The organism is Serratia liquefaciens, from assembly GCF_027594825.1.
GTDB lineage: Bacteria > Pseudomonadota > Gammaproteobacteria > Enterobacterales > Enterobacteriaceae > Serratia > Serratia liquefaciens_A.
Map to the genome: position 1 here is coordinate 1,555,054 of NZ_CP088930.1, position 115,343 is coordinate 1,670,396.

At 56.3% G+C, this 115,343-nt stretch carries 99 protein-coding genes, 3 pseudogenes and 1 riboswitch (2 of these 103 only partly in view); of the genes and pseudogenes, 44 read left to right on the forward strand and 58 right to left on the reverse strand.

The annotated features are described in order from the left end of the window. Positions 1–1,412, reverse strand: partial view of an EAL domain-containing protein gene (locus LQ945_RS07095; protein ID WP_269935449.1) — the 5' portion only. Its footprint begins 736 nt before the window's first position; the window shows 1,412 of its 2,148 coding nt (coding positions 1–1,412); it begins with the start codon at positions 1,410–1,412; its stop codon lies off the left edge, out of view. Between the two features lie 525 nt (positions 1,413–1,937). Between LQ945_RS07095 and LQ945_RS07100 the strand changes: the two genes are divergently transcribed. From LQ945_RS07100 to LQ945_RS07115, 4 genes are all read left to right on the forward strand, one after another. Next, positions 1,938–2,117, forward strand: a complete 180-nt coding sequence (locus LQ945_RS07100) for a YfgG family protein (RefSeq protein ID WP_044554643.1) — start codon at positions 1,938–1,940, stop codon at positions 2,115–2,117. A 197-nt stretch (positions 2,118–2,314) separates the two neighbouring features. Further along, the gene (gene mgtE / locus LQ945_RS07105) at positions 2,315–3,748 is read left to right on the forward strand and encodes a magnesium transporter (RefSeq protein WP_270102578.1); all 1,434 of its coding nucleotides are present in this window, start codon (positions 2,315–2,317) and stop codon (positions 3,746–3,748) included. Positions 3,749–3,912: 164 nt separating this feature from the next. Continuing rightward, positions 3,913–7,254, forward strand: coding sequence for a diguanylate cyclase (locus LQ945_RS07110; RefSeq protein ID WP_270102579.1), 3,342 nt, complete (start codon positions 3,913–3,915; stop codon positions 7,252–7,254). Between the two features lie 218 nt (positions 7,255–7,472). Next, positions 7,473–7,823, forward strand: a complete 351-nt coding sequence (locus LQ945_RS07115; protein ID WP_044554640.1) for a DNA-binding protein — start codon at positions 7,473–7,475, stop codon at positions 7,821–7,823. Between the two features lie 10 nt (positions 7,824–7,833). On the opposite strand, the gene alkA is transcribed toward LQ945_RS07115, so the two are convergent. Next, positions 7,834–9,330 carry a DNA-3-methyladenine glycosylase 2 gene (gene alkA / locus LQ945_RS07120; RefSeq protein WP_270102580.1) on the reverse strand — a complete coding sequence of 499 codons (1,497 nt, stop codon included), beginning with the start codon at positions 9,328–9,330 and terminating at the stop codon, positions 7,834–7,836. Positions 9,331–9,496: 166 nt separating this feature from the next. Between alkA and yegD the strand changes: the two genes are divergently transcribed. Both yegD and LQ945_RS07130 read left to right on the forward strand, forming a co-directional pair. After that, a complete protein-coding gene (gene yegD, locus LQ945_RS07125; protein WP_270102581.1) occupies positions 9,497–10,849 on the forward strand; it encodes a molecular chaperone in 1,353 nt (450 codons plus the stop codon). A 104-nt stretch (positions 10,850–10,953) separates the two neighbouring features. Then, positions 10,954–11,463 (forward strand): AAA family ATPase, encoded by a 510-nt coding sequence (locus LQ945_RS07130; RefSeq protein ID WP_270102582.1) that lies wholly within the window; start codon positions 10,954–10,956, stop codon positions 11,461–11,463. A gap of 6 nt (positions 11,464–11,469) precedes the next feature. On the opposite strand, the gene LQ945_RS07135 is transcribed toward LQ945_RS07130, so the two are convergent. Beyond that, positions 11,470–12,423 carry an aldo/keto reductase gene (locus tag LQ945_RS07135; RefSeq protein WP_270102583.1) on the reverse strand — a complete coding sequence of 318 codons (954 nt, stop codon included), beginning with the start codon at positions 12,421–12,423 and terminating at the stop codon, positions 11,470–11,472. A gap of 269 nt (positions 12,424–12,692) precedes the next feature. On the opposite strand from LQ945_RS07135, the gene LQ945_RS07140 reads away from it, so the two are divergent. Genes LQ945_RS07140 through baeR form a run of 6 tightly spaced genes read left to right on the forward strand, consistent with a single transcriptional unit; the run spans position 12,693 to position 23,675 of the window. Further along, on the forward strand, positions 12,693–13,940 hold the full coding sequence (locus LQ945_RS07140) for an MdtA/MuxA family multidrug efflux RND transporter periplasmic adaptor subunit (protein ID WP_269935443.1): 1,248 nt from the start codon (positions 12,693–12,695) through the stop codon (positions 13,938–13,940). Further along, positions 13,940–17,059, forward strand: a complete 3,120-nt coding sequence (locus LQ945_RS07145) for an MdtB/MuxB family multidrug efflux RND transporter permease subunit (protein WP_270102584.1) — start codon at positions 13,940–13,942, stop codon at positions 17,057–17,059. The genes LQ945_RS07140 and LQ945_RS07145 overlap by 1 nt, the downstream gene beginning before the upstream one ends. After that, entirely contained in the window at positions 17,056–20,136 is a 3,081-nt protein-coding gene (mdtC, locus tag LQ945_RS07150) for a multidrug efflux RND transporter permease subunit MdtC (RefSeq protein WP_270102585.1), read from the forward strand. Before LQ945_RS07145 ends, mdtC begins: the two co-directional genes overlap by 4 nt. Before the next feature lie 10 nt (positions 20,137–20,146). Beyond that, on the forward strand, positions 20,147–21,577 hold the full coding sequence (locus LQ945_RS07155) for an MFS transporter (RefSeq protein ID WP_270102586.1): 1,431 nt from the start codon (positions 20,147–20,149) through the stop codon (positions 21,575–21,577). Further along, the gene (gene baeS / locus LQ945_RS07160) at positions 21,577–22,959 is read left to right on the forward strand and encodes a two-component system sensor histidine kinase BaeS (protein ID WP_182824619.1); all 1,383 of its coding nucleotides are present in this window, start codon (positions 21,577–21,579) and stop codon (positions 22,957–22,959) included. The genes LQ945_RS07155 and baeS overlap by 1 nt, the downstream gene beginning before the upstream one ends. Next, positions 22,959–23,675, forward strand: a complete 717-nt coding sequence (gene baeR, locus LQ945_RS07165) for a two-component system response regulator BaeR (RefSeq protein WP_020828095.1) — start codon at positions 22,959–22,961, stop codon at positions 23,673–23,675. Before baeS ends, baeR begins: the two co-directional genes overlap by 1 nt. A 6-nt stretch (positions 23,676–23,681) precedes the next feature. On the opposite strand, the gene LQ945_RS07170 is transcribed toward baeR, so the two are convergent. Together LQ945_RS07170 and LQ945_RS07175 are read right to left on the reverse strand one after the other, a co-directional pair. Beyond that, on the reverse strand, positions 23,682–24,068 hold the full coding sequence (locus tag LQ945_RS07170) for a type II toxin-antitoxin system VapC family toxin (RefSeq protein WP_044554630.1): 387 nt from the start codon (positions 24,066–24,068) through the stop codon (positions 23,682–23,684). Between the two features lie 2 nt (positions 24,069–24,070). After that, a complete protein-coding gene (locus LQ945_RS07175; RefSeq protein WP_044554629.1) occupies positions 24,071–24,334 on the reverse strand; it encodes an antitoxin in 264 nt (87 codons plus the stop codon). A gap of 350 nt (positions 24,335–24,684) precedes the next feature. Here LQ945_RS07175 and LQ945_RS07180 point away from each other — a divergent pair, with 350 nt between their 5' ends. From LQ945_RS07180 to gutQ, 16 genes are all read left to right on the forward strand, one after another. Further along, positions 24,685–25,023, forward strand: coding sequence for a YegP family protein (locus tag LQ945_RS07180; RefSeq protein WP_099062617.1), 339 nt, complete (start codon positions 24,685–24,687; stop codon positions 25,021–25,023). A gap of 177 nt (positions 25,024–25,200) precedes the next feature. Next, the gene (gene yegQ, locus LQ945_RS07185; protein WP_270102587.1) at positions 25,201–26,553 is read left to right on the forward strand and encodes a tRNA 5-hydroxyuridine modification protein YegQ; all 1,353 of its coding nucleotides are present in this window, start codon (positions 25,201–25,203) and stop codon (positions 26,551–26,553) included. Between the two features lie 471 nt (positions 26,554–27,024). Next, entirely contained in the window at positions 27,025–27,942 is a 918-nt protein-coding gene (yegS, locus tag LQ945_RS07190; RefSeq protein ID WP_270102588.1) for a lipid kinase YegS, read from the forward strand. A gap of 214 nt (positions 27,943–28,156) precedes the next feature. Continuing rightward, positions 28,157–29,371: a D-mannonate dehydratase ManD gene (gene manD, locus LQ945_RS07195; protein WP_270102589.1), complete on the forward strand. Its 1,215-nt coding sequence runs from the start codon at positions 28,157–28,159 to the stop codon at positions 29,369–29,371. Positions 29,372–29,385: 14 nt separating this feature from the next. Beyond that, on the forward strand, positions 29,386–30,402 hold the full coding sequence (locus tag LQ945_RS07200) for a Zn-dependent oxidoreductase (RefSeq protein ID WP_270102968.1): 1,017 nt from the start codon (positions 29,386–29,388) through the stop codon (positions 30,400–30,402). Between the two features lie 63 nt (positions 30,403–30,465). Beyond that, complete coding sequence (locus LQ945_RS07205; protein WP_269935436.1) at positions 30,466–31,755, forward strand: MFS transporter; 1,290 nt, start codon at positions 30,466–30,468, stop codon at positions 31,753–31,755. Between the two features lie 46 nt (positions 31,756–31,801). After that, on the forward strand, positions 31,802–33,283 hold the full coding sequence (locus LQ945_RS07210) for a mannitol dehydrogenase family protein (protein ID WP_270102590.1): 1,482 nt from the start codon (positions 31,802–31,804) through the stop codon (positions 33,281–33,283). A gap of 144 nt (positions 33,284–33,427) precedes the next feature. Further along, on the forward strand, positions 33,428–34,114 hold the full coding sequence (locus tag LQ945_RS07215; protein ID WP_270102591.1) for a GntR family transcriptional regulator: 687 nt from the start codon (positions 33,428–33,430) through the stop codon (positions 34,112–34,114). Positions 34,115–34,319: 205 nt separating this feature from the next. Next, the gene (fbaB, locus tag LQ945_RS07220; protein ID WP_099062625.1) at positions 34,320–35,369 is read left to right on the forward strand and encodes a class I fructose-bisphosphate aldolase; all 1,050 of its coding nucleotides are present in this window, start codon (positions 34,320–34,322) and stop codon (positions 35,367–35,369) included. 266 nt (positions 35,370–35,635) lie between these two features. Further along, entirely contained in the window at positions 35,636–36,184 is a 549-nt protein-coding gene (gene srlA / locus LQ945_RS07225) for a PTS glucitol/sorbitol transporter subunit IIC (RefSeq protein WP_020828107.1), read from the forward strand. Positions 36,185–36,199: 15 nt separating this feature from the next. Then, positions 36,200–37,177, forward strand: a complete 978-nt coding sequence (gene srlE, locus LQ945_RS07230) for a PTS glucitol/sorbitol transporter subunit IIB (RefSeq protein WP_270102592.1) — start codon at positions 36,200–36,202, stop codon at positions 37,175–37,177. Between the two features lie 22 nt (positions 37,178–37,199). Then, positions 37,200–37,562, forward strand: coding sequence for a PTS glucitol/sorbitol transporter subunit IIA (gene srlB, locus LQ945_RS07235; protein WP_270102593.1), 363 nt, complete (start codon positions 37,200–37,202; stop codon positions 37,560–37,562). 10 nt (positions 37,563–37,572) lie between these two features. After that, positions 37,573–38,352, forward strand: a complete 780-nt coding sequence (gene srlD, locus LQ945_RS07240; protein WP_044554620.1) for a sorbitol-6-phosphate dehydrogenase — start codon at positions 37,573–37,575, stop codon at positions 38,350–38,352. 52 nt (positions 38,353–38,404) lie between these two features. Beyond that, the gene (gutM, locus tag LQ945_RS07245) at positions 38,405–38,761 is read left to right on the forward strand and encodes a transcriptional regulator GutM (RefSeq protein WP_044554619.1); all 357 of its coding nucleotides are present in this window, start codon (positions 38,405–38,407) and stop codon (positions 38,759–38,761) included. An 83-nt stretch (positions 38,762–38,844) separates the two neighbouring features. Further along, a complete protein-coding gene (gene srlR, locus LQ945_RS07250; protein WP_020828112.1) occupies positions 38,845–39,618 on the forward strand; it encodes a glucitol operon DNA-binding transcriptional repressor SrlR in 774 nt (257 codons plus the stop codon). Continuing rightward, positions 39,611–40,582 carry an arabinose-5-phosphate isomerase GutQ gene (gene gutQ / locus LQ945_RS07255; protein ID WP_044554618.1) on the forward strand — a complete coding sequence of 324 codons (972 nt, stop codon included), beginning with the start codon at positions 39,611–39,613 and terminating at the stop codon, positions 40,580–40,582. The genes srlR and gutQ overlap by 8 nt, the downstream gene beginning before the upstream one ends. 217 nt (positions 40,583–40,799) lie before the next feature. Here the strand turns inward: gutQ and LQ945_RS07260 are convergent, their stop codons facing one another. The 4 genes from LQ945_RS07260 to thiM form a co-directional block, all read right to left on the reverse strand. Beyond that, positions 40,800–41,834 (reverse strand): methyltransferase, encoded by a 1,035-nt coding sequence (locus LQ945_RS07260; RefSeq protein ID WP_270102594.1) that lies wholly within the window; start codon positions 41,832–41,834, stop codon positions 40,800–40,802. Between the two features lie 343 nt (positions 41,835–42,177). Continuing rightward, positions 42,178–42,636 (reverse strand): inhibitor of vertebrate lysozyme family protein, encoded by a 459-nt coding sequence (locus tag LQ945_RS07265; RefSeq protein ID WP_182824081.1) that lies wholly within the window; start codon positions 42,634–42,636, stop codon positions 42,178–42,180. A gap of 84 nt (positions 42,637–42,720) precedes the next feature. Next, positions 42,721–43,521 (reverse strand): bifunctional hydroxymethylpyrimidine kinase/phosphomethylpyrimidine kinase, encoded by an 801-nt coding sequence (gene thiD / locus LQ945_RS07270; RefSeq protein WP_182824079.1) that lies wholly within the window; start codon positions 43,519–43,521, stop codon positions 42,721–42,723. Next, complete coding sequence (gene thiM / locus LQ945_RS07275) at positions 43,518–44,312, reverse strand: hydroxyethylthiazole kinase (protein ID WP_270102595.1); 795 nt, start codon at positions 44,310–44,312, stop codon at positions 43,518–43,520. The genes thiD and thiM overlap by 4 nt, the downstream gene beginning before the upstream one ends. Before the next feature lie 36 nt (positions 44,313–44,348). Then, positions 44,349–44,450: riboswitch (TPP riboswitch) on the reverse strand. A 68-nt stretch (positions 44,451–44,518) separates the two neighbouring features. On the opposite strand from thiM, the gene LQ945_RS07280 reads away from it, so the two are divergent. Then, complete coding sequence (locus LQ945_RS07280) at positions 44,519–44,944, forward strand: GNAT family N-acetyltransferase (RefSeq protein ID WP_044554612.1); 426 nt, start codon at positions 44,519–44,521, stop codon at positions 44,942–44,944. A 41-nt stretch (positions 44,945–44,985) separates the two neighbouring features. On the opposite strand, the gene LQ945_RS07285 is transcribed toward LQ945_RS07280, so the two are convergent. From LQ945_RS07285 to LQ945_RS07300, 4 genes are all read right to left on the reverse strand, one after another. Beyond that, complete coding sequence (locus LQ945_RS07285; protein ID WP_044554611.1) at positions 44,986–46,251, reverse strand: MFS transporter; 1,266 nt, start codon at positions 46,249–46,251, stop codon at positions 44,986–44,988. 106 nt (positions 46,252–46,357) lie between these two features. After that, positions 46,358–47,335: a sugar phosphate isomerase/epimerase family protein gene (locus LQ945_RS07290; RefSeq protein ID WP_270102596.1), complete on the reverse strand. Its 978-nt coding sequence runs from the start codon at positions 47,333–47,335 to the stop codon at positions 46,358–46,360. 9 nt (positions 47,336–47,344) lie between these two features. After that, positions 47,345–48,052: a GntR family transcriptional regulator gene (locus LQ945_RS07295; protein WP_270102597.1), complete on the reverse strand. Its 708-nt coding sequence runs from the start codon at positions 48,050–48,052 to the stop codon at positions 47,345–47,347. Positions 48,053–48,245: 193 nt separating this feature from the next. Continuing rightward, positions 48,246–49,472, reverse strand: coding sequence for an MFS transporter (locus tag LQ945_RS07300; RefSeq protein WP_270102598.1), 1,227 nt, complete (start codon positions 49,470–49,472; stop codon positions 48,246–48,248). A gap of 93 nt (positions 49,473–49,565) precedes the next feature. On the opposite strand from LQ945_RS07300, the gene LQ945_RS07305 reads away from it, so the two are divergent. Beyond that, a complete protein-coding gene (locus LQ945_RS07305) occupies positions 49,566–50,012 on the forward strand; it encodes a winged helix-turn-helix transcriptional regulator (protein WP_270102599.1) in 447 nt (148 codons plus the stop codon). 89 nt (positions 50,013–50,101) lie between these two features. Beyond that, a complete protein-coding gene (rluF, locus tag LQ945_RS07310; protein ID WP_270102600.1) occupies positions 50,102–50,887 on the forward strand; it encodes a 23S rRNA pseudouridine(2604) synthase RluF in 786 nt (261 codons plus the stop codon). A 94-nt stretch (positions 50,888–50,981) separates the two neighbouring features. Here rluF and LQ945_RS07315 read toward each other — a convergent pair whose 3' ends face one another. Then, positions 50,982–54,050 (reverse strand): autotransporter outer membrane beta-barrel domain-containing protein, encoded by a 3,069-nt coding sequence (locus tag LQ945_RS07315; RefSeq protein WP_270102601.1) that lies wholly within the window; start codon positions 54,048–54,050, stop codon positions 50,982–50,984. Positions 54,051–54,268: 218 nt separating this feature from the next. Beyond that, positions 54,269–54,583 (reverse strand): lipoprotein, encoded by a 315-nt coding sequence (locus LQ945_RS07320; RefSeq protein WP_270102969.1) that lies wholly within the window; start codon positions 54,581–54,583, stop codon positions 54,269–54,271. A gap of 178 nt (positions 54,584–54,761) precedes the next feature. Here LQ945_RS07320 and LQ945_RS07325 point away from each other — a divergent pair, with 178 nt between their 5' ends. Beyond that, on the forward strand, positions 54,762–55,394 hold the full coding sequence (locus LQ945_RS07325; protein ID WP_270102602.1) for a LuxR C-terminal-related transcriptional regulator: 633 nt from the start codon (positions 54,762–54,764) through the stop codon (positions 55,392–55,394). Beyond that, the gene (locus LQ945_RS07330) at positions 55,391–57,172 is read left to right on the forward strand and encodes a hybrid sensor histidine kinase/response regulator (RefSeq protein ID WP_270102603.1); all 1,782 of its coding nucleotides are present in this window, start codon (positions 55,391–55,393) and stop codon (positions 57,170–57,172) included. The genes LQ945_RS07325 and LQ945_RS07330 overlap by 4 nt, the downstream gene beginning before the upstream one ends. Before the next feature lie 74 nt (positions 57,173–57,246). On the opposite strand, the gene LQ945_RS07335 is transcribed toward LQ945_RS07330, so the two are convergent. Further along, positions 57,247–58,080, reverse strand: a complete 834-nt coding sequence (locus LQ945_RS07335) for an enoyl-CoA hydratase/isomerase family protein (RefSeq protein WP_270102604.1) — start codon at positions 58,078–58,080, stop codon at positions 57,247–57,249. Positions 58,081–58,204: 124 nt separating this feature from the next. Here LQ945_RS07335 and LQ945_RS07340 point away from each other — a divergent pair, with 124 nt between their 5' ends. Further along, entirely contained in the window at positions 58,205–58,579 is a 375-nt protein-coding gene (locus tag LQ945_RS07340; protein ID WP_270102605.1) for a winged helix-turn-helix transcriptional regulator, read from the forward strand. A 10-nt stretch (positions 58,580–58,589) separates the two neighbouring features. On the opposite strand, the gene LQ945_RS07345 is transcribed toward LQ945_RS07340, so the two are convergent. The 8 genes from LQ945_RS07345 to guaB all read right to left on the reverse strand — a co-directional run bounded on the left by LQ945_RS07345 (position 58,590) and on the right by guaB (position 67,174). Beyond that, entirely contained in the window at positions 58,590–59,129 is a 540-nt protein-coding gene (locus LQ945_RS07345; protein WP_270102606.1) for a GNAT family N-acetyltransferase, read from the reverse strand. 145 nt (positions 59,130–59,274) lie between these two features. Beyond that, positions 59,275–60,132, reverse strand: coding sequence for an alpha/beta hydrolase (locus LQ945_RS07350; RefSeq protein WP_270102607.1), 858 nt, complete (start codon positions 60,130–60,132; stop codon positions 59,275–59,277). A 137-nt stretch (positions 60,133–60,269) separates the two neighbouring features. Next, complete coding sequence (locus LQ945_RS07355; RefSeq protein ID WP_270102608.1) at positions 60,270–61,406, reverse strand: FAD-dependent oxidoreductase; 1,137 nt, start codon at positions 61,404–61,406, stop codon at positions 60,270–60,272. Positions 61,407–61,448: 42 nt separating this feature from the next. Further along, positions 61,449–62,795 (reverse strand): MFS transporter, encoded by a 1,347-nt coding sequence (locus LQ945_RS07360; RefSeq protein ID WP_270102609.1) that lies wholly within the window; start codon positions 62,793–62,795, stop codon positions 61,449–61,451. A gap of 439 nt (positions 62,796–63,234) precedes the next feature. Further along, on the reverse strand, positions 63,235–63,567 hold the full coding sequence (locus LQ945_RS07365; protein ID WP_270102610.1) for a type II toxin-antitoxin system RelE/ParE family toxin: 333 nt from the start codon (positions 63,565–63,567) through the stop codon (positions 63,235–63,237). Positions 63,568–63,597: 30 nt separating this feature from the next. Beyond that, entirely contained in the window at positions 63,598–63,831 is a 234-nt protein-coding gene (locus LQ945_RS07370; protein ID WP_044554594.1) for a type II toxin-antitoxin system Phd/YefM family antitoxin, read from the reverse strand. A gap of 201 nt (positions 63,832–64,032) precedes the next feature. Next, a complete protein-coding gene (guaA, locus tag LQ945_RS07375; RefSeq protein ID WP_262241864.1) occupies positions 64,033–65,610 on the reverse strand; it encodes a glutamine-hydrolyzing GMP synthase in 1,578 nt (525 codons plus the stop codon). A 100-nt stretch (positions 65,611–65,710) separates the two neighbouring features. Continuing rightward, a complete protein-coding gene (gene guaB / locus LQ945_RS07380) occupies positions 65,711–67,174 on the reverse strand; it encodes an IMP dehydrogenase (RefSeq protein WP_269935413.1) in 1,464 nt (487 codons plus the stop codon). Positions 67,175–67,344: 170 nt separating this feature from the next. On the opposite strand from guaB, the gene xseA reads away from it, so the two are divergent. Continuing rightward, positions 67,345–68,721: an exodeoxyribonuclease VII large subunit gene (gene xseA, locus LQ945_RS07385; RefSeq protein WP_116689966.1), complete on the forward strand. Its 1,377-nt coding sequence runs from the start codon at positions 67,345–67,347 to the stop codon at positions 68,719–68,721. 6 nt (positions 68,722–68,727) lie between these two features. Here xseA and LQ945_RS07390 read toward each other — a convergent pair whose 3' ends face one another. Next, positions 68,728–71,094, reverse strand: coding sequence for a glycoside hydrolase family 31 protein (locus LQ945_RS07390; protein WP_270102611.1), 2,367 nt, complete (start codon positions 71,092–71,094; stop codon positions 68,728–68,730). Between the two features lie 11 nt (positions 71,095–71,105). Next, positions 71,106–72,413 (reverse strand): MFS transporter, encoded by a 1,308-nt coding sequence (locus LQ945_RS07395; RefSeq protein WP_044554586.1) that lies wholly within the window; start codon positions 72,411–72,413, stop codon positions 71,106–71,108. Positions 72,414–72,778: 365 nt separating this feature from the next. On the opposite strand from LQ945_RS07395, the gene LQ945_RS07400 reads away from it, so the two are divergent. Further along, positions 72,779–73,861, forward strand: a complete 1,083-nt coding sequence (locus LQ945_RS07400) for a LacI family DNA-binding transcriptional regulator (RefSeq protein ID WP_020828142.1) — start codon at positions 72,779–72,781, stop codon at positions 73,859–73,861. Positions 73,862–74,305: 444 nt separating this feature from the next. Here LQ945_RS07400 and imm2 read toward each other — a convergent pair whose 3' ends face one another. Further along, entirely contained in the window at positions 74,306–74,680 is a 375-nt protein-coding gene (imm2, locus tag LQ945_RS07405) for an Imm2 family immunity protein (protein ID WP_270102612.1), read from the reverse strand. 2 nt (positions 74,681–74,682) lie between these two features. Further along, positions 74,683–74,904 (reverse strand): deaminase domain-containing protein, encoded by a 222-nt coding sequence (locus LQ945_RS24895; RefSeq protein ID WP_420136178.1) that lies wholly within the window; start codon positions 74,902–74,904, stop codon positions 74,683–74,685. A 128-nt stretch (positions 74,905–75,032) separates the two neighbouring features. Here LQ945_RS24895 and LQ945_RS07410 point away from each other — a divergent pair. Continuing rightward, a pseudogene (locus LQ945_RS07410) lies at positions 75,033–75,350 on the forward strand (substrate-binding domain-containing protein); the annotation flags it as partial. Positions 75,351–75,792: 442 nt separating this feature from the next. Here the strand turns inward: LQ945_RS07410 and tnpA are convergent. From tnpA to LQ945_RS07430, 4 genes and pseudogenes are all read right to left on the reverse strand, one after another. After that, positions 75,793–76,250, reverse strand: a pseudogene (gene tnpA, locus LQ945_RS07415) (IS200/IS605 family transposase). A 176-nt stretch (positions 76,251–76,426) separates the two neighbouring features. Beyond that, entirely contained in the window at positions 76,427–76,744 is a 318-nt protein-coding gene (locus LQ945_RS07420; RefSeq protein WP_270102613.1) for a hypothetical protein, read from the reverse strand. Continuing rightward, on the reverse strand, positions 76,741–82,578 hold the full coding sequence (locus LQ945_RS07425) for a DUF637 domain-containing protein (RefSeq protein ID WP_270102614.1): 5,838 nt from the start codon (positions 82,576–82,578) through the stop codon (positions 76,741–76,743). Before LQ945_RS07425 ends, LQ945_RS07420 begins: the two co-directional genes overlap by 4 nt. 84 nt (positions 82,579–82,662) lie before the next feature. Continuing rightward, complete coding sequence (locus LQ945_RS07430; RefSeq protein WP_270102615.1) at positions 82,663–84,306, reverse strand: ShlB/FhaC/HecB family hemolysin secretion/activation protein; 1,644 nt, start codon at positions 84,304–84,306, stop codon at positions 82,663–82,665. Positions 84,307–84,566: 260 nt separating this feature from the next. On the opposite strand from LQ945_RS07430, the pseudogene LQ945_RS07435 reads away from it, so the two are divergent. Next, positions 84,567–84,665: pseudogene (locus LQ945_RS07435) on the forward strand (M4 family metallopeptidase); the annotation flags it as partial. Positions 84,666–84,759: 94 nt separating this feature from the next. On the opposite strand, the gene LQ945_RS07440 reads toward LQ945_RS07435, so the two are convergent. The 11 genes from LQ945_RS07440 to ndk all read right to left on the reverse strand — a co-directional run bounded on the left by LQ945_RS07440 (position 84,760) and on the right by ndk (position 95,809). After that, complete coding sequence (locus LQ945_RS07440) at positions 84,760–84,993, reverse strand: zinc ribbon domain-containing protein (RefSeq protein WP_270102616.1); 234 nt, start codon at positions 84,991–84,993, stop codon at positions 84,760–84,762. 13 nt (positions 84,994–85,006) lie between these two features. Beyond that, the gene (locus tag LQ945_RS07445; RefSeq protein WP_020828147.1) at positions 85,007–85,963 is read right to left on the reverse strand and encodes an AEC family transporter; all 957 of its coding nucleotides are present in this window, start codon (positions 85,961–85,963) and stop codon (positions 85,007–85,009) included. A gap of 99 nt (positions 85,964–86,062) precedes the next feature. After that, positions 86,063–87,547 carry a ribosome biogenesis GTPase Der gene (der, locus tag LQ945_RS07450; RefSeq protein ID WP_262241872.1) on the reverse strand — a complete coding sequence of 495 codons (1,485 nt, stop codon included), beginning with the start codon at positions 87,545–87,547 and terminating at the stop codon, positions 86,063–86,065. A 130-nt stretch (positions 87,548–87,677) separates the two neighbouring features. Continuing rightward, positions 87,678–88,859, reverse strand: coding sequence for an outer membrane protein assembly factor BamB (gene bamB, locus LQ945_RS07455; protein ID WP_270102617.1), 1,182 nt, complete (start codon positions 88,857–88,859; stop codon positions 87,678–87,680). A gap of 11 nt (positions 88,860–88,870) precedes the next feature. Continuing rightward, positions 88,871–89,491 (reverse strand): YfgM family protein, encoded by a 621-nt coding sequence (locus tag LQ945_RS07460; protein ID WP_046372904.1) that lies wholly within the window; start codon positions 89,489–89,491, stop codon positions 88,871–88,873. Positions 89,492–89,504: 13 nt separating this feature from the next. Further along, positions 89,505–90,779, reverse strand: a complete 1,275-nt coding sequence (hisS, locus tag LQ945_RS07465) for a histidine--tRNA ligase (RefSeq protein ID WP_261279858.1) — start codon at positions 90,777–90,779, stop codon at positions 89,505–89,507. 138 nt (positions 90,780–90,917) lie between these two features. Then, positions 90,918–92,039 carry a flavodoxin-dependent (E)-4-hydroxy-3-methylbut-2-enyl-diphosphate synthase gene (gene ispG / locus LQ945_RS07470; RefSeq protein WP_270102618.1) on the reverse strand — a complete coding sequence of 374 codons (1,122 nt, stop codon included), beginning with the start codon at positions 92,037–92,039 and terminating at the stop codon, positions 90,918–90,920. 47 nt (positions 92,040–92,086) lie between these two features. After that, positions 92,087–93,064 carry a cytoskeleton protein RodZ gene (rodZ, locus tag LQ945_RS07475; protein WP_116689961.1) on the reverse strand — a complete coding sequence of 326 codons (978 nt, stop codon included), beginning with the start codon at positions 93,062–93,064 and terminating at the stop codon, positions 92,087–92,089. Next, on the reverse strand, positions 93,054–93,803 hold the full coding sequence (gene pilW, locus LQ945_RS07480) for a type IV pilus biogenesis/stability protein PilW (RefSeq protein ID WP_262241877.1): 750 nt from the start codon (positions 93,801–93,803) through the stop codon (positions 93,054–93,056). The genes rodZ and pilW overlap by 11 nt, the downstream gene beginning before the upstream one ends. Positions 93,804–93,888: 85 nt before the next feature. Beyond that, positions 93,889–95,085 carry a bifunctional tRNA (adenosine(37)-C2)-methyltransferase TrmG/ribosomal RNA large subunit methyltransferase RlmN gene (locus LQ945_RS07485; RefSeq protein ID WP_270102619.1) on the reverse strand — a complete coding sequence of 399 codons (1,197 nt, stop codon included), beginning with the start codon at positions 95,083–95,085 and terminating at the stop codon, positions 93,889–93,891. 298 nt (positions 95,086–95,383) lie between these two features. Then, positions 95,384–95,809 carry a nucleoside-diphosphate kinase gene (gene ndk / locus LQ945_RS07490; RefSeq protein WP_004952077.1) on the reverse strand — a complete coding sequence of 142 codons (426 nt, stop codon included), beginning with the start codon at positions 95,807–95,809 and terminating at the stop codon, positions 95,384–95,386. 371 nt (positions 95,810–96,180) lie between these two features. On the opposite strand from ndk, the gene LQ945_RS07495 reads away from it, so the two are divergent. The 4 genes from LQ945_RS07495 to LQ945_RS07510 all read left to right on the forward strand — a co-directional run bounded on the left by LQ945_RS07495 (position 96,181) and on the right by LQ945_RS07510 (position 100,396). Continuing rightward, positions 96,181–97,218 (forward strand): LacI family DNA-binding transcriptional regulator, encoded by a 1,038-nt coding sequence (locus LQ945_RS07495; protein WP_270102620.1) that lies wholly within the window; start codon positions 96,181–96,183, stop codon positions 97,216–97,218. A gap of 123 nt (positions 97,219–97,341) precedes the next feature. Continuing rightward, positions 97,342–98,781, forward strand: coding sequence for a Na+/H+ antiporter NhaC (gene nhaC / locus LQ945_RS07500; RefSeq protein WP_270102621.1), 1,440 nt, complete (start codon positions 97,342–97,344; stop codon positions 98,779–98,781). Position 98,782: 1 nt separating this feature from the next. Beyond that, positions 98,783–99,961 carry a MalY/PatB family protein gene (locus LQ945_RS07505; protein ID WP_270102622.1) on the forward strand — a complete coding sequence of 393 codons (1,179 nt, stop codon included), beginning with the start codon at positions 98,783–98,785 and terminating at the stop codon, positions 99,959–99,961. Between the two features lie 282 nt (positions 99,962–100,243). Beyond that, positions 100,244–100,396, forward strand: a complete 153-nt coding sequence (locus LQ945_RS07510; RefSeq protein WP_112363250.1) for a Hok/Gef family protein — start codon at positions 100,244–100,246, stop codon at positions 100,394–100,396. 131 nt (positions 100,397–100,527) lie between these two features. Here the strand turns inward: LQ945_RS07510 and sseB are convergent, their stop codons facing one another. From sseB to trmJ, 11 genes are all read right to left on the reverse strand, one after another. Continuing rightward, positions 100,528–101,358, reverse strand: a complete 831-nt coding sequence (gene sseB, locus LQ945_RS07515; RefSeq protein WP_270102623.1) for an enhanced serine sensitivity protein SseB — start codon at positions 101,356–101,358, stop codon at positions 100,528–100,530. A gap of 334 nt (positions 101,359–101,692) precedes the next feature. Then, positions 101,693–102,988, reverse strand: a complete 1,296-nt coding sequence (pepB, locus tag LQ945_RS07520; protein WP_270102624.1) for an aminopeptidase PepB — start codon at positions 102,986–102,988, stop codon at positions 101,693–101,695. Between the two features lie 83 nt (positions 102,989–103,071). Next, positions 103,072–103,272 (reverse strand): Fe-S cluster assembly protein IscX, encoded by a 201-nt coding sequence (gene iscX, locus LQ945_RS07525; protein ID WP_020828161.1) that lies wholly within the window; start codon positions 103,270–103,272, stop codon positions 103,072–103,074. Positions 103,273–103,304: 32 nt separating this feature from the next. Further along, a complete protein-coding gene (fdx, locus tag LQ945_RS07530) occupies positions 103,305–103,640 on the reverse strand; it encodes an ISC system 2Fe-2S type ferredoxin (RefSeq protein WP_004952086.1) in 336 nt (111 codons plus the stop codon). 2 nt (positions 103,641–103,642) lie between these two features. After that, the gene (hscA, locus tag LQ945_RS07535; protein WP_270102625.1) at positions 103,643–105,493 is read right to left on the reverse strand and encodes a Fe-S protein assembly chaperone HscA; all 1,851 of its coding nucleotides are present in this window, start codon (positions 105,491–105,493) and stop codon (positions 103,643–103,645) included. Between the two features lie 215 nt (positions 105,494–105,708). Then, positions 105,709–106,230, reverse strand: a complete 522-nt coding sequence (hscB, locus tag LQ945_RS07540; protein WP_020828163.1) for a co-chaperone HscB — start codon at positions 106,228–106,230, stop codon at positions 105,709–105,711. A 62-nt stretch (positions 106,231–106,292) separates the two neighbouring features. Then, positions 106,293–106,616: an iron-sulfur cluster assembly protein IscA gene (gene iscA, locus LQ945_RS07545; protein WP_004952089.1), complete on the reverse strand. Its 324-nt coding sequence runs from the start codon at positions 106,614–106,616 to the stop codon at positions 106,293–106,295. Positions 106,617–106,741: 125 nt separating this feature from the next. Beyond that, positions 106,742–107,128, reverse strand: a complete 387-nt coding sequence (iscU, locus tag LQ945_RS07550) for a Fe-S cluster assembly scaffold IscU (RefSeq protein WP_020828164.1) — start codon at positions 107,126–107,128, stop codon at positions 106,742–106,744. Between the two features lie 24 nt (positions 107,129–107,152). After that, positions 107,153–108,367 (reverse strand): IscS subfamily cysteine desulfurase, encoded by a 1,215-nt coding sequence (locus LQ945_RS07555; RefSeq protein WP_044554568.1) that lies wholly within the window; start codon positions 108,365–108,367, stop codon positions 107,153–107,155. A gap of 55 nt (positions 108,368–108,422) precedes the next feature. After that, positions 108,423–108,917, reverse strand: a complete 495-nt coding sequence (gene iscR, locus LQ945_RS07560) for a Fe-S cluster assembly transcriptional regulator IscR (RefSeq protein ID WP_020828166.1) — start codon at positions 108,915–108,917, stop codon at positions 108,423–108,425. A 195-nt stretch (positions 108,918–109,112) separates the two neighbouring features. Further along, positions 109,113–109,847, reverse strand: coding sequence for a tRNA (cytosine(32)/uridine(32)-2'-O)-methyltransferase TrmJ (gene trmJ / locus LQ945_RS07565; RefSeq protein WP_020828167.1), 735 nt, complete (start codon positions 109,845–109,847; stop codon positions 109,113–109,115). Positions 109,848–109,966: 119 nt separating this feature from the next. On the opposite strand from trmJ, the gene suhB reads away from it, so the two are divergent. Continuing rightward, the gene (suhB, locus tag LQ945_RS07570) at positions 109,967–110,770 is read left to right on the forward strand and encodes an inositol-1-monophosphatase (RefSeq protein ID WP_012146337.1); all 804 of its coding nucleotides are present in this window, start codon (positions 109,967–109,969) and stop codon (positions 110,768–110,770) included. 60 nt (positions 110,771–110,830) lie between these two features. On the opposite strand, the gene LQ945_RS07575 is transcribed toward suhB, so the two are convergent. Beyond that, positions 110,831–111,853 (reverse strand): nickel/cobalt transporter, encoded by a 1,023-nt coding sequence (locus LQ945_RS07575; protein ID WP_270102626.1) that lies wholly within the window; start codon positions 111,851–111,853, stop codon positions 110,831–110,833. Next, the gene (locus LQ945_RS07580; RefSeq protein ID WP_270102627.1) at positions 111,844–112,512 is read right to left on the reverse strand and encodes a DUF1007 family protein; all 669 of its coding nucleotides are present in this window, start codon (positions 112,510–112,512) and stop codon (positions 111,844–111,846) included. Before LQ945_RS07580 ends, LQ945_RS07575 begins: the two co-directional genes overlap by 10 nt. A gap of 144 nt (positions 112,513–112,656) precedes the next feature. Between LQ945_RS07580 and csiE the strand changes: the two genes are divergently transcribed. Continuing rightward, complete coding sequence (csiE, locus tag LQ945_RS07585; protein WP_270102628.1) at positions 112,657–113,922, forward strand: stationary phase inducible protein CsiE; 1,266 nt, start codon at positions 112,657–112,659, stop codon at positions 113,920–113,922. Here the strand turns inward: csiE and LQ945_RS07590 are convergent. Further along, positions 113,919–115,070 carry a 3-phenylpropionate MFS transporter gene (locus LQ945_RS07590; RefSeq protein ID WP_182824022.1) on the reverse strand — a complete coding sequence of 384 codons (1,152 nt, stop codon included), beginning with the start codon at positions 115,068–115,070 and terminating at the stop codon, positions 113,919–113,921. The two genes, csiE and LQ945_RS07590, sit on opposite strands and share 4 nt — an antisense overlap. A 155-nt stretch (positions 115,071–115,225) precedes the next feature. Next, positions 115,226–115,343: the end of a serine hydroxymethyltransferase gene (glyA, locus tag LQ945_RS07595; protein ID WP_044554563.1), read on the reverse strand. It continues 1,136 nt past the right edge of the window; only the last 118 of its 1,254 coding nucleotides appear in the window; its start codon lies beyond the right edge, outside the window; its stop codon occupies positions 115,226–115,228.

Sequence of the window (115,343 nt, forward strand, 5' to 3'; positions counted from 1 at the left end):
AGTAACGCCACCTTGCGTTTGACTTCATCCTGGACCGCATTGCCGCTATTTTGCACGCTTTCCGGCTTGCCGCTGGTGAGAGAAACCTCCGCCAACGCGCTGAGCTCCCCCAGCAGCAGGTAGAGATGTTCAAAACCGGGCACCACGCTGCAATAGCCTAACCCCAGCGGGGGATGGAGCGGCAAACCGTTCCATACCAGACGGAATTTCTCCAGAGCGCGGTAAATCTCCTCGACCTTTTTTTCGCTGTTGCCGCCGTCCACCCGCAGCAACAAATCGTAGCCCGGCAAATGGTAAACGCCCTCTCCCGGGGCCAATACCTGATGCAGCAGCGCCGCCAATTGCTGTTTGAAACGAATGCGCAACTGCATGCCATAGTTACGACTCAGCAAATCCAGTTCGCTGACGCGCAGAAAACACAGGGTTGAAGGCGGGGACTGAGCCAGATCGCGCTTGAGGGCGCGCAGGTTAGGCAGGCCAATCACCGGATCTTGCAGCGAGGCGCTTTGTGCCCTGGCGTGGCTTAACCGCTGGCGAGTATTGAGCGCCGACATCAGGAAAATACACAGGGTAAACACCACCATCATCGAAGAGATGACCGCCAGGTTATGCAACAGGTTGTCGGGCTGTGAAGCGCCGGGGTAATGAAAAAACAGCACCAACAGGGTGGCAGACCAGATAAGGCAGTTGAATTGATAGCCAAAACGCATCGCACCGTAGAGCATCACCGGCAACAGTAAGACCAATCCGTACCCTCCGAGCAACAGGGGAATGGCTTCTTTGGCGTAATGGGACAGCACCGTTACCATCCCCACCAGCACCAACAGCCACAGCGACAGCTCTTTTTTATCGACGTTTGGCGCCATTTCACGACCAAAACGGCGCCAGAGCGTCAGGGCGAAACCGGGTTTATTCAAGATGCGCAACATGATGTAGAGCAAGGGCATGGCAGAGAGACAGCCCAGCAGCAGCGCCTGAAAATTGACCAACGCCATCAGGTAGCTGTTATCGCCGGGCATCATCCCTAGTTCGTCGGGCAATCGGGCAAAGGCGACCAGCAGTTTCAAGCCGAAGACAAACAGCAGTGCCGGTAACACCACCAGCCAGATTAGCCGCTCCTTCACCAGCGCCGCGCCCCCCGGCGCCGCACACCAGCGGCGTTGCGTTTGCCTGCGATACCCCAGCCAACACAGGCTCAGGCAAAACAGGTACAGCAGCGTCACCAGCAAGCCACTTTCCAGGCCCAGCCGGTGGGCGTAACGCAGCATGATCGCGAGGGCTATGCCCGGCAGAGCCCGCCAGTCATAGACCATCAACAGCGCAATACAGGCGGTGAGCGGCAGATAGAGCAAATAGACTTTGCCCTCGGGCAGCATGATCCGCGGCGACAGCCACCCCGCGAACGGGATCAATAACAGGCTCCAGAGGAGGGGACATCCCCACCAGCGCTCGCGTAAATGCTTCCAGAATATTGGCTTGATCATAAAAATAACGAGTCCGTCAGGGCGTAATTCCATTCACGCGTTCGGGTAATAAGGCAGGTTCCTTTTCGTACCTCTATCCATTCATGAGGCAAGCTGAAAGTATCATATGCGACAGGAGAATGGCGGGAATTTTAGGCGCCAGGCAGGGGGGAGGCTTGACTCCGATCAACCAAAGAGGAAAAGTTGGCTAAAAATGTGTAAGCCTATTTTTTGTCTTTTCTTAAGCTGCTGATCCGACAGATAAAGCCAAACTTAAGCTAAACGGCGACGAAATACCGGGTTTGGCTGTCCGGAAATAAATAGACAATATTTGTCATCAATGGCTAGAATTCCGTTTACACTCTATCGGCCTGCATCAGCGTTCAATATCTCTATAAATTTCAAGTGGCCGCCGCACGGGCTAGCGTGAAAGATGGCGGGCATAACACAGGAAACCGGCATGCCGGGTGATATATGCGTAAAAAATCCACCGGACAGATGACCAAAATAGTGCTGTTTGTCAGCTTTATCATTTTAGTCGGCCGTCTGCTGTATGCCGCGGTCGTCGCGGTGCCCCACCATCAGGAAAAAAAACTCGCCCCTCAGCAAAGCACCACTGAGATGAGCGACGAAAACCGGGACATCACCCCCTGAACCCACGGATTCAAGTTATCCCGCAGGGCTTGCGAATAGTTAAGCAGCCTGCCGTCGGCCAGTATCTCGGCGCGCCAGACCCCTTACTTATTCCTCAGCAACTGCTCCCATTTCATAAAAATGACGCCTGCATTCGCTATGCTCTCTCCAGTCCAGAGCAGGTCTGCAAGGATCACTGAGTGCCAGTAAGGAAGACCATGTCAGCTGCAACGCATAACGTTAAAAAAGTCGCTGAGTATCGCCAGCGCATTCTTTCTCTGCTGTTGAACAACAAAGATCTGGTCGATGGCATTCTCGGCCGACCGGGGGATGAAAACGCCCTCAGCAAAAGCGAGCTGCTAAACCAGACTGCAGAAATCACCGGCCTGCTGGACGACATGCACGCCGCTGACCTGGCAGACCTGCTGGAAGCGCTGCCCCAGGACGAGCGCCTGGCACTGTGGCGGCTGGTGGGCAACGCCAAACGCGGTCAAGCGCTGGTGGAAGTCGCCGAACCCGTATGGGACAGCCTGATCGAAGAAATGAGCGACAAGGACCTGCTCAAAGCGATCAAGACGCTGGACGTCGATGAGCAGGCCTATTTGGCGCAATACCTGCCGCGTAACCTGATGGGCCGCCTGTTGACTTCGATGGAGCCGGAGCAGCGCGCGCAAGTCCGCGAGATGATCCACTACGGCAAGGACACCGTTGGCTGGATGATGGATTTTGAACTGATCACGGTGCGCCCCGACGTCACTATCGGTACCGTGCATCGCTTCCTGCGCCTGCGTAAAACCATCCCGGAGGCCACCGACAAACTCTTTGTCACCGATCGTAAAAATACCCTGCTGGGCGAACTGCCGCTCACCGCCGTGCTGCTCAATGATCCGGAGACCCTGGTCCAGACGGTCATGGACAGCGACCCCACCCGTTTTCAACCGGAAGACAAGGCCGAAGCGGCAGCCAGCGCATTCGAACGTTATGACCTGATCAGCGCCCCGGTGGTCGACGCCAAAGGCAAGCTGATGGGTCGGTTGACCATCGAGGAAATCGTCGACGTGGTCAATGAAGAAAGCGACAGCAACCTGCGCCGCATGGGGGGTTTGAGCCCGGAAGAAGACGTGTTTGCCCCGGTCAGCAAGGCGGTGAAAACCCGTTGGGCATGGCTGGCGATCAACCTGTGTACCGCGTTTATCGCCTCGCGCGTCATCGGCCTGTTCGAACACACCATTTCACAACTGGTGGCGCTGGCGGCATTAATGCCGATCGTGGCGGGGATTGGCGGCAACACCGGCAATCAGACCATCACCATGATCGTGCGTGCGCTGGCACTGCACCAGATTGAGGTCGGCAACATTTCCCGCCTGATGCTCAGGGAGCTGGGGGTGGCCATCATCAATGGCGTGGTGTGGGGCGGCATCATGGGCATAGTGACCTGGTTGCTGTACGGCGACTGGGCGATGGGTGGCGTCATGACGCTGGCGATGATCCTCAACCTGCTGGTGGCCGCGCTGATGGGGGTGGTGATCCCGATGACCATGATCAAATTGGGGCGCGATCCGGCGGTAGGTTCCAGCGTATTGATCACCGCACTGACCGATACCGGCGGCTTCTTTATCTTCCTCGGGTTGGCCACCTTGTTCCTGCTTTAAATCTCCTGAAGGCCGGCCCCGCGCCGGCTTTTGCGCTTGCTCACTAAAGCTGTCTGATTCAGTGGGTTTTATTGCCACGCTGTACTACCCTTTGCCAATAAACTTTCCATCTCATTCGCGTCATGACCTCGTTCAGTGACAGATGCCAGAGTTAAGGGTTGTCTATGGATATCAGCGCACCGAATCATCTCATCACGCGCCAGGGCGCCTTGTTGACGCACAGCCTGCTGGCGGCATTGACGGTATTTTTACTGGCATTGCTGTGCCTGACGCTGTCGAACGAATCCAGCCACTTTACCCCGCTGTGGTTCCCTACCGCCGCCATTATTGCCGTGCTGTTCCGCCACTCGCCGCGCCAGTGGGGGTTACCGCTGCTGGCATGCGGGATTGGCATCGTGACCGCCAGCGTCACGCTGTTCGGCTTTAGCTGGTTCCCGGTAAAACTGACCCTGATCAACCTGCTGGAAGCGGTGGTTTGCACCCTGCTGTTACGCCGCATGCTGCTGACGGACGATCCGCTGAACAGCCTGGCCAGTTGGCTTAAGTTCGTCGTCTGCGCGGTGATCTTCACCCCTTTGTTCAGTGCCCTGCTGGCCGCCTGGTGGGTTCCCGCCCCGGGACACACTTTCTGGCACCCCTTCAGCACCTGGTTTATTTCGGAGGCCATTGGCGTCCTGTCGCTGACGCCCATCGGGCTGGTGTATCGTCGCCGCATGCTGGATACGCTGAATCTGTATACCCTGCTGCTGACGTTGATAGTCGCGCTGACCTTCAGCTATCTGGCACTGAGCTACCTGCCCTTTCCGTTCACCTTCGTCATTCTGCCGCTGCTGTGGGCGGCAATCGCGCTGCCGCGGCTCGAAGCTTTCGTCATCTGCTTTTGCACCACGCTGATGATCACCGTGATGATTTCCGTCGGGTTGCTGCATTTTCATGCGCCCCTCGGTCCCTTCAGCGATATCGAGATTTACCTGCCTATCCTGTTGATTTTGATCCCGGCACATTCGATGGCCATGGTGATGCACGCCTTCCGGGTGGAGAAACAGCATATCGTCGAGAGTGAAACTCGCTTTCGTAATGCGTTGGAGTATTCGGCCATCGGCATGGCGCTGGTGTCGCCGCAGGGGAAATGGCTGCAGGTCAATCAGGCGTTGTGCAAACTGCTCGACTATACCCCGGAGGCTCTGCGACGCCTGACTTTCCAGGAAATCACCCACCCGGACGATCTGAACGCCGACCTGACGCAACTGCGCGATCTGCTCGACGGGCATATCAGCAGTTACACCCTGGAGAAACGCTACATCCGCAGCGACGGCGAACACGTCTGGGCGCTGCTGGCCGTATCTTTGGTGCGCGATGCCGAAGGGCTGCCGCTGTATTTTATTTCGCAGGTGGAAGACATCAGCGAGTTGAAACGCACCGCCGCAGAGAACCACCGACTGATGGAGCGCATTACGCTGGCGAATAAAGTGGGCGGCATCGGCGTTTGGGAATGGATGATGCACGGCGAAGAGCTCACCTGGGACAAACGTATGTTCGAGCTTTACGACGTCAGCCCGGAGCAAACGCCCACGCTGTCGCTGTGGCGCACGCTGTTGTTGACTGAAGATCGCGAGCGGACCGATCGTGAGATGAGCGTTCTTCTCAAACAGCCGGGGCCCTTTATCATGGAGTTCCGGCTGCTCACCCGCGAAGGAAAAGTGCGCCATATTCGCGGCCAGGGCAATGTCATTCTGGATCAACAGGGTACGCCGCTGCGCATGATCGGCACCAATATCGACATGACGGAGGTCCGTAATCTGACCGAAGCACTGCACGAGGAAAAAGAGCGCCTGCACATAACGCTCGATGCCATCGGCGAAGCCGTGATATCCACCGACGACGAAATGCACATTACCTTTATGAACCCGGTGGCCGAGCAGATGTGCGGCTGGCCACTCAGTCTGGCGATCGGCATGCCCGTCGCCGGCGTGGTACGCCTGACCAACGGGAAAGACGGCGAAGAGGTAGAAAACCCGATCCAGTGCTGCCTGCAGGAAAACCGAGCGCTGCCGGCAGACTATGCCCTGGTGCTGCATGGGCGCGACGGCCGCTGCTTCGATATTCAACAGTCGGTTTCACCGTTGAAAACGATCGACGGCAACGTGATGGGGGCGGTGATGGTGTTGCAGGATGTCACGGCCTCACGCGAACTGATGCAGAAGTTGAGTTACAGCGCGTCCCACGATGCCCTGACCACGCTGCCCAATCGCACCAGTTTTGAAAAACGCCTGAAGGCCGCTATCGCCAACGCCACTGAAAAACGGCTGCAGCACGCGCTGGTGTTCCTCGATCTCGACCGTTTCAAGGCGGTCAATGACAACGCCGGCCACGCCGCGGGCGACGCGCTGTTGAAAGATCTTTCCCTGTTGATGCGGCACCATCTGCGCAACAGCGACTGCCTGGCCCGGCTCGGCGGCGATGAGTTCGGGCTGATCCTGTTCGACTGCACGCGGGAACAGGCCCAGTCGCTGATGCAACAGCTGGTTAATCACATCAGCCAGCATCCGTTCTTTTGGGAAGGGAAGATTTACCACGTCGGCGCCAGTGCAGGCGTAACCCGTATTGATGCCTACGCCGGCAAGAGCAGCGAGCTGCTGGCGCAGGCCGATATTGCCTGTTATACCGCCAAGCATCGCGGACGCGGCCAGGTTTATCTCTATGAGGCGCGTCAAAAAATGATCCTGGAACGTCAGCATGAACTGCTGACGCGTCAGGAAGTGACGGACATCATCACCGATGGGCAATTATTGCTGCATGTCAGGGCGGTCGCACCGCCAAAAACGCCGCTGGCGGTCTGCTTCTATCAGTTGAAACTGCAGGTGAGGAGTCAGGACGGTCAGTCGCTGGCGAGCGACGATTTTATCTCCGCCGCCCGGCTATACGGCCTGACGCAAGAAATTGACCGCTGGATCATCGGGCAGATACTGACGCAGCGCGCCCCTGATATTGCCCGCAAGGGATTGTCCATCGCGCTGCCGCTGGCAACCGACAGCCTGCTGGACGCCAGCTTCCAGAAGGATCTGCTGGCAGCGCTGGACGCATCTTCCTTGCAACCAGGGGCATTGTTGCTGGCGGTCGATGACGCAGTGGTGCTGGAGCACGCCGACATTTGCAGGCCGTTCCTCCAGCAGTTGCAGCAACGGGGCTGCAAGCTGATCGTTAACGGTTTTGGCCACAGCCTCAACGCCTTTGACGAGCTGCATGGCCAAAAGATTGACTATATCCGCGTCGACGAACGCTTTATCACCAACGTGCATTGCAACCAGATGGACGAACTGATGGTTTCGATGCTCAACGGGGCGACGCATCGGGTGCAAGCTCAAACGCTGGCCGGCCCGGCACACCAACAGGTCACGCTGAACACCCTGCAGGCCATTGGCATCGATTTGTCGGACGGCGATGCCATCGCACTGGAACAGCCGCTGACCGAACTGCTCAGCGGCGGTTACTTTGGTATCCGCTAATCCGCATCGCCAAACATCAAAATGACATCCTTGCCTTTCGAGCTGCGGCATAACGCCGCAGCTCGCCCATCACGCATTTTTTGCTTAGCCCACCTGAGGTTAGTGGTATAACTAACAGGTCAAAGTTAATCGCTTGCATAACACCTCGATACGGAAATCAGCACGCGAATTAATTTTCTCCCGCTCTATACACCTAACTTGCTCAGGGATGAATGGCTATGAAAAACGAGTGGTTTGCCGCCAGAGAGCTGACCGGCATTGCAGGACTGCCCTCCTCGCCACAGGGGATCAACTTGAAGGCCCGCCGCGAAGGCTGGCTCAGCCGCCGGCGCAAAGGCGTACAAGGCAAAGCGGTGGAATACCACATCAACAGCCTGCCGATCGGCGCGCGCAGCTTGCTGATACTGCAAGAAGATCCTGCTGAATATCAGGTTGAACGCCAGGATCCGCTGGCGGTGTGGATTGAGTATTACCATCACCTGAGTGAAAGCGAGCGCGAGAAGGTACTGGCCTTTCTGATGCGAGAAGGAATAGACGGCCTGCTGACGCGCATTGCCGCCAAAGACTAGCCCGCAGCCGCTACCCGGCGCCCTCCATTGCCGGTGCCCAGCCATCGTTATGCCACAGATGCAGCGTGGCGTAGGAACGCCAGGGTCGCCAGCTTTCGGCATAGCGCTCAACCTGGCGTGGCGTCATGCCGGGAAAACGCTGTTTGATCAGATAATCCCCCGCCAGGAACACGTCCGGCCACGACCAGGCGCGCATGGCGATGTAGCTGGCGGTCCAACTGCCAATCCCCGGCAGCGCGGTCAGTGCCTTGATCCCCTGTTCAATATCCAGCACGTTCTCCAGTTGCAATCGCCCTTCGGTAACCGCCTGCGCAATGCCGATTAACGCCGCCGCTCGTTTCAGCTGCACCCCCAACGGGCGCAGCGCCTCAGGCTGTAGTCGCGCAATCTGTTCGGCAGTGGGAAAGACGTGGGTAATGCCGCCATAAGGCTGATCCAGCGGGGTGCCCCAGAGTTCAGCCATTCGTCCGGCAAAGGTCGCCGCCATTTTGACGCTGACCAACTGCCCGAGCACCGCGCGGGTCGCCTGTTCGAATGCATTGACGCAGCCAGGCAGCCGCAGCCCCGGCGCATCGGCAGCCAACGGCCCCAACGCCTGGGCGATTAGATCTGGCGCGGCATCGAGGTCAAACAGTTGGCGAGTGCGCCGCAGCACCTCCGTCGTCACCCGGCTCAGGGAAGGGGCAATTTCCACCCGCACCCGATTGCTCGCCGCTTCCGGCTGCACGCTGACCCAGCCACGATATTCAACGCCGCCCTGAGTGATGGCAATCGCCCGCAGGTACTGCTGCCCCTCAACCCTTTCCACACCGCTCACCGCACGGGTTTGCAAGAAACCCAGCATGCGCGGCCAGTCATACGGCGGCCGGTAGCCCAGGTGAAACACCAGCCCGCTGGCGACGGTACGTTCGTTTCGGCCAGTACTGCTGCGCAGCGCCGAGGGAATTAACCGGTAACGCGCCTTGAACAGTTCGTTAAAACGCCGCAGGCTGCCGAAACCGGCGGCAAAGGCCACCTCGCTCAGCGGCATATCGGTATCCGCCAACAGGCGCTTGGCCTGCAACAGCCGATGCGACTGGGCGTAATCAATCGGGGACGCACCAAACTGATCGGCAAAGATACGCCGCAGATGACGATCCGAAATGCCCAGCCGCGCCGCCAGTTGCTCGCAACTGTGCTCCGACAGGTACCCCTGCTCAATCAGCTGCACCGCCACCTGAGCATAGCGATTGCCTAGGTCGATCAATGCCAGCCCCGGCGCCAACTCCGGCCGGCACTTCAGGCAGGGCCGAAATCCCGCCAGCTCCGCCGCCGCCGCACTCGGGTAAAAAGTACAGTTTTCAATTTTTGGGGTACGGGCACTGCACACCGGGCGACAGTAAATACCGGTCGACGAAACGCCGACGAAGAAGCGACCGTCAAATTTGCGATCGCGCGCACTCAGTGCCTCATACAACGCCTGCTGTTGGTTTTTCATGGCCACGCTCGGGGTCAGTTTTTTGTGCATTATGCGACTCGATGAGCACGCTGACGTGCGGGATTCGGACATTAAGTTAAGCATGCCGGTACGTTCGCCGCTAAATTTTTCGTCAGTTACGCGCTCTCAGATTGCCCGAGGGCCAAGTCTCGGGTAAAGTCGCCCCCCTTCATTGGCATGGGGATAGAGAAAAGACATGTTTATTGGATTCGATTACGGAACGGCCAACTGTTCCGTCGCAGTGATGCGAGATAACGGCCCTGAGCTGCTGACGTTGGAAAACAACGAACCCTACCTGCCGTCGATGCTGTGCGCCCCGACGCGCGAAGCCGTGAGCGAGTGTTTGCACCGCCACTGGCAGGTGCCGACCGCCAGCGAGGAAAACCAGCAGCTGCTGCGCCGGGCAATCAACTACAACCGCGAAGAAGACATTCCCGTCGGCAACGACAGCGTGCTGTTCGGCCTGCAGGCGCTGGCGCACTACGTTGAAGATCCGGAAGAAGTGTATTTTGTCCGCTCGCCGAAATCCTTCCTCGGTGCCAACGGCCTGAAGCCACAGCAGATCGCGCTGTTTGAAGATCTGGTGTGCGCCATGATGTTCCACATCAAGCGTCAGGCGGAAAACGTGCTGCAGGACAGCATCAGCCAGGCGGTCATTGGCCGTCCTATCAACTTCCAGGGTATCGGTGGCGAAGAGGCTAACCGTCAGGCGCAGGGCATTTTGCAACGCGCTGCGGAGCGCGCCGGCTTCAAGGACATTGAATTCCAGTTCGAGCCGGTCGCCGCAGGCCTGGATTTCGAAGCGACACTGAGCGAAGAGAAAACCGTGCTGGTGGTGGACATCGGCGGCGGGACGACCGACTGTTCGGTGCTGTTGATGGGCCCGCAGTGGCGTGACCGTGCCGATCGTCAGCAAAGCCTGCTGGGGCACAGCGGTTGCCGGGTCGGCGGTAACGACCTGGACATCATGCTGGCGTTCAAGCAGTTGATGCCGTTGTTCGGTATGGGCGGCGAAACCGAAAAAGGCATCGCCCTGCCTGCGCTGCCTTACTGGAACGCGGTCGCCACCAACGACGTCCCGGCACAGATCGACTTCTACAGCGCCGCCAATGGCCGCATGCTGCGCGATTTGATCCGCGATGCCGCCGAACCGGAAAAGGTTAAGCGCCTGCTGAAAGTGCACCAGCAGCGCCTGAGCTACCGCCTGGTGCGCGCGGCAGAGGAGAGCAAAATCGCCCTGTCGGCACAGCAAAACATCAGCGCTCCGCTGGCTTTCGTCCAGACTGACCTGGCGGAAAACATCAGCCAGGATCAGCTTGCCGAGGCCATCTCACAGCCGCTGCTGCGCATTCAGGAACAGGTCAGCGCCGCGCTGGCCAGCAGCCAGACGGCACCGCAGGTGATTTATCTCACCGGCGGCAGCGCACGTTCCCCGCTGTTGCGCGCCGCGCTGCAACAGCAGTTGCCGGGCATTCCTATCGTCGGCGGCAACGACTTCGGCTCGGTCACCGCCGGACTGGCTCGCTGGGCGCAGACGCTGTTCCGTTAAGGGCCCAAGAGCGTGGCATATCAATGCCGCGCTCTGCCGCCAAGCCATCCGTTGCAAAAACAGGTACTGTATCGGTTGGGACAACAATCATGGCGGGAGCAACAATGCTGATCGTTTTTTCCGGGCTGCCCGGCAGCGGTAAAACTACGCTGGCACGGGCGTTGGCCAGCGCATTGCCGGCAATGTATCTTCGAATCGATACCCTTGAGCAAGCCATCCGCAACAGCGGTTCCCTGGCCGGTGACGTCGGCCCAGCCGGCTATTTTGCCGCTTATGGCGTGGCCGAGGACAACCTGCGTCTGGGCCATACTCTGATTGCCGATTCGGTCAACCCGCTGCAGGTCACCCGTGACGCCTGGCGTAAGGTGGCGCAAAGGGCCGGAGCAGCCTGCTTCGAGATTGAGGTGGTTTGCTCCGACAGTAGCGAACACCGTCAACGGGTTGAAACCCGCGCCGGTGACGTTACCGGGCTGCGGCTTCCCAACTGGCGCGATGTCACAACTCACGATTACACGCCCTGGAAGGAGCCGGTGGCCCGTATCGATACCGCGCACCGGCCAGTAGAAAGTTGCCTGACACAGTTGCTGACGTTGATTAACACCGCCCGCAGCTGACGCTCGTCACCAGGCGCTGGCCTCGTTCAGGCTACGGATATCCTCGGCATCCAGCCGCAGCCGGGTAGCGCTGATCAGCTCATCCAACTGTTTTAGCGACGTGGCGCTGACGATCGGCGCGGTGATGTCCGGCCGCGCGATCAGCCAGGCCAGTGAGACTTGCGTTGGCGAGGTGTGGTGTTTTTCCGCCACCCGATCCAGCGCCGCCAAAATTTTGAAACCGCGTGGATTAAGGTATCGCTCAACGATGGTGTCGCCACGTTGGCTCTTGCCGATATCTTTTTCGCTGCGGTATTTGCCGGTCAGGAAACCGCTGGCCAGCGAGAAGAAGTTAATCACGCCCAATCCATGGCGCTGCACTACCGGCGCCAGGCTACGTTCATACTCCTCACGCGCATAAAGATTGTATTCCGGTTGCAGGGTCTCATAGCGCGCCAACCCATTCTGCTCACTGACTTTCAACGCCTCCTCCAGACGATCGGCCTGATAGTTGGAAGCGCCTATCGCCCGCACCTTGCCGGCCTTGATCAACCCATCAAACGCCACCAGGGTTTCCGCCAACGGCGTGTCCCGGTCATCATCGTGTGACTGATAAAGGTCGATATAGTCGGTCTGCAAACGACGCAGGGAATCCTCTACCGCCTGTTGGATATAGCGTGGCGACAGCCCCTGCTTACCCTCGCCCATCGGCTTGCCGACTTTGGTTGCGATGATCACCTGGTCACGCTTGCCGCTCTTTTTCAGCCACTGGCCGATCGTGGTTTCCGATTCGCCACCCTGATTGCCCGGCACCCAGCTCGAGTACACGTCGGCGGTATCGATAAAGTTGAGCTGATTTTCCACCAGCGCATCCAACAGGCTGAATGAAGTTTCGCGATCTGCCGTCCAGCCAAACACGTTGCCGCCGAAGGTTAATGCCGGCACTTTGATGCCCGAACGGCCCAGTTCTTTATGACTCATTGCATGCTCCATGGGGTTGATGATTCGCAGGTTAATTATTAGCGCGAAAGCAGGAAATCCGCTAAAACGCATTCGCTATAAGCCGGATGGCAACGCTTATAAACATAGCAGGATTAAATCTACAACTTATTCGGACAATGCTGACGGTTCCTCCATATTTCCTTCATTTTTATGCCGTCTTTCCTCGCTAAACTAGTATTCTGTAAGGAGTGTAACTTTTTTGGCAATGAGTGCCCGCACGCCTGCCTTTTGGAGAGATTTTCGCCACCATGAATGCAAAAAACCCACGTCGTTCACTGTTACTGCGCCTGTTGGTGGTGGTTATTGTGGCTATTGCCGCCGTGCTGATCTGGCGTCACTTCAGCACTCCGCAATCTGCCGACAATGCCGCACCGGGTGCGCGTCACGCCGCCGGGGGAAAAGCAGCCGCAGGCGGGGGACGACGGGGAGCCCCGATGTCACCGGTACAGGCGGCAACCGCCACGCAGCAGACGGTGCCGCGCTATCTTTCCGGGCTGGGCACCGCCACCGCGGCCAACACCGTGACCGTCACCAGCCGGGTCGATGGCCAACTGATGGCGATCCACTTTACCGAAGGGCAGCAGGTCAAGGCCGGCGACCTGCTGGTTGAAATCGATCCGCGTCCGTTCGAGGTGCAGCTGGCTCAGGCACAGGGCCAACTGGCCAAAGATCAGGCCACCCTCGCCAACGCCCGGCGCGATCTGGCGCGTTATCAGCAATTGGCCAAAACCAATCTGGTCTCGCGACAAGATCTGGACACCCAGCTGTCGCTGGTGCAACAGACCGAAGGCGCGATCAAAGCCGATCAGGGCTCCGTCGACAGCGCCAAGCTGCAAATCACCTACAGCCGCATCACCGCTCCGATTGACGGTCGTGTCGGTCTGAAGCTGGTGGACGTCGGTAATTACATCAGCAGCGGCAGCACCACCGGCATTGTGGTGATCACCCAGACGCACCCTATCGATGTGGTATTTACCTTGCCCGAGGGCAATATCAGCGATTTGATCAAAGCGCAAAAAGCCGGCCCGGTCAGCGTCGAGGCCTGGGATCGCACCAACCAAAACCTGCTGGCAACCGGTTCGCTGTTGAGTCTGGATAACCAAATCGACACCACCACCGGCACCATCAAACTGAAAGCGCGCTTCACCAACGAGGACGACGCGCTGTTCCCCAACCAATTTGTCAATGCTCGCCTGAAGGTCGCGACGCTGCTGGATGCGATCGTCATTCCGACAGCCGCCTTGCAGATGGGCAACGAAGGCAACTTCGTCTGGACCCTGAGCGAAGATAACAAGGTCAGTAAACACCTGGTGACCACCGGCGTACAGGACAGCCAAAAAGTGGTGATCAACGCCGGCCTCAACGTCGGCGATCGGGTAGTGACCGACGGCATAGATCGCCTGACCGAAGGCATGCAGGTTGAAGTTGTCACGCCGCAGGCTACCCCGGCCGCAACCCGGCCTGCCCACTCACCGCGCGTTCAAGGGAAATCCTGATGCAGGTGATGCCACCTAACGCCGGCGGCGGCCCATCCCGCCTGTTTATTCTGCGTCCGGTTGCCACCACGCTGTTGATGCTGGCGATCCTGCTGGCGGGGATTATCGGTTATCGCGCGCTGCCGGTGTCCGCCCTGCCGGAAGTCGACTATCCGACCATTCAGGTGGTCACGCTGTATCCCGGCGCCAGCCCGGACGTGGTCACCTCGGCGATCACCGCCCCGCTGGAGCGCCAGTTTGGCCAGATGTCCGGCCTTAAGCAGATGGCGTCGCAAAGCTCCGGTGGCGCCTCGGTCGTCACCTTGCAATTCCAGCTTGAGTTGCCGCTCGACGTCGCCGAACAGGAAGTGCAGGCGGCGATCAACTCCGCCACTAACCTGTTGCCGAACGATCTGCCCTACCCGCCGATTTACAGCAAGGTTAACCCGGCCGATCCCCCGATCCTGACGCTGGCCGTGACCTCCAGCGCCATGCCGATGACCCAGGTGGAAGACATCGTGGAAACCCGTGTCGCGCAGAAAATATCTCAGGTCACCGGCGTCGGACTGGTGACGATTTCCGGCGGCCAGCGGCCGGCGGTACGCGTGAAGCTTAATGCTGCGGCCGTTGCCGCCTACGGTCTGGACAGCGAAACCATCCGCACCGCCATCAGCAACGCCAACGTTAACTCTGCCAAGGGGAGCCTGGACGGCCCAACGCGTTCGGTCACCCTTTCGGCCAACGACCAGATGAAATCAGCCGACGACTACCGCCAGCTGATTGTAGCCTACCAGAACGGCGCCGCGATTCGTTTGCAGGATGTCGCCACCATCGAACAAGGTGCGGAAAATACCCGGCTGGCGGCCTGGGCCAATAAGCAGCCGGCCATCGTGCTCAATATTCAGCGTCAGCCAGGGGTGAACGTCATCACCACCGCCGACAGCATCCGCGAGATGCTGCCCCAGTTGATCAAAAGCCTGCCGAAGTCAGTCGACGTCAAGGTGTTGACCGACCGCACTACCACCATTCGCGCCTCGGTCAGCGACGTGCAGTTCGAGTTGCTGCTGGCGGTCGCGCTGGTGGTGATGGTGATTTACGTTTTCCTGCGTAACGTACCGGCCACCGTGATCCCCAGCGTCGCCGTACCGCTGTCGTTGATCGGCACCTTCGCCGCCATGTACTTTTTGGACTTTTCGATCAACAACCTGACGCTGATGGCCTTGACCATCGCCACCGGCTTCGTGGTCGACGACGCCATCGTGGTGATCGAGAACATTTCGCGCTACATCGAAAAGGGCGAGAAACCGCTCGATGCCGCATTAAAAGGCGCCGGTGAAATCGGCTTCACCATTATTTCACTGACCTTCTCGCTGGTGGCCGTACTGATCCCGCTGCTGTTTATGGGTGATATTGTCGGCAGGCTGTTCCGTGAGTTTGCCGTAACGCTGGCGGTAGCCATCTTGATTTCCGCGGTGGTTTCGCTGACGCTGACGCCGATGATGTGCGCGCGCATGCTTAGCCATGAATCCCTGCGCAAGCAGAACCGTTTTTCCGCCGCTTCCGAACGCTTCTTTGACCGGGTCATCGCCCGCTACGGCAAATGGCTGAAAACCGTGCTGAATCATCCCTGGTTGACGCTAGGCGTGGCGTTCAGCACGCTGGTGCTCACCGTCCTGCTTTACCTGCTGATCCCGAAAGGGTTCTTCCCGGTACAGGACAACGGCATTATTCAGGGCACGCTGGAGGCGCCACAGTCGGTGTCGTTCAGTAATATGGCCGAGCGCCAACAGCAGGTAGCGGCAGAAATCCTCAAGGATCCGGCGGTGGAGAGCCTGACGTCGTTTGTTGGCGTCGATGGCAACAACGCCACGCTCAACAGCGGTCGTCTGCAGATCAACCTCAAACCCTTGAGCGAACGCAGCGACCGTATTCCGGCCATCATCACTCGTCTGCAGCAGCAGAGCGCGCAGTTCCCCGGCGTGAAACTGTATCTGCAACCGGTGCAGGATCTGACCATCGACACCCAGGTCAGCCGCACCCAGTACCAGTTTACCCTGCAGGCCATGTCGCTGGACGAGCTCAGCCTGTGGGTACCGCAGCTGATGGCGGAATTGAAACAGGCACCGCAGTTGGCGGACGTCACCAGTAACTGGCAGGATCAGGGACTGGTGGCCTACGTGAACGTCGATCGCGATTCGGCTTCTCGCCTCGGCATCAGCATGAGTGACGTGGATAACGCCCTGTACAACGCTTTCGGCCAGCGGTTGATCTCCACCATTTACACTCAGGCCAATCAGTACCGCGTGGTGCTGGAACATGACGTCAGCACCACACCGGGCCTGGCGGCGTTAAGTGAGATCCGCCTGACCAGCAGCAACGGCACCATCGTGCCGCTGAACACCATTGCCAAAATCGAAGAGCGCTTCGGGCCGCTGTCGGTGAACCATCTCGATCAATTCCCGGCGGCCACCATCTCCTTTAACGTGGCCGGCAATTATTCACTCGGGGAAGCGGTTGACGCCATCACCCTGGCGGAAAAAAATCTCGATATGCCCAAAGACATCACCACCCAGTTCCAGGGCGCAACGTTGGCGTTCCAGGCGGCGCTGGGCGGCACCCTGTGGCTGATCCTGGCGGCGGTGGTGGCGATGTATATCGTGCTCGGCGTGCTGTATGAAAGCTTTATTCACCCGGTCACCATTCTTTCTACCCTGCCCACCGCCGGGGTCGGTGCCTTGCTGGCGCTGATGATGGCCGGCAGCGAGCTGGACGTGATCGCCATTATCGGCATCATTTTGCTGATCGGCATCGTGAAGAAAAACGCCATCATGATGATCGACTTCGCGCTGGCCGCAGAACGTGAGCAGGGGATGTCACCGTACGATGCCATTTATCAGGCCTGCCTGCTGCGCTTTCGACCGATACTGATGACCACGCTGGCCGCGTTGCTGGGCGCGCTGCCGCTGATGCTCAGCACCGGTGTCGGCGCGGAGCTGCGACACCCGCTTGGGGTTTGCATGGTTGGCGGGCTGGTCATGAGCCAGATCCTGACGCTGTTCACCACTCCGGTGATCTACCTGCTGTTTGACAAGCTGGCGCGTAATACTCGCCGTCAGCCGGATATGCAGGAGCTGCCGTGAAATTCTTCGCCCTGTTCATCTACCGGCCGGTGGCCACCACGCTGCTGACCCTGGCGATTGCCATCAGCGGCGTGATAGGGTTTAGCCTGCTGCCGGTTTCGCCGCTGCCGCAGGTCGACTACCCGGTGATTTCGATCAGCGCTTCGTTGCCGGGTGCCGATCCGGAAACCATGGCCTCGTCGGTGGCGACGCCGCTGGAACGCGCTTTGGGCCGAATAGCCGGGGTCAATGAAATGACCTCGATGAGCTCACTGGGCAGCACGCGCGTCATTTTGCAGTTCGACCTAGATCGTGATATCAACGGCGCCGCCCGTGACGTGCAGGCGGCGATCAACGCGGCGCAAAGCCTGTTGCCCACCGGCATGCCGAACCGCCCGAGCTACCGTAAGGTCAACCCGTCCGACGCGCCAATTATGATCCTGACGCTGACCTCCGACACCTACAGCCAGGGCCAGCTTTACGACTTCGCTTCGACTCAGCTGGCGCAAAAAATCGCCCAGACCGAAGGGGTGGGTGACGTCTCGGTCGGCGGCAGCTCCCTGCCTGCGGTGCGGGTCGAACTCAACCCAAGCGCGCTGTTCAATCAGGGGATCTCGCTCGATGCGGTGCGCCAGACCATCAGTAACGCCAACGTGCGCAGGCCGCAGGGCGCGGTAGACAATCAGCAACAGCGCTGGCAGATCCAGGCCAACGATGAATTGAAAACTGCCGAAGCTTATCGCCCACTGATTATCCACTACAACAACGGCTCGGCGGTGCGCCTGAGCGACGTGGCCGAGGTCAAAGACTCGGTCCAGGACGTACGCAACGCCGGGATGACCGACGCCAAGCCGGCGATTATTCTGGCCATCAGCCGGGCGCCGGACGCCAATATCATTGAAACCGTCGATCGCATTCGCACCGAATTGCCCGCCTTGCAGGACAACATCCCGGCGTCGATCCAATTGAATATCGCGCAAGACCGTTCGCCAACCATCCGCGCCTCGCTGGCGGAAGTGGAACAGTCGCTGGTGATCGCCATCGGACTGGTGATCCTGGTGGTGTTCATCTTCCTGCGGTCCGGCCGCGCAACGTTGATCCCGGCGGTGGCAGTACCGGTATCGTTAATAGGTTCCTTTGCCGCGATGTACCTGTGTGGTTTCAGCCTGAATAACCTGTCGCTGATGGCGCTGACCATTGCCACCGGCTTTGTGGTCGATGACGCCATCGTGGTGCTGGAAAATATTTCGCGCCACGTCGAAGCCGGCATGAAACCGCTCAACGCCGCGTTGCAGGGGGTGCGGGAGGTCGGTTTTACCGTGCTTTCGATGAGCGTGTCGCTGGTGGCGGTATTTATCCCGTTGCTGCTGATGGAAGGCTTGCCCGGCCGGCTGTTCCGCGAGTTTGCAGTTACCCTTTCGGTCTCTATCGGGCTGTCGTTGATCATCTCCCTGACGCTGACGCCGATGATGTGCGCTTATCTGTTGCGCCACCAGCCGGCGCGTGCGCAGCGGCGCATTCGCGGCTTCGGTAAAATGCTGCTGGCGCTGCAAAAAGGTTATGGGCGCTCACTGAGTTGGGTGCTCGGCCATTCGCGCTGGGTGCTGGCCCTCTTTCTCGCCACCATCGCGCTCAATGTCTGGCTGTATATCAGCATTCCGAAAACCTTCTTCCCGGAACAGGATACCGGTCGCCTGATGGGCTTTATCCAGGCCGATCAGAGCATCTCTTTCCAGGCCATGCGCGGTAAGCTGGAGGATTTCATGAAGATCGTGCGTGAAGATCCGGATGTGGAAAACGTCACCGGTTTCACCGGCGGCTCGCGCACCAACAGCGGCTCGATGTTTATCTCGTTAAAACCGCTGTCGGTTCGCAGCGATGACGCACAGAAAGTGATCGCCCGACTGCGTGCCCGCCTCGCGAAAGAACCGGGTGCCAGCCTGTTCCTGATGGCAGTGCAGGATATCCGCGTCGGTGGCCGACAGGCGAACGCCAGTTACCAATACACGCTGTTGGCGGACGACCTTGCCGCATTGCGCGAATGGGAACCGAAGATCCGCATCGCACTGGCCGCCCTGCCGGAGCTGGCAGACGTCAACTCCGATCAGCAAGACAAAGGCTCGGAAATGGACCTGGTTTACGATCGCGAGACCATGTCCCGGCTGGGCATTTCGGTTTCCGATGCCAACAACCTGCTCAATAACGCCTTTGGCCAGCGTCAGATTTCGACCATCTATCAACCGCTCAATCAGTACAAAGTGGTGATGGAAGTTGCACCGCCTTACACCCAGGACGTCAGCTCACTGGACAAAATGTTTGTGATCAACAAAGACGGCAAGGCAATCCCGCTCTCCTACTTTGCCAGTTGGCGACCCGCCAATGCACCGCTGTCGGTCAATCATCAGGGCCTGTCGGCCGCGTCGACCATCTCGTTTAACCTGCCGGATGGCGGCAGCCTGTCGGACGCTACCGCCGCCGTGGATCGAACCATGACGGCGCTCGGCGTGCCTGCTACCGTGCGTGGCGCTTTTGCCGGTACCGCCCAGGTGTTCCAGGAAACGCTGAAATCTCAGTTGCTGCTGATCGCCGCCGCCATCGCCACGGTGTATATCGTGCTGGGCATTCTTTATGAAAGTTACATTCATCCGCTGACTATTCTGTCCACCCTGCCCTCCGCCGGCGTGGGTGCCCTGCTGGCGCTGGAGCTGTTCGGCGCGCCGTTCAGCCTGATTGCGCTGATAGGCATTATGCTGCTGATCGGTATCGTGAAAAAGAACGCCATCATGATGGTCGACTTTGCCCTCGATGCGCAGCGTAACGGCGGTATCAGCGCGCATGACGCCATCTTCCAGGCGTGCCTGCTGCGCTTTAGGCCGATCATGATGACCACCCTGGCGGCGCTGTTCGGTGCACTGCCGCTGGTGTTGACCCACGGCGACGGCGCCGAGCTGCGCCAGCCGCTTGGCATCACCATCGCCGGTGGCCTGATCGTCAGCCAACTGTTGACGCTGTACACCACCCCGGTGGTGTACCTGTATTTTGACCGGCTGCAGATGAAATTCCGTCGCGGCAAGAAACTGGATCCATTGCCCCAATAATGGCCACCCGATGCTGATAAAACACACCGCCTCCGTACAATGGCAACTTTGGATCGTGGCGTTTGGCTTCTTTATGCAGACGCTCGACACCACTATCGTCAACACCGCCCTGCCGTCGATGGCCGTCAGCCTGGGGGAGAACCCGCTGCGCATGCAGTCGGTGATTGTCTCCTATGTGCTGACGGTAGCGGTAATGCTGCCTGCCAGCGGCTGGCTGGCGGATCGATTTGGGGTGCAGCGGGTGTTCTTCAGCGCCATCGTGTTGTTTACCCTGGGTTCTATCCTGTGTGCCCGCTCTGAGACCCTGAACGAGCTGATCGCCTCACGCGTGATCCAGGGCATCGGCGGCGCCATGATGGTGCCCGTCGGTCGCCTGACGGTGATGAAAATCGTCCCGCGCGAGCAGTATATGGCCGCGATGACTTTCGTCACCCTGCCCGGCCAAATCGGCCCGCTAATGGGGCCGGCGTTGGGCGGTTTTCTGGTGCAGTACGCCAGTTGGCACTGGATTTTCCTGATCAATATCCCGGTGGGGATCGCCGGGGCCATCGCCACTTTGCTGCTGATGCCCAATTACCGCATGCAAACCCGTCGCTTCGACATCAGCGGCTTTATCATGCTGGCAATCGGCATGGCGACGCTGACGCTGGCGCTCGACGGCCACAAAGGGATGGGGCTTTCATCCCCCGCTATCGTTGCCCTGGTGGTTGCAGGCGTAGCGGCGCTGGCGGGCTACTGGTGGCATGCGCACGGAAATAGCCGCGCGTTGTTCTCACTGCGGTTGTTTAAAACCCCAACCTACAAGGTGGGGTTGACGGCCAGCCTGCTGGGCCGTATCGGCAGCGGCATGTTGCCCTTTATGACACCGCTGTTTATGCAGGTCGGCATGGGCTTCTCCCCGTTTCACGCCGGGTTGATGATGATCCCGATGATTATCGGCAGTATGGGAATGAAACGCATTGTGGTGCGAGTGGTTAACCGCTTCGGTTACCGTAACGTGCTGGTTGCCGCCACGCTGATGCTGGCGTTGATCAGCCTGAGTTTCCCACTGGTGGCTATGCTGGGCTGGATCTGGCTGCTGCCGGTAGTGCTGTTCTTCCAGGGCATGGTCAACTCACTGCGCTTCTCGGCCATGAACACCCTGACGCTGAAAGATCTGCCGGATCGGCTGGCCAGCAGCGGCAACAGCCTGCTGTCGATGGTCATGCAATTGTCGATGAGCCTCGGCGTCAGCATCGCCGGTATTCTTATCGGCAGCTTTGCCCATCACCAGGTAGTCACCGACAGCCCGGCCATCCACAGCGCATTTATTTACAGCTACTGTTGCATGGCGTTAATCATCGCCCTGCCCGCGCTGGCCTTCGCCCGCGTTCCTGCCGGTACCGCCCCCAACCGTACGCTGACCAAAGAGCCGGGGACCGGCTCCACGAGGTTGCAATAATGAAAATAGGCATCACCGGCAAGCTGTTCATGGCCATCTTCGCCACCTGCATGCTGGTGCTCATTACCATGCATTGGGGCGTGCGCGTCAGCTTCGAGCGTGGTTTTATCGACTACATCAAAAACAGCAACGAGCAGCGCATCAATATGCTGAGCGAAGCATTGGAAGAACAGTACAGTCGCCACGGTAACTGGGTTTTTCTGCGTAATAACGATCAGGTGATTTACCAGATCATGCGCTCGTTCGAACAAAACAGCGACAGCAGCCACAATTTGCCGCCCAAAGGCTGGCGCACCCAGTTTTGGGTGGTGGACAGCCAGTACAACCGGCTGGTGGGGCACTCCGGCCCAGTACCGAAGGAAGGCCCGCGTCATCCGATCCGCTACAACAATGAAATCGTCGGCTGGGTAATTACGACGCCAATAGAAAGGCTAACACGTAATACCGACATCAGTTTCGATCAGCAGCAAAGACGCACCAGTTGGATGATTGTCGCCCTTTCCACCCTGCTGGCAGCGGCGGTCACCTGGCTGATGTCGCGCGGGTTGCTGGCGCCGGTCAAACGGCTGGTGGCCGGTACCCATCGCCTGGCCGCAGGGGATTTCAGCACCCGCGTAGCCGTCAGCAGCCAGGATGAACTGGGCCGGCTGGCGCAGGACTTCAACCAGCTCGCCACCTCATTGGAAAAAAACGAGCAGATGCGGCGCGCCGTGATGGCCGACGTCTCGCACGAGTTGCGTACCCCGCTGGCGGTGCTGCGCGGTGAGCTGGAGGCGCTGCAGGACGGCGTACGTCAACCTACGGCGGCCTCGTTGGGATCCTTGCAGGCCGAAGTCTCCACCCTGACCAAACTGGTGGACGATCTGCATCAACTGTCATTATCCGACCTCGGTGCGCTCGCCTACCGTAAATCGCAGGTGGATTGCGTGCATTTACTGCAAATCGCGGTAGCCAGCTTCCGCGAGCGCTTTCACGCCAAAGGGTTGGAGATCGAGACCCAACTGCCAGAACAGGCACTGCTGTTTGGCGATCCGGACAGGCTTAACCAATTATTCAACAACCTGCTGGAAAACAGCCTGCGTTACACCGACGCCGGCGGCAAACTGGAGATCGGCGCCCAGACGCAGCCAGGCCGCCTGCTGATTTACTGGCAGGACAGCGCGCCGGGCGTCAATGACGATCAGCTGGCGCGCATTTTCGAACGTTTTTACCGTACCGAAGGTTCGCGTAACCGCGCCAGTGGCGGCTCCGGTCTGGGGTTGTCGATCTGTCAAAACATAGTGGAAGCACACAACGGGACGATCTACGCCCAGCACTCGCCTTTGGGCGGCGTGCGGATTACAGTAGAATTCGCCACCCCGGTAATGAATAAGGCGTCATGATGGAAACCCAGAATCAACCGTTGCAAATTATGATTGTTGAAGATGAGCCCAAGCTCGGCCAGCTGCTGGTGGACTACCTGCAGGCGGCGGGATATGCCACGCGCTGGCTGACCAACGGCAGCGAGGTGGTCCCGGCGGTGCATGAGCATTCACCGGCGCTGATTCTGTTAGATCTGATGCTGCCGGGCAGCGATGGGTTAACGGTATGCCGAGAACTGCGCCGCTTCACCGATATTCCGGTGGTGATGGTGACGGCAAAAATTGAAGAGATCGACCGCCTGCTGGGGCTGGAGATCGGTGCAGACGATTATATCTGCAAACCTTACAGCCCGCGTGAAGTGGTTGCGCGCGTAAAAACCATTCTGCGCCGCTGCTATCGCCCATTGGACAATATGCAGGAAGAAACGCAGCTTCACATTGATGAACCACGTTTTCAGGCCAGCTATCAGGGGCAGATGCTGGATCTCACTCCGGCAGAGTTCCGCCTGTTGAAAACCCTGGCCAGCCAGCCGGGCAACGTGTTCTCGCGCGAGCAGCTGCTGAATAATCTGTATGACGACTACCGGGTGGTGACCGATCGCACCATCGACAGCCACATCAAAAACCTGCGGCGCAAGCTGGAGCTGATCGACGGCGAGAAATCCTTTATCCGCTCCGTGTACGGCGTCGGTTACCGCTGGGAGTCCGAACCTTGCCGCCTGGTGAACGGGCTTTAGCCGGCCCTAGGTCCAGTCTTCTACCGTCAGGCCCGGCACCATGGCAAACGCCCGGTCGTTAGTCACTATTGTCGCTCCGCGGCTCTGCGCGTGGGCGGCAATAAGCTGATCCAGGGCCCCCATCACCCGCCCCTTTTTCACCATTTCCGCCCGCAGCGTGCCATAGCAATGTGCGGCTTCGCTGTCCCAGGCATATACCGTCACGGAATCAAGAAATGCCGCGACCGTCGCTTTCAGCGTAAGGTTCTGCCGTTTGGCCACGCCATAAAGCAGTTCCGCCTGCGTAATGCTGGAAATGCATACCGCAGAAGGCGGGACTTTTTCCATTCGGCTCAGCAAGCGGGGATGCCGACGGAACAGTTGGCTGACCGTATTGGTGTCAAACATATACATGCTTACTCTTCCCCGGCGAACGGATCGCGGGTAACACTCCCCTGCTGACGTTCATCAGCCGCCAGAAAGTCCTGCGGGACCTGCGTTTTTTCGATCATTTGCAGCAACGGAGCCCAACTGTCAGGTTTGGCCGGATATTTAGATAAAATCACGTTCCCCTCCCGATCGCGGCGGATATACACACGATCTGTATCAAATTCGAATTCCACGGGTAACCTCACCGCCTGATTTCTGCCGTTTTTAAACAGTTTCGCGACCCTTTCCATTTCCATCTCCCCTTACAGGCATAGGCCTAAGCATATGCCTGTTAAGCGTCGATGCCAAGATGCAGCGCTTATTTTTTGACCGCAATGATGCAGCGGCCTCACCTTAGCCCTCCCTGGTTGCGGTTGAAATACTGCGCGCTCGAAAATGCGGCGGGCTGCGCAAACTTTCAGCAGACAATCCCCCATTAGCTTCCCGTGCTACAGCAGTATCCGCTGCACAAAACTCCCTGTCAGCGCAAAAAAATGGCGTTTTTTTTGCGCTACCCTTCTCAAGTCCGGTTTATTAGCCGCTCAATTTCAAGCCATTGGCTACACTTACATCACTAATCGGAACCCACAGGAGAGGAACCATGGCAATCGGTCACTATGAGCTGAAAAAAGCAAAGAATGGGCAATACCACTTCAACCTGAAAGCCAGCAATGGCGAAATCATTCTGGCCAGCGAGATGTACGCCAGCAAGGCCTCGGCGGAGAATGGCATTGCCTCGGTGCAAACCAATTCCCCCCACGAAGCACAATATGAACTGAAGCACAGCACCAGCAATCAGCCTTATTTCGTGCTGAAAGCCAAGAATCATCAGGTGATCGGCGTCAGTGAGATGTACAGCTCTGAAACTGCGGCAAAGAATGGTATTCAGTCGGTGATCAAAAACGGTCCGTCCACCGACGTACGCGATCTGAGCGCTTAATGCATCTGTAAAGCGCGCGATGCCCGCCATCGCGCGTTTTTCTTATGACCAGGATCAATCTCCCTGTAATAAATCCGGTTACCTGCTGATTTCTCTTCGCGCTGCCGCTACAATTCCCCGCTTTTACTGCGCCATTTGGTGGTGCGGTACTGACCTGAAATCAGACCGAGACTCATTATGTTTACACCGGAACTCCTTTCCCCAGCCGGCACGCTGAAAAATATGCGTTACGCCTTTGCCTATGGCGCCGACGCGGTTTATGCAGGCCAGCCGCGTTACAGCCTGCGGGTGCGTAACAATGAATTCAATCACGAGAATCTGGCACAGGGGATTAACGAAGCCCATGCGCTGGGAAAACGCTTCTACGTGGTAGTGAATATCGCCCCGCACAACGCCAAGCTGAAAACCTTCCTGCGCGATCTTAAACCCGTGATCGACATGGGCCCGGACGCGCTGATCATGTCCGATCCCGGCCTGATCATGATGGTACGTGAAGCCTTCCCGCAGATGGATATCCACCTGTCGGTGCAGGCAAACGCGGTGAACTGGGCGACGGTGAAATTCTGGCAGCAAATGGGCCTGATGCGGGTGATCCTGTCGCGTGAACTGTCACTGGATGAGATCGCCGAAATCCGTACTCAGGTGCCGGAGATGGAGCTGGAAATCTTCGTCCACGGTGCACTGTGCATGGCCTACTCCGGCCGCTGCCTGCTGTCCGGGTATATCAACAAACGCGACCCTAATCAGGGCACCTGCACCAACGCCTGCCGCTGGCAGTACAAAGCGGAAGAAGGCAAGGAAGACGAGACCGGCAACATCGTGCATATGCATGAACCGATCCCGGTGCAGACCGTCGAGCCGACGCTGGGCATCGGGGCCCCCACCGACAAGGTGTTCATGCTGTCCGAAGCGCAGAAGCCCGGTGAATACATGAGCGCCTTCGAGGATGAACACGGCACTTACATCATGAATTCGAAAGATTTGCGCGCCATCCAGCACGTGGAACGCCTGACGCAGCTTGGTGTGCATTCGCTGAAGATTGAAGGCCGCACCAAATCCTTCTACTACTGCGCACGTACCGCACAGGTCTACCGTCGCGCCATCGACGACGCCGTCGCCGGCAAGCCGTTCGATCCCACTCTGTTGACCACGCTCGAAGGCCTGGCGCACCGGGGTTACACCGAAGGCTTCCTGCGTCGTCACGTACATGAAGCACAGCAAAACTACGAATACGGCTCCTCGCTGTCTGAGCGCCAACAGTTTGTCGGCGAATTCACCGGCGTACGGCGTGACGGCTGGGCTGAAGTGGACGTGAAAAACAAATTTCTGCTCGGTGACAGCGTAGAAATGATGACCCCAGGCGGTAACGTCTTGTTTACCCTGGAGAGCATGCAAAATAAGAAAGGCGAAGCGATCGACGTGGCGCCGGGTAACGGCCATATCGTTTATTTGCCGATCCCGCAAGATATCGATCTCAATTACGCGTTGCTGATCCGAAATTTGCCGGATATCAATACTCCTGCGGCGTAAATGCAGGGGGTGATCCTTTAATGGCATTTTTAGCAAATATTAGAATTGGATCACATCAATTACTGCGCAGCTTGGTTAACATCAGGCTGCTTAAAACTAAGAACGAAAAAGATTTGCATAGCAATACTAGGAACCACCTCCTTAGCCAGTCCAATCTCCCTTGGACTGGCTTTTTCTTGGATATCAAAAAATAATCCTATCTAATATATCCATTAGCTTTCAATTCACTGACTTGCTTATTTTTCATTACGCCCTCTTGTCATAGCGATATAAAAACAAAGCTACAACGATTAATTAATGCATTAACAAAAATCGCTAACTTTCCCACGGATATATCTTAATTTAAGTCAATCCTGCAGAAATAAACTCTGCCAGGTCAGGATAGAACAGAATTAACTGAATATTCTGATGGCCTGTCGCCGACGGGTAGTTTATCGTTGCCCTATAGTTTACAGCCGGGAGATATCGGGAATGCATTCACCAGCACCAGCACTTCTAATCATTAACGGCAAAGGCGCCGGTAACGAAGAGGTTCGCCTTGCAGTACAGAAGTTGCGAGATGAAGGCCAGTCCCTGCACGTTCGCGTTACCTGGGAACAGGGTGATGCAGCACGTTATGTTCGGGAAGCCTGCCAACTGGGGGTGAACACGCTGATCGCCGGCGGTGGCGACGGCACCATCAACGAAGTGGCAGCAGCGCTAACGGCCTTGCCGGCGGACGGACGCCCGGTGCTGGGCATTCTGCCGCTGGGTACCGCCAATGATTTCGCCATGGCCTGCAATATCCCTTTGATGCCGGAGCCGGCATTGCGGCTGGCGGTGAAAGGCCGCGCGGTGCCGATAGATCTGGCGAAAGTTAATGATGAACGCTATTTCATCAATATGGCGACCGGTGGCTTCGGCACGCGTATCACCACCGAGACGCCGGAAAAGCTCAAGGCGGCGCTAGGCGGCGTGTCCTACTTTATCCACGGTTTGCTGCGCATGGATACGCTCAAGGCCGACCGCTGCGAGATCCGCGGGCCGGATTTCCATTGGAGCGGCAACGCGCTGGTCATCGGCATCGGCAATGGCAAACAGGCCGGGGGCGGTCAACAGCTCTGCCCGGACGCGCTGATCAACGATGGGCTGCTGCAACTGCGCCTGTTGATTGCGGATGAACTTCTGCCGGCGCTGGTAGCCAGCCTGTTTAACGATGAAGAAAACAAAAACGTCATCAGCGCCGCACTGTCGTGGCTGGAAATCAAGGCTCCCCATGAGATGACCTTTAATCTCGACGGTGAACCCCTGAAGGGCAAGCATTTCCGCATTGAAGTGTTGCCCAATGCCATTGAATGCCGTCTGCCCCCCAACTGTGGGTTATTGGGGCAAGGCTCCTCCTCGGAATAACCGCCTATGGCGCTCGCCGGTAAGGGTTGAGCGCCACTGGTTGTAGCATCAGCCCCTTCCCCGCCAAATAATTTACCGCCTGTCGTTTGCACTTTATTCCGCATCGAAATGTGATCCTCTCCGGCAAATCCTTTAAATCATACTTGTATGGTAGTTCGTTCATGGCGTATTTTCCGTCCAATATGATGACCCGTGGGAACAGGATAGAGACGTTATGAAGATTGTTAACGCAGAGGTATTTGTGACCTGCCCAGGCAGGAATTTTGTCACGCTGAAGATCACCACCGACGATGGCATTACCGGTATCGGCGACGCCACGCTTAATGGCCGTGAACTGCCGGTGGCGTCCTATCTGAAAGATCATGTCTGTCCGCAGCTGATCGGCCGGGACGCCCATCAGATCGAAGACATATGGCAGTTCTTCTATAAAGGCGCCTACTGGCGCCGCGGGCCTGTCACCATGTCCGCCATTTCTGCCGTAGACATGGCGCTGTGGGACATCAAGGGCAAGGCCGCCAATATGCCGCTGTACCAATTGCTCGGTGGCGCATCACGTACCGGCGTCATGGTGTACTGCCACACCACTGGCCATTCCATCGACGAAGTGCTCGACGACTACGCCAAACATAAAGAGTTGGGCTTTAAAGCCATTCGTGCCCAATGCGGTGTGCCTGGCATGAAAACCACCTACGGCATGGCCAAAGGCAAAGGCCTGGCTTATGAACCCGCCACTAAAGGCAACTGGCCGGAAGAGCAGCTGTGGTCAACGGAAAAATACCTCGATTTCACGCCCAAGCTGTTCGACGCGGTACGCAACCGCTTTGGTTTTGACGAGCATCTGCTGCACGACATGCACCACCGGCTGACCCCTATCGAAGCCGCGCGCTTCGGTAAAAGCATTGAGCAATATCGCCTGTTCTGGATGGAGGATCCGACCCCGGCAGAGAATCAGGAATGCTTCCGTTTGGTCCGCCAGCATACCGTGACCCCTATCGCCGTCGGCGAGGTCTTCAACAGTATTTGGGACTGCAAGCAACTGATCGAAGAACAGCTGATCGACTATATCCGTACCACCCTGACCCACGCCGGCGGCATTACCGGTATGCGCCGTATCGCCGATTTTGCCTCGCTGTATCAGGTGCGTACCGGTTCACATGGGCCATCCGATTTGTCCCCGATCTGCATGGCGGCGGCGCTGCATTTTGATCTGTGGGTGCCGAACTTCGGCGTGCAGGAATACATGGGCTACTCCGAACAGATGCTCGAAGTGTTCCCGCACAGCTGGAGCTTCAACGACGGCTACATGCATCCGGGCAACAAGCCAGGTCTGGGCATTGAGTTCGATGAAAAACTGGCTGCCCGTTATCCCTATGAACCGGCTTATCTGCCGGTCGCACGCCTGGAGGATGGCACCTTATGGAACTGGTAACAGAAGAGCGCACCATGCAAAGCGTGGTCATCGAGCAGCCCGGCCGTCTGGTTATCCAGCCGCGTTCCCTGCCGCAACCGGCAGCCAACGAAGTGCGGGTGAAGGTAAAGTTCGCCGGCATTTGCGGTTCCGATGTGCATATCTACCATGGTCATAACCCTTTCGCCCGCTACCCGCGCGTCATCGGGCATGAGTTTTTTGGCGTCATAGACCAGGTGGGCAGCGATATCGATCCGCTGCGTATCGGGGAACGCGTTGCGGTCGATCCGGTCGTCAGTTGCGGGCATTGCTACCCTTGCTCCATAGGCCGCCCTAACGTCTGCACAGAACTGCAGGTGATCGGCGTGCACCGCGACGGGGGCTTCAGCGACTACGCCTGCGCCCCGGCACGCAATGCCTACCGCATCCCGGACAGCATCAGCGATCGCCATGCCGCGATGGTCGAACCTTTCACCATCGGCGCCAATATCACCGCCCACCTGCAACCCAACGCCGAGGACATCGCGCTGATCTACGGTGCCGGGCCGATGGGGCTGACGGTGATCCAAACGCTGAAAGGGGTCTACGGTGTGAAACAAGTGATCGTGGCCGACCGCATCAGTGAGCGACTGGCGATGGCTCAGGAGAACGGTGCCGACTGGACGTTCAATAACGCTGAAGGCTCACTGCAAGCCGAGTTGGAACGGCGCGGACTCCGGCCGACGCTGATCGTCGACGCTGCCTGTCATCCGGCCATTTTGCAGGAGGCGATTAACCTGGCATCACCGGCGGCGCGTATCGGCATCATGGGCTTCTCCGGCGAGGCCTGCACGCTGACCCAGCAAAGCATCACCAGCAAGGAGCTGTCGATTTTCTCCTCACGCCTCAACAGCGGGCGCTTCCCGCAGGTCATCGATTGGATGGCCAGCGGCAAAATCGACCCGCAGCGATTAATTACGCACTGCGTCTCGGCCAGCGAGGTCGAGCAGGCGATGCTGATGTTCGAAAAAGACCAACGCACCTGCTGCAAGGTGTTACTGCAATTTGACTGATGAATTTACCAGGGCAGAGGCATGAAGCTTCGCAATTAAAACAACACCAAGTGGAGTGATTTTATGTTTAAAAACCTGCGTTGGACCATAGTGCTCCTGCTGTTTATGGTCTACATGATCAACTACCTCGACCGCGTTGCGCTGTCGATTACCGTGCCTATGATCGAGAAGGATCTGATGTTGAATGCCGAACAGTTCGGCATCATCTTCGGCAGCTTCTTCTTCGGTTACGCCATCTTCAACTTTGTCGGCGGGCTGGCAGTAGACAAATTCGGCCCAACGCTGGTGCTCGGGATCGCCGTTGGCCTGTGGTCGATTTTCTGCGGCATGACGGCATTAGCCACCGGTTTCTATTCCATGCTGATCCTGCGCGTGCTGTTCGGCATGGCGGAAGGGCCAATCTGCGCCTCGGCCAATAAGATGATAAACGGCTGGTTCCCGAAGAAACAGGCGGCAACCGCCATGGGATTGCTCAGCGCCGGTTCACCTTTGGGCGGCGCGGTGGCCGGGCCAATCGTCGGCTATCTGGCGCTGGCGTTCGGCTGGCGACCGGCGTTTATGATCATCTGCTCGATCGGTATCGTCTGGATGCTGGTGTGGTTCTTCGTGGTGGCGGATAACCCGGCAAAAAGCAAACGCGTCAGCGATGAGGAGCTTGCGCTGGTCAACCGGATGAAACAGGAAACCCACAGCGCGGAAGAAGAGCTGAGCAACGCCGCTCACGGGCTGGGCTACTACCTGAAACAGCCGATCATCCTGGTCACCGCGTTCGCCTTCTTCTGCTACAACTACATCCTGTTCTTCTTCCTGAGCTGGTTCCCTTCCTATCTGGTTCAGGCGCATAACCTGAACATCAAGGAAATGAGCCTCACCACCATGATCCCGTGGATTGTCGGCTTTGTCGGGCTGGCACTCGGCGGCTATATCTCCGACAAGATTTTCAATATCACCGGCAAGCTGTTGCTGTCGCGCAAGATCGTACTGGTCACCAGCCTGCTGGCGGCGGCTATCTGCGTGGCACTGGCGGGTACCGTCAGCAGCGTAGTACCGGCGGTGGTACTGATGTCGGTGTCAATCTTCTTCCTGTACATCACCGGTGCCATCTACTGGGCCATTATTCAGGACGTGGTACATAAATCCCGGGTCGGCGGTGCCAGCGGCTTTATCCATTTGGTCGGCAGCGTTTCCGGCATCATCGGCCCGATCGTGACCGGCTACATTGTGCAAAACACCGGTAAGTTCGACAGCGCCTTTATGCTGGCGGGCGGCGTGGCCGCGCTGGGTGCAGTGCTGGTGCTGTTGGTGATCAAGGCACCGCGCAACACCGTACAGCCGCAAATCTCGAAATCTTAATGCTTCAGGGGCGGCCAAGGTCGCCCCGCTCTTCAGGAATTTCAGCATGATACTTTCCAGTAACAGCGCACTGCCTGCGGCGATCGCGCGACCGACCTACCCGCGTGAACAAATGAAACCGCGCATCGTACATCTTGGCTTCGGGGCTTTTTTCCGTGCGCATCAGGCGATATACGCCGAGCGTCTGGCGAAGGATCACGCCGGTGACTGGGGTTACTGCGTGATCAGCATGCACAACGGCCAGCAAAAAATCGCCGATATCCAACGTCAGGACCTGTTATATACGGTGGCCGAAATGGACGACACCGGCTGGCGAGGTCAGGTCGTCGGCATTATCAGGCAGGCGCTGCATCTGCAGGTCGACGGACGGGAAGCCGTACTTGAAGCCATGGCGCAGCCGGAGGTCGCTATCGTTTCACTGACCATCAGCGAGAAAGGCTACTGTTATCATCCCGCCAGCGGCCAGCTGCTGGCAGAGCATCCTGATATTCAACACGATATTGCCCATCCACAGCGGCCACGGTCCGCCCCCGGCTTGATCCTGGCGGCGTTACGGCTACGTCGTGAGCGTGGGCTGTCGGCATTCACCGTGATGTCCTGCGACAACATGCCGGCCAATGGCCAGGTGACCCGCAACCTGCTCTGCCAACTGGCGCAGCGGCAGGATGCAGAACTGGCGGCGTGGGTTAAACAGCATGTCGCCTTTCCCTCCACCATGGTCGACCGCATCGTTCCGGCAGTAACCGAGGAAACGCTGCAGCACATTGAAGGATTACTGGGCGGCATTGTCGATCCGGTCGCTGTCGCCTGCGAGCCCTTTAGCCAATGGGTGATAGAAGATAACTTCCCACAGGGGCGTCCTGCGTGGGAAAAGGTCGGCGTCGAGCTGGTGCACGACGTGCTCCCTTACGAAGAAATGAAGCTGCGGATGCTCAACGGCAGCCACTCTTTCCTGGCTTATCTGGGTTACTTGGCCGGCTATGCGCACATCAGCGACTGCATGCAGGATGCGCATTTTGAGCGTGCGGCGCGCCATCTGATGCTGGCGGAACAGGCGCCAACGCTGCATGTCAGCGGCGTGGATCTGACGCTGTACGCCGACTCGCTGCTGGCTCGCTATCGCAATGGCGCGCTGAAGCACCGCACCGAACAAATCGCCATGGACGGCACGCAAAAGCTGCCGCAGCGTTTGCTGGACGCCATCCGCTGGCATCTGGCACAGGGCAGCGATTTTAGCTGCCTGGCTTTAGGGGTTGCCGCCTGGATGCGTTACGTCGGCGGCCAGGATGAACAGGGTCAGGTTATCGAGATCAACGATCCCCTGCGTGAACGTCTTGCCGAACAGGTCAGCAACAGCCGCCAAGGCGCCGAACGGGTACTGGCACTGCTGCAGCTTGAAACGGTGTTTGGACGCGATCTGCCCGACAGCTTGCGGTTCATCCAGGCAGTGACCGATGCCTACCTTACGCTGCTGGCGCAAGGGGCCCGAGCCACCGTTGCCGCACTGCCAGTCATGGGAGAACGATAATGGCAGACCTCCCGCATGCCGCGCCTGCCGACGGAGAGGATCGTTGAGTTATCCTATTTGGCGGATGGATTAATCCACCCGCCCTCAAAGAATAATCTGCTAGTATGGTGGCATCCTAATCCAGCCAGATTACCGATCTTCACCATGTCTGAAACCTACAGCCTTACCAACAACCTCCCGGTCAATCAGCAAATCTACCGCTTCCTTCGTAAAGATATCGTCGATTGCACCATTCCCCCCGGTACCTTGTTGTCTGAAAAAGAGATCTCCACCCGCTTTTGCGTTTCGCGTCAGCCGGTGCGCGAGGCCTTTATCAAGCTGGCGGAGGCGGGGCTGGTGCAGATCCTGCCGCAGCGCGGGACTTTCGTGATGAAGATTTCCGCCAAGCGGGTGGCCGACGGGCGCTTTATTCGTCAGGCAGTGGAATGCGCGATTGTTCGTCGTGCTGCACAACGGATCACCCCGGAACAGCTGATGACGCTGGAGCATAACTTGCATCGTCAGACGCTGGCGGCACAAAACCGGCAAACCCGTGAGTTTTTGGCACTGGACGACGAGTTCCACCAGTTGCTAACCCAGTTCGCCGATTGTCCCCTGGCCTGGGAAACCATCGAAACCATCAAGGCCACCATGGACCGGGTGCGTTTTCTCAGCCTTAGCGAGGTTTCGCCGCCGGAAAGCCTGATCCAACAGCATTACCGCATTTTTGAAGCGCTGAAAGCGCAGGATGTCGACGCCGCCGAGCGCGCCATTCATGAACATCTGCAGGAGATGATTTACTCCATCACGCCTATCTCCCTGCAAAATACCGAGTGGTTTGAAGTCGAGTAATCAGCCGCAGATCTTCCGTGGGGCGATCGTCCCCACGTATTTGGCTACGCAAATGGCAATTCCTCTCAATCGCATCTATTGTTTCTCCTTGCCGTCAGGATTTCATTAATATCGTTTTATCAGCTTCAATCACCGCTTTTTGCTGCGCCGGTGGTCAGATACCTTAGGTTGCCGGTGTATGAAGAAGCTAAATCGGGAGTTAATCATGACTGATATTGCACAGTTGTTAGGAAAGGAAGCGGAAGACCTGTTGCAACACCGCTGTACTACCATCCCTGCTGAAAATCTCTACCTGCCGGGCGCCGACTTTGTTGACCGGATAATGATCGATAACAACCGCCCCAACACCGTATTGCGCTCAATGCAAAGCCTGCTTAACCATGGCCGCCTGGCCGGTACCGGTTACCTGTCGATTCTGCCGGTCGATCAGGGCATTGAGCATTCTGCCGGCGCGTCTTTCGCCGCTAATCCGCTGTATTTTGATCCGAAAAATATCGTCGAACTGGCCATTGAAGCCGGTTGTAACTGCGTCGCCTCCACTTATGGCGTGCTGGCGTCGGTATCGCGCCGCTACGCGCACAAAATTCCGTTCTTGGTCAAACTGAACCATAACGAAACCCTGAGCTACCCGACCCAATACGACCAGACGCTGTACGCCAGCGTCGAGCAAGCGTTCAACATGGGCGCGGTTGCCGTCGGCGCCACCATTTACTTTGGTTCCGAACAGTCACGCCGCCAGATTGAAGAAATTTCCAGCGCCTTCGAGCGCGCTCACGAGCTGGGGATGGTCACCGTGCTGTGGGCCTATCTGCGCAACCCGGCGTTTACCAAAGATGGCGTGGACTATCATTCCAGCGCCGATCTCACCGGCCAGGCCAACCACATTGCCGCCACCATCGGCGCCGATATCGTTAAGCAAAAAATGGCGGAAAACAACGGCGGCTACCGCGCGGTGAAATTCGGTTATACCGATGACCGCGTTTACAGCAAGCTGACCACCGACCACCCGATCGATTTGGTGCGTTACCAACTGGCCAACTGCTATATGGGCCGCGCCGGGTTGATTAACTCCGGCGGTGCCGCCGGTGAGAATGATCTGCAGGAGTCGGTACGCACCGCGGTCATCAACAAACGCGCGGGCGGCATGGGCCTGATTCTGGGGCGCAAGGCGTTCAAGAAATCGATGAAAGAAGGCGTGGCGTTGATCAATGCCGTTCAGGACACCTACCTGGATAAGAAAGTCACCATCGCCTGATCCCGAGCCACACCCAGTTCGTTCCTCCAGCCCGGTTCGCCGGGCTTTTTTGTCGCATTTTTCTGCCGATCCCCCGCTCGACTTTCTGTTTCTCTCGCTGCCTGAATGTTATTTTTCTTTCATTATTAACTTTCACAATAAAATATTTATCTTTCAAATTGTGATCTATTTAAAACAAATGAATCCATAAAGTGATTAGTGTAAGGCCCATGGCGACAGAGCCGCCGTTCGCTCCAGGCCATACCTTCCATCACAGGAGAACAATAATGATTGAGCTAATCACCCACGGAGCCGAATGGTTTATCGGCCTGTTTCAGAAAGGCGGTGAAGTGTTTGTCGGCATGGTGACCGGCATTTTACCTTTGTTAATCAGCCTGTTGGTTATTATGAACGCGCTGATCAAATTTGTAGGCCAGGAACGTATCGAACGCTTGGCGCAGCGCTGTGCGGGAAACCCGGTTTCTCGTTATCTGCTGCTGCCGCTGATCGGCACCTTTGTTTTTTGCAACCCTATGACCCTCAGCCTCGGGCGCTTTATGCCCGAGAAATACAAACCCAGCTACTACGCGGCGGCCTCCTACAGCTGCCACTCGATGAACGGCCTGTTCCCGCACATCAATCCCGGCGAACTGTTCGTTTATCTCGGCATTGCCAGCGGGTTGACCACCCTCGGCCTGCCACTGGGGCCGCTGGCGGTAAGCTATTTTCTGGTGGGGTTGTTCACCAACTTTTTCCGCGGTTGGATCACCGATCTCACTACCAGCCTGTTCGAACGCAAGATGGGGATCCGCCTGGATCGTCAGGTGCAACTTTAATCCGTGGAGTGCAGCATGAGTGCTTATATCCGTATTGAGAAAGGCGCCAGCGGCTGGGGTGGCCCGTTAACGTTGCCTGTCGAGCCTGGCAAAAAAGTGGTGTACATCACTGCCGGTACCCGCCCATCGATCGTCGACCGGATTAGCGAACTGACCGGCTGGCCAGCCGTCGATGGCTTTAAGGAAGGCGAGCCGCCGGCAGACGAAATTGGCGTCATGGTGATCGACTGCGGCGGTACCCTGCGCTGCGGCCTGTACCCAAAGCGCCGTATTCCGACGGTCAACATTCACGCCACCGGCCAATCCGGCCCGTTGGCGAAGTTTATCCTCGAGGATATTTACGTCTCCGGCGTGCGTGATAACAACATCAGCCGGGTGGAAGCGGCTACCGATCAGATCCCGGCAGCCACGCCACAGCCCAAGGGACGGGATTACGACACCAGCAAAAAAATCACCGAGCAGAGCGACGGCCTGTTAGCCAAAGTGGGTATGGGCATGGGCTCGGTGGTGGCGGTGTTCTTCCAGGCCGGGCGCGACACCATCGACACGGTGCTGAAGACCATTCTGCCCTTTATGGCGTTCGTCTCGGCGCTGATCGGCATCATCATGGCTTCCGGTCTGGGAGATTTCATCGCCCACGGCCTGACGCCATTGGCCAACAGCCCGATTGGGCTGGTGACGCTGGCGCTGATCTGCTCTTTCCCACTGCTGTCCCCCTTCCTTGGCCCTGGCGCGGTCATCGCTCAGGTGATCGGCGTATTGGTCGGGGTGCAGATAGGCCTCGGCCATATTCCGCCGCAGCTGGCGCTGCCCGCGCTGTTCGCGATTAACGCGCAGGCCGCCTGCGACTTTATTCCCGTCGGCCTGTCGCTGGCGGAGGCCAAGCAGGACACGGTTCGGGTCGGCGTACCTTCGGTATTGGTCGGACGTTTCCTGACCGGCGCACCGACGGTGCTGATCGCCTGGGCCGCATCCGCCTTCATCTACCAATAACTTTGTTTGCCAGGGACCCGTTATGACTACCATTTTCCAGACCACCATCACCCAGATTGGCGACTGCGCCCGCGAGGCGCTGCAGGATGACATGTTGATCACCTTCCGTGAAGGCGCACCGGCAGACATCGAAGAATTCTGTTTCATTCACCAGCATGGCAACACCTCCGGTGAATTGCAGGCCGGTGGGTGGATGGAGCTGGCAGAGCAACGTTATCCGATCACCGCCGTCGGCGAAGTCGCCACTCAAAACCTGCGTGAATTGGGCCACCTTACCGTACGTTTCGACGGTGAGCCACAGGCCGAATTCCCCGGTTCGATCCACGTATCCGGCACCACGCCGGCGGATATCCCGCTGGGCAGCACGCTGAAATTTATCGCATAAGGAGCAAACCATGTCTGAAGTAGCTGTAGTGATTGGCGGTGGCCAAACGTTGGGTGCATTTTTGTGTCAGGGCCTGGCGCAGGCAGGCTATCGCGTGGCGGTCGCCGATTTAAACGCGGATAACGCCCGGCAGGTAGCACAACAGATTAACGACCAATATGGCGCGGGCAGCGCACGTGGCTTCCAGGCTGACGCCACCGACGAACAAAGCGTGATTGCACTGGCGGGGGCCGTTGACGATGAATTCGGCCCGGCCAACCTGCTGGTGTACAGCGCCGGTATTGCCAAGGCGGCACCGATCACCGATTTTCCGTTGGGAGACTTCGACCGCTCGCTGCAGGTCAATCTGGTGGGCTATTTTCTCTGCGCCCGCGAGTTTTCTCGCCTGATGATCCGCGACGGTATTGCCGGACGCATCATTCAGATCAACTCAAAATCCGGCAAGGTCGGCAGCAAGCACAACTCGGGCTACAGCGCCGCCAAATTCGGCGGCGTGGGGCTGACACAGTCGCTGGCGCTCGATCTGGCGGAATACGGCATTACCGTGCATTCCTTGATGCTCGGCAACCTGTTGAAGTCGCCAATGTTCCAGTCGCTGCTGCCGCAATACGCGCAAAAACTGGGGATCGCGCCGGACCAGGTTGAAAAGTATTACACCGACAAGGTGCCGCTGAAACGCGGGTGTGATTATCAGGACGTGCTCAATACCCTGCTGTTTTACGCCAGCGATAAGGCTTCTTACTGCACTGGCCAGTCGATCAACATTACCGGCGGGCAGGTGATGTTCTGATCTCGTCAACGCTCCCTCTCCTTCTGGAGAGGGAAAACCAACAGGAGGCTATATGACTCAGGCATTGATTACCTTCGCAATACTGGCCTGGCTACTGCAAATCGCCCTCGGCTGGTGGCAGATCCAACGTTTCAACCGTGCCTTCGACGGTCTGTGCCGATTGGGTGCCGTCGGTGTCGGGCGTTCCGGCGGACGCTTCCAACCCCGGGTGGTGCTGGCGTTGGCCTTTGATCCCGAGCAGCGGGTTTGCGGCAGCATGTTGATGCGCGGCCTGACCATCTTCGCGCAACCCAAACCGATTGTCCGGCTGCACGGCCTGCATCAGCGCGATCTTCGCCCGGATGTGATCTTCCCCGAGGATCCCGCATGCCAGACTGCACTATCGTTAGCGATTGCCCCTAAATCATGATATTTTCACATTAAAAGACATTACCTTTCATATTGAATTGTTAGCCGAAGGGAAATGCGCAACTCTTGTGAACAGGACGGGCTATGAAACCAAAGCAGCGGCAGGCCGCTATCCTTGAATATCTGCAGCGGCATGGCAAAACGGCAGTGGATGCCCTGGCAGCGCACTTTGCCACCACCGGGACCACCATCCGCAAGGATCTCACCCTGCTGGAAGAGGAAGGTGAAGTGATCCGCACTTATGGCGGCGTGGTGCTCAGCCGCGACGATGGCGACCAGCCTATCGATCGTAAAACCCATATCAATACCGAAAAGAAGCGCCAGATCGCCTATGCCGCCATTGGGCTTATCAACGATGGCGACTCGCTGATTTTTGACGCCGGCAGCACCGTGCTGCAAATGGTGCCGCACCTGGCGCAGTTCAATAACATCACCGTCATGACCAATAGCCTGCACATCGTCAATGCGCTGGTGGAACTGGATAACGATCAGACCATCCTGATGCCCGGCGGCACCTATCGCAAAAAGTCGGCGTCCTTTCACGGCAGCCTGGCAGAATCGGCTTTCCAGCAGTTCAGCTTCGACAAACTGTTTATCGGGGCAGACGGCGTGGATCTCAACGCCGGCGTCACCACCTTTAACGAAGTGCACAACGTCAGCAAGGCGATGTGCGAAGCCGCCAGCCGTATTATCCTGCTGGTGGACTCGTCGAAGTTCGGCCGCAAAAGCCCGAACGTGGTCTGCGACCTGAGCGCCGTGGATACGCTGATCACCGATAAAAACATCAATCCGGATTACCTCGCCGCGCTGCAGGCGAAGGGGATCAATATCATTCTGGTAGGAGATTTTGATGAGTAACGCCGCTGCCCTGCTGGCCTTTGCCCGCGAAACGCTGGAAATCGAGCTGACCGAAGCACAGCGCCTGCTGGCGCGACTGGACGATAATTTCGTCTGCGCCTGCGAACTGCTGCTGAACTGCCGAGGCAAGGCGGTGATTTCCGGCATCGGCAAATCCGGCCACATCGGTAAAAAAATTGCCGCCTCGCTGGCCAGTACCGGCACTCCGTCGTTCTTCGTGCACCCGGCAGAAGCACTGCATGGCGATCTCGGCATGATTGGCGCCGACGACGTGGTGGTGTTTATCTCTTATTCCGGCCGCGCCAAAGAACTGGATCTGATCTTGCCGCTGCTGGCGGAAAATGCCATCCCGGTGATCGCCATCACCGGCGGCAAAGAGTCGCCGCTGGCACAGGCGGCGGCCTGCGTACTGGACATCAGCGTCGAACGTGAGGCTTGTCCGATGGGTTTGGCGCCGACCTCCAGCGCCGTCAATACGCTGATGATGGGCGACGCCCTGGCGATGGCGTTAATGCGCCAGCGCGGTTTCAACGCCGAAGACTTTGCCCGTTCCCACCCGGGCGGCAGCCTGGGTGCACGTTTGCTCAACCGGGTGCACCACCTGATGCGCACCGGCGATCGTCTGCCGAAAGTCAGTGAAAGCGCCAACGTGATGGAAGCCATGCTCGAGCTCAGCCGCACCGGGCTGGGATTAGTCGCGGTGTGTGACGCGCAGCAGAAAGTGGTGGGGGTATTTACCGACGGCGACCTGCGCCGCTGGCTGGTAAAAGGTAATAGCCTGCAGGATGCGTTAAGCCCGGCCATTACCCGCCCAGGCTATCGCTTGCCGGAGCAGTGGCGCGCAGGGGAAGCCCTGGAGGCGTTGCATGAACAGCACATCAGTGCCGCACCGGTGGTCAATCTGGACGGCGTGCTGGTCGGCGCGATCAACCTGCACGATCTGCATCAGGCCGGGATCGGCTAACTAAACTGAAGAAACCCGCAGCAATGCGGGTCAGATTGCTGACAAACACTCGAAAAGACTAAACCGGTAGGGGTCGAACATGTTCGACCCGATTTAACTCATTGATTATGCTATTGGGCGCAGCATGCAGCGCCCCTACCATTAAACAACAGAGCATTTTGTCTACGGCCTCAATCCGCAGCAATGCGGGTTCCTCCTTGCCGGTTCATCTCGGGTATCAATTCGGTACCGCCTCGACGATCGACAAATAACAGCCGGTATCGATAATCCGATTCAGTTTCAGGTCGGCGCTGGCCAACAGCGCCTTCAATTCTTCTTCGGTGCGTACCTGCCCGCCGTCAAAACTGCCCATCAGCACCAAATCGAGCTCGCGACAGCTGTCCCAGGCAGTGTTATTCGGCACTATCACAGGTTCAATAAGCAATAGCTTCGATTGCGGATGCATCGCATTACGGCAAGTGCGCAATATCCGGCTCGCCGGCTCATCGGCCCAGTCCATGACGATAAATTTCAACAGATAAAAATCTGCCGTCGGGCAGGTTTCAAAGAAACTGCCCGCACAGGTTTCCCACCGCGAATCATCACCCAACTCACCAAGGCGGTTTCTCGGCAATACCTGCGGTTGGTCAAAAAGAATGCCTTTAACCGTAGGGTTGGCGCGTAATACGCTCAGCAGCAATCCGCCAAACCCACCCGCGATATCCACCACCGTCGCATGCTCGGGGAATTTATAGCTGCGCATCACAATTTTATTTTCCAACGCCGACATCGATGCCATACCGATATGGAAATCATTTTCCGAGTCAGGAATATCGTCTTGCGACCAATAATCATAGAATGGCATGCCGAATATTTGTTTAAATACCGGCTCACCGCGTAAAGTCGCGGCTAATTTTCCCAATGGGCGCCACATGGTTTCATCCGTCAGCATTAATACCCCTCCGCGCAGTGAATCCGGCACGTCCGAACGCAAATATTGCGCTACGGGGTTTAGCGAGAAACGTCCGTCTTCGGAAACGGCAAAAATATTGCGTGATGCCAGAATACTTAAAACTCGGTGCAGCATACGACTGTCCACCTCCAGCTTCCTTGCCAGCTCCTGAGCGGTTTTGGGGCCGTCGATCAGATGATCGGCCACGCACAGCTCAGCCACAGCCCGCAAGGCGGCCTGCACGGTGAATCCCATCGTTTGATCCAACAAATATAATGATGCTTTTTCATCTTCAGAAAGAGTAACCTGATTAGTTGCCATGATCATAATGCTCCGTTTGGATATTTAACCCCAGATACCATTGCAAAAAATATATCTGCAACGCTCTTTTACGGTGAAAATAAATTCGCCAAACAAAGGATAGATGCAATAAAAAATAAAACCACAAAATAAATAATGATATTTATTAAAAATAACAAATAAAACACGTAAACCATTAAATAAAAAGAAGATAAAAACAATATAAAAAAAGAATACGAAATGAATTAAGCAAATACGTAATAATATTTATCCCATGGTATTTTATTTATGTTAGATAAATTTAAAATATAAAAAATTAAAATAAAAACTCGGCTGAATGTGACCACATTCAGCCGAATATGGACTATTTCCAGTCGGGATTATTCTCGAACTGTTGCTTCAACAGCGCCTTCATATCGTCGTTCGGTTTACCCAGCCACTGATATTTGGCGTATTTCTTCGGATGATCAACCGCTTCCGGCTTATCTGCCACCTCGACGCGCACGGCCCAGGCCTGTGATTTGTCTTCCTTAAACGCCACTATCATAAAGTTGTTGGCGCAATCATGCGGCTTGCACAAATTGCCCACCAGATAGTTCTGCCCCTTCCAGCTCAGGCTCTGTGCCGGGGTTGAGGTGCCCACCCCCTTGCGCGCCCAACCCGGCAGGCGAGCCTGGCCTTTCACCATATTCTGCCAGCTGGTCTGGTAACCCGGCTGCTGGATCACGTCAGAGGTAGTGACGATCTGCTGAGCGAAACCGCCCACGCTGAAGCTGAGTAACGCGCCGAAGATGGCGCCGCGAAGTGCGTTTTGTCCTGTCATGGCCTTCTCCCTAGAAAAATCGGTTGTACCCGGCCCAAGCCGGGTCTGGAACTAGTCAGACCACAAGGGTAGCAAAAAGTTGACTCACCACCAGGCATGAAAATGATGTACCGGCCCGATGCCGTGCCCCACTTCCAGCGTATCGGCCTGCAGCAGTGCCTGTTGCAAATAGTCCTTGGCGGCAGCGACCGTCCCGGCCCAGTCGTTGTGACGCGGCCGCAGCGCCGCCAGGGCGGCAGACAGCGTACAGCCGGTGCCATGAGTATGTCGCGTTGCCACGCGCGGTGCGGTAAACCGCTGCTCCTGCTCGGCCGTAAACAACCAATCCGGACTTTCGCTTTCGCTAAGGTGGCCCCCTTTCATCAACACCGCCTGACACCCCATCGCCAAAAGCGCCCGACCCTGCTCGCGCATCTGAAGCTCATTTTCTGCCGGGGCGCATGCCAGCAGCGCCGCCGCCTCAGGCAAGTTCGGCGTGATGATCGACACCAACGGCAACAGCTCGCGACGGATCGAGTCCACCGCTTCCGGCGCCAGCAGAGGATCGCCGCTTTTCGCCAGCATTACGGTATCCAGCACCACAAACGACGGCCGGTAATGGCGCAAACGCTCCGCCACCGCTTGCACGATATCGGCATTAGCCAACATGCCAATCTTGGTGCTGTCGATGCGCAGGTCGCTGAAGACGGAATCCAGCTGAGCGGCGACAAAGGCCGGATCTATGTTGTAGACCGACTGCACGCCACGGGTGTTTTGCGCCACCAGCGCGGTAATCACCGAGGCGCCATAGGCCCCCAACGCAGAAAAAGCTTTTAGATCGGCCTGAATACCGGCGCCGCCGCTCGGATCGGTCCCGGCAATAGTCAGTGCGTTAATGCGTTTCATTGCAGTTCCTCCGGACGCAGCTGGTAAAGGGCGTCAAGGAATGCCGGGGTGAAACTGCCCGGCCCGGCGGCACGGCGCGTGGCCCGTTCACCGCAAAGCGACATCACCCGGCAGGCGGTCGCCACGTTATCCAGCCGATCGCCCGGCAGGCTGCAGAATGCCGCCACCACCGCCGAAAGTGCGCAGCCGGTACCGACCACGCGCGTCATCAGTACATCGCCGCCGGGGACCGCCCAGTCATGCTGACCGTCGGTGATGTAATCGACAACGCCGGTTACCGCTACCACGGCCCCGCTGTTTAGCGCCAATTCACGCGCCGCCGGCAATGCCGCCAGCGAGTCGTCTGCGCTGTCGACGCCACGTCCGTTAGCCTGCAGACCGCTCAGCGCCATGATTTCAGAAGCGTTGCCGCGGATCGCCGCCGGCCTCTCGCCCAGCAGACGATGGGCAAAGGCAGTGCGATAGACCAACCCGCCGACCGCTACCGGATCCAGCGTCCAGGCAGTTTGTGCCAGGTTGGCGGCTTCCACCGCGGCCAGCATGGATTCGGCGCGTGATGCATTGAGGGTGCCGATGTTGATCAGCAACGCATCCGCCAGTCGGCTGAACTGCGCCGCTTCGGTCGGTTCCACCACCATCGCCGGCGAAGCGCCGAGCGCCAACAGGACGTTAGCCGTCAGTTCCTGCACCACTTCGTTGGTCAGGCAATGGATCAGGGGCGATTGGCGTTTAAATTGAGTCAAACAGGCCGTGGCGCGAGCACCGGGTAAAACATCAGGTCGAGCGAGCATATTCCTCCCAACCGGCGTTCAAGAAGGCGGGTACCGGTTGGGGCACCGAGACTTCCCTACGCTGGCATAATCCAGATCAGGTAATACGGGTAAAATCTCAGCCACCACGCATCGCGCAGGGCACCCCGAGTCAAGACGGCCATTATTGGGGTTGCCGCCGGTGAGGTCAATCGCGCTATAGTGTCAAAAAATAAAAAGGAGGTGCCATGCAGATAAGAAAATACCAAGAGGCCGATCGCCCCTTCCTGCGCACCCTGTATCTGGCTTCGCGTAAAGCGGCGTTTCCGTGGCGTGATACCGAAGATTACCGGCTGGAAGATTTCGATCGCTCAACGCTGGGCGAGGACATCTGGGTGGCAGTAGATCAGGGAAAACGGCTGGGGTTTGTGTCGATTTATCGGCAGGACAACTTTATTCACAACCTGTATGTTGATCCGCATCTGCCACCGCTCGGCGTTGGCAGCGCACTGCTACAAGCCGCGGAACAGACCTTCACCGCCACCGGTTCGCTGAAATGCCTGGTGAAGAATGAGAAGGCGCTGGCGTTTTACCACAAGCACGGCTGGCGAACCATCACCACCGGCAATGACGGCGGTGAAGAATATTATCTGCTGTATTCTCCGGCCAAGTAAGGGCACGGCGCTAACCGTGCCCGTCCATTAATGCCCCCGGCTCAGGCGACAGAGGCTGCCGGGGTCAGTTTTGCGCGTGCGCGGATATTTCTGACCAACAGCCCCGACACTATGATCCCGGCACAGGCAAACGCGCCCATCAGCCCGAAGACGATCTTGTAGCCGGTCAGCCCAGGGAAGGCGTCGAGAATATGGCCGTACAGGCTAAAACAGAACATCGCCGGGGCATAACCGATAAAGCTGCCCAGTGCCATAGCTGCACCGGTATGTTCTTCGTCAATGCCGGCTTCACCGATGGGGGCAAAGAACACTGCCCGTTGGGTAAAGACCACCGCACCAAATCCCAACGTACAGGCCATGCCCAAGTAAACCGGCATTTGTTCATGCGGTAACAGGATTAATAACGCCAGCGCAATGGCGCTGATAATGAAGGTATAAAATAAATATTTGCTGGGAGACTTTAATACTTTATCGGCAATAAGACCACCGATCGGCCCCCCCACCATTTTTAGGCAGTATTGATTAATGATCCCGTAAGCGCCCACCAGTGCAATCGGCAACGCATAGACATGGCTAAGGAAAGGAATAAAGAACGTCAATCCGCAATACACCGCGTAAACACAGAAAACGCTGAAGGCAATCAGCCATACCGTTTTGTTTTTTAATACGCTGCCCATGCCCGGTTTTTTATTGACGGGAGCTTCTTCTTTCGCGGGTAACTTTTCCTCTGGGCTTTCTTTCATCACCAACAGAATAATAATCCCTACGCTTATGGCGATGGCCGAATAAAACAATATGCCGGCCTTAAACCCCAGGTAGCCGCTGCCAAAAGCGGTAAACAGCGCCAGCGCAGAAAAGGCCACCACCGTATCGACAACCCCGCGCCCGGTTTCAAAAAAGCCGAACAACCGCCCCTGCTGAGTATTATCCCCCAGCATACTCACCGACTTGAGCAGCACCGGCCAATTCAGCATGTCGCAGGTTACGCCGAACAGCGCCCAGACAAACAGTATGCCCCAGTACCCCGGCATGCTGGAAAGATAGATGCCGAGCAGGCCAGTAGCAATCAGCGAAAACGACATGGTAAAACGTCGCGGCAGGCGATCGGAAAAATAGATTGATAAGAAGAAGCCAATGGTCGTCACAATCGAGTTAACCGACATGGCATTGCCTATTTCACCGTTACTCAAGTGAAAATACTGTTGCATCGGAACATAAAAAGCATCTTTAAGAGAAGGCAATTTATAGATTGTCCCTCCACATAAAACCAACAAGCTAAATAATGCCCATCTTTTTTTAGTTAACATAGTCCCCTCACAGCCGATAATTAATAAGCGGTGTTGTTTCCCCGTTGACGAGGCGAGCGTGCATCCACATCAACGAGAATGTGTTTTTTATAGGTTTATTTTTATATTATGCCGGGGTTAACAGTTCCCGGGCTTGTTGCATTAAACTTTCGATAATGGCGCGAACGTAGTGAATTTGATTTAAAGCATCCTGGGATTCTTTCTTTAATCGCTCTTCCAATCCCTGTGCCGGTAACGCTGTTTCACTCATTTCTCGCCATGGAATGGGAGGATTATCCCCTTCGTCGCTGAAACGAAACGGCGGTGCGTAATAATCCACCTCCTCTTCCAACCCATAGGCGGTAACCTGCGGTTGCTCTTCACCCAGACAGATCAGCCCCAATAACAGTTCTCTAAATGGCAAATCTCCCTGTCCGGAAATACAGGCACGATGCCCCATGCCCTTGTTCTCTCGTACAATAATTGCGTCCTTGATGTGCACCTGAGTGATTTCCCCACTCATTGCCGCCAGTGCCGGCAGCGGCTCTTCATTGGCGTTAATCATGTTGGCGAAATCAAACAGCAGGGAAAGTTGAGGGAAATCTGCCGCCCGGACCAGGCCGACCAATTCATGGCTCTTGAGATCTTCATGCTGTTCCAGAGTAAAACTCAGGCCGCTGTGTTGATAACGCTGTTTGATGTATTGAATATCCGCACCGATACGCGCCAGCACTTCCTGCAATGCTCCCTGATAGCGCGGATAAAAACGCACTGAGCTGGCCCCGCATTTCAGCGCGATATTCACCGCCTGATCGATAGTTTGCGAGTCGGAGGCGCTGGTTTCGATATGAATATCCAATCCATAGCGACGAGCCTTTTCGCCAAAGCTGCGCAATCGGGCACCATCGGCATGACAGAGCGCCTGACTTTCCCCATCCAGCACATGTACCTTCACCCCACGCAACCGCTGCTGATGGGCAATGCTCAGCAAATCCTCGGGCAAGATCTTCTCCATACGCATATTGAGATGAAAGGCGTACGCATGCAGGTAAAGGGGCAAGCTCTGCGCCCGTAAAAGGACTTTCTCCGCCGTTAAGCGATCCATGATATTCACCTATAAGTTAATAAAGAAATCTACCGACTCGAAGCGCCAGTGTTCGATATCCACCTGCACGATCCGGCGTTCGGCATCGGCACGATGCTTTTCGACCAAAATCGCAGGCGTGCTGGCGTTTCCGCCCATCATCTTGCAGGCCTCACCGGATAATCGAGTCGGTTTAAAGGCCAAGTGGCGGGTTCGAGTGGCAGTGTCATAAGCCTGTTCCCAGACCTCAGCAAATGAGTTCTCCCCCAGGCGTTCGATAAAGCCGGGCGCCACTCGCGGACTGATAAAGGTTTCGTGATAAAACACGATGTGATTGTCCAGCGCCCCCCAGCCAGAGATTTTGTAGATCTCGCTCCCCGCGTCGACCTGCAATAACTCTTTGATAAACTCCGGAGCTGCCAATACGCGCTCTTTGGTCATATAGCCCCAGGAGGGACAACGACCCTGCTCGATAGCCGCCTGTTTGAAACTGGTGGAGGAATTGGGGTTGTAGTTAAAACGCGGCAGTGCCGCAAACCAACCCCGACGATCCTTGCGGAAGATCCTCGACTCGCTTTCCAGGAACAACAGCGCCTGACGTAACGTCATGCGCTTGATGTTCAGCAATTCTCCCAGTTCTCGCTCCGAGGGAAGCTTGTCACCCGGGGCTATTGCCCCCTGGCTCAGCCAGTCATTCAACCTGGCCTTTGCCAATTCAACGGTTGAGCTGTTTTCCATATCCACACCTAATTGGTTTAAACCAGATTGCACAACAGTATCGCGGGGAATTATGACAAACAATGGGGGCATTGGATTTTATGTGTGACTTCGGTCTCAGAACAGAAGGGATCTGGCAATCTCGGGCAAGATCCCCCCTCAGGTCATCTCTTTCTACGGATCCAGCAAGGGGCCGGCAGAATCAAGAACGCCGTCATTTTTCCGACGCCGTCGGCATCGCACGCAGCGTCAGCCCCCAGAACACCAGGGCAATAAAGCTGACGCCCGCCCCCAGCCAGCACACTCCCTGCCAGCCCGCCAGGGCGAATACGTGAGTGCTGGCAAAAGCGCCGAGCCCACTGCCAATGGCATAGAACAGCATGTAGACGCCTACTAACCGGCTATGCGCCTGCGGATGTGCGCTGAAAATCAGGCTCTGATTCAGCACATGAATGGCTTGGCCTGCCAAATCAAGCAATACAATGCCGATAATCAACCATCCCAGGCCATAGCCCAGCATACCGAGCGGCAGCCAGGCCAGCACCAACAGCAGCAGGCAGATGCCGCTCGCCAACTGTGCCAAGCCGCGGTCCGCCAGGTGCCCTGCTCGTACCGCCGCCAGCGCCCCTACCGCGCCCACCAGGCCAAAGGCGCCAATCACCGAATGCGAAAAGTTGAACGGTGCCTGACTCAGCGGCAGCACCAATGCGCTCCAGAAAATACTGAACGCCGCAAACATCAGCAGCGCCAGCATGCCGCGAATTTGCAACGTGCGATCGCGCAGCAACAGCGTCAGCATCGAACGCAGCAAGGCGGTGTAGCCAAGCGTTGAAGGCGGTGTGTTCGGTGCAGGCAGCAAACGTGCCAGAATCGGCAGCAACACCAGCGTCACGCCGGCGGAAAAAAAATACACCGTACGCCAGCCTCCTGCGTCTGCCAGCGCGCCGGACAGGGTTCTCGCCAATAACAGACCCAGCACCACGCCGCCCTGCGCCGCCCCCACAACCCGACCACGCTCATGCGGTGCCGCCAGCGTGGCGGCAAAAGCGATGAGTCCCTGTGTCATCGCGGTACCCAACAACCCCACCAGCAACATGCCGATCAGCATAAGCAGGCTGCTGTTTGCCCAACCGACCATACACAATGCGGCAATCAACAACAGTTGCTGAACCGCTAACAGCCGATGGCGATTAATGCGATCCCCCAGCGGTACCACCAACAACAGCGCCAATGCGCAACCAAGCTGGGTAGCGGTGATCACCATCCCCACCGACGCCACGCTGATAGCAAATTCCTGGGCTATGGCATCCAACAACGGCTGGGCGTAATACACATTGGCCACGCTAAAAGCGCTGGCGCCGGCCAGCAGCAACACCAGCGAAGCCGGCAGCCGCCGCTGCGCCTGAGATACGCAGATCGGATCCAGTGTTTTGTCACTCATCGCTCACTCCAAAGTGGTTTCATTATTAAACTCAATGGACATTACGCGCAGAGGTTTTATAATGCAACCAGATCGTGCAACAGGAGGGATAACGTGAAACGTAAAAGCCTGGAAGATGCGCCGTGCCCCGTGGCACGGACGTTGGATGTGATTGGCGACTGGTGGTCACTGTTGATTGTGCGCGACGCTTTCGACGGCGTGCGCCGCTTCAGTGAATTTCAAAAGGGGCTGGGGATGGCGAAAAATATTCTCTCCACCCGGCTGCGTACCCTGGTGGCACAGGGCATTCTGGAGATCGCGCCGGCTTCGGACGGTAGCGCTTATCAGGAGTATATTCTCACCGACAAGGGCCGAGCCCTGTTCCCGGTGATTGTCGGCTTGCGCCAATGGGGGGAAGACCATCTGTTTGCCGATCAAGAGGCACATTCAACATTAGTCGAAAGCGACAGCGGCCAGCCGATCCCGCGCATGACGCCGACCGGCAGCGCCGGGCAAACGCTCACCCCTCTGAATACTCAGGTGATCAAGGTGGGTGAGTAAAACCAGGAATGTCACTTTCGCTGGTCAAACGTCTACGCAGTCGCGGCGCCTTCCGGGTTACTGTATAGTCCCCGTTTTACGGGGAAACCATGCTGACTCAACCATCCATTCGCCTTAACAAATACATTAGCGACAGCGGCATCTGTTCACGCCGCTGCGCCGATCGTCATATCAAACAGGGCAACGTTTTCATCAACGGCAGGTTAGCCGCCGTGGCGGCGCAGGTATTTGTCGGGGACGTGGTGCAAGTTAACGGCCAGCGGATTGAGCCACGTAATACGGAAGATTTGGTGCTTATCGCGCTGAACAAGCCGGTGGGCGTCATCACCAGCATGGGAAAGCACGTGCAAAATAACATCGGTGATTTCGTCAATCACAGCAAACGCACCTTTCCTATAGGCCGTCTGGACAAAGATTCCCAAGGGCTGATTTTCCTGACCAATCACGGCGAACTGGTCAATAAGATCCTGCGGGCCGGCAATAACCACGAGAAAGAGTATCTGGTTACCGTCGATAAACCGCTGACCGACGCGTTTATTCAAGGAATGAGCGCGGGTGTTCCCATCCTGGATACGGTAACGAAAAAATGCCGGGTGGAGAAAGTTGCGCCGCAGGTGTTTCGCATCACGCTGGTTCAGGGCCTTAACCGCCAAATCCGCCGTATGAGCAAATACTTTGGTTATCAAGTCACCAAACTTGAGCGTGTGCGCATTATGAATGTCGATCTGACAGGATTGCCGCTGGGCGAATGGCGAGACTTGACCAGTGACGAAAAGAGCGAGCTGTTTAAGCTGATTGAGCACTCATCTTGCGAGGATGTTCGCCAGCCCGTTTCGCAAGCGCCAGATGTCAGCGAAAGTCTCGATACGGAGTGAACGTTTTCTGGAGCAGAGATATCGCCAGGCAACCAGATAAAACTGCATGTTGCCCAACGACATCTCAATACCGAAGGCCCTTTTCCTCAGTGAATCAGAATGACCATCGGATGTTGGCATTGACCGAATTGACCTGGGTATCAGAACCGTACTGCCCCTGATAACCAAGATCTAACGAGGTGGAGCGCGACAGTTTCACGCTCACCCCCACGTCCGCCACCAGCAGATTGTCATCTACCGCCTGCCCCTGCGTGATAAACGCATCGCTACCGGCAAACGCCATACGCGATGACGTGTTTTTATCGCCGTAAGCATGCTGCCAGCCTAATGAACCGTAAAGGCTGACGTTTTTCGGCAGCTCGGTGGAACCCCGTACGCCCAGCGTCGAATAGAACGTATTCATCGTTTCATTACGGACGCTCAGCGCCGCAGCACCGCCTTTCTCTTGGAAGTTATCGGTATGCAAACGGATATAACTCAGGTTGACGAACGGTTCGATATTCGCGTCCAATTGGCCAAAACGGTAACCCGCTTCGGTGAACGCCAGCAGTGAGTCTGCGTCATAGTCCGCCTTGAGCCGATCCGAGTAATTGCCGAAATTAACGTTGCGCTCATTTTCGAGTCGGTGCCAGGTATAGCCCAGCGCTCCGCGCAGGGAGAAGGCATCCTGCTGCCCTGCGGCATACAGACCCAGGTGGTAATTATCGCTGTCGGAACTGGAGCGACGGCTATCGACATCATAGTCGCCGCGGCTATAGCCCACGTATCCCCCAACGCGGATACTGTGGTCAGCAAGCTTACGATCGGCGCCCAACAGGAAACCGCTGGTGTGGCCGTCCAATTTTCCAACGTTGTCGTTACCGCTGTTTCTCATCCAGGAGCCGAACGTCTGCCCCCAAACGCCGTTATTTTCAGCCTGAGCCGGTTGAACCAGCGTCATCGCCAACGGTGGAACAGGTAATGCATCGTTATCAAATATGCGAAGCATGCGCTGATTCAACACGTTGAGCAGCATGTTATTGCCGGCGATCAAATTAGACTGGATGGACGGATAGACCTCGCCAGACAGTTGATTGAACGCATCGCGCGCTTCCGGCGCGCTCAATAACAGCAGGGAGTTATACAGAGCCAACGAAGGGCCGCTTTGCGCTAACGTCGAGAGCGCACCGGCGGTATTCCACTGGTTACTGGTTTGCGTGACCGTCTGGAAAATACCGGGCTTGCCGCCTTCGCCTGGGTTACCGCCTTCACCTGGGTTGCCACCTTCACCTGGGTTGCCACCTTCACCTGGGTTGCCACCTTCACCTGGGTTGCCGCCTTCGCCCGGATTGCCACCTTCACCTGGGTTGCCGCCTTCGCCCGGATTGCCGCCTTCGCCCGGATTGCCGCCTTCGCCTGGGTTACCGCCCTTTTGCGCAATCGTCAGATCCACGGCGTTGGTGCTGTGGTTAAGTGCGACATCCAAAAATGCAGATTTTGAGACGGCTTCAGCGAACCGACCGTCAATCCCGCCGTCCGAGGTCAAAATGCGATAGCTTTGGCCGGTTTGATAGCTGGTTTGCGGATCCAACGCTGTCACCTGCACCTTGGCCAGATCGCTGATGGTGGTTTTGCCTGCAACGACCAGTTTGTCGCTGCTGCCATCACCGGCGATATCGACATCGTAGAAGGATTCACCCAGGAAATTCAGATAACGTTTCAGCGTCAGTGTGCCGATGTTGCCGTCGCCAGGGGAAATGTGGCCGCCGGACTGAATTTCAGTCTGCCCCAAGGTACCGTTACCACCCAGCGTCCCGCCGGCTTTGATTGACGCGGCGCTGCTGTAACCCAGACCATTGCTGACGTCGGAGCCGGCAGTGGCGTTAAGGATCAGCGTGCCGCCATTCTCGGCGCTCAGCGTCTGCACATCGAAAACGTTGTCTTCTTGCTGCGTATTGATGTCGCTGGCAATGGTGATTTTCCCGCCGCGTGCGGTCACATTCGCCTGGAGTTGAGTCAGGTCGCCGCTCAGCGTCGTCTGACCGGCCGTGTTGATGACTTCGCCTTCGCCGACCATCTTGTTGCGGAAGTCGTAGTTATCTGAATTGTGATTAAAGTAAACGTAGCTGCCGAACAACCCGCCACGTAGATTGACCACCGTTTGGGCATCGACAGTCCCCGCACCGCCCGCCGCGCCGAGCGTAGGTTCGGTCAAGCCGGTGCCGGTATCCATATTGCCGCGGCTGCCGATAACCAACGCGCCGCGGTTAGAGCCGGATCCGGTATCCCCCAGCCGCAACTCATTGCTGCCGGCAGAGAATGAGCCGCCATCAACAACCGACAGCACCCCGTTGCCATAATCCCCCACGTTGACATTGCCCGCACTGGTAAAGCGCGAACCGTTGCCGGCGATGTAAAGCTCTGCGGTTTTTCTTGAGCCTGAAACACCGGCGATCTCCGCGCTACCAACGTTGACCGCACCGCCGTTCAGCACGTCCACATCGCCATTGGCGGTGAGCGACTGGGTGATATTCCACAGAGAGTTATTGCCGGTTATCGTGGCTTTGGGGTTTAGCTTGTCAGCCTCGTCGGGACGGAAACCGCTGTCGATTCTGGCAGCGGCCGTGGTGGTCACTACCCCGCCATCTTCAATCAGCAAGGTTGAACGTGCGCCCTGTCCGAAGCCGAGACCGAGTCTTTCACTGATCACCTGGGAACCGGCCCCTTTGACATTAAGATGGCTGTCGTATCCCCCGGTGGTGCCGACGATAATCTCTTCCGCCGTCGCCAATCCCCCCTCTTCTACCCTTAACGTCCCCAGCCCCAGATTCAGACTGCCGTGCATGACGGATTGGTCATTGATCGCGTTTAATACGGCGTTCGGCCCTTTGACCGTGACCAGGCTTTCGTATATCTGACCATTAGCACGACGGCCGATATTGATGTTATAGGCATTGATTTGGCCATTATCGATCAACAGGTTTCCGCTTTGATTACGGCCGACGTAAACATCCCCGGTGTAAGTCAAAGATTCTGTAATACGTGATTCACCATCAAAAATAGCATCATCGGCACGTGCCACGTCGGCGGGGCCAATCAATATCAACGGTGCGGAAAAAAGTGCGAGGTAAACTTTCGAAAGCGGTTTTCTTACCGCTAAGTCATGCGATGTTTTATCTTTCATGTTTTCTCTCCGGCCCAATTATCTTGATGCCATCAAAGTTATTATTTATATGAAAAACTCAATGCATTAGAGGATGCGCGGCGCGTTTGCGAGAACACAGGCTGATTTGTCATCGAGACACTAGCTTATTGCCCCCCAGCGCTAACGTCTCGATGCCAAAATTATGGGGACTGCGGATCGGTATTGATCATCCACCCTCGCTAAACGCGTCAGGTGAATTATTTATGCGTAACGACCGGGGTACAGCTTGGTGCGCTTAACGACGGGGCTGAACCTAAAATACCCGGCATCATCATCGAGGAGCAGTCAAAGATTCGTCCTTTCTCCGTGGTAGCACGGTAAGAAAGTTTTTGCCCGCCAAGGGCGTCGGGTTGGGCACCATTAACATTGGTGACGGTAATTTCATCCGATGAGCCCAAGCCCAGCATTTTGGCCGTTTCCGCCTGCAATAGCGGTATTGCCTGATCGGTTTTCAATGTGGAACAGCCAGCTACCAGAAGCGTAACAGTTAATGCGATAAGTGGTTTTCTCATAAATTGTCCTTTGTAACCAAACAGATCCAAATGCTGAATGGCTTTATGTTTTACCTTATCAAAATCCCTGAATAATATATTTCCCTTTCCTAACCGAAAAAACCCTCCTAAAGTAGGGAGGGTTGAAAATAACAAGTCATCAGACCAATCTGATAGGTTCTAGCAAAAGGAGATACCCTTGGGGCAGGATTATGCGTTGGTCGTTGATGACCATCCGTTGGTGGCAAGCGGCATCGCCAATTTCCTGAATACGCATTGTCGATTTAAACATGCCTACGTGATGACGAACGAGGAGAGTTGTTATCGGCACATTCTGGAAAATGGCGCTCCGCGTTTAATCGTCATCGACTTTTGGTTATCCGATGGCACGGCATTAAAATTACTCAAAGAGATCAGACAGCTTTACCCACAGGTAAGATTATTAGTGGTCAGCGGTGATGAGAACAACGAAATAGGGCAAAAGGTAAGTGATGCCGGGGGGCATGGTTTCGTGCTGAAAAATGAGCCGCCAGAATTATTCGCCAAAGCCGTTGCTGCGCTGCTGGAAAATAAAAACTGGTTCCCTATGGATAATTCTTTGGATACCTCCACTGCCAAAAACCATCTTCAACATTTTAATTTAACGCCGAGACAAATTGACGTTTTGACTATGATGATGCGCGGCTTTCCTAATAAGAGAATAGCCACTCAGCTTGCTATTTCCGAACCCACGGTCAAAGAACACATCAGCAATATCCTTAAAAAAATAGGCGTAAACAGTCGGGTAGAAGCCATTACGTTACTGCATGGCAGGCAGGGGCCATCCGAATGAAACTAATTCAATCTTTACAAGATGATGGCATTTCGCCACGCGCACAAATCCGATTATTGAACAATACGTTTATTCGATTGGTCTTTAGTTTCAGCGCCGTGCCCTGCGTCGGCATCCCCTTTGCCATTTGGATTTATTTACTGGTGGAACCGCTGTGGCCGATCATCATCTGGATAGCGCTGTATTTATGCTGTGCTTTGGCTATCCGGTTATGGCATCGAAGATACCAACGTGAAGCTGAAAAAGAGGATGCTGGCGTTATTCTTAATCGCTGGCTCCCCCGAATTAACAAAGTCGCTTTCGCGCATGGAGTAGGCATATCCTCATTATATTTAATAACGCCACAAATAAATAACTTCGACTTTTTCCTGTTATTAAATATCAGCATCGCGGCCATCGTCGCGGCAAACGCAACCCATTTGACGCCCATCATCAGTACCTTTACCCTTTTCTTCTTTGCCTGCTGGGGCATACTTAACGTTGGCATCATCTGGCGTTTAAACGATGTCATGCTCATTGTGTTGATGCTCAACCTGCTTTACGGGTTCGCCATCTACCGCCACGCTTTGAGTTCTCATAAGTTCTTTATCCAGCAAGCCCGTCTTGAAGAAAAGAGCTCCCGCCTTGCGGAGCAATTCCGTCAGGCCAAAGAGGAAGCGGAACAAGCCCTGCTCGATAAAAACCAGTTTCTGACCACCGCCAGTCACGACTTACGCCAGCCGGTGCATGCCATGGGTTTCCTGATCGAGGCCATCATTCACAAAAACCGCGATGCCTCTCTGACTCCGCAACTGTTGGATCTTCAGCAGAGCGTGCGCTCCGTGCACCTGATGTTCAATTCTTTACTCGATCTGAGCAAGATTGAGTCCGGCAACGTCAGCACCGCCACCACCTATGTCGACATTGGAACCCTGCTTGACTCCGTGATAACCCTGTTTCGCGAAGAAGCGAACAGCCGGGGGTTATCCTTGCGGACATGGCGCCCCAAGCGACGCATTGCCGTGATGGGCGATCAGTTGCTCATCCGACAGTCGCTGATTAACCTGATACAAAATGCGCTACGCTACACCCAAAAAGGCGGTGTGTTGATCGCCATCCGCCCACAAAAGGGAGCATGCCTGATCGAAGTCTGGGACACCGGCGTAGGCATTGCCGACGAAGAAAAAGGCAAAATCTTTTCCCCCTACTATCGCCCTGAACTGGCGTGGAAAATCGATAGCGCCGGTCACGGGTTAGGCCTTGCGGTAGTGGCCCGCTGCGCCAAATTGATGAAGGTGAAATACGGCATGCGCTCCGTGGAAGGTAAAGGATCGCATTTCTGGATGCGTTTTGCCCTCTATACCGGGGAAGTGAAAGCGCCAGAAAACCTCAACGCCTATAGCCACAGCCTGATCCCTACCCGCTATGAGTCATTGAGCGGCGCCTGCCTGGTGGTGGACGATGATCCGCTGGTCACCTCCGCCTGGTCCAGCTTGATGAGTACCTGGGGGATCACGGTGCGTTGCGCCGCCTCCGCCGAGGAGGCTTTTGCGATTATCGACGAAGGCTTTACCCCCTTCGCCGTGCTTTGCGATCAACGGCTCCGCTCCGGCGAAAGCGGCTTCGATATCTTGAAAGCGCTGTTCGAACGCCTGCCGGACACCAGCGGCGCTATGGTCAGCGGGGAATTCAACTCCCCCATTTTGCAAGAGGCCGAACAGGAAGGTTATCTGGTGTTAAGAAAGCCGCTGGAACCCGCAAAATTGCACGCCTTGCTTTCGCAGTGGTCATCCTGCTAGCCGGCACCTGGCCCAATCGCTGCTTTGCTCTGCCGGCGCTCCATTTCCGGCATCGGCAAGATTCAGACTGCCGCTTAAGCGCCAAGATTGCGCAACAGACCTTCGAGGTGGCGCTCACCCACTTTGGTTTGAGCGCCCGCCTTAAGCCCACCCCGAATGAGTCTCTCCGCTGCAGGGCGTTCAAAAAGTCCCGCCCAGGCCTGATGCTCACGATAAAAACCCTCCCGCAGATCTGCCGCTGGCATCGCCTGCTTGGCCGCCGCGATAACCCCTTCGGGCAGTGCCGCAATGTTGTGCGCCAGGCGTGCGACAAAGTCGTCGAGTTCGGATGCGGGCAAGGCGCGGTTAATCCAACCATAGCGTTCTGCGGTGGCGGCGTCGATAAGATCGGCCCCCAGAACCACTTCAAGTGCGCGGCCACGCGTCATGCGATCCGTCAGATATTGCGTCGCGCCCCCTCCAGGCGTAATGCCCATCAAGGCTTCGCATTGAGCCAGCCCTGCTCGCCCTTCGGCGGCAAAGGCCATATCCGCCGCCGCAACGAATTCTGCGCCGCCCCCACGCGCCAGTCCGGCAAGCTTAACGATAGTGACCTGGGGCTGGCTGCGCAGCAGCTCACCGAATGCCTGGAAGGGGTTAAGCCCTTCCGGCGCATTGCGCGCCAGTTCGTCGAAGGCATTTGGCTCATCGATTAAGGTCATGTCGACATGAGCAATGAAGAACTCCGGATCCGCACTCTGGAAAACCAGCACGCGAGTGTCCGGGTCGTCACGCACGGCACGCAGTAAGCGGCTGATCTCCGACATCAAAGCCACATCAAGCACGTTGACCGGCGGATTATTGAGGGTGACCGTCAATACACCCTTCGCATGAGACAAGCTGAGTTTGCTGAAATCGGTATCTTTCATGTCAATGTCCTTGTTTGCCTGGGATATCGGTGCTGGATTTTCGCGCCGTCGATCGAATGGTATACTTTGCATACCTGGCGTCAATTACGCACTTGAAGCATCCCAGGGATGCTGGAGGATACCGATGGAGACGAATGAAACTGTCTACCGTGCCGACTGCCCGAGCCGAATTATTCTCGATCAGATCGCGGACAAATGGTCAATGATGGTGCTGGAGGTGCTGCGTGAGCCACGGCGCTTCAATGCGATCAAGCGTCGTCTTGATGGCGTCACTCAACGTGTGCTCACCCAGACGCTGCGCAAGCTGGAGCGTAACGGCATGGTGAACCGCAAGGTTTTGGATGGGCGGGTGCTCGGCGTCGAGTATTCGCTGACGCCGCTAGGCCAATCATTGCAAGGGCCGTTCTCTATCTTGTTTGACTGGACGATGGGAAATATGGAAGCGATTCAGGCCTGCCAGCGCAGCTATGATGAGCAAAGCCAACAGCTTGAACAGTGAGGCTACAGCCTCACTGTTCCTTGTTCTGAATAGCCGCGTACATCCAGTAATCTCGAGCCTGCCCGCGTACCCGGCGATATTGCCTTATCAAGCCTTCGCGTTGCATACCTACCCGCTCCAGCACGGCAATCGACAATAGGTTGCTCTCCAGGACCGTGGCCTGCACGCGCTGAAGGCCCAGAGCCGTATGCGCCCAATGTATAACGGCTCTCGCGGCCGCCGTCGCCAAACCTCGGCCACAGTGGCGCGGGTCAAGATCGTAAGCAATTTCAGCCCGGCCGTGATCGCGGGATATTTCGTTCAGCCCCACCGTCCCGAGCAAACTGTCATTCGCGTCCACGATAGCCCAACGAATCGCATCCCTGCCTTTGGCATAATCGGCGACGAGCTTCTCCAGATCCGTCGGCCCGACATCACCCCAACTGGTATGTTCCGTGACGCCAGGCTCACTCAAATACGCCGACCAGGCGTGAACATCATCCGGTCTCAGTGGCCTTAAAGACGCTTCGAGTTCGTCAGGTAATACTATTCGTATTGGCAATGCCGTCACAGAACCTCCGTCGACCCTTGCAAAATTGGGCGGTGGGCTAACCACCGATACAAGGATATAAAGTACTGGGGTTTGCCGGCGTTGTGAACATATGAAAGATTATCTTTCCCAACCCAAACCGTAGAAATGAGTGAGTGGGAAGCGGTCAAAGATGGCGTGATATTCCCGAGATCAGCGTTCGGGAAAGCAGAGAAGTCGGGTCGGCCCATTCCATCAGCACATCGAAGTGGTTGCAATGGGGCACCTCCAGCAGATCCGTTTCCGCACCGGTCGCTTTATACAATGAGGCATAGGCCGCAGACTGGCGCTTGAAACCGGGAGGATCGCCTCCAGCCCAGGCAACGGTGATGGGGCATCCCGGCGCAGGGATATGACGCATCGGGCTGTAATCGGCAACGCTGGCATCGGAGAGTGCCAGCCATTCCTGTACGTGCGTCTTCATCAAGGGTGCCAGTTCAAAAAGCCCGCTAATGGGAAAAGCGAACTTCACCAGATCGTTCGGTACACCAAAGGCTGCATGCCAGCCAGGGGCTAGCAGGGTTGCCAGCAAATGGGCTCCTGCAGAACTGCCGCCTAGCGAGATCCGATCCGGATCCAGCCCAAACTCATGTCCTCGCCGCCAAATGAACGCCACGGCACTGCGTACGGCATGGACAATGTCACCGATGCCGGCTGCCGGCGCGAGTGGATAATCTATAGCCACCGTGGCAATGCCATTTTCCGCCAATGTGCCCGCCATCATCGCGGAATCGTCTTTCGACAGCGCCCGCCAGTACCCCCCGTGAATAAAAATGAAAACGGGCAGTAGCGACCCATTCCCCCTTGGCCCGTATATATCCAGAGCCTGGCCGCTCTCCTTACAACAGGTGACATCTAAATGGCGGCCATAGGAGGATTTCATCTTTTCGGACTGCGAGCGATAACGCGCCATTTCTCTGGCGAATCCTTCAACGCCCACCGTAGCGCGGGCATCGTAGTCCTCATTGAGGCGTGTCGGATCCATAAATACTTCGTCTGCCAAAAGCGTCATTTTTCAACCTCCCTGATGAACACCACCCTTTCCCAAACGGCTCTGGCGTCAAAAAACATGATGAATCTGCCCCCCGTTCCCGGAACGAAACCAAAGATAAGCTTCAATGATCACGCCAAAGTGCCCGTAGGCAGACTCAACGCGGTTTTCATACGCTCTGCGCCGATTTGCTCGCAGCGCCCGGTGATACGCAAAACGGCCGATCGAACGTCGTCTGGCCACAGGTTCATATGCCCCATGCGTTCCGCCGTGTCCTGCGTATGTTCGGTCAGCGGCCGTTCCTGCGCCTCCCAGGCCGCCAGTGCCGCCGGGATATTCCGGTTATTTTCCAGACTGACCGCCAGCCCAAGGGCATTCATCAGTGCGCAACCGCCCCCTTGACCGAGGTAAGGCGGCATCGCATGGGCAGCATCACCGAGGATCGCCACCTGCCCTTTGCTCCAGGCTTTGAGCTTCAGCACCTCAAACGCATCCCAACGGCCGGCATCGCCAAAACGTGCGATCAGGCCGGAAAGGTGTGGGAAGGATTTGCACCAAAGTGCCGGGGCAATCGGCAGCTGATAGGCATCCACATCGTCCTCAGCGCAACACAACGCAACATACAGATCGGTCGCGCTGGCGGGCGTATAAAGGATCCGCCTTGTCCCCGAAAAGTACTCAATGTAGTTCGAACGATCTGCAGGCGGTACGTCATCGTCATCGCGCTTCAACATCATTCTGACCGCGCCATAGTGCAGCGGCTTGCGGTACATCAGCAGGTCCAGCGACTCTCTCACCCGCGAATGGATACCGTCAGCGCCAATCACCAAATCTGCTGACAACGCCCGTTTGTCCGCCAGCAACAGCTTGCCGTCCGGTGTCGCCCCCACCGCCGCAGAATCGCTGACGATTTCGGCCCCGGCGCGGCGAGCGGCATTGAGCAAAGACAGCAGTAACCGCTCACGCAGAATGGTAACCAGACGTGGAGCGCCGCTGCCGTTGATCGGAATATCCTCCATGGTCGCGTTGCAGCGATCGCGGGTCTGGAACTGGGCCCCTTCATGTGCCCCCACCATGGCCTCGTCATAGGCGCCAATCGCCTCGAGCACACGCAGCCCATTACTCCAGATATAGATGCCCGCACCAAAGGTGCGCAGGTGAGGTGAACGCTCGTGCACCCTTACGCTCCACCCACGCTGGGCTAACGCCGCCGCTGCCGTAAGCCCGGCGATACCTGCCCCAGCAATTTCTGCATGCAGTTGCTTCATACCCTCTCCTCAGCCCTGTTTGTTTTTGATCGTTACCCGTCGTTAAGAACCCGCCTGCACCGCAAACAGATCCTTTCTCCTGGTCATGCAGAACAACGCCAAAGCGGCAATGAACGCGGGAAGCGCCATCCAAAAGAAAAAATTCTGCAAATCGCCCACCGCGGCATACAGCCAAGAACCGAGGTAAGCCCCGAGGATAGAACCGATATGACCCACGCCGATCCCCCATGACACTCCGGTCGCCCGCGCCATGGTGGGATAGAGGCCCGCGCTCAAAATACTGATGTTGTTCAGTGCGCCGGTCAGCGTGAACCCCACAAGAAATACGCAAACCAGCAAACCGGTCGAACTGCCAAGCTGGCTGCCGGTAACCAGCAACGCGAAGGAGGCCAAAAGCGCTAAAGGCGGGAGAATTCTGGCGATACCGATACGATCGATGAGCACAGCGGTGATTATGCCGCCGACAACGCCCCCCAAAGGCAGCATTGCGGCGACATATAAAGCAGTATGAGCGTCAAAACCGCTGCCGCGTAATACCGTTGGCAGCCAATTGCTCAGCAGGTAAAACGAGAACAAACAGCAGAAAAAGGTCAGCCAGAGTAGAAGCGTACGCTCGGTTCGCCCCTCAGAAAATAGAGCAACCACGGGCGATAGCTTCTGGCTTTTTTCTCCGGGCTTTCTGTCCATGCCGTCGGTAAAGACCACGGACTGCCAATTCATCTGGCCGCCAATCCGCTCGACGATCCGCAGTAATTTAGCCCTCTGTTGCGGCCTGTTGGCCAGAAAACAGATAGACTCGGGGAGCATGAAATACAGCACTGGCAGCATCACCAAAGGTGCGATGCTGCCCACAAACAGCAAGCCCCTCCAGCCCAGCAACGGCAGCAGCAAGTCAGCCACCCAACCGCCGAGCGCCATACCCAGGGTAAAGCCGGAAAAGCTCAGGGTGACCAGCAGCATGCGCCAGCGAACGGGCGAATATTCTGACACCAGGGTGATACAACCGGGCAATACGCCACCTAACCCCATACCGGTCAGCAAACGCAGTGCCACAAGCACGGTAATCGATGAGGAAAAGGCATAACCCAGGGTGCCTAAAGCGACGATAACCGAGCAGATCAGCAGCACCGTTTTGCGCCCATAACGATCCGCCGCAGGGCCACAAATGAAACTGCCTAGTAGCATGCCGAACAGACCCGCGGCGAAAGCAGGCCCCAACTCGGCGCGATCTATCCCCCATTCTTGAGCCAATTCAGGGGCGATATAACCCATCGCGCTGGCATCCAGACCATTAATCATCGATACAATAAAACACAAGACCAGCGTCATTATCTGCAAACCACCAAGCGGACTTTGATCGACAATGTCGGTGACGGATTGTTTGTTCATGGCAAAAATCCTCTTTTCTTGTTTTTTTATTAGCTTGCATCATGAAACGCACGCCACCACCGGCTGGAAAACTCGGGGTTAACCGGCGAATGAAATGGTGTCAACATACTGATTAGTAATGAGTTACCTTCTTTCAGTTCCGGATCTTATGCATAACCCTGGGTTTTACTGGACAGCCTGCAGGGGCAGGTTTTTCCAGAGAACAAGGATGGATCGAGTATAGGGCTGGGCTGATATCAGGGAATAATCAAAAAAGGGATCTTTGGTATAACCAAAATGAATACAGCGGGGCGTGAAAAAGGAATATTTCGTGGGCGTCAGAAAAAGGAAAACCCCCGCACAGTCTGCCTGTAGCGAGGGTTTTAAATCATCACCGATAGTCAGTGATTAGCCGTTTATCATTCCCACTCGATGAGGTAAACCGCTCAAACCTGCTTGTTCAGGCCATGATCAGACGATTAAACAACAGTTGCTGTACGTCCTGTCGATGAGACAAAATTGCATGCGCTGTCACTAATGTTCCGCTTACTGAATACAAAACACGGTAGCCTTCAGCGTGGTTAAACTCCCTATACTTCGCACAGCCAATTTTCAACAGTTCAGGACAAATTTGGCATCCCAGAGGGAAAAGAGCGACGGTACTCTCAAACTGAGCAAGAATATCCGTGATGACCGCGCGCGGTTCAACATCAACACGGCGAAGGTAATCTGCTATCACGTCGATGCAGTGCTTTACTGTGAGCGTGTACTCAAAGGTAACCTGCTGTTCCATTGAAGTCCCTTAATATTGAGTGCTCAGCGCTTAACTCGAGATCCCATCAAGCAATTGTTCTCTTGATAACACGCGCCCCTCAGATTTATCTTTCTCTGAAAGGGTAAGCAATTTCAGCAAAGCAATGGCCTTTTCCCGTTCCTGCTGTTGATCATAGGATTCTATAACATAAGCAGGCACACCATTTTGCGTGACCAGGATGGGTTCTGACAGATCAAGAGTTGCCGCGTTCTTTTTAACGTAGCTAATTGTTTCTACCTTCATCGTATATCCCTCTTCATGATCATGCATAGGTCTTAATATAGGCCATATTTAGACCACCAACAAGGATTCGCTTATCAGGGCAATAAAAGGTGAACTCCGGCCCTTCGGCCAGGACTTTGTTAATAGTCTTAAACCCTCTGTAAAAACAGAGGGTTTACTACACTTTTACCTGTTCATAAACTGGCTGAAGGGGTTATCTGATCATTCCCACTCAATGGTAGCCGGTGGCTTACCGCTGATGTCATAAACCACGCGGGAAATGCCGTTGACTTCGTTGATGATGCGGTTGGAGACGCGGCCGAGGAAATCGTACGGCAGGTGCGCCCAATGTGCGGTCATAAAGTCGATGGTTTCCACTGCGCGCAGTGAAACAACCCAGTCGTATTTACGGCCATCGCCCATCACGCCAACCGAACGCACCGGCAGGAACACGGTGAATGCCTGGCTGACTTTGTTGTACAGATCGGCTTTGTGCAGCTCTTCGATGAAGATCGCATCGGCACGGCGCAGCAGGTCGCAGTACTCTTTCTTCACTTCGCCCAGCACGCGCACGCCCAAACCTGGGCCCGGGAACGGGTGACGGTAAAGCATGTCGTACGGCAGGCCCAGTTCCAGACCGATTTTACGCACTTCGTCTTTGAACAGCTCTTTCAGCGGCTCGACCAGGCCCAGCTTCATCTCTTTCGGCAGACCGCCCACGTTGTGGTGCGATTTGATCACGTGCGCTTTGCCGGTGGCGGAAGCGGCAGATTCAATCACGTCCGGGTAGATGGTGCCCTGCGCCAGCCATTTCACGTCGGTCTGCTTGCAGGCTTCTTCGTCGAACAGTTCAACGAACACGCGGCCGATGATCTTGCGCTTGGCTTCCGGCTCGTCAACACCGGCCAACGCGCTCAGGAAGCGATCTTCCGCCGCCACGTGAACGATGTTCAGGCCGAAGTGGTCGCCAAACATTTCCAGCACCTGGTCAGCTTCGTTCAGACGCAGCAGGCCGTTATCGACGAACACGCAGGTCAGGCGCTCGCCAATGGCGCGATGCAGCAGCATTGCGGTCACGGAGGAGTCGACACCGCCGGACAGGCCGAGGATCACGTGATCTTCGCCCACCTGCTGACGAATGCGCTCTACTGCATCTTCGATGATGGTCGCCGGGGTCCACAGGGCTTCACACTGGCAGATATCCAGTACGAAACGCTCCAGCATGCGCTGGCCCTGACGGGTGTGGGTCACCTCCGGATGGAACTGCACGCCGTAGAAGCGTTTTTCTTCGTTGGCCATAATGGCAAACGGGCAGGTATCGGTGCTGGCAACGGTCACGAAGTCGGACGGGATAGCGGTCACTTTGTCGCCGTGGCTCATCCACACGTCCAGCAGCGGTTTGCCGGTTGGGCTCAGCGCGTCTTCGATGCCGCGAACCAGTGCGCTGTCGGTAGTGATTTCCACCTGCGCGTAACCGAACTCACGCTCGTTGGAACCTTGCACATGGCCGCCCAGCTGCATTGCCATGGTCTGCATGCCGTAGCATACGCCCAGCACAGGTACACCGGCGGTGAACACGTATTCTGGAGCACGCGGGCTGTTGGTTTCGGTGGTGCTTTCCGGGCCGCCGGACAGGATGATGCCGCTCGGATTGAATTCGCGGATTTGCTCTTCGCTAACGTCCCAGGCCCACAGCTCGCAGTAAACGCCGATTTCGCGCACGCGGCGGGCTACCAGTTGAGTGTATTGCGAACCAAAGTCCAGAATCAGAATGCGATGCTTATGGATATTTTTTGTCATGTGAGGCGAATTCCAGCAACAGAGAAAAAGAGCGAAAAAAGTGTTTTCGGGGTGAGGCTTCAGCCCCACCCCGGCCTCTCCCGCAGGAGAGGATAAAGCATTAACCCATGCGGTAGTTCGGTGACTCTTTGGTGATGGTCACGTCGTGCACGTGGCTTTCCTGGATACCGGCGCCGCTGATGCGAACAAATTCAGCCTTGGTACGCAGGTCGTCGATGGTGGCGCAGCCGGTCAGGCCCATGCAAGAACGCAGGCCGCCCATTTGCTGGTGCACGATCGCTTTCAGCATGCCTTTGTAAGCCACGCGGCCTTCGATACCTTCCGGCACCAGTTTGTCGGCGGCGTTATCTGTCTGGAAATAACGATCGGAAGAGCCTTTGGACATCGCGCCCAGTGAGCCCATACCACGGTAGGATTTGAACGAACGGCCCTGATACAGCTCGATTTCGCCCGGTGATTCTTCGGTACCCGCCAGCATGGAGCCGACCATTACGCAGGATGCGCCGGCCGCGATAGCTTTGGCGATGTCACCGGAGAAGCGAATGCCGCCGTCGGCGATGACCGGGATACCTGTCCCTTCCAGCGCTTCAACCGCATCGGCGATGGCCGTGATCTGCGGTACACCCACGCCGGTCACGATGCGAGTAGTACAGATGGAGCCAGGGCCGATACCCACTTTGACCGCGCTGACGCCGGCGTCAGCCAGCGCTTTGGCACCGGCTGCGGTAGCCACGTTGCCGCCCACGATCTGCAGATCCGGGTATTTGGCGCGCGTTTCGCGAATGCGCTGCAATACGCCTTCGGAATGGCCGTGAGAGGAGTCGATCAGCAGCACGTCAACGCCGGCGGCGACCAGCGCATCAACGCGCTCTTCGTTACCTGCGCCAGCACCCACCGCAGCGCCAACGCGCAGACGGCCATGCTCGTCTTTACAGGCGTTAGGCTTGCGTTCCGCTTTCTGGAAGTCTTTTACGGTGATCATGCCCAGCAGATGGAAGTTGTCGTCCACTACCAGCGCTTTCTCAACGCGTTTTTCGTGCATTTTCTGCAGCACGACTTCACGCGCTTCGCCTTCTTTCACCGTAACCAGACGCTCTTTCGGCGTCATCACGGCGGTAACAGGCTGGTTCAAATCGGTGACGAAGCGGACGTCGCGGCCGGTGATGATACCGACCAGTTCGTTCTCTTCGGTGACCACAGGGTAACCGGCGAAGCCGTTACGTGCGGTCAGCTCTTTCACTTCTTTCAGGGTAGTGGCGGGGGTTACGGCTTGTGGATCGGTCACCACGCCGCTTTCATGTTTTTTCACGCGGCGGACTTCTTCTGCCTGACGCTCGATAGACATGTTCTTGTGAATGAAGCCCAGACCGCCTTCCTGCGCCAGCGCGATGGCCAGGCCGGATTCGGTAACGGTATCCATGGCTGCGGACAGCATAGGGATATTCAGGCGGATATTTTTGGTCAGTTGGGTGCCGAGCTCAGCGGTATTAGGCAGAACCGTAGAGTGAGCTGGAACCAGGAGAACGTCGTCAAACGTCAGTGCTTCTTTTGCGATACGTAGCATGGGCAATATCTCACCAGAGTGGGCTGTGAAAAAGATAAAATATTGCCGCGGCATTATACAGAGCGTAATCGGTTGCCTCCAGCACTTTCTCACAAAAACTCTTGATTACCTTTTTCAGCCATGTAGTATCGACCAATTAAGTGCTTGTTTTGAAATTTGATCTGGGTCACATGTCGATACCTGTTTCGCCTTCCATTTTTACCGTAAGCCGCCTGAATCAGACGGTTCGACAGCTGCTGGAAATGGAAATGGGCCAGATTTGGCTCTCCGCCGAGATCTCCAACTTCTCCCAGCCGTCTTCCGGCCATTGGTATTTCACGCTGAAGGACGACCGCGCGCAGGTGCGTTGCGCGATGTTCCGCAACACTAACCGCCGCACCACCTTCCGCCCGCAAAATGGCCAACAGGTGCTGGTTCGCGCCAGCATCACGCTGTATGAGCCGCGCGGCGACTATCAGCTGATCGCCGAAAGCATGCAGCCTGCCGGCGACGGCCTGTTGCAACAGCAGTTCGATCAGCTGAAACAACGTCTGAGCGCCGAAGGCCTGTTCGACCAACAGTTCAAACAGCCGCTGCCCAGCCCGGCCAAACGCGTCGGGGTCATTACCTCCGCCAGCGGCGCGGCGCTGCACGATGTGCTGCAGGTGCTGCAACGGCGCGATCCTTCGTTGCCCATCGTAATCTACCCTACTTCGGTGCAGGGCGCGGAAGCCCCTCTGCAGATTGTGCGCGCCATCGAAACGGCCAACCGCCGTGACGAGTGCGACGTGCTGATCGTCGGCCGTGGCGGGGGTTCGCTGGAAGACCTGTGGAGCTTTAACGACGAACGCGTTGCGCGGGCGATTTTCGCCAGCCGCATTCCGATTGTCAGCGCCGTCGGCCACGAAACCGACGTCACTATTGCCGACTTTGTCGCTGATTTGCGTGCACCAACTCCTTCCGCCGCGGCCGAACTGGTCAGTCGCAATCAATTGGAACTGCTGCGTCAGTTGCAATCGCAGCAACAGCGGATGGAAATGGCGATGGACTACTACCTGGCACAGCGCCAGCAGCAGTTCACCCGCATCAACCACCGTTTGCAACAGCAGCACCCGCACCTGCGTCTGGCGCGCCAACAAACGCTGTTGTTCAAACTGCAGCGCCGGTTGGAAGACGGCATGCAAAACCAACTGCGTCTGTCTTCGCGTCGCAGCGAGCGGGCTCAACAACGGCTGGCGCAGATGCAACCGCAGGCGCGTATTCACCGTTACCAACAACGCGTGCAGCAACAGGAATACCGTTTGCAGCAGGCATGGGATCGCCAGCTTAACGGCCTGCGTCAACGTTTTGGCGTCGCCTGCAGCCAGCTCGAGGCCGTCAGCCCGCTGGCAACGCTGGCCCGTGGCTACAGCGTGACGCAAACCCCGCGCGGCGAACTGCTGAAAACCACTAAGCAGGCTCAGGTTGGTGAACTGCTGAAAACCCGCCTGCAGGATGGCTGGGTGGAAAGCGAGGTGAAAACCATCACCGTCGCCAAAAAGCCGCGCAAGAAACGCGCGGCCGAATAATCCCGCTTACTCCAGCGTAAAACTGCTGCCCGGCACGCCGTTAATCCACAGTTCTCGCGTCTCGCCAGTTGGCAAACTGCAGGTCAACGTCCGCCACGCCGGTTTGAACCGGCCTTCGGCAGTGATGTTCAGCATGATGCGTTGACTGTCGCTGAGCATCTCCCAGCGCAGCCACAGCGCGTCGCCCTGCTGCCAGCCATAACTTTCCCCGTCATCTTCGAATAGCAGTCCAGAAGCGCTGCCACAGCCTTTGAGCGGGTACAGCTTCAGCTCGCGCCGATCGTCTGCCGTTACGTCAACATGCGCCAATCGGGACGACAAAGGTATCGCGGCACCGGCACGTACCAGCAGCGGCAGGCGCTCCAGCGGTGCCTCAAGCAGCACCTCCTGGCCGCCGCTGAACCATTGCCCGCTGTAGAAGCAGTACCAGCCGTCGTCGTTATCCGGCAGATACACCGGCCGCTGACGCTGCCCCTGCTCCACCACGCTGGCCACCAGCAGATCGCGACCTATCATAAAATCATCGGTTTCGTTCAGCGTACGCTCATCATGCTCGTGGTCGAGGAAGGTCGGGCGCAGCATCGGCTCGTCGTCGACGCTGGCCTGCCACAGCAGGGTGTAGAAATACGGCATCAGCCGATAACGCAAAGCAATCGCCTCGCGCACTGCCGGCGTCACCGCAGGGTACATCCAGGGTTCGTTAACCGTGGCGTCGTCGTTCCAGGAGTGAATGGTGAAACGCGGATGCATCACGCCATTTTGTACCCAGCGCACCAGCAGTTCGGCGTCCGGCCTGTCGCCGGAGAAACCGCCCACGTCGTGCCCGAGGTTGTACAACCCGGACAGACTCATGCCCAGCCCCATGCGAATGTTGTAACGCAGAGTCTGCCAACTGGTACGGTTGTCGCCGCTCCAGGTCTGCACATAGCGCTGCATGCCGGCGCAGCCGGAACGCGAAATCAGGTACGGCCTCAGTTCGGGAGCAAAGCGCTGCTGAGCATCCATCGAGGCGCGCATCATCAACAGCGGCATCACCGGGCGAATATGCTTGATGGCGATCGGCCGGCCAAAACCGTGGCAGCGCGCTTCGCCGTCCCACACTTCGTATTCGTTATTGTCATTCCAGGTGGAATCGATGCCCATTTCCAGCAGTTGCTCAGTCACGCCCTGCTGCCACCAGCGTACCGTCGCCGGATGAGTGAAATCGAGGTGCGATCCTTCATCGTCCCAAAAGCTGGAGCGCTCCGGCCGTTCGCTTTCTGAATCGCGAATAAACAACCCTTGCTGCGCCGCCTGTTGATACTGCGGGTGATCCTGCAGCAAGCACGGCTTGATATTGGCCGCCAGCTTCAATCCGGCATCGTGGAAAGCCTGGCTCAACTGCTTGGGTTGCGGCACCTTGTCGTGGTTCCAGTTGAACACGTAGCGCTTGTTGCCGATTGAGGTGTAACCGGACGACAGTTGGAAAGAGTCGCAGGGAATGTCATGTTGGCGGCAAAGCTCAATGAACTGCTGTAGCTGCTGTTGGGCATCCGGTGCGTCGGTGTAATGCATGGTCGAGCCGCTGTAGCCCAGGCTCCATTTTGGCCCGAAGTGTGTCTTACCGGTCAGGCGCACAAACGCCTTGGTGACATCCAGCACCTTGGGCCCGAGGAACAGGTAATAATCCAGATCTCCCGCCTCGGCCTGATAGCGGCGATAGGCCAGGTGGTAATTGTCGATCTCGTTGCCCAGATCCAACCAGCAGCTGCTCAGGTTATCGTAAAACAGCCCAAAGCTGGCCTCTTCTCCACGGGTGATGGTGAAGGGAATGTGCTTGTACAGCGGGTCCGTGCTGGCGGCGTTGTAACCCATCGCATCCAGATTGCGCATTTCAAAACGGCGGCCGCTGCGTTCCAAATCACCGGCCTTCTCACCCAGGCCATAATAGCGTTCGGCAGCATGGCGACGTTGATAATGAGCCACGCCGTCACCGTGCGGATTAAGCAAATAGGCGCTGGTTGGCCGATCGGCTGCCAGCGGACGCCATTCGCCGGCGGCGTTGCAGTGCTCCCATTCCAGCCATAGCGGCTGATGTACGGTCACGCGCAACGCGGAGGTGGTCAGCACCAGCCGATCCTCATGCTGTTGCAGTTGGTAACCCGGCAGGCTGAAACCGTCGACGCTCAGCCGATCGCGCCCTTCCCAGGGCACATCGGCCTGTGGCGCAATGCTCCAGGTGCGGTCCAGCGCCAGCTCTCCGTTGCGCTTGATCAACACGCGACACAGGTGGTTTTCCAACACGTACAGGCAAAACAGATGGCGTTCGTCGACCAGCAGCTCAATACGATCGGCATACTGACCTGCCAACGTCCAGTTTTTCAAGGTTTTCATAGGCATCCAACTTAACTATTGAGTGTTTTTTTACCGCCGCGTTCGGCGATCAAAGCAATCAGGAACAGGGCACCAATCAGGTCGAAGAAGCCCATGGCGATAAACAGCGGGTTGAAACCGACGGTGTCGGAGACCGCGCCGATCAGCAATGTAAACAGGAAGCTGGCGATCCAGGCGCTGGATCCGCGCATGCCGTTGACGGTCGCCATTTGGTTTTTATCGAACGACTCCACCACCAGCGCGCTGAGCATGCAGGAGATCACCTGGTGCCCGAAGCCGCCGATCGAGATCAGTGCGATCGCCACGTAGGGATCTTTGGTGATCGCCACAAACGCCAGCGAGACCATCATGAAGGCGCCCGTCACCGAGCTGGCGACCACCGAGTTAACGCGGCTGCAGCCGAACCATTTGCGGTACAGGGTAGTGAGATAACCGCTGGCGACGCTGCCGATGTCCGCCGCCAAAAACGGCAGCCAGGCGAACATGGCGATGTGCTTTAAGTCCATGCCGCGCTCGGTGGCCAGGTACAGCGGCACCCAGAAACTGAACACCGCCCAGGCCGGTTCGGCGAGAAAGGCCGGAATGGCGATGCCATAGAACTTTTTGTTGCGGCACAAAATCGCCAGAGACTTGAGGAACGGCAATCGGGGCAGTTCCGGCTCATTGTCTTCGCGGATCAAATCCAGTTCCTGCTGGCTCAGATTGGGGTGCTGCTGCGGCGAGTGATAGAACAGCCACCACAGCACCACCCAGATCAACGCCAGCGCGCCGGAGAACAAAAAAGCGCCCTGCCAGCCAAAGGAAACGTGAGCAATCACGATAATCGGCGGAGCCAGCATGGCGCCAATAGAGAAACCGACGCCTGCCCAACCGGCGGCGATCGGACGTTCCTTTTTAGGGAACCAGTCGGAAATCGCCTTGGCGTTGGCCGGCGTGGCCGCCGCTTCCGCCCCGCCCATAAAGAAACGCAGGATAGCCAGCTGAACCCAGCTCCCCGCCCCGGCATGCAGCATGCAAACTACCGCCCAGATACTGGCGCAGATCAGAAAGCCCATCTTCAGGCCGATAACGTCGATCAGCCAGCCGCAGATCGGCTGAAATACCGTATAGGCCAACTGGAACGACGCCACCACCCAGGAATACTGCTCGGTAGTCATGTTGAGGCTGGTTTTCAGTTCAGGTGCCAGAATGCCCAGAGAATTGCGGGTAATGTAGTTAACCGTCACGCCCAGCAAAAACAGCGCCAGCATCCACCAGCGCAGCGATTTGAATTTGCGCCGGCCGCTGGCGGCGACCCTTTGATTAATTTCAACACTCATCTGTCTTCTCTCCACGACGGCTGCCCGGTGAAACAGCTCGCCTTTTGGTAGGGTACGTTTTGGTATCGAAGGTATGAGCCGTGGAAAACTGCGGTATGCCTGAAAAAGACCAACGCATCACGATCACAACCACATGATTTATTTTCGTTTTATTTATAATTCAGCCCATTAATTGGACTGATAAATCTATAAAGTTGGTATACCAATTCAGACTAACCAGCCGGAAGCGTGAGCGAAACGAGGTTTTTTGCAAAAATTCTCATGCACAGAATAAAAGCTCGCCATAATGGCGACAGAAGCCTGACAGTACGCTGAAAAAACACCGTGAAAATATTTTCATTAACGAATTTGAAGGAGATCACAGAATGAACGGAAAGCTGAAAATACAGGAAATTGCCCGGCAAACCGGGCTGTCGATCAGCACCGTTTCACGCGTATTAGCCGGCAAATCCAACACCAGCGTCGAAGCGCGCCAAAAAGTGCTGGCCTGCGCCCAACAGAACGGCATTCTGCAAGGCATTTCCAGCGGCAGGTTGATGCTCAACAACGTGATGGTCTTCGCTCCGCAGCGCGCTTTTGATGTACGCACCGATATCTTCTACTACAAGGTGATCCAGGGGATCTCCGCCGCACTGGCTGAACATGAAGTGCGGATCCGCTATTGTGGGCTGGAAGAACTGCACAGTGACGGCGCGTTGTTTCTGGAAAAAATGAGCGATCCGCAAACTCAGGCGGCGTTGATTATCGGCATCGATGACGAACACATTCATCAGTTGGCCGCCGACCTGAATAAACCCTGCGTACTGATTAACTGCACCGACCGCCAGATGCGGCTCGACAGCGTGTCACCCGATCACCAGCTGATTGGCGAGTTTTCCGCCAACTATCTGATGCAACAAGGGCACAGCCATATTTTGAATCTGCAATGCCTGCGCCGCCACACCATGGAACTGCGGCTGGCGGGCATTAAACAAGCCTATGCGCGGCACAATATCGCCTTTGACGACGGCCGCCATCTGGTGACCACTTCCGGCTTCGGCAGCGAAGAAGCGGAGCAGGCGCTTACCACCTTTATCAACCGGGTGAGCCACCGCTCGCAGCTGCCAACGGCCATTCTTGCCGGTGGCGACTACATGGCGGTCGGCGCGGTCAAGGCGCTGAACAAACTGCAGCTGAGCGTGCCGGGCGATATCTCGGTGATGAGTACCGACGGCTTCAATCTGGCGGAAATTCACGACGTGCCGCTCACCTCGGTACAGGTGCCGCGCGACGAGCTGGGTTATGAGGCGATCCAACTGCTGCAACGCCGCATGCTGCGCGCCGATGCACCGCCTTGTAACCTGCTACTGCACGGAAAACTGGCGGTGCGCGCGTCGGTCAAGCGCATCAGTCCCCATAAAACCAGCCCGGCGGTCAGTACCCATGACCACCGCCTTTACGATGTCTGAACTACACTTAGTGGCACCCCGTTCATTATTGAGGGTCATTTTTTGGTTCATCGCGTATTGGAGTGAACTCTTTAGTAAGGGAGCATTCATCACCGCACGTGTTGTTAGACCATTAGCCGGCTCCTGTGTCAATGTAGTACCGGTTCAGCGCTGCAGTGCTTGGCCCGTGTCGGGGCGCTACATTTCGGGATGCCCCCCTTTAGAACACCAAAAAGACCCCTAACGCGAGATTCACCAGGTGATCGGACCACTACGACTGCGTAATGAAGCTTCCGTGATGCTTTTAGCGGGGTTGGCTTAGTAGGACTGCAAAGAAGGATTGGGGGAATCTATCATTCCCCCACAGGCTGCGACAAGCTTGTGGCACCGTTTACTTCCGATGACTCTTTTTAGCTGTAGCTAGCATATGCATGCGCAAACACGTAAATCTACATGAACATCTTTTCACTCAAGTTTGGTGATCAACCCAAGTAATCGAAGATCATTTAGAATTTCGTTTTTGTCGTCTTCAGTTACATTCTTAAGCATTTCCGATAATTCATTTTTGGATAAAATTTTTAAAATAATATCCTTGTGGAATTTTTCTGTTATATCACTACATCTACCAGCCATAAAAATAAGAGTAACCAGCTCGAGCATGAGGCATTCTATTGGTTCAACAAACGATCCTTCTAATGATTCATATGCAAATGCCTGATCAGATGTATCACAGACCGAATGATTATCACCATTTTTCCGTAAGTTAAGAAAATTTCTACAATAAGCGTAGCTTGAATAGGCAAAGCTGCTCCTTATTTCATCATAACTCATCACATTCATTGTTATTTACCTCTTCCAGGAATCAAACGCACACCGTTATTGTCTAAAATGTCAACTTTCACCCTTGGGTACCTGCTCTCGAATTGTTTAACAACGCCCAAGCAACTGTCGCTGGCAGCTTTTTCGGTGAAAATGGTAACAGAGCCTTTTGCGGAATAGTTTTTACCTAACCTATCGGCTAAGTTATCCAATATTTTATATTCGGAGTCTATATTCCTTGTCACATGTTTACCATCATCAGTGAGTACAGTCTCATATTTGAAATTTTATTTTCCCGTCCCAACAAAGCCTTTGCCTTCAACTTCTATGAGGTTGTGACCTGTCAGTGTCTTTGGCATTCCAGATATATCAATACATGGCGGCCGGCGCGGTCAAGGCGCTGAACAAACTGCAGCTGAGCGTGCCGGGCGATATCTCGGTGATGAGTACCGACGGCTTCAATCTGGCGGAAATTCACGACGTGCCGCTCACCTCGGTGCAGGTGCCGCACGACGAGCTGGGTTATGAGGCGATCCAACTACTGCAACGCCGCATGCTGCGCACCGATGCACCGCCTTGTAACCTGCTGCTGCACGGCAAACTGGCGGTGCGCGCGTCGGTCAAACGCATCAGTCCCCATAAAACCAGCCCGGCGGCCAGTACCCATGACCACCGCCTCTACGATGTCTGAGCTACACTTAGTGGCATCCCGTTCATTATTGAGGATAATTTTTTGATTCATCGCGTATTGGCGTGAACTAATGGAAAACGGCAGTAAGAGCGTTTAGGTCTGTATTCGCCAAAACTCACCCTAAGCCACGTACAGAGTCTGCGAAGGAGGCGCGGTACCGCACTTCATCACGCAGTTAGCAGACGCTAGGCCTCAAGTGCGCAGCGGGGACGCCGGTAAGGCCACAAAAAGGCTTCATGGATAGAGTAAATTTCCCGTCGGTGCGCCAGCTCAACTGCCCGAAGATGACCATCACTCGGTGAAACATGTCGGCGTTTATGTGGAATACAAAAGCAATAAATATCCTCCGGCATAGCCGGAGGTTTTTCATATGCGCCTATAAGGCTCTCTTGCCAGCCGCGCCCTAACAGGCGCATTGCGATCTGACATTTGCATTTATGGGTTACTTACGGCCCGTAAACGGATACCCGGATACGGGATCGACAGTTGCTCACCCATTTTATCCTCTTCTAGTTGGTGCTTTATGTATTCTTGTATCTTGGCTGTATTTTTCCCAACCGTATCAACGTAATACCCTCGACACCAGAACTCCCGGTTACGGTATTTGAACTTCAAATCGCCAAACTGCTCATAAAGCATCAGGCTGCTCTTTCCCTTCAGGTACCCCATAAAACTCGACACACTCATTTTGGGCGGGATTTCCAGAAGCATATGGATGTGATCCACACAACATTCCGCTTCCAGAATATTCACGTTTTTCCATTCGCACAGCTTTCTTAAGATACTGCCTATCGCTTTACGCTTTTCCCCGTAGAACACCTTTCTTCGGTACTTCGGCGCAAAAACTATGTGATATTTACAGTTCCATCGCGTGTGCGCTAAGCTCTTTTCGTCCCTCATTGGGACCCCCTTTTGATTTCTTGTTGAACCTTTGCAGTTGCCAGACCGCAAACTGTTTTAACAAATCAAAAGGTTTTTTTATAACTGCCTCAAAGCTGAAAGCTTTACGGAACCTCCAGCCTAGCTGGAGGTTTTCTGTGCACAAGAAAAAACGGCTCCGAAGCCGTTTTCTTTGGTTAGTCTAAATCCTCAGGAAAATCTTGTCGAATAGACCCTTCTGCCTTCAAGATAGCCACAAAATTTCTATAATTTCCCTCATCTCTTTCTATCAGGCCATCAAGTAATTCATCGCCTATCAAGGAATGATGAAAAATGCCGTTGGAGAAAAAAACACATCTCCACGAGATTTCAGGGTCGATTACGGTAACATCTTCGCTTCTATACGCAATAAGTGCACCGTATCGAGGAGGTAAACCATAAAAATACTTATTGCTTCCTATTACATAGAACGCAAAGACTTCAATGATAGTGCCATCTCGCTCTTTTATTTTCATGAATTTTTATCTCCCTTTATTGACGGGCCTGGCTGCAAATCATTACGTTTTGGTGAATCAAATTTCATATCGTATGCCTTACCCGTATATTTATTATACTGGTAATGAATAACAATGTGTTTATCATCTGGTAGCTTATGTGCAGCTTGCATTTTTTGGAAGCCCGCTGTAGTAGAAAATTTGGGATCTTTATTTAGCTTCAACTCCATCCCTTTTTCAGGATTTTGCTTCACCAAATTCCACAATACCTGCTCATTCAGATCACGAGGAGCGGTTGCCTGGTGAGCCTTTGCCGTAGAAATCCCCTCAGCATTTTTTATTATCGCCTGCTGCTCCCGGGTTAGCCCTAACCCTGTTAGATCTTTTACCGTTGTTTTCTCTAACGCCTTGATGCTATTGGTAGTGATCTTAACGCCCAGCTTCCCTGCGCCGGCAGCCCCTGCAACCAGCCCTAGCCCAGCCATCGTCAGTTTACCAAACTCCAGACCGGCACCGTAAGCGCCATCCACGCCCGCGTGTTCATACTTCGTCTTGAACGCTTCAACCCGCCCCAGGTACTCCTGTTTCACGCCTTCACCGATAATCGTGAACCGGTCATCACTTTTTATCAGGGCTATTAACGCATCCGCGGCCTCACGCGGACTACTGGCCACGGCGACCAGACCATTCACCGTATCGTTGATTTCAACCGGGATTCCCGACACGACGCCGGCCGCAAAGGCACCGTCCTGGGTTTTACTGGTTATGCCCCAATTTGCCAGCACCAGCGCTTTATCCAGTGGCGATTTGGCGGCCGCCAAATCTTTTTCCATCAGCTCCTGTTGCTTGTGGCTGAGGTAGTTGTACCGGAACGCATTCTCACCGCCGGTGGCACCGCTGTAAGCACCATCAGACTTGCCGGTGAAGACTGCGCCGGCAGCAGCACCCAACACCCTTGCCATCTGCGCCTGCTGTTCCGATTTCTTCTGCCATTCCTCCGGCTTGATGATGTTATCGCCCAGTATTACCCCGGCCAGTTCCGCCGCCAATGCGCCGGCAGCGGCCCCTTTACCGTCTCCTCTGCCGATTTCCGCGCTGATGCCCGCCAACACCGCATGGCTGACGGATTTCCCCGCCACGCCGAGGACTTCGCCGTTATTCCCTATCAGGTTGGCGCCTTCAGCCTGAACCTGACCGCCGATATTCGCCAGCAGCGCGTTGGTCAGATTGTCTTTGAAACTGCCGCCATTGATGGTGGTGTTGAGGCTCGAGCTGATGACCGATTGCCCAGCCACACGCTGCGCCACCTTGCTCCAGTCGCCGTTGCTCAGCTGTGGCAGCTTGACGTTGTTCGGGTTGAGCGGTTTGCCCGCCGCGTCCTTGCTCCATCCCATCGCGCTGTCGAAGCCGTTGAGCGCGCCCCCCACTGCCATTGCCGTGGCCGTCGCCTTCACGCTCTCGCTGCTGCCCAGCACTTTCAGGGTTTTTGACAGATTGCCTCTGTTTTCGACCAGCGCCACCGCCGCCTGAGAGGCCAGCGATGACATGCCGGCCGTTACCGCGCCACTGGTGACGGCGCCGCCGCCGATAGCCCCGGCGACATTACTGGCAGCCAGAGCCGTTAGCGAACTGCCGGCCGTCACTGCGGCTGCCGCGATGGCAATCACTGCCGCCACCGCCGGGTTCAAATGCTGGCTCTTGTAGTCCCAGCTGTCGTAGGCGTCCTTGACGGTGTTCCACTGCACGTCATTACGCTTGTTCAGGTCTTTGACCCAGGTAGTCCCTGCCGTGTTGCCCAGGGCATCGATGGCGCTTTGCAGCACCTGGCCGTTTTTCACCTTCACGTCAGCGTTGACGCCTTTGGCGGCATCAACAGTCAACGCACCGCCGGTATGAATGCTCGGAAGCACCCATTTATTGTCTTCATAGCCCTTGTTGGCCTGCTTGATGAAGAACCCTTTGGAATTAGTGACGGTCTGTTCAAAGCTGGTGTTCTTCACCGCACGGAAGTTAACCTGTCCACGCGCGCTGGTCAGGTGCGCATTTTGCCCGGCGGCAATTTTACTCGCCTCATAGGTACTGTCGTCACGGCTCATCAGGGTGATATTGCCGGGGGCGGTAAACTCGGTGACCTTATTGGTCACGTCATGACGGGTTTGCTTGACCTCGGTTTTTTTGCCCCACCATTTGCGTTTGGTTTCCGTTTTCTCGTAGTGGCTGGACTCTTCCATCGCCTGGGCATAAAGGTAACCACCTTTGGCAGCGATATCCATATTACCGACACGCATGGCTTCAGCCTGGTTATGGGCATCGACCTGGGCTTTTTGTTTGACCTCTTCCGCATTTTGAGTTTGAGCCTGCTGACGAATAGCGACTAACTCTCGCTCTGCGTTTGCTTTTTCGCCTGAGGCAGAAGACAGCGCCTGCTGAGCGGCGGTTATCTCATTATTTTTGTTAATTATGCGTTGTCGCAGGTTTTCATACTCTTGTATCGTCTTCTTCTGTATAGCCAACGCGATTTCGTAACCATCACCGGATGTTTCCGCAGGATCTATACCCTGAGGAAATGGGTCAAATGCCTTACCACCTTCGTTAAGTAATCTATCCAAGTCTGAGCGATTCTTTATTTCAACATTTCCCATGTCAAGATCGTAAGTCCTTGAGCCAGGGATCGTCACAGAGCCACCGTGTTTATATGAGATAGGATGTTGATCTGGATTGTCTAGCAATAAACCTTCGGGGGTATTTTTAACGTTATTAAATACACTCTGCTTTTGATTAACGTTTTGCTCTGCATTTCTGGCTGCCTGCTCCATTGCTGCGATACGTGGCCCCCAGTCCGTCACCGCGACCGGCGGCTTCCAGTTGGCGCCCAACCCCTTGACCACCAGTTTGGTCGCCTGGAACAGTATGCTGCCGCCTGCAATCACCGTCATCAGGCCGCCGGCGTTCAGTTCTGTGCCCTGCTGGGTGCGCGTTTCGGTGAACTCGTTGCTGCCCTCGCGGTAGGTGTGGTTCTGCACCGCCTCAAAACGCATGTCCCTGCCAGAGGTCAGGGTCATATTGCCGTCAGACGAAAGGTGTGAGCCATAGGTCAGAATATCGCGATTGGCGGACAGGGTCAGTGTCTTGCCACCGTAAAGGCGCGTGACCCACTGGCGGTCGTCCTTGTTGTTGTCATTGGCCGCATCGATAGCAGAATAACCTACAGCTGCCAGCCACAGTGTCTGTCCCGCAATCAGCGTCGCATTGCTGCCTGCCCACACCTCACTGCCCTGCAGGCCGATATCGCGCCCCGAGTTAATCAGCAGGTTGCCGTTCGCCTTGATCTGGCTGCGTAATTCGGGTGTGCGGGTCGCGACAAACAGTGAACGGTAGGCATCACCCAGGGGGCGCATGTTAAGGTCGATATTCTGTGCGGCATTAAGGTTGATATCCCCCCCAGCCGTCATTTTGATGCCGTTCAGCGACAGGCCGCTGCCGCTGTTCATCGTTATCGACCCTGTCGCGTTCACGGTGCCCGCCTGGAGCAGGTTGTTGAAGTACTGCAACCGCTTCTCTGCCGACAGAATTTCGCCGGGACGGTTACGTACCAAAACAGCATCATTATTGATGATGCCGATGCTGCCAGGGGCGGTCATGCTGATATTGCGACTATGCGCCAGCAGTGTATTGACCAGGGTTATAGTGCTGCCCGCCGTCAGTGTCAGGTCGCGCGAGGCCTGCAGGCTACCCAGCCAGCGCACACCGTCCGGATGGTAGTAATTGGGTTTTTCGCTGGTGTGAACCTTTATTTCGCCGGTACGGGCAGTCAGCGTGACATCCAGCCCTTTCAATTCGCTCTGCCAGGCATCGATAGTATTCCCGGCGCTTAAACTCAGCTCTTTGCCGGCCGACAGAATACCCTGCCCCAGCACGATGCGGTCTTCGGCAATGGCGGTGATGTTGCCTGTCGCGTTTATGGCATCGGTATTGACGATATTGGCCGCGTGCAGCAGCACATTCTGCGCCCTGACAGTTTCCGGGCGGCCGGTTGTTTTGACGTCATTGAGCTGGTTTTCGTTGGGCGTTGGCGTGTTGATGTCTATCCTGTTTTTAAAATCTGCCACCAGGTTGCCGCCGGACTGCAGTAAAGACGAAGGATATCCTTCTGTCGTCCAACTTTTCTGTGTGCCTTTCCTAACGTAGAGGATGTATTCCGGCGTCGTTGTTTTTGCATCCTGCCATTTATGCCCCAGTACAACGTTCGGATTGGGGGTTTTCGGTTCGAACAAGGCGAAATCATTCAGGTTACCAATGGTCTCACTACGGACACTCAGATTATTGCCAGTTAAAATCAGATCGTTGGCCGCCTTTATTGTACTGACGTGGTTCCAAAGCTCCGACGCATTGATATAGGCGCTCTTACCTGAAATGATTTCAGCCGGTTTGCTGTCGCTCACCACGGTAAAAAGTGCGCGTTCACTGTTGACCCAGGGCGTTTTTTTGAAATCGATATGCCCCAGCCATGTGAAGCTTTTGTCTTCTAGCTCGGCCAGGTAGTCAAAGAATCGGTAGTCGAATTGGTCCTGATAAACACCGTCTGCCAGCCAGCGATCAATATCCTTGTTGTCTTTCGGTGCCTTGGTCGAGGAAATGGCGAACTGTTGGCGCACGTTATCGAGTTTGTTAGTACGAATGACCAGGTCGCCGCTGTTGGTTTTGATGGTGGCCGAGCGGTTCTCGATGTAGTTGGCCTTGTTGCCCTGCGCATCCTTCTGTATCCAGAGGTTTTTGTTGGCGTGAAGTTTGGCGTTGCTACCCGCGTTGCGCACGTGGTCGCTGAAAATACGCATGTCGCCGCTGGTGCTGGTTTGCCCATCGTTCACCAGTTTGGTGGCGACCAGCGTGGCGTTGCCGTCTGCCTGTACCACCGAGCCTGGCGTAATATGCAATTCCCGGGCGCTGACGTTGAGGTCGGTTTTGCTGTGGGTGGTGCCGTTAAGTGCAATCTTGCCGTTGACGCTGAGCGTGATGTCGCGTTGCTGGCTGGTGAGGTCTTTCAGGTTCACCCCGACACCGTCCTCGGTGGCCACCAGGCGAATTTTGTTGGCGTACATGCCACCCAGCGCCTTGGTATCGACCGCCAGTTGCGGTTTGGCCCCGTCGCCGGCAATAGGTTTTACCGTGCCGTCTTTAAAACTGATGCGGTTGGTCCCCTGAGTCAGCGACAGCTTTTTGGCGTTGATTTTGCCGTTGAGTTCAGTGGCACGGCTGAGGATGTCTACATAGTCGGCGCCGCTGCCGTCCAGACCTTTGCCGCCGATGGTAACGCCGCCTTTTTTGACCTCCAACGCCTCCAAGGCGCCCTGCTTGTCGAACTGCGGCTTGCCGGTGGTCAACGTCACGCCCGGGGCATTGATAAAACCACAGCCGTCGCAGGTGATGCCATTGGGGTTGGCAATCATCACGTTGGCCTTGTTGCCGAACACCTCGAGTTTACCCTGCAGCTCAGAGCGGCTACCGCCGGTGACTTCATTGATAATGAGCTCCGCCGCCTTCCCCTTCAGATTAGGGTTGCCTTTGGCATTCTCTATAATTACGCCTAGTTGGGTCTTGCCACCTTGGGTGGCATTGTTGAGCACAGCGCCTGGCGTGCCGACGTTGAAGTCCTTATAGACGTTGTGCGAAATTCCCGCACCGTTCGGCGTGGCAATATTTACCACCGGCACGTTGCCAGGTTTCATGTGTACCTGGGTGTTGCCGTTGACGGCGTTGATGCCAGCAGCGAAGGCCGGATGCAACGGCGTCAGCGCCGTGGTGTAAATCAGCAGGTAGCTGACGGCGCGCGCCAGCGGATGAAGAGGCTTGTCCATAGGAAGGTCCGTTCTCTTAATATAAAATTCGGTCGCGCACTGACGTCCGTGCCGTGTGTCGGTTACTGCAATAAATCGTTTACCTTACAGGGTGATACCGGCCTGCCAGTAAGCCACCCAACGGTCCGGTTGCAGGCTGTTCGGGTGTGCCAACGGTTTGCCGACGGTGAACGCCTGGTTGAACCACCTGTTGTTGATCGCCAGCCCCAGAGCGGCACCGGCCACGCTGCCGCCGTCCACCTGGTGCGTCTCGCTGCGCAGCCAGCCACCGTCCAGCGCGGCGGTCAACGATACGTCGCCGATAACCGGCACGGGCCCGAGTTGCCAGTTGAGTTCGTTGCGCCAGTAGGCGCCGCGGTTGCCAGTGAGGTATTGCTCCTTGAAGCCGCGCACCGAATACTGCCCGCCAAGAGAAATGCGCTCACCGCTGTACAGGTTGTCGGCGCTGGTCTGTCCGTAAGCGGAAGTCAGGTAATAGAGCGACGGCGCCAGCGGATAAAAGTAGCTGGCGCTGAGGCTGAGTTTGCGAAATTCGCTGCGCGCGGCGTAAGGAACTGCTGGGTCGTCCTGGGTTGCACCCAACCCACGCAGGCCGTGCGACACAGCCGGGTTCAACGTCAGGTAACCGCCGCCCAGGGTGCGGCTGTAGTTGAGACCGGTGGACAAGCTCGCCACCGTCACGCTGCTGTTAGTCAGGCGCTGCCCGGCCAGCTTGTTCTCGGTGCGCCGGCGCGATACTCCGATGTCCAGCGCCAGCTTCTGTCGACCATCACGCAACAGGGTGCGGTTGACGCCCAAGCGCTGGATCACCGCGTTACCCTGATAGCGATAGCGTGCAGCCTGTATCGGAATGTGCTGGTAGAAGTCATTCCAGGCCGCCTGGTAGCTGAACAGCCAGTAACCGTAAGGCAACGTGACGCCGCCACTCAGACTGCGGCTGCGGCGGTCGTGGTGAAATTCATCATCCCGTGAGGCTGACAGGGACCACTGTTCGGCCAGGCGCAACGGGTTATCCAGTACCACGCCGGCATTCATTTGCCCGGTACCGGTACTTTTCTGACCGCCGTTGTCGGCGCCGAAGGATAAGGAAATCGGCAGGCGTGTTGCCGTGCGACGCAGTACCACCGAGGAATAGCCCGGCCGCCTGCCGGGCTGGATATCGATGGCAACCTGCTGCGAGGGTAGCCGGTTGAGCTGCTCCATGCCCTGCTCGATATCGCGCAGGTTAAGCACGTGGCCGACCATACCGGGGAACGCCATTTTCAGTGCCAGCGTTTCCTGTCCGTCCAGACTGATATCTTCAACGCGCCCCTCACTGACGGCGACGGTCAGTTCACCACCGGTGATATCCTGTTCCGGCAGCCAGGCCTGCGACGTGACATAGCCTCGCGTGATATAGGCGTTGGTGGTCTCCCGCACCAGATTATTAATGCGCAATAGCGTCAGGCAGCGGCTCTGATAGGAAGACGCCAGTTTATCTTTCACCGACCAGGACAGATGTTCGGCGCCGTGAAAGACGATGCGGTTGACTTGATGGCAGGTTTTATCTTCTGTGTCCGGCGCGGGCAGAGGGAGAGTCGGCAGGTCGGTGGTATTTTGCAGGTCGTCACGCTGCTGCTGCGCCTGCTCCAACAAATCCTTCTGTCGGCGCTCGATAATATCCTGGTCGGCAGGGTTAAGGGTCGATGCCGCCTGGGCCAGACCAGACAGCCCAAGCAAGGTAACCAATAACCAACATTCCTTGTTGATATGCAAATGAGACTCACTAGCATTAACTTGTATTGGTTGCGAAGTGTAAATATTTGTCAGTAAAAGTCTAGTAGTTTATTTTCGATCGATAATGAGGGGGTCAAGAGGCCGTAACGCGACTGCCTGATTTGGCCCCCCAAACTTCTCACAGCGCGGTTCCTATCAATCAGCCACCGACTCGGCTTTATGTGCTTGCTAAGCTAATCGACAACGTAGGCCTGTAGACTGATTTAGGGGTCAAAGAGGATAACGGCGGCGTACATCTTAACTCCGGCATTCCCAACCGCGCCTTCTATCTGGCGGCCGCCGCACTGGGTAGCTTTGCCTGGGAGAGCGCCCCGCAAGCGTTGATCAACCTGTGGAAAACCGGTCAGGTCGATGAGTGAACCGTTCTAAAGTTAGGGAAGCTACTGCGAGTTAATCGGGGCGAATCTATTCGCCCTCCGCCCAAGGCGCGTAGCTGAACAACACGCGCTTTTTGGATATCAGCCCATGGCCGTTTTGGCACAGATAATCCACCGCACCGCAGGCCTTCAATTCTTGCAGCGGCTGCCGGCACTCCGGACATTCGGCCAACTGCCGATAATCGCTGTGACAGGCTTCGCAATGATAGTGCCCCTTCACCCACTGCATTGCCTGGTGACATTGCGGACATAGCGCTTCCATAGACTCTCCCGAGTTAAATTACGCCCCATGAGCGTAAGAAATAGATCCCCAGCGCGGTGGTGAAAAACGACCCGACGGTGGTGATGGCGATAATGTTCGCCGCCAGCGTGGCATTGCCGCCCATGGCTCGCGTCATCACATAGCTGCCGGAGGCGGTTGGCGTGGCCGAGAACAGGAAGATAATTCCCAATGCCGCGCCCTGGAAACCGCATAGCCAGCCGCCCAACGTCATCAAGATCGGCACCAGAAACAGTTTGGCGCTGGAGGACAGCGCCGCCACGTTGGACGAGCGGAACATGGCGCGCAAATCCAGACTGGCGCCGGTGCACAGCAGCGCCAGTGGCAACGACAACCCTGAGATATAGCTGCCGGTTTGCCGGATAACCTGTGGGATTTCCAGCCCGGTCTGGGCAAACAGCAACCCACACACCAGGCCGATAATCAGCGGGTTAGTAACGATACTGCGTAATAGCGACAACCGGCTGATCTTCTTGCCCTCTCCGCCCTGCAGGCTGCGGGTCAGAGTCACCACCGACAGTACGTTAAACAGGATCACCGTGACCGTCAGGTATAACGACCCCAGCGCAACCCCTTCGCTGCCATAAGCGGTCATGGCATAGGCCAGGCCGACAATGGCGGTATTGGCACGAAAGCCTCCCTGCACAAAGACGCCGCGCTCACGCGGTTCCTTCACCAGCCAGACGGCGGCTATTTCGAGTAACAAGAAAGTGGCGACGGTGCCGACCGCGCCGTAAATCACCAGCGACAGGTTGCCCAACAGCTGCGGATGATTGGTGGCAATGCTGAAGAACAGCAGGCAGGGCAGCGCCAGATTGAACACCAACCGCGTGGCACCATCAATAAAACGGTCGTCCATCATCCGCCAGTGGCGTAGCAGCACGCCCAGCAGCATCATTAACAGATTGGGTACGGTGACGCTGAACGCAAAACTCCAGGTTTCCCAGGACATGGTGTTCCTTCAGGCTGACGGCGGTAATCTTCAGATAATAAAACGATTTCGGCGCAATAAAAAAGGGGCGCGGTATGATTACCGCGCCCCTCGTACTGATTATTTGCTTTTCTTCAGGTGGCTCATCAGGCGTTTACGTTTACGCATCTGGTTCGGCGTCAGCAGGTTACGCTTGCCGGCGAACGGGTTTTCACCCTCTTTGAACTGAATGCGAATTGGCGTACCCATCACCTTCAGAGAACGACGGAAGTAGTTCATCAGGTAGCGTTTGTACGAGTCGGCCAGATCGGTTACCTGGTTGCCGTGGATCACCACAATCGGCGGGTTGTACCCACCGGCGTGCGCATATTTCAGCTTCACGCGGCGGCCACGCACCAACGGTGGCTGGTGGTCATCGGCAGCCATCTGCATGATTTTGGTCAGCATCGAGGTGTTCACGCGACGGGTCGCACACTCGTAAGCTTCCTGTACCGACTCGAACAGGTTACCCACGCCGCTGCCGTGCAGAGCGGAGATGAAGTGCACACGGGCGAAATCGACAAAGCCCAGGCGCAGATCGAGCATCTCTTTGACGTGTTCGCGATCTTCTTCGCTCATGCCGTCCCACTTGTTGACCGCAATCACCAGTGAGCGCCCACTATTGAGGATGAAGCCGAGCAGCGAGAGATCCTGATCGGAAATGCCTTCGCGCGCATCAACGACCAACAGCACGACGTTTGCGTCTTCGATCGCCTGCAGGGTTTTGATTACCGAGAATTTCTCTACGGTTTCAGTTACCTTGCCGCGTTTACGCACCCCGGCGGTGTCGATCAGCACGTATTCGCGCTCGTCGCGGACCATCGGGATATAAATGCTGTCACGGGTGGTGCCCGGCATGTCGTACACCACCACACGCTCCTCGCCGAGGATACGGTTAGTCAGTGTGGACTTACCAACGTTAGGACGGCCAACGATCGCCAGCTTGATCGGCAAATCTTGTGGGTTGAAGTCGTCTTCCGGCTCTTCCTCGTCTTCTGGCAGTTCACCCTCTTGCTCGGCCCAATAAGCGGCATTAGCCTCTTCTTCGGTCAGCTCGACTTCTTCCGGTTTTTCACCGACAAACGGCACCAGCACGTGTTCGATCAGCTGCGCCACGCCACGACCGTGGGAAGCGGCAATCGCATGCACGTCACCCAGCCCCAGCGAGTAGAAATCGGCGGTGGCCATGTCTGGATCCATGCCGTCGGTTTTATTGGCTACCAGGAAGGTGGCTTTCTGGCGGTTGCGCAGATGCTGGGCGATGCCCTGATCGGCAGGCATCAGACCGGCGCGGGCATCGACCATAAACAGCACGATGTCTGCTTCTTCGATCGCCAACAGCGACTGGCCAGCCATGCGGGTTTCAACGCCGTCTTCGGTACCGTCAATACCGCCGGTATCGACGATGATGAATTCATTGCCCTCAACTTCTGCACGACCATACTTGCGGTCTCGCGTTAGCCCGGGGAAATCCGCCACCAGCGCATCACGCGTATGTGTTAAACGGTTAAACAAGGTGGATTTACCCACATTCGGGCGCCCAACTAGCGCGACGACAGGTATCATTGTGAAGCCTCATTACTTAATAATCAATGCGTTACTGCACTATGGATAGACACCAGAAGTGCAGCTTATAAAAATACGAAACGGCCCCTGAACATTCAGGAGCCGTTGGCAATCCGTGCGACGATCGGCGTTAGCGGGTGAAAGCGTAAACTTTTCCGCCCTTCGCCTGGATGACCAGCTTATCGCTGGCTACCATCGGCGCAGACAGGAAGCCGGAGCTATCCACTTCCTGCTGAGCGACAAAACGGCCATCCGTGGTGTTAATCCAGTGCAGGTAACCTTCAGAATCGCCGGTCACCAGGAAACCATTATACATTACTGGCGCAGTCAGGTTGCGGTGCAGCAGCTCGCTCTGCGTCCATACGGTGACGCCACCTTCAGTACTCAGCGCTACCACGCGATCGTTCTGATCGACCAGGTAAATGCGGCCTGCATCAACGATAAAGTCGTTTACCGAGCCCAGTTCACGCTTCCACAAGATCTGGCCGGAACGCAGATCCAGAGCCGACAGGTTGCCATTGTAACCTAATGCGTAGACAACGCCTTCAACAATCACCGGCGTAGTGTCAACATCGTTCAGACGATCGATTTCGGTCGCGCCGCTAGGCTGGGAAATACGCTGCTGCCAGATCAGTTGACCTTGCTGCATCAGCACGGCGCTGACGCGGCCGTTATCACCGCCGACAATGGCTGCGCCAAAGGCAACGGCCGGAGCGGACTCACCGCGCAACGACAGCGAAGGCATATCCAGGTTAACCGTCCACTTCACTGCGCCGTCAGATTCGTTCAGCGCCTGCAACTGGCCGTTAGTGGTATGGATCAGTACCATGCCGTCGCTGATCACCGGACGCGAAATCGCTTCACCGGCCACCTTGGTCTGCCAGGCTACCTTGCCGTCAGCGGTGTTCAGGGCGTAAACGACGGCTTTCTCGCTGCCGACATACACCTTATCGCCCGCAACGGCCATACCGCCCGACAGCAGCGCCGGCAGGTTGCTGGAGAAGAAGCCGGTCTTCTCGGAGAGATCAACCTTCCACTTTTCGTTACCGCTGTCGGCATCCATCGCTTTCACGAGGCCGTGGCGATCGGCAGCATAAATGGTGTTGTCCTGGAAAGCAGGACGCAGGTGAGAATAGAACTCACCGACGCCGTCGCCGACCGAGGTACTCCACGCCTTGCTTGGCGTGAACTGATTTTCAACTTTCGGCAGCGGCGACATGGTAACCACGTCTTCTTCACTGTTGAACAGTGAGCAACCACTCAGCAAGGCAACGGAAACCAGTCCGACCAAGAGTGTTTTACGCAATTGCATGGGAATTCCCCTTAGCTGGACAAGTTATTCAATTTCATGCGCAGCAGAACCTGCAGCGCCTGAGAAGCGTTAGACTCAATGCCTTTGCTGTACGCCTCGCGCGCACCTTTGGTGTCGCCTTTGGCCAACAGCACGTCGCCGCGCGTATCCTGCGCCATCGCCGCCCAGCCTTCGCCTTTCACGCCATCCAGCGTTTTCAGCGCTTCATCCAGCTTTTTCTCCTGCAGCTGCACACGGGCCAGACGCAGGTTAATCATCGAAAGCAGGTTTTCATCTTTGGTCTGGCCCTGAGCCAGCACCAGCTGTTGGTCCGCTTTGGCAAAGTCGTTCTGCTCAACAAAATGCTTCGCCAGTTCCAGCGAGGCCAGCACGCCATAACTGTTGCTGTTGGCCTGGGCGAATTTCTCCGCGGCGGCCACGTCGTCCGGTTTACCGACCGCCAGACGATCGCTGGCTTCCTGATAAGACTGGGACGCAATCATCATGTTGGAGTTCTCGTGACTCTGCCAGTAACGCCAGCCGACCAGGGCACCAATTCCGAGCACCACGCCCACTGCCAGCGCTTTGCCGTTTTCGGCAAAGAACCGACGCACGGCGTCGACTTGTTCGTTTTCAGTGGTATAGACTTCCACGGTGTCCTTCTCCTTAACCTAACATCAAAGCCAGACGCACAGCGACTTCGCTCTGCGCCAGCGTTTCTTGTTCACCACTGCGCAGGTCCTTGACGACCACCTGCTCGGCTGCGACTTCGTTCTCGCCCAGGATCAAGGCAACGCGCGCGCCCCATTTATCCGCACGAGTGATCTGCTTCTTAAAGTTACCGCCGCCGTAGTTGGTCATCAGTTTCAACTGCGGCGCGGCATCGCGCACGCGTTCTGCCAACTGCATCGCCGCACTCTGCGTACCGGCACCGGAAGAGATCACGTACACGTCAATGGTCGCCGGAGCTTTAAACTCTGGGTTAACCGCCTGAACCAGCAGCACCAAACGCTCCAGGCCCATCGCGAAACCGACCGCCGGCGTTGCACGCCCGCCCAGTTGCTCGACCAGACCGTCATAACGGCCACCGGCGCACACCGTCCCCTGAGCGCCCAGACTGGTGGTCACCCATTCGAATACCGTGCGGTTGTAATAGTCCAGACCGCGCACCAGGCGTTCATTGATGGTATATGGGATACCTGCCTGCGCCAAAAGTTCACACAGACCTTCGAAGTGGGCTTTGGATTCTTCATCCAGATACTCGGACAGGCGCGGCGCATCGTTCAACAACGCTTGCACTTCCGGGTTTTTGGAGTCCAGCACGCGCAGCGGGTTGCTGTACATGCGGCGTTTGCAATCTTCGTCCAGCTTGTCTTGATGTTGTTCCAGGAACGCCACCAAAGCATCGCGGTAATTCGCGCGAGCTTCCAGTGAGCCGATGGAGTTCAGCTCCAGCTTAACGTGCTCGGCGATGCCCAGCGCTTTCCACCAGCGAGCGCTCAGTAAGATCAGCTCGGCGTCGATATCCGGGCCCTGCAGGCCAAACACCTCGGCACCCAGTTGGTGGAATTGACGGTAGCGGCCTTTTTGCGGGCGCTCGTAGCGGAACATCGGACCGACGTACCAAAGACGCTGCTCCTGATTGTACAGCAGACCATGTTCGATGCCGGCGCGAACGCAACCAGCGGTCCCTTCCGGACGCAGCGTCAGGCTTTCGCCGTTGCGGTCGTCGAAGGTATACATCTCTTTTTCTACGACGTCGGTCACTTCGCCGATCGCGCGTTTGAATAACGGGGTCTGCTCTACAATCGGCAAGCGGATTTCGCTGTAACCGTAGCCGCTCAGCACCTGCTTGAGGATGCCTTCAATACGCTGCCATAATGCCGTTTCTTCCGGCAGGTAGTCGTTCATGCCGCGAATGGCTTGAATGTTCTTTGCCACGTGAGTTCTCTGTCCGTTGTCTATAAAAATGAACCCGATTATAGGGACTTTGCCGTCCCGTATTCAACGCGAATGCAGAGTTCTGCTCCCGGGTTCATAAACAAGCGGGCTAAAAAGCCCGCCGTATCGGTATAATGCTTATTTTTCCAGCAGGTTGACCGAGATGCGATTGCTCTCATCCATCATCGACGCCTTGGCGCGGATCTTGGCTTCCAGTTGGTCAATCATCTGCTCATTGTCAAAACGCTCTCTCTGGCGCACGCCGTCTTCGTAGAACCCGCTCTTTTTATGGCCGCCGGTAACGCCCAGAGTGGATACCAGCGCTTCGCCCGGCCCATTGACCACGCAGCCGATAATCGAAATATCCATCGGCGTAATGATGTCTTCCAGGCGCTGTTCCAGCGCATTCACCGTACCGATAACGTCAAACTCCTGACGTGAACAGGTTGGGCAGGCGATGAAGTTAATGCCGCGGGCGCGGATGCGCAGAGATTTCAGAATGTCGAAACCAACCTTCACTTCTTCCACCGGATCGGCCGCCAACGAGATACGCAGGGTATCACCGATGCCTTCCGACAGCAGCAGACCCAGGCCAATCGCCGACTTCACTGAACCACTGCGCGCGCCACCGGCTTCGGTGATTCCCAGGTGCAGTGGTTGATCGATTCGGGCCGCCAACAGGCGATAGGATTGCACTGCCAGGAACACATCGGAGGCCTTGACGCTGACTTTGAACTGGTCGAAGTTGAGGCGATCGAGGATATCAACGTGACGCATGGCGGATTCGAGCAGGGCTTCCGGCGTAGGTTCACCGTACTTTTCCTGGATGTCTTTTTCCAGCGAGCCACCGTTCACCCCAATGCGGATCGGGATGTTTTTATCGCGTGCGCAGTCCACAACTGAACGGATACGCGACTCGTTGCCGATATTGCCCGGGTTGATGCGCAGGCAGTCTACGCCGTATTCAGCCACCTGCAGCGCAATGCGGTAATCGAAGTGGATATCGGCGACCAGCGGCACGTTAACCTGTTGCTTGATCAGCTTGAATGCCTCGGCGGCATCCATGGTGGGGACTGAAACGCGGACGATATCGACGCCGACGCGCTCCAGCGCTTTAATCTGATTGACCGTGGCTTCGACATCGGTAGTACGGGTGTTAGTCATCGACTGCACGGCAATCGGCGCACCATCACCAATAGGCACATTGCCGACGTAAATTCGCGTTGATTTTCGACGGATGATGGGCGATTGGTTATGCATTACTTACTCTCCATTGTTGCTCTGACTTAACGACAATGGCCGCGCAATTACTGCGCGGCAACGGTCAGACGAGCAACACGGTTTGACTTAACAAACCGGCTTAAATCAACCGGCTTACCTTGATATTGAATCTGTACTGCGGCCGGTGCGCCAATGGTCAGTTTATAGGGCGCGGTGCCCGCCAGGCTCAGCTTGCCGCCGCTCTTCTGGCTGCCGCTGTACAACGTTTTGCCGCTGGCGTCGGTGACCTGCAACCAGCAGTCGGCGGTGAAGTTCATCACCAGCGCGTTAGGATCAACCGCCGGTGCAGCGACACCCGCATCCGCCGTCGGCAACGGTGCTGTTGGCGCCGCAGGCGTGGTCTCAGGCAGCGTGGTTTGGCTTGGTGAAACCACCGCAGGCTGCTGCGCGGTTGCACTGCCGGTCACGGCCGGAGTCTGTGATTGCTGTGCTGCTGCGCCCGCACCGGTGTCAACCGGCGTGGAGCCATTGTCGGCCAAAGGAGCACTGTTGTCGGCATTGCTGTCGGTCAACGGCACGGATTGGCCTTCATTGTTCTGTGAAAGCTGGGCAGAAGATTGATCGGCCATCGTGGCGATCTCTTCCTGCTGGGCCTTGTGGTTTTGCCACCACCAGGCACCGGTCAAGCCAACCACCACGAACACGATCAGCCAGGTGAAGCTCATCAGCCAGCCGTCGCGTTTTTTGCGACGCTTGCCCAGAGAGAAGCTCTGCATCGGCGCCACTTTCGCGACCTTCAACGGCGCCTGCTTGGCCAGCATCGGCAGCAGTTCATCCTCTGGTAAACGTACCAGCTTGGCATAAGAACGGATATAACCACGCACGAAGGTTGAAGCCAGATCTGCGGACAGATTGTCTTCTTCGATATCGCGCACGGTAGACATTTTGAGGCACAGGCGTTCTGCAACGGCCTGTTGACTCAACCCGAGTTGTTCACGGGCCTGACGCAGACGTTCGCCTGTCGTCATTGATACGGTTTTATCTTGGGAGGCTTCAGTATTCATTAGCTAAGAACTGCTGGTACTGTTTGGATTGTGGAAAACTTCGCGATAACTGCTTGCCATAACGTTGCACGCTATCTTGGCGCCCGGCTAACGCGGCGAAACGAATCTGTAACCATAAGCTGTCGGCGCTGGCCGGCAGAACATGTTGATAACTATCCAATAAAAGTTGCGACTGTGCGCGCTTCCCTTCTCCAAATTGCTTTTCTGCCTCCACCAACAGTGGAGTGCCCTTGTCCGGATCGACCTTCAATGCACGGGTTAACAAAATACGTGCTTCGTCGTTTTGTCCGGCTTTGAGAAAACAGTAACCTGCGTTTTCCAGGCTGTCGGCAACCTGACCGTAATCCGGTGCTACTGCCGCAGCGCTAAACTGCTGTTGTGCCGGTACATACTGCCCTAAACTGCAAAGAAACGCACCGTAATTATTCAGCACCGTGCCATTGTTCGGCGCAAGTTTGAGCGCCTGCTGATAACGCTGTTCGGCTGCGCCGTTCTCGCCCGTCCTCTGCTCAACGAGCGCCATGCCCAATTGGGTACGGTAATCCTGTGGGGCGGCGTCCGCCGCTTTCTCCAGATTCTGACGCGCGGCGTTTAAATCGCCCTGCTGCAGATATTCCAGACCCAGTTGCAACCGCGTCTGACCGGCTTCAGACAGCGCGTTTTTTTCTTCCGGCGCTGAACCGGAACAACCGGCCAGTAACCCGGCCGCCAGCAACGTGCCCCACAGAATCAGCTTCATGCCTGCATTCGTTTCCTTGTCTGATGTTACCTTGACGTCTTTTCACATAACAGACTGTAAGATAACAAAAATCATGCTATAGGATTCAGACCGCACGCACGGTGATAGGTTCCCCGGCCATTTTCTTTTTCAGGGTACGCTTGGTACGGTCGATCACTTCACCCGCCAGTTGCCCGCAGGCGGCATCGATATCGTCACCACGGGTTTTACGAACAATAGTCGTAAAGCCGTATTCCATCAACACTTTGGAAAAACGATCCACGCGGCTGTTGGAGCTGCGGCCGTAAGGTGCGCCCGGGAAGGGGTTCCATGGGATCAGGTTGATCTTGCATGGCGTGTGCTTGAGGACTTCCGCCAGTTGGTGCGCGTCGTCAGTGCTGTCGTTGATATGATCCAGCATCACGTACTCGACCGTCACCCTGCCCTGATTGGCGTTGGATTTTTCCAGGTAGCGGCGTACCGCAGCCAGGAAGGTCTCAATGTTGTATTTGCGGTTGATCGGCACGATGTCATCGCGGATCTTGTCGTTCGGCGCATGCAGCGAGATCGCCAGCGCGACGTCGATCATATCACCCAGCTTGTCCAGCGCAGGCACTACGCCCGAAGTCGACAGGGTCACGCGGCGTTTTGACAGGCCAAAACCGAAATCATCCAGCATGATCTCCATTGCCGGTACCACGTTGGTCAGGTTGAGCAAGGGCTCACCCATGCCCATCATCACCACGTTGGTGATCGGGCGCTCGCCGGTGACTTTCAGTGCACCGATGATTTTCGCCGCACGCCACACCTGGCCGATGATTTCCGACACGCGCAGGTTGCGGTTAAAGCCTTGCTGAGCGGTCGAACAGAATTTGCATTCCAGCGCGCAACCCACCTGGGAAGAGACGCACAGGGTCGCACGGTCGCCGTCCGGGATATACACGGTTTCGACCTGCTGATCGCCCACCTTGATAGCCCATTTAATGGTGCCGTCGGCTGAGCGTTGTTCTTCCGCCACTTCTGGCGCACGGATCTCGGCGACGCTCTGCAATTTATTGCGCAGGACCTTGTTGATATCGGTCATCTGCTCGAAATCGTCGCAGCAATAGTGATACATCCACTTCATCACCTGATCGGCGCGGAAGGGTTTCTCGCCCATTTTGGCAAAGAACTCACGCAATTGCTGACGGTTCAGATCCAGCAGGTTAATTTTGGCCACAGCCGGTTTTTCCGCGTTAACGGATTGAGTAGTCAGCGAATTATTTTCAGACACGATGTGCTCAGACGTGATGGGTTCTAACATAATTGATCTCTGGCCTCGTTGTTACACTTTACGGCGCGAAAGAGTGGAAAGTAAGTGCGTCGCTCAGCCCGTATAAATCGGGCGACGGCGCTAAAAGCGCGCCCCTGACAAGATGACTCATCAGGGGCGCGGCATTGTACAAATTTTAGTAGTAGCTTTCTACGTCTGAAAGGCATTCAGGGCATTTTTATTGTTTCAGCCGGTGAATGCCGTGTTCGAGTAGGGGCGCTGCATGCTGCGCCCGTGCCAATCGGGGCGAATATATTCGCCTCCTACAGCTTGAAAAGCAGCGGGGAAATTAACGCGGGCAGATTTCGCTTTCGTTGAAGAAGTAAGCGATTTCGCGCTGAGCGGATTCTACTGCGTCAGAACCGTGTACGGCGTTGGCAGTGAAGCTGTCCGCGTAGTCAGCACGCAGAGTGCCGGCCAGTGCGTTGTCCGGGTTGGTGGCGCCCATGATGTCACGGTTGCGCTGTACTGCGTTTTCCGCTTCCAGAACCTGAACCACGATTGGGCCAGAGGTCATGAATTCAACCAGACCATCGAAGAATGGGCGGCCTTTGTGCTCAGCGTAGAAGCCTTCGGCTTGTTCGCGAGTCAGACGCAGCATTTTGGATGCGATGATTTTGAAACCGGCACGCTCAAAGCGAGCATAGATTGCGCCGATGTCGTTGTTAGCTACAGCGTTTGGTTTAATGATGGAAAAGGTACGTTCTACGGTCATGATGGCCTCTGTATAACTTCCAAAACAGGCCGGTCTGAAAACAGGGTGCCGGCCCTCTCAAGTGGCGCAGATTATATGTGCGCTGTTAACGCTTGCCTACGGGAAAATCAACATTTCATTAAAAAATTATTATCCTGATTCTTCACTTTGCGGCCCAGAGCACAGGTTGGACGAACTCACACGGACCGAGTCTCAAAACGCGCAGCGCTTACCGACCCTTCCCTGCTTCACAACGAACTGCCATGCCGATCACAGTGCGCGACAGCCCAGGTTGAGTTTGTGACTATATTCTTTTAAAACAAAAAGATAATAAAAATCATCCAGACTTGGCCCCGCCAACTTCGGCAGCCGCAAAACCAGCAGGAAATGATATGGCCACCATGAAAGACGTTGCCCGACGCGCAGGCGTTTCCACCGCCACCGTCAGCAGGGTGATCAACAGCACCGCTTATGTTGAACCCGTTACTCGCGAACGCGTTGAAAAAGCCATGCGCGAGTTTAACTATCACCGAAATGCCGCCGCGCTGGCGCTGGCGAAACGCAGCGGCAATATGCTGGGGTTGCTGACCGGTAACCTCGACGATCCGTTTTTTTCGCGACTGGCCCGAGGCGTGGAAGATATCACGCGGAAAGGCGGCGTAAAATTGATGGTCTGTAGCGGTGGTCATCAGGCCGAACTGGAGAAAAACGGCCTGGATTTCCTGATTAATCAGGGGTGCGAATCGATCGTTGCCCACGTCACCCGCATGAGCGATGCCGAGATTTTGCGCTATGCCGCCCATACTCCAGCGATGGTGGTGATCAACCGCTATTTGCCCGCCATCGCCAATCGCTGCATCTGGCTGGACAACGTAAGCGCTTCTCAGGCTGCCACCCGGATGCTCATCGAGCGCGGGCACCGCAATATTGCCTGCATCACCACAGATTTGCCGATCGATGACCGCAAGCAGCGTCTTGAGGGCTATCGAACCGCGATGGCCGAAGCCGGGATTGCGGTGCCGGGTGACTGGATCATCAGCGTCCCCTTCAATGAGCAAGGGGGCGAAGCGGCGGCAGAGAAAATCCTCGCCAGTAAGCAGGCTTTTACCGCCGCACTAACATTCAACGACGTCATGGCCGCCGGCATGATGCGCACCTTTCGCCAGCGGCGGATGAACCTGCCCGAAGATATCTCGATTGTCGGCTTCGATGACATAGCTCTGGCAAAATACCTCCACCCGCCGTTGACCACCGTGCATTATCCGATTGAGAAAATGGCCCGTCGCGCGGCCAATTTGGCGCTGCAACTCAATTCAGGCACCGCCGTTACGCCGCAGAACAATCGATTTTCCGCAGAGCTGATCCTGCGGGACTCGGTGGCCTTTCTGGAAAAAAATCCCCCGATTGAAGAAAACAAGGCCGTTAAGTGAGAGATCACTCACATATCGCGCCTTCATGTAACCGATTACATCGCCAATGGCCCGTGCTCACACCTCATTCACTGCAAATTCATTAGGCTTGCGTCACTTCCCCATCCTTAACCGGAGTTGTAAATGAATGACAAAAAGAAGCTCAACCTGGGGTTAGCGATGCTCCCCATTGTGGCCATGCTGTTGCTGCTTATCATAGGCTACGGCCAGCTGGGTCTGCGGATCGAACCGCTGCTGCTGGCATCCGCCGGCATCGCCGCTGCGCTGGCCTACTGGCAGGGTTACCGCTGGGACGACATCATTGATTCCATCGTCGCCAAGCTGGCCAAAGCCATGCCGGTGATTATGATATTGATTTGCGTAGGCGGGCTGATCGGCACCTGGATGTTCAGCGGCACCATTCCCTATATGGTGTACTGGGGCCTGAAGCTGATCAGTCCTCAATATATCCTGATCGCCGCATTCTTCATTACCAGCGTGATCTCGGTTTGCACTGGCACCTCCTGGGGCGCGGCAGGCACCGTCGGCGTCGCGCTGATGGGCGTAGCCGCCGGGCTGGATGTGCCACTGGCCGCCGCGGCCGGCGCCGTCGTTTCCGGGGCCTATTTTGGCGACAAGATCTCCCCACTGTCCGATTCCACCAATTTCGCGGCGATCGTCGCGGAGACCGACCTTTACAGCCATATTCAGCACCTGATGTATACAACGATCCCAAGCTTCATTCTGGCGGCGGTGGTGTATCTGATCGCCGGACATACCGGCGCGGTCGGCAGCGCGGCTACACCGGAAAAAGTCATCGAGATCGTGACGGCGCTCGAGGGCCTTTATCACTTCAACCTGTTATTAATCCTGCCCCCGGTGCTGGTGCTGTGGGGTGCGGTGACCAAACGCCCGGTGATCCCGGTCATGTTGGCTGCCTGTGTCCTGGCTATCGCCATCGGCGTGCTCCTGCAGGGGTTCAGTCTGCAGCAAGGCTTAAATGCGCTGATGGACGGTTTTAACCTTTCGATGTTTGCCACTCAAGGGCACGGCATCAACGGTATCGTCGACGATGTGCCTCGTCTGCTCAACCGGGGCGGTATGTTTTCGATGATGAGCACCATCTTGCTGGTCTTCTGCGCCTTTTCCTTCGCGGGCGCATTAACCCTGACCGGTGCATTGACCGTCATCATTAATCGACTGCTGAAAGTGGTTCACACTACCGGCCAGTTAATCGCCGCAACGGTAGCTACCACCATTCTGGTTACCGGCGCCACCAGCGACGGCAAATTGGCGCTGCTGATCCCCGCCGAACTCTTCAAAGGCGCCTACCGCCGCATGGGCCTGGACAATAAAAACCTGTCGCGGACCGTAGAAGATGCAGGCACCGTCATCGAACCGTTAATCCCGTGGACCGCCGCAGGCATTTATATGGCGACCACCCTGGGGGTCAGCACGCTGGATTTGCTGCCCTGGGCCATCCAATGCTACGCCGCCGTGGTATTCGCCCTGATTTACGGGTTTACCGGGTTCGGGATCGCCAAGATACAGCCACAGCAAGATTTACAGCGTAAGGAAGCCTGACGTGAAACAAACCGATTTTAATCAGATCATCAACCGCCACCACACCGGCTCGGTGAAATGGGACTTTATCGACCGCTATCTGCAACTCGATGAAACCGACCTGCTGCCGATGTGGGTGTCCGATTTTGACTTCCAGTGTCCGCTGGAAGTCCGGCAGGCGCTGCATCAGCGCGTTGAACACGGCATATTCGGTTACAGCGAACGCGATGACCAGTATTACCAGGCGGTGATGGACTGGTTCTCGAAACGGCACCAGTTGCCTTTGCAGCGGGAGTGGTTCACCTCCATCGAAGGCGTGGTTCCCGGTCTGGCGATCCTGATCCAACTGCTTAGCCAGCCCGGAGATCCGATCGTGATCCAGGGGCCTTACTACGGATCTTTTGCCAAGATCGTCACCATGAACGGCAGAGAGGTGCTCGAAAATCCTTTAGTCGCCGGCCCGCAAGGCTATCAATTCGACTTCGATCATCTGGAGGCCTGTTTTGAGCAACGCAAGCCGCCGTTGCTGTTGCTGTGCAATCCCCATAACCCAACGGGCCGGTGCTGGACCCGCGACGAACTGACGCAGTTGATGACGCTGTGCAGCCGCTATGGCGTAACGGTTATCTCCGATGAAATCTGGGCCGATCTGCTGCTGCCCGGCGAGACCTTCACCTCCGTGCTGCATCTGGACGAAACCTGGCATGACCAGGTGATTTCTGCGACCTCCGCCAGCAAGAGCTTCGGCCTGTCGTCACTGCGCATCTCAAACTTCCTGATCCCCAACGCTCACACCCGGAATGCGTTTGTCGAACGCCTCAATGCCCATGGGTTGGATGTCTTCAATGCGCTGTCGATGACCGCCGCCACGGCTGCCTATCAGCAAGGGGAACCCTGGCTTGATACTTTACAACAGCATCTGGCAGACAACCGGCGCTGGTTTGAACAGGCATTAGCCTATGCCGCGCCCTGGTGCAAAATGACCCGGGCCGAAGGCACCTATCTTGCCTGGCTGGATTGTCGCGCTTTGGGCCTGGATGATAATGCGCTTCAACAGGCTCTGATCCACCAGTCAAAAATTGCCGCGTCGATGGGCATCAGCTTTGGCGAACAGGGAAAAGGGTTTATCCGCCTCAATCTCGGCTGCCCTCGTCAATATCTTGAAAGCGCCATTGCAGGGCTTGCGCGATTAAAACCCTGAGCAACAATTACAGATAATGGAAGGCCCCTGACGGGGTCTTTTTTTGAATAATATCTGGCGGAAATGGTTGAACGAATTTACCGCAACCTGACGGTATAGCTTTGAAATTAAAGCTTCTGTTAGACTGCGGATGGGCGCTTGAAGCTTTCTGCTTCAGGCCCTGGGTGGGAAGCAGAAAGAAGAAAGCCCCAAACTGACTCTTAATCAGAATGAGGCTTCACCATACTGCATCAACACCAGCATGGTAGCCTCTTAACCGCAGAAATGCAACGGAGGGCTGACATGTCGCGAAAACTGTTTTTACCAGGTTTTACAGTAGGTTGTGTAACATTTCTGGTATTCATCTGGCTTATACGTGGTTCAGTTTGCGAGCTCACGTTTAAACAGGGAAATACGGAGGTAGCGGCAGTGTTGTCCTGTAACGTTAAACGTTAAATGGCAACCTGAAGGCGGGGTTCGCCCCGCCTGTTTTGGTGTCACGCAGTGGTTTTCCAGCGCCCATTGTTGTATCCGGCCAGCCTTTCGAGGCTGGCCGCTCTCTTCAGCCAACGGTCGCAAAAACAGGACTACTGGGTTTTGTCGGTCGAAGGAATGATGTTACGCAGCCAACTGCCCCAGCGGCGCTGGTAGAAGGGTTGGGTATGGGTGATCAGGTAATGGCTGACCCCACGTTCCTTTTCCGAGACCAGACAAAAATCTACCGGCTCGTCGTTGGGCGCCGTTTCGCTGGCCACGCTTCCGGCCTCGTTGATCAGCGCTTCGATCTCCGCCTGCTCACCGTCCACCTCCAGTCCGACCAGCAGATTAGGCTTTTCGTCGACCGCCTGATCGTGCATCAGCGCCAGGAATGCGCGGCGCACCGGCTTGCGCTGGCTGAACAACGTGGTCAAGGCATCGACCATCGCCGACGGGTATTCCTCCGGCTGACCTAACAGGATCTGGGTATCCTTGTCGATATAACGTTCCGCCGGTTTGGCTACACCACCGGTGGCCAGCAGCATCGCCACTTCTTCAGGATAAAACTCTTTGCCGTACTCGGCCTTAGGGTTGAGGAACAGATCCGCCCCCTGAGTGATTTCGAACAATACCCGCGCCGGCATGGCGATAAACGGCTGTTCGTCTTCAACGGCCTTTTGCAGCGCTTCCACCGAGCTAAAAAACGGAATGATGCTGCCGCCGCCCTGTTTTTCCCAGTGCTGAATATTCACCGGCGTATCGGCGTTCAGCGTGATGTCACCGCCATGCTGCACCTGTTCGCTGTCACCGAGGATCAACACCGTCGCGTCGAGCAACTCACGGAAAAACGCCGGACGATGGGCCGGCTCGGTTACCGCCAGCTTCAGCAGGCGTTCAAGTTCGTTTTCGCCTGTGGCGGTATCGTGATGGTGAGAACTCATGACAAACTCCAGCAATCAAATAACGGGGCCCAGCATGCTGGGCCCCGAGGGTAAACGACATTTTATACCCTATAGCTTTCATTTTGCAGCCAGGCGTCCAGCTCGCTCATCCCCAGGTATTGTAGGGGCGCCGCATGCTGCGCCCGCATTAATCGGGCGAATTTATTCGCCCCCTACAGTAACTGGAGTGAGCGACAAATCTGTCGGGAACAGATTTGAACGCTGCTTGCAGCGGCCCTGAAAGGGCAAGGACCATGGATGGGCCTTGTAAGCAGGTAACAACGCTGCAACTTGAAAGATGACGGGTATAACGCCCACCTTGGTGGGCATTCAATTATTTGGCTTTGCTCAGCAACAGGTTGGCCAGGGCACGCACCCCCAGACCGGTCGCACCGGCAGACCATTGATCCACCGCGCCCTTACGGTAAGTAGCGGAGCAGTCAATGTGCAACCAGCCTTTCTGATAATTCTGCACAAAATGCGACAGGAATGCAGCCGCGGTGCTGGCACCGGCAGTGTAGGCCGGACCGGCAATGTTGTTCAGTTCAGCAAAGTTGGACGGCAGTTGGCTGCGGTGGAACTCAGCCAGCGGCAGGCGCCAGAAAGGCTCTTGCTCGGCAGCCGCGCTGGTCAGCAGTTCCTGTGCCAAAGCATCATCGAAGCTGAACAACGCATGGTAATCGTTACCCACCGCCGTTTTCGCCGCGCCGGTCAGGGTCGCGCAGTCGATGATCAACTCAGGGTTTTGTGCAGAAGCATCGATCAGACCGTCAGCCAGCACCAGGCGCCCTTCCGCATCGGTGTTCATAACCTCAACGGTTTTGCCGTTACGATAACGGATGATGTCGCCCAGTTTGAAGGCGTTGCCGCTAACCATGTTATCGGCGCAGCACAGATAGAGTTTCACGCGCTGTTTCAGACCACGGGCCGCCGCCAGCGCCAGTGCGCCGGTAATGGTGGCTGCACCGCCCATATCCGCTTTCATGGAATCCATAAAGGCGCTTTGTTTCAGGCTGTAGCCGCCGGTGTCAAAAGTGATGCCTTTGCCCACCAGGCAAGCAAATACCGGCGCTTCCGGATTGCCTGTCGGGTTGAAATCCAGTGCCAACAGCACCGGTGAACGATCGGATCCCCGGCCCACGGTGTGGATACCGGAGTAGTTTTGCTCGCGCAGGTCTTCACCCTTGGTAATACGGTAGCTGACGGCATCGCAGCCAACGTCACACATCAGATCAACCGCACGCGTAGCCAGTTGCTCCGGCCCCAGCTCTTCCGCCGGCATATTGATAGTGTCACGCACCCAGTCAACGATCTTCAGGCGCTGTTCCAGCTCTTTGCGCTCCGCTTCCGGCAGCTCTGCCCATTCAACGCTGCGCTTGCCTTTCGGCCCGCGGAAACCTTGCCAGAACGCCCAGCTGTTCTCCAGATCCCAGCCATCGCCGGCCAGCTTGACGTTCTTGACGCCTTGGCCGTCAATCTTGCGGGCGGCACGTTGGATGCCCCCCAGCTTGTCGTTGCCGGTCAGGTGAATGGTCATTCCTCGATCGTCGGTGCTCAGCAGCGCTTTCTCGCCCCAGCGAGCGTCGGCAGGTTGGTTCGACAGCGTTACCAGCATGAATTCAGTTGTCATAGCCTTCTTACTCCGGATTATTCTTTTATTAATCGTGTCGGATACAAAATAAACGGGCCGCCTATGGCAGCCCGTTACGCTATTTACTCCGCTTCATCTAACCAGACCAGCAGGATCGCTTCCAGTATTTTCTCATTGGAAGCCTGTGGATCGTCGTCAAAATCTTCCAGATCGCAAATCCACTGATGCATGTCGGTAAAACGTACGGTTTTCGGATCGGTATCCGGGTATTGGTCGTACAGGGCTTCGCCGATTTCACGGCTATCGGTCCACTTCAGTCCCATTATTATCTCCAGCTCTGCGCCGCGGCTAGCAATTAATGCTCACGCGCGTGGTTAACGGTATAACGCGGCATTTCGACCACCAAATCTTCGTCAGCCACCAGCGCCTGGCAGCTCAGGCGGCTTTCCGGCTCCAGACCCCAGGCCTTGTCCAGCATGTCGTCTTCCAGCTCGCTGCTCTCTTCAAGAGAGTCAAAACCTTCGCGCACGATGCAGTGGCAGGTGGTGCAGGCGCAGGATTTCTCGCAGGCGTGCTCAATTTCGATACCGTTGCGCAGTGCAACGTTGAGGATTGACTCCCCTTGCTCAGCTTCCAGTACCGCCCCCTCCGGGCATAAATCTTGATGGGGCAGGAAAACAATTTTAGGCATGATTAAACCTCATCCACAGAATGGCCAGCCAGCGCACGGCGAATGGAAGCATCCATGCGGCGCGCGGCAAAGTCTTGCGTTTGTGCATCTAATGTTTTTATTGCGGCTTCGATAGCGGCAGGATCGGTGCCCTGCGTCGCCTGTTGCAAAGCTTCCACCGCCGCAGCGATCGCCGTACTTTCGGCCTCGCTCAGCAACGCGGCATCGCTGGCCAGTGCGCCCTGCAGGCTTTCCAGCACCCGAGACGCCTCAACCCGCTGTTCCGCCAGTTTACGCGCGCCAACATCGCTCTGCGCATTGGCCATCGAGTCCTTGATCATCCCGGCGATTTCGGCGTCGGAAAGGCCGTATGACGGTTTAACCTGAATCGAAGCCTCAACGCCGGTGGATTTCTCCATCGCGGTAACGCTCAACAGACCATCGGCATCCACCTGGAAGGTCACGCGAATGTGCGCGCCACCGGCAGGCAGCGGCGGTAAGCCGCGCAGTGAGAAACGCGCCAGCGAACGGCAATCCTGCACCAGCTCACGCTCGCCCTGCAGCACGTGGATCATCATCGCGCTTTGGCCGTCTTTAAAGGTAGTGAACTCCTGGGCACGCGCCACCGGAATGGTGGTATTGCGCGGGATCACTTTTTCGACCAGACCGCCCATGGTTTCCAGACCCAGCGACAGCGGGATCACGTCCAGCAGCAGCATGTCGCTGTCCGGCTTGTTGCCCACCAGAATATCGGCCTGAATAGCAGCGCCGATGGCGACCACTTTATCGGGATCAATCGAGGTCAGGGGCGTGCGGCCAAAGAAGGTGCCCACCTGCTCACGCACCAGGGGCACGCGAGTGGAACCACCAACCATCACCACTTCCAACACTTCTTCAGCACTGACGCCGGCGTCTTTCAGCGCGCGGCGGCAAGCCATCAGGGTGCGTTTAATCAGCGAGGCAATCAAGGCGTCGAACTGCGCACGCGTCACTTCTCCCCGCCAACCGGCAACTTCAACGCTGACGCTGTCGGCATCGCTCAGTGCTATTTTGGCGGCAATGGCCGCGTCCAGCAGTTGACGCTGAACGCCGTGATCGCTGCGATCGGCCACGCCGGCCTGTTCCCGCAGCCAATCGGCCAGCAGATGGTCAAAGTCATCTCCGCCCAACGCGGAATCGCCGCCGGTGGCCAACACTTCGAACACGCCACGGCTGAGCCGCAGAATGGAGATATCAAAGGTGCCGCCGCCCAAATCGTAGACCGCGATGATGCCTTCCTGCCCGGAATCCAGGCCATAGGCAATCGCCGCCGCCGTAGGTTCGTTCAGCAGGCGCAGCACGTGCAGCCCGGCCAGACGCGCTGCGTCCTTGGTGCCCTGGCGCTGTGCATCGTCAAAATACGCGGGAACGGTGATCACCACACCGTCCAAATCCCCTTCCAGCGCGGTTTGCGCACGCGCGGCAAGCGCTTTGAGGATATCGGCGGAAACGCCCACCGGGTTAACCGGACCGGCGGCGGTAAGGATCATCGGCAAGCCGTTATCGCTGGCCTGGAACTGGTACGGCAGGTTCGGGTAACGCTGCTGTACGTCGGCCAGAGAACGGCCCATCATGCGTTTGATTGAGCTGATGGTGTTGGCGGGATCCTGTGCGGCCTGCTGGCGCGCATCCCAGCCGACACGCAAGGTGTCAGCCTGGTAGTGCACCACCGAGGGCAATAAATCGCGCCCCTGGGCATCGGCCAGCGTTTCCGCCTGCCCGCTGCGGACCGTGGCAACCAGAGAGTTGGTGGTGCCTAAATCAATACCGGCAGCCAGACGGCGCTGGTGCGGCGCGGCGCTGAGGCCGGGCTCACTAATTTGTAATAAGGCCATATTGAAGCTTCCACAATCAGAAGGTGTACCCGTCGCCTTTCAAGTTATAGCGTTGTTAGCTGCTTACAAGGCCCATCCATGGTCCTTGCCCTTTCAGGGCCGCTGCAAGCAGCGTTCAAATCTGTTCCCGACAGATTTGTCGCTCACCCCGGTTACTTACTTAAGTAAGCGCCCGGGGATGAGCGAGCTGGCCGTACCTCGAAATTCATAGGGTTTTACTCAAAACCCAGCAGTTTTTCTTCGAGTTGTTCAACCTGTTGCTGGAGTTTGTCCAAAAAGCGTAGCTTGCGCACGGTATCGGCGGCCTCGGGCCACTGCTGGTTATCCAGCTGCTGCACCATCAGCGCAGTGCGCTGTTTGACCGTTTCGTTCACCCGCGCGCCAAAGTCGGCCAGCAGGCTTTCCGCCTCCGCTTTACGCTCTATGGCGTCGAGCTCTTCACGCAATTCCAGCTGTTCCATCAGGAAAGCGGTATCCCGCAGGGTATGCTGCTCGTTGCCCAAATCAAAACCGTGCAAAGATAACATATACTCTGCGCGTTTTAATGGGTGCTTCAGCGTTTGGTAGGCTTCATTGATAGTCGCCGCCTGTTGCAACGCCATCAGGCGTTCGCGTTCCGGCTGGAGAGCATTGCGATCGGGATGGAATTGACGTTGCAGATCCTGATAGCGAGATGCAAGCAGGCTGCCGTCCACGAGATAGCGAACTGGCAGCCCGAATAAAGTAAAGTAATCCATAGCGTGCTCTGGGCTTTATCGGATGAAGTTCCCCCGCGCCGGCGGGGGAGCTTGACGGACTGTCAGACGTTGAAACTTTCGCCGCAGCCGCACTCGCTTGAGACATTGGGGTTGTTGAACTTGAAGCCTTCGTTCAGGCCTTCCTTAACGAAATCAAGCTCGGTGCCGTCAAGGTAGACCAGGCTCTTGCCGTCAATGATCACCTTAACGCCTTTGTTTTCAAAAACGATGTCGTCATCGTTCATTTCGTCAACAAATTCCAGCACGTACGCCATCCCGGAGCAGCCGGAGGTTCTCACCCCCAGACGCAGGCCAAGACCCTTGCCGCGGTTATTCATAAATGCCTGAACACGCTGCGCAGCGCTGTCGCTCATGGTAATTGACATCACAACCTCATACTCAATATTCCCAACCTGTAGCAAAACCGATGTTGGGGGGCTAACCGGTGTAGGGGGCGAATATATTCGCCCCAATCAATGCGGGCGCGGCATACAGCGCCCCTACACAAGAATTACTTGGCGTTATGTTTGCTCTTGTAGTCGGCAATCGCTGCTTTAATGGCGTCTTCCGCCAGGATAGAGCAGTGAATTTTTACCGGCGGTAATTCCAGTTCTTCGGCGATCTGGGTGTTTTTGATCGCTTCGGCCTGATCAAGAGATTTGCCTTTCATCCATTCGGTCACCAGCGAGCTGGAGGCGATGGCGGAACCGCAGCCGTAAGTTTTGAAACGCGCGTCTTCAATGATGCCTTCATTGTTGACTTTGATCTGCAGCTTCATGACGTCGCCACAAGCCGGTGCGCCAACCATACCGCTGCCGACGCTAGGATCTTCGTTGTCGAAAGAACCCACGTTACGCGGGTTTTCATAGTGATCGATTACTTTTTCGCTGTAAGCCATGACCTTGCTCCTGAATCCTGAGAATTAATGATGTGCCCATTCGATGCTGTTGATATCCACGCCCTGCTTGAACATATCCCACAGTGGAGACAGGTCACGCAGACGGCCAATGGATTTACGCACCAGTTGAATGGTGTAATCGATCTCTTCTTCCGTGGTGAAACGCCCCAGGGAGAAACGGATCGAGCTATGCGCCAACTCGTCGGTCATACCCAACGCGCGCAGCACGTAAGATGGCTCAAGGCTGGCAGAGGTACAGGCGGAACCTGAAGATACGGCAAGGTCTTTCAGCGCCATGATCAGCGATTCACCTTCAACATAGTTGAAGCTGACATTCAGGATGTTAGGAACGCCGTGTTCCAGATCGCCGTTCAGATACACTTCTTCCATATCTTTCACGCCGTTCCACAGACGGTCACGCAGCGTACGCAGGCGCGCCATTTCAGTCGGCATTTCTTCTTTGGCGATACGGTAGGCTTCACCCATACCGGCGATCTGATGCACTGGCAACGTACCTGAACGCATACCGCGCTCATGACCGCCGCCGTGGATCTGGGCTTCGATACGGATACGCGGTTTACGACGCACGTACAGCGCACCGATGCCTTTCGGGCCATAAATCTTGTGGCCGGAGAAGGACATCAGATCGACCTTCAGCTTGCTCAGGTCGATAGGCAGTTTGCCCACGCTCTGGGTCGCATCAACGTGGTAGATGATACCGCGCGCGCGGCACATTTCGCCGATCGCTTCGATATCCTGCACCACGCCGATTTCGTTGTTCACGTGCATGATCGAAACCAGAATGGTGTCTTCACGCATCGCGGCTTCGAGGGCTTGCAGGCTGATGATACCGTTGCTTTGCGGTGCCAGGTAGGTCACTTCAAAGCCTTCACGCTCGAGCTGGCGACAGGTGTCCAGCACGGCTTTATGTTCGGTTTTGCTGGTGATGATGTGCTTGCCTTTCTTTTGATAGAAATTGGCAGCGCCTTTAATCGCCAGGTTGTCGGATTCGGTTGCTCCGGAAGTGAACACGATTTCGCGCGGGTCAGCGCCAACCAGTTCAGCAATTTGGTTACGGGCGATATCTACCGCTTCTTCCGCCTGCCACCCGAAACGGTGGGAACGGGAAGCCGGGTTACCGAAAGTCCCGTCCAGAGTCAAAAACTGCATCATTTTCTCAGCGACGCGCGGATCAACCGGCGTCGTTGCTGAGTAATCCAGATAAATCGGTAATTTCATTGCTCTTGTGCTCCGTACATCACTTCCAAAAACTAAAAAAAGTATCGCCAGCTGCTTATGCGCGCAGATTAACGTTGATAGTTTCTTGCGGACGACCGTTGGCCGTGCGACGGGTATCGTTGTTTTGACGGTCCGCCACCACCAGCACTTCCTGGTTGTTCACCAGTTCAGCCAGCGTAATGTTGTTCAGGAACCCGCTGATGCGCTCGCTCAGATCGCGCCACAGGGTATGGGTCAGGCAGCGATCGCCACCCTGACAGCCTTCTTTACCCTGGCAACGGGTTGCATCTACCGATTCATCGACGGCAGTGATAACTGCACCAACGGCAATCTCACCCGCGTCTTTGCCCAGCAGATAACCACCGCCCGGTCCGCGTACGCTGGCCACCAGGCCATTTTTACGCAGACGGGAGAATAATTGTTCCAGATAAGAGAGCGAGATACCTTGGCGCTCAGAAATATCCGCCAGAGGAACGGGCCCTTCCTGGGAGTGCAATGCCACGTCAAGCATAGCGGTTACGGCATAACGGCCTTTAGATGTCAGTCTCATAGCTAAGTGGTTACCTGTTGGTCAAACATGGCCGAAAGTCTGACATTCCCGAGTAATTCAGTCAACTATTTAACCTAGTAATTTACTCAAGTATTAGCACATTTTGTACTTAGCCATGCAAAATGCATATAAAATACATGTTATAACCCTTGGATAACTAATGCTATTACCTTTAACCGTTACGCAACCCTAAAATTAATGACCTTGCTGTTTATCCTGTTTCTCTATCGACGTCAGCATGCCGCGCAGAATATTCAGCTCTTGAGCTTCCGGCCGTGCGCGGGTGAATAAACGGCGCAAACGACTCATCACCTGCCCCGGATGGGACGGACGAATGAAGCCGCTATTTTGCAGCGTTTGTTCCAGGTGCTGATAGAAACGCTCGAGGTCATCCACCAGTGGATACGGTGTCTCTTCCAACGGCGGCACGCCCGCCTGTTGACGATCGAGATAGGCCACACGCACTTCATAGGCCAGGATCTGCACCGCCATCGCCAGATTCAGCGAGCTGTAATCCGGGTTGGCCGGAATGGCGACGTGATAATGACACTTTTGCAGTTCGTCATTGGTCAGGCCGACACGTTCACGGCCGAAGACCAACGCCACCGGCGCATGTTCGCCTTCGTGCACGGCGCGCACGCCGCATTCACGGGGTTCCAGCATCGGCCACGGCAAAGTGCGTGAACGTGCGCTGGTGCCCACCACCAGGCTACAGCCGGCAATGGCGTCATCGAGGGTATCAACGATAGTGGCGTTGCCGATCACATCGCTGGCGCCAGCGGCCAGGGCGATCGCCTGAGAATCGGGTTTTATCAGCGGGTTAACCAGATAAAGGTTGGTTAGCCCCATGGTTTTCATGGCTCTGGCGGTCGAGCCCATGTTGCCGGTATGAGAGGTTTCTACCAGAACAATGCGGATGTTATGCAGCATACAAACTCTGAGCGTAGCGGAAAATCACAGCATCTTAACACAGCCGTAGGCATTTTACCGAACACCTGCTATACTTCGCGCCGTTTCCTGTTCTTTAACATCCTAGTTGGAAGATACCCATGCATCCGATGCTGACGATCGCCGTGCGCGCTGCGCGCAAGGCCGGTAACCTGATTGCCAAAAACTACGAAACCCCAGACGCTGTAGAAGCGAGTCAAAAAGGGACCAATGACTTTGTCACTAACGTCGATCGCGATGCAGAGCATCTGATCATCGACGTCATTCGCAAGTCCTATCCGCAACATACTATTGTTACCGAAGAACGCGGCGAATTGGTCGGCGAAGATAAAGACGTACAATGGGTGATCGATCCACTGGATGGCACATCAAACTTCATCAAACGTTTCCCACACTTCTCAGTTTCTATTGCCGTGCGCATTAAAGGCCGTACCGAAGTGGCTGTGGTTTACGATCCAATGCGTAACGAACTGTTCACCGCTACCCGCGGTCAGGGCGCACAGCTCAACGGTTACCGTCTGCGCGGCACCAACGCCAAAGACCTGGATGGCACCATCCTGGCAACCGGCTTCCCGTTCAAGGTGAAGCAGCACGCAACCCCATACATCAACGTGGTTGGCAAACTGTTTACCCAATGTGCCGACTTCCGTCGTACCGGTTCTGCCGCACTGGATCTGGCCTACGTGGCTGCCGGTCGCGTGGACGGTTTCTTCGAGATTGGCCTGAAGCCATGGGATTTCGCCGCGGGTGAACTGCTGGTGCGCGAATCTGGCGGCCTGGTGACCGACTTCGTTGGCGGCCACAACCACTTCAGCTCCGGCAACGTGGTAGCCGGTAACCCACGCGTAGTGAAAGCCATGCTTTCCACCATGCGTGAAGAACTGAGCGAAGCGCTGAAGCGTTAATCTCGCGAAGTAGAAGTAAGAAAAAGCGCTGCAATCATTGCAGCGCTTTTTTTATGCCTGTTAGCGGGAAAAAGGCCGAATGCCGCCGCCGAATTCCGGCTGGGCGCTGGCGTTCAGCAGCAGCCCGGCAAACAACAAGATCAAACCACCGGCCAGCGCCAGCGAACCCCAGGCCACCGCGCTCCAGGCGGCGGGAGCGCGGGAGCGGCTAAGTCGCACCGCCAATCGGCGGCTGTAATGCACCAGTAAGGCCAGTAACGAGATGGTCAGTGAAGTGCCTAGCGCCATCGCCAATGCGGAAACCACCCCCCAGGCGAAAACGCCAATCACCTTGGAAAACAGCAACACCAGTATCGCCCCCGAGCAGGGCCGCATGCCCATCGCCAACACGATGGCGGTCTGCGTACGCCAGTCACTGCCGGCCTGCAGCTCTGTATCACTCGGCAAATGGCGGTGACCACAGCCACAATGCTCGCTGTGAACGTGATCCGCCGGCAAAGGTTGCAGGCTGTTGATTCGCAGCGCCGGTTGCGGACGCAGGGTTTTCACCGCGTGATACAAACGCTTCAACGCGCGCCAAGTGAGCAGCACGCCGAGCAACATCACCAGAACAAAACTGCCCTTCTCCAGCCAGAAACTGCTCTGATGCAACTGCCGGGATGACAGTTGCAGCACCACCAGCATCAGAGTTACCAAGGCGATAGCCACCAGCCCCTGCACCAGCGAAGCAGCAAAGGTCAGTTTCAGGCTGCTTTTCAGCCGCGCCGGGTGGGTCGCCAGATAGGTGGCAATCACCACCTTGCCGTGGCCGGGGCCGAGCGCATGCAACACCCCATAGCTCAGGCTGAACAGCATCAAAGCCAATCCGGCTTGCTGCGGTGCCGCTTTGACCTGCTGCAACAGGCCGGCCATCTGCAGATGCAACCCTTTTTGCCACACCACGCTTTGCAACAGCAACTGCGGCCAATAGTGCCACGCCAACCGGGCACCCAGTGCCAGCAGCAGCGCAAACAGCAACAGCGGCCACAGGCTGAAGACCCAGTGCCGTTTACGCGTGGCGGGCTGGCTGAGATTTACTGACATTGCAGGCTGACCCTCTGCGCAAACTGTTGCCCCAGTTCCATATCCTCACCGGGAGAATCGTTCTTATCGAGGGATAACGCATAAGCCTGCAAGGAGGAGTTCGGTTTTGGCGTCATCAGCTTGAACTTGCATTGAGCGGCCATTTCCGGCGGTAAATGCAGCGCCGTTTTATCTTTATAAGTCATATCAACAAAGTAGGTGGGATCGTAGGTGGCGATTTCAAACGGCTTGCCCGCCAGCGGCTGCGGCTCGGCCAGCGGCAACACAAACTCCAGCACCGCCTGATGCCCCTGACGCGACAGGCGATATTCCGTCGGCAGATTCAGGTATTTCACCCGTTTGCCGTCGCGGTACACGTCGGTGAAATAGTGTTGGCCAAGCACGTTGGCCATCACCTGCGCCGCCAACTTCTTCCACACTTCCGAGTCGTCTTTGGCATTTTCCGCATCGTAGAGCAGATCCGCCGAGGTAATTTCGTCCATAACCCAAACCATTTTCAAGCCAATCAGCTGTTGATCCTTAGCCACGAAAGTGGTGTTCATATCAATAAAGCTGTGTGGGTGAGCGACAGCACCGGCGCTAAAAAGCGTCAAAAAACCGGCCAGAATAAGTCGTAACTTCATCATCAAACGATACTCATTATTGTTATAAAGTAACATCAACCAAACTTAAACCATCGCCATTACAGCCAATAATTGTGACGAAAGTTGTAAGCCGAAGTAAAACCGGGTGCCGTCGCCGCGCCGCGCATCGCCTTTTGCTATGCTTATTCATAATTTAAACGTTACCCGCCAGAAGGTGATATGAGCCTGGACACCTCCCCCGTGCCTGAGCTCTCCGGTCAACAGCGACGCTGCCATCTGTTATTGATGCTGTACGCGCCGGTGCCCGCAGTACAACTGGAGACTATCAGCCAAATTAATGGCGTCGCCCCCCTCATCACCCGGCAAGATATAGCCGAGGTTGCCACTGAAATCCAGCGTTTCCATCACCTGGAAATTGACGGCAACCCCGACGAAGGCTACCGGATCAGAGGCAGCGCGCTCAACCAACGCCTCTGCCTGATCCACTGGCTGCGACGAACCCTGCGCTGCAGCCCGGAGTTTGTCGAGCGTCACTTTTCCCAGTGGTTACAGCATGCGCTGGGGCGAGGTGCAGAGCTGACGCCAGAGTTGGAGCAGTGCATCGGCGAATGCGAAGCGTTGCTCGAGCGCAGTTTCGATCGACGCGATCGTCAGTTTCTGCAGCACTACCTGCGCTACTGCGCCTGGGAAGGTCAGCGTCGGCGGCACCCCACTTTCAGCCCGATTCAGCGCGACTGGCTGCGTCAGAAGCCGGAATGCCAGGCGGCCGGCAGGCTGCATCACTCGCTGAATCGGCTCTTTGCCCTGTCACCCGAGGCCAGCGAAAGCGACTTTCTGGTACTGATGTTCACCATGCTGAAAAATCACAGCTACCACAGTAACGACTCGGCGGAAGACCTGAGGCTGATGGCGGCAATTGAAAATATGGTCGAACGATTCCAACAGATCTCTGGCATGACGTTCAGCAGCAAAGAGGATTTGATCAGTCAATTATTTGCCCATCTGGCGCCGGCGGTGGAGCGCTGTCGCTTTGAGATTGGTATCGATAACCAGCTGCTGGAAGAGGTCGAGCGCAAGTACCCGCGGCTGATGCGTACCGCACAAGAGGCGCTGGCGCCGTTGGAGCAGGAGTACGACATTCATTTTTCCAGCGAAGAAGCGGGATTGGTCGCCATCAGTTTTGGGGCCTGGCTGATGCAAGGCAATGCGCTGCAGGAAAAGCAGGTGCTATTGCTGACGCTGGACAACCCGCAGTTGGAAGAGGAAGTGGAGTATCAAATCCGCGAATTAACGCTGCTGCCGTTGAACATCAAATACCTGCCGCTGCGCGACTATCTGCGATCCGGCGCACCGCAGGGGGTCACGCTGGTGATCACCCCCTATGCCGCACAATACAATGAACCGCAGCCGCCGCTGATTTATACCGTGTTACCGTTGGAACGCCAGCAGCGCAAAGCCATCCGTGCGCTGCTGGAAACCGCTTAACGGCTGCCGCTGACCGCCACCGCCGGCGGGCGAATAAACAGCGCCGGCAGAGCCACCGCGGCCATCACCCAGAACACCCCGCCCTGCAGATACTCGAACAGGAAGCCGGCAATCACCGTCATAATCGCAATCCCGCCCCCCATCGCCAGCGCCGAGTAGACCGCCTGCAGCCGGATCACTTCCGGCCCTTTGCGCGCGGCGATAAAACGCATCGCCGCCAGATGGCAAACGGTGAAGGTGCCGCAATGCAAAATTTGGATCACCAGCAGCCATCCCAGTTCGGTACTGCTCGCCATCAGGCTCCAGCGCAGTACGCCACAGCAAGCGGAAAGCAGCAGCAGATTGCGCGCATTCCAACGTCGGAACAGGAAATTACTGCTGGCGAAAATGATCACTTCCGCCACCACGCCAAGCGACCACAGGTAGCCAATGGTCGAAGCCGAATAGCCCGCTTCCTGCCAATAGATCGAACCAAAGCTGTAATAGCCGGCGTGCGCGCCTTGCAGCAGCGTAACGCACAGCAGGAAACGCCAGACCGGCCCTTCCTTTAGCATCTCACGCAATGAGCGGTCGGCTTCGCTGTGGCTGCGCGCTTCCCCCTGTGGCATCACGCTCGGTTTCAGCATCATGCCCAACAGCATCGCCAAAATACTGATGATCAGGCTGTAAAGGATCGCGTTATGGCCCCAAACAGACACCATCTGTCCGGTCAGCGCCGAACCGATGACAAACGCCAGCGAGCCCCACAGTCTGACCCGACCGTAATCCATGGTGATCTGTTTTTGCCAGGTCGCGGCCAGCGCGTCGGTCAGCGGCACCAGCGGCGAAAAGAACAGGTTGAAACCGGCAATCACCAACATCAGCCAGCCCCAGCCGTTACCGAAACAGAACCCGATGGCAAAAGCCAGCGTCAGCAATGCCAGCAGCCGCAAAGCCGTCACCAAATGAGAGGGATCCTTAACCCGGGGAGCAATCAGCAAACTTCCGAGGAAACGCGCAACCAACCCTGCGCCGAGCAGAATACCGATGGTTTCAGGCGGTATGCCCTCGCCTTTTAACCAAACGCCCCAAAAGGGTAAGAAGATGCCGTAAGAAAAGAAGTAGGTGAAATAACTGAGAGCGAGCCAACGTGTTGATTGCAGAACCATGATCCCTCCGGTGTGAAGGCAATACTTTGACAGAGCTCACACTGGCTAGCAATGTACATTCAGGAGCGAGTCCATAGAGTGCAAGACAGTTCACAGTTTACCGACCACAAGCATAAAAAAACCCGCCGAAGCGGGTTTTTAAACAGAAAGCGGAATTAGGCGTAAACCGGCAGGCGGGCGCAGATATCCAACACTTTCTTCTTGGTGCGTTCGATGGTGGCTTCATCGTTGATGTTGTCCAACACGTCGCAGATCCAGCCGGCCAGCTCACGC

Excerpts from the sequence above, each read along its gene's own strand:
- LQ945_RS07100 (WP_044554643.1), top strand. The coding sequence starts at position 1,938 with ATGCGTAAAAAATCCACCGGACAGATGACCAAAATAGTGCTGTTTGTC.
- mgtE (WP_270102578.1), top strand. The coding sequence starts at position 2,315 with ATGTCAGCTGCAACGCATAACGTTAAAAAAGTCGCTGAGTATCGCCAG.
- LQ945_RS07110 (WP_270102579.1), top strand. The coding sequence starts at position 3,913 with ATGGATATCAGCGCACCGAATCATCTCATCACGCGCCAGGGCGCCTTG.
- LQ945_RS07115 (WP_044554640.1), top strand. The coding sequence starts at position 7,473 with ATGAAAAACGAGTGGTTTGCCGCCAGAGAGCTGACCGGCATTGCAGGA.
- alkA (WP_270102580.1), bottom strand. The coding sequence starts at position 9,330 with ATGCACAAAAAACTGACCCCGAGCGTGGCCATGAAAAACCAACAGCAG.
- yegD (WP_270102581.1), top strand. The coding sequence starts at position 9,497 with ATGTTTATTGGATTCGATTACGGAACGGCCAACTGTTCCGTCGCAGTG.
- LQ945_RS07130 (WP_270102582.1), top strand. The coding sequence starts at position 10,954 with ATGCTGATCGTTTTTTCCGGGCTGCCCGGCAGCGGTAAAACTACGCTG.
- LQ945_RS07135 (WP_270102583.1), bottom strand. The coding sequence starts at position 12,423 with ATGAGTCATAAAGAACTGGGCCGTTCGGGCATCAAAGTGCCGGCATTA.
- LQ945_RS07140 (WP_269935443.1), top strand. The coding sequence starts at position 12,693 with ATGAATGCAAAAAACCCACGTCGTTCACTGTTACTGCGCCTGTTGGTG.
- LQ945_RS07145 (WP_270102584.1), top strand. The coding sequence starts at position 13,940 with ATGCAGGTGATGCCACCTAACGCCGGCGGCGGCCCATCCCGCCTGTTT.
- LQ945_RS07155 (WP_270102586.1), top strand. The coding sequence starts at position 20,147 with ATGCTGATAAAACACACCGCCTCCGTACAATGGCAACTTTGGATCGTG.
- baeS (WP_182824619.1), top strand. The coding sequence starts at position 21,577 with ATGAAAATAGGCATCACCGGCAAGCTGTTCATGGCCATCTTCGCCACC.
- baeR (WP_020828095.1), top strand. The coding sequence starts at position 22,959 with ATGGAAACCCAGAATCAACCGTTGCAAATTATGATTGTTGAAGATGAG.
- LQ945_RS07170 (WP_044554630.1), bottom strand. The coding sequence starts at position 24,068 with ATGTATATGTTTGACACCAATACGGTCAGCCAACTGTTCCGTCGGCAT.
- LQ945_RS07175 (WP_044554629.1), bottom strand. The coding sequence starts at position 24,334 with ATGGAAAGGGTCGCGAAACTGTTTAAAAACGGCAGAAATCAGGCGGTG.
- LQ945_RS07180 (WP_099062617.1), top strand. The coding sequence starts at position 24,685 with ATGGCAATCGGTCACTATGAGCTGAAAAAAGCAAAGAATGGGCAATAC.
- yegQ (WP_270102587.1), top strand. The coding sequence starts at position 25,201 with ATGTTTACACCGGAACTCCTTTCCCCAGCCGGCACGCTGAAAAATATG.
- yegS (WP_270102588.1), top strand. The coding sequence starts at position 27,025 with ATGCATTCACCAGCACCAGCACTTCTAATCATTAACGGCAAAGGCGCC.
- manD (WP_270102589.1), top strand. The coding sequence starts at position 28,157 with ATGAAGATTGTTAACGCAGAGGTATTTGTGACCTGCCCAGGCAGGAAT.
- LQ945_RS07200 (WP_270102968.1), top strand. The coding sequence starts at position 29,386 with ATGCAAAGCGTGGTCATCGAGCAGCCCGGCCGTCTGGTTATCCAGCCG.
- LQ945_RS07205 (WP_269935436.1), top strand. The coding sequence starts at position 30,466 with ATGTTTAAAAACCTGCGTTGGACCATAGTGCTCCTGCTGTTTATGGTC.
- LQ945_RS07210 (WP_270102590.1), top strand. The coding sequence starts at position 31,802 with ATGATACTTTCCAGTAACAGCGCACTGCCTGCGGCGATCGCGCGACCG.
- LQ945_RS07215 (WP_270102591.1), top strand. The coding sequence starts at position 33,428 with ATGTCTGAAACCTACAGCCTTACCAACAACCTCCCGGTCAATCAGCAA.
- fbaB (WP_099062625.1), top strand. The coding sequence starts at position 34,320 with ATGACTGATATTGCACAGTTGTTAGGAAAGGAAGCGGAAGACCTGTTG.
- srlA (WP_020828107.1), top strand. The coding sequence starts at position 35,636 with ATGATTGAGCTAATCACCCACGGAGCCGAATGGTTTATCGGCCTGTTT.
- srlE (WP_270102592.1), top strand. The coding sequence starts at position 36,200 with ATGAGTGCTTATATCCGTATTGAGAAAGGCGCCAGCGGCTGGGGTGGC.
- srlB (WP_270102593.1), top strand. The coding sequence starts at position 37,200 with ATGACTACCATTTTCCAGACCACCATCACCCAGATTGGCGACTGCGCC.
- srlD (WP_044554620.1), top strand. The coding sequence starts at position 37,573 with ATGTCTGAAGTAGCTGTAGTGATTGGCGGTGGCCAAACGTTGGGTGCA.
- gutM (WP_044554619.1), top strand. The coding sequence starts at position 38,405 with ATGACTCAGGCATTGATTACCTTCGCAATACTGGCCTGGCTACTGCAA.
- srlR (WP_020828112.1), top strand. The coding sequence starts at position 38,845 with ATGAAACCAAAGCAGCGGCAGGCCGCTATCCTTGAATATCTGCAGCGG.
- gutQ (WP_044554618.1), top strand. The coding sequence starts at position 39,611 with ATGAGTAACGCCGCTGCCCTGCTGGCCTTTGCCCGCGAAACGCTGGAA.
- LQ945_RS07260 (WP_270102594.1), bottom strand. The coding sequence starts at position 41,834 with ATGGCAACTAATCAGGTTACTCTTTCTGAAGATGAAAAAGCATCATTA.
- LQ945_RS07265 (WP_182824081.1), bottom strand. The coding sequence starts at position 42,636 with ATGACAGGACAAAACGCACTTCGCGGCGCCATCTTCGGCGCGTTACTC.
- thiD (WP_182824079.1), bottom strand. The coding sequence starts at position 43,521 with ATGAAACGCATTAACGCACTGACTATTGCCGGGACCGATCCGAGCGGC.
- thiM (WP_270102595.1), bottom strand. The coding sequence starts at position 44,312 with ATGCTCGCTCGACCTGATGTTTTACCCGGTGCTCGCGCCACGGCCTGT.
- LQ945_RS07280 (WP_044554612.1), top strand. The coding sequence starts at position 44,519 with ATGCAGATAAGAAAATACCAAGAGGCCGATCGCCCCTTCCTGCGCACC.
- LQ945_RS07285 (WP_044554611.1), bottom strand. The coding sequence starts at position 46,251 with ATGTTAACTAAAAAAAGATGGGCATTATTTAGCTTGTTGGTTTTATGT.
- LQ945_RS07290 (WP_270102596.1), bottom strand. The coding sequence starts at position 47,335 with ATGGATCGCTTAACGGCGGAGAAAGTCCTTTTACGGGCGCAGAGCTTG.
- LQ945_RS07295 (WP_270102597.1), bottom strand. The coding sequence starts at position 48,052 with ATGGAAAACAGCTCAACCGTTGAATTGGCAAAGGCCAGGTTGAATGAC.
- LQ945_RS07300 (WP_270102598.1), bottom strand. The coding sequence starts at position 49,472 with ATGAGTGACAAAACACTGGATCCGATCTGCGTATCTCAGGCGCAGCGG.
- rluF (WP_270102600.1), top strand. The coding sequence starts at position 50,102 with ATGCTGACTCAACCATCCATTCGCCTTAACAAATACATTAGCGACAGC.
- LQ945_RS07315 (WP_270102601.1), bottom strand. The coding sequence starts at position 54,050 with ATGAAAGATAAAACATCGCATGACTTAGCGGTAAGAAAACCGCTTTCG.
- LQ945_RS07320 (WP_270102969.1), bottom strand. The coding sequence starts at position 54,583 with ATGAGAAAACCACTTATCGCATTAACTGTTACGCTTCTGGTAGCTGGC.
- LQ945_RS07330 (WP_270102603.1), top strand. The coding sequence starts at position 55,391 with ATGAAACTAATTCAATCTTTACAAGATGATGGCATTTCGCCACGCGCA.
- LQ945_RS07335 (WP_270102604.1), bottom strand. The coding sequence starts at position 58,080 with ATGAAAGATACCGATTTCAGCAAACTCAGCTTGTCTCATGCGAAGGGT.
- LQ945_RS07340 (WP_270102605.1), top strand. The coding sequence starts at position 58,205 with ATGGAGACGAATGAAACTGTCTACCGTGCCGACTGCCCGAGCCGAATT.
- LQ945_RS07350 (WP_270102607.1), bottom strand. The coding sequence starts at position 60,132 with ATGGATCCGACACGCCTCAATGAGGACTACGATGCCCGCGCTACGGTG.
- LQ945_RS07355 (WP_270102608.1), bottom strand. The coding sequence starts at position 61,406 with ATGAAGCAACTGCATGCAGAAATTGCTGGGGCAGGTATCGCCGGGCTT.
- LQ945_RS07360 (WP_270102609.1), bottom strand. The coding sequence starts at position 62,795 with ATGAACAAACAATCCGTCACCGACATTGTCGATCAAAGTCCGCTTGGT.
- LQ945_RS07365 (WP_270102610.1), bottom strand. The coding sequence starts at position 63,567 with ATGGAACAGCAGGTTACCTTTGAGTACACGCTCACAGTAAAGCACTGC.
- LQ945_RS07370 (WP_044554594.1), bottom strand. The coding sequence starts at position 63,831 with ATGAAGGTAGAAACAATTAGCTACGTTAAAAAGAACGCGGCAACTCTT.
- guaA (WP_262241864.1), bottom strand. The coding sequence starts at position 65,610 with ATGACAAAAAATATCCATAAGCATCGCATTCTGATTCTGGACTTTGGT.
- guaB (WP_269935413.1), bottom strand. The coding sequence starts at position 67,174 with ATGCTACGTATCGCAAAAGAAGCACTGACGTTTGACGACGTTCTCCTG.
- xseA (WP_116689966.1), top strand. The coding sequence starts at position 67,345 with ATGTCGATACCTGTTTCGCCTTCCATTTTTACCGTAAGCCGCCTGAAT.
- LQ945_RS07390 (WP_270102611.1), bottom strand. The coding sequence starts at position 71,094 with ATGAAAACCTTGAAAAACTGGACGTTGGCAGGTCAGTATGCCGATCGT.
- LQ945_RS07395 (WP_044554586.1), bottom strand. The coding sequence starts at position 72,413 with ATGAGTGTTGAAATTAATCAAAGGGTCGCCGCCAGCGGCCGGCGCAAA.
- LQ945_RS07400 (WP_020828142.1), top strand. The coding sequence starts at position 72,779 with ATGAACGGAAAGCTGAAAATACAGGAAATTGCCCGGCAAACCGGGCTG.
- imm2 (WP_270102612.1), bottom strand. The coding sequence starts at position 74,680 with ATGAATGTGATGAGTTATGATGAAATAAGGAGCAGCTTTGCCTATTCA.
- LQ945_RS07420 (WP_270102613.1), bottom strand. The coding sequence starts at position 76,744 with ATGAAAATAAAAGAGCGAGATGGCACTATCATTGAAGTCTTTGCGTTC.
- LQ945_RS07425 (WP_270102614.1), bottom strand. The coding sequence starts at position 82,578 with ATGGACAAGCCTCTTCATCCGCTGGCGCGCGCCGTCAGCTACCTGCTG.
- LQ945_RS07440 (WP_270102616.1), bottom strand. The coding sequence starts at position 84,993 with ATGGAAGCGCTATGTCCGCAATGTCACCAGGCAATGCAGTGGGTGAAG.
- LQ945_RS07445 (WP_020828147.1), bottom strand. The coding sequence starts at position 85,963 with ATGTCCTGGGAAACCTGGAGTTTTGCGTTCAGCGTCACCGTACCCAAT.
- der (WP_262241872.1), bottom strand. The coding sequence starts at position 87,547 with ATGATACCTGTCGTCGCGCTAGTTGGGCGCCCGAATGTGGGTAAATCC.
- bamB (WP_270102617.1), bottom strand. The coding sequence starts at position 88,859 with ATGCAATTGCGTAAAACACTCTTGGTCGGACTGGTTTCCGTTGCCTTG.
- ispG (WP_270102618.1), bottom strand. The coding sequence starts at position 92,039 with ATGCATAACCAATCGCCCATCATCCGTCGAAAATCAACGCGAATTTAC.
- rodZ (WP_116689961.1), bottom strand. The coding sequence starts at position 93,064 with ATGAATACTGAAGCCTCCCAAGATAAAACCGTATCAATGACGACAGGC.
- pilW (WP_262241877.1), bottom strand. The coding sequence starts at position 93,803 with ATGAAGCTGATTCTGTGGGGCACGTTGCTGGCGGCCGGGTTACTGGCC.
- LQ945_RS07485 (WP_270102619.1), bottom strand. The coding sequence starts at position 95,085 with ATGTTAGAACCCATCACGTCTGAGCACATCGTGTCTGAAAATAATTCG.
- ndk (WP_004952077.1), bottom strand. The coding sequence starts at position 95,809 with ATGACCGTAGAACGTACCTTTTCCATCATTAAACCAAACGCTGTAGCT.
- LQ945_RS07495 (WP_270102620.1), top strand. The coding sequence starts at position 96,181 with ATGGCCACCATGAAAGACGTTGCCCGACGCGCAGGCGTTTCCACCGCC.
- nhaC (WP_270102621.1), top strand. The coding sequence starts at position 97,342 with ATGAATGACAAAAAGAAGCTCAACCTGGGGTTAGCGATGCTCCCCATT.
- LQ945_RS07510 (WP_112363250.1), top strand. The coding sequence starts at position 100,244 with ATGTCGCGAAAACTGTTTTTACCAGGTTTTACAGTAGGTTGTGTAACA.
- sseB (WP_270102623.1), bottom strand. The coding sequence starts at position 101,358 with ATGAGTTCTCACCATCACGATACCGCCACAGGCGAAAACGAACTTGAA.
- pepB (WP_270102624.1), bottom strand. The coding sequence starts at position 102,988 with ATGACAACTGAATTCATGCTGGTAACGCTGTCGAACCAACCTGCCGAC.
- iscX (WP_020828161.1), bottom strand. The coding sequence starts at position 103,272 with ATGGGACTGAAGTGGACCGATAGCCGTGAAATCGGCGAAGCCCTGTAC.
- fdx (WP_004952086.1), bottom strand. The coding sequence starts at position 103,640 with ATGCCTAAAATTGTTTTCCTGCCCCATCAAGATTTATGCCCGGAGGGG.
- hscA (WP_270102625.1), bottom strand. The coding sequence starts at position 105,493 with ATGGCCTTATTACAAATTAGTGAGCCCGGCCTCAGCGCCGCGCCGCAC.
- hscB (WP_020828163.1), bottom strand. The coding sequence starts at position 106,230 with ATGGATTACTTTACTTTATTCGGGCTGCCAGTTCGCTATCTCGTGGAC.
- iscA (WP_004952089.1), bottom strand. The coding sequence starts at position 106,616 with ATGTCAATTACCATGAGCGACAGCGCTGCGCAGCGTGTTCAGGCATTT.
- iscU (WP_020828164.1), bottom strand. The coding sequence starts at position 107,128 with ATGGCTTACAGCGAAAAAGTAATCGATCACTATGAAAACCCGCGTAAC.
- LQ945_RS07555 (WP_044554568.1), bottom strand. The coding sequence starts at position 108,367 with ATGAAATTACCGATTTATCTGGATTACTCAGCAACGACGCCGGTTGAT.
- iscR (WP_020828166.1), bottom strand. The coding sequence starts at position 108,917 with ATGAGACTGACATCTAAAGGCCGTTATGCCGTAACCGCTATGCTTGAC.
- trmJ (WP_020828167.1), bottom strand. The coding sequence starts at position 109,847 with ATGCTGCATAACATCCGCATTGTTCTGGTAGAAACCTCTCATACCGGC.
- suhB (WP_012146337.1), top strand. The coding sequence starts at position 109,967 with ATGCATCCGATGCTGACGATCGCCGTGCGCGCTGCGCGCAAGGCCGGT.
- LQ945_RS07575 (WP_270102626.1), bottom strand. The coding sequence starts at position 111,853 with ATGTCAGTAAATCTCAGCCAGCCCGCCACGCGTAAACGGCACTGGGTC.
- LQ945_RS07580 (WP_270102627.1), bottom strand. The coding sequence starts at position 112,512 with ATGTTACTTTATAACAATAATGAGTATCGTTTGATGATGAAGTTACGA.
- csiE (WP_270102628.1), top strand. The coding sequence starts at position 112,657 with ATGAGCCTGGACACCTCCCCCGTGCCTGAGCTCTCCGGTCAACAGCGA.
- LQ945_RS07590 (WP_182824022.1), bottom strand. The coding sequence starts at position 115,070 with ATGGTTCTGCAATCAACACGTTGGCTCGCTCTCAGTTATTTCACCTAC.